This is a genomic window from Pseudomonas sp. TH07 (assembly GCF_016651285.1).
In the GTDB taxonomy this organism is placed as follows: Bacteria; Pseudomonadota; Gammaproteobacteria; order Pseudomonadales; family Pseudomonadaceae; genus Aquipseudomonas.
On sequence record NZ_JAEKED010000001.1, the window covers coordinates 1 to 114711 of the forward strand.

At 61.2% G+C, this 114711-nt stretch carries 105 protein-coding genes, 1 tRNA gene and 2 pseudogenes (1 of these 108 only partly in view); 52 read left to right on the forward strand and 56 right to left on the reverse strand.

The window, feature by feature from the left end:
* The 12 genes from JFU57_RS00005 to JFU57_RS00060 form a co-directional block, all read left to right on the forward strand.
* Nucleotides 1–689 (forward strand): amino acid permease (locus tag JFU57_RS00005; RefSeq protein ID WP_201127513.1); only part of this gene is annotated, 689 nt, incomplete at its 5' end.
* A gap of 46 nt (nt 690–735) precedes the next feature.
* Complete coding sequence (arcA, locus tag JFU57_RS00010; RefSeq protein WP_020297282.1) at nt 736–1992, forward strand: arginine deiminase; 1257 nt, start codon at nt 736–738, stop codon at nt 1990–1992.
* 75 nt (nt 1993–2067) lie between these two features.
* Entirely contained in the window at nt 2068–3078 is a 1011-nt protein-coding gene (locus tag JFU57_RS00015) for an ornithine carbamoyltransferase (protein WP_078471843.1), read from the forward strand.
* 64 nt (nt 3079–3142) lie between these two features.
* Entirely contained in the window at nt 3143–4072 is a 930-nt protein-coding gene (gene arcC, locus JFU57_RS00020) for a carbamate kinase (RefSeq protein ID WP_078471844.1), read from the forward strand.
* 73 nt (nt 4073–4145) lie between these two features.
* Nucleotides 4146–4505 carry a DUF5064 family protein gene (locus JFU57_RS00025; RefSeq protein ID WP_078471845.1) on the forward strand — a complete coding sequence of 120 codons (360 nt, stop codon included), beginning with the start codon at nt 4146–4148 and terminating at the stop codon, nt 4503–4505.
* A 123-nt stretch (nt 4506–4628) separates the two neighbouring features.
* The gene (locus JFU57_RS00030) at nt 4629–6137 is read left to right on the forward strand and encodes a sigma-54-dependent transcriptional regulator (RefSeq protein ID WP_020297278.1); all 1509 of its coding nucleotides are present in this window, start codon (nt 4629–4631) and stop codon (nt 6135–6137) included.
* Nucleotides 6138–6449: 312 nt separating this feature from the next.
* Complete coding sequence (gene gcvH, locus JFU57_RS00035; protein ID WP_201127515.1) at nt 6450–6833, forward strand: glycine cleavage system protein GcvH; 384 nt, start codon at nt 6450–6452, stop codon at nt 6831–6833.
* Between the two features lie 9 nt (nt 6834–6842).
* Entirely contained in the window at nt 6843–9692 is a 2850-nt protein-coding gene (gene gcvP / locus JFU57_RS00040) for an aminomethyl-transferring glycine dehydrogenase (RefSeq protein WP_201127517.1), read from the forward strand.
* A gap of 114 nt (nt 9693–9806) precedes the next feature.
* Nucleotides 9807–11183, forward strand: a complete 1377-nt coding sequence (locus tag JFU57_RS00045; RefSeq protein ID WP_201127524.1) for an L-serine ammonia-lyase — start codon at nt 9807–9809, stop codon at nt 11181–11183.
* A gap of 41 nt (nt 11184–11224) precedes the next feature.
* A complete protein-coding gene (gcvT, locus tag JFU57_RS00050) occupies nt 11225–12349 on the forward strand; it encodes a glycine cleavage system aminomethyltransferase GcvT (RefSeq protein ID WP_201127526.1) in 1125 nt (374 codons plus the stop codon).
* Nucleotides 12350–12731: 382 nt separating this feature from the next.
* On the forward strand, nt 12732–12944 hold the full coding sequence (locus JFU57_RS00055) for a cold-shock protein (RefSeq protein ID WP_007977299.1): 213 nt from the start codon (nt 12732–12734) through the stop codon (nt 12942–12944).
* A 100-nt stretch (nt 12945–13044) separates the two neighbouring features.
* Nucleotides 13045–13533: an RDD family protein gene (locus JFU57_RS00060; protein ID WP_201127528.1), complete on the forward strand. Its 489-nt coding sequence runs from the start codon at nt 13045–13047 to the stop codon at nt 13531–13533.
* Nucleotides 13534–13594: 61 nt separating this feature from the next.
* Here the strand turns inward: JFU57_RS00060 and nadA are convergent, their stop codons facing one another.
* The 19 genes from nadA to JFU57_RS00155 form a co-directional block, all read right to left on the reverse strand.
* Nucleotides 13595–14653: a quinolinate synthase NadA gene (nadA, locus tag JFU57_RS00065; protein WP_078471851.1), complete on the reverse strand. Its 1059-nt coding sequence runs from the start codon at nt 14651–14653 to the stop codon at nt 13595–13597.
* A gap of 306 nt (nt 14654–14959) precedes the next feature.
* Complete coding sequence (locus tag JFU57_RS00070) at nt 14960–15718, reverse strand: lipopolysaccharide biosynthesis protein (protein WP_078471852.1); 759 nt, start codon at nt 15716–15718, stop codon at nt 14960–14962.
* A gap of 558 nt (nt 15719–16276) precedes the next feature.
* Nucleotides 16277–16352, reverse strand: a tRNA-Lys gene (locus tag JFU57_RS00075).
* A gap of 63 nt (nt 16353–16415) precedes the next feature.
* On the reverse strand, nt 16416–17117 hold the full coding sequence (queC, locus tag JFU57_RS00080) for a 7-cyano-7-deazaguanine synthase QueC (protein ID WP_201127531.1): 702 nt from the start codon (nt 17115–17117) through the stop codon (nt 16416–16418).
* Nucleotide 17118: 1 nt separating this feature from the next.
* Nucleotides 17119–17766 (reverse strand): 7-carboxy-7-deazaguanine synthase QueE, encoded by a 648-nt coding sequence (queE, locus tag JFU57_RS00085; RefSeq protein ID WP_078471854.1) that lies wholly within the window; start codon nt 17764–17766, stop codon nt 17119–17121.
* Between the two features lie 166 nt (nt 17767–17932).
* A complete protein-coding gene (gene ybgF / locus JFU57_RS00090) occupies nt 17933–18754 on the reverse strand; it encodes a tol-pal system protein YbgF (RefSeq protein ID WP_201127533.1) in 822 nt (273 codons plus the stop codon).
* Nucleotides 18755–18760: 6 nt separating this feature from the next.
* Complete coding sequence (gene pal, locus JFU57_RS00095) at nt 18761–19258, reverse strand: peptidoglycan-associated lipoprotein Pal (RefSeq protein ID WP_003178634.1); 498 nt, start codon at nt 19256–19258, stop codon at nt 18761–18763.
* Between the two features lie 52 nt (nt 19259–19310).
* A complete protein-coding gene (gene tolB, locus JFU57_RS00100; protein WP_177326775.1) occupies nt 19311–20591 on the reverse strand; it encodes a Tol-Pal system beta propeller repeat protein TolB in 1281 nt (426 codons plus the stop codon).
* 17 nt (nt 20592–20608) lie between these two features.
* Nucleotides 20609–21688 (reverse strand): cell envelope integrity protein TolA, encoded by a 1080-nt coding sequence (tolA, locus tag JFU57_RS00105; protein ID WP_020297266.1) that lies wholly within the window; start codon nt 21686–21688, stop codon nt 20609–20611.
* Nucleotides 21688–22140: a protein TolR gene (tolR, locus tag JFU57_RS00110; protein ID WP_161955761.1), complete on the reverse strand. Its 453-nt coding sequence runs from the start codon at nt 22138–22140 to the stop codon at nt 21688–21690. The genes tolA and tolR overlap by 1 nt, the downstream gene beginning before the upstream one ends.
* A gap of 23 nt (nt 22141–22163) precedes the next feature.
* Nucleotides 22164–22859, reverse strand: coding sequence for a protein TolQ (gene tolQ / locus JFU57_RS00115; RefSeq protein WP_020297264.1), 696 nt, complete (start codon nt 22857–22859; stop codon nt 22164–22166).
* Nucleotides 22849–23316, reverse strand: coding sequence for a tol-pal system-associated acyl-CoA thioesterase (ybgC, locus tag JFU57_RS00120; RefSeq protein WP_020297263.1), 468 nt, complete (start codon nt 23314–23316; stop codon nt 22849–22851). Before ybgC ends, tolQ begins: the two co-directional genes overlap by 11 nt.
* Nucleotides 23317–23454: 138 nt before the next feature.
* Nucleotides 23455–24513 (reverse strand): Holliday junction branch migration DNA helicase RuvB, encoded by a 1059-nt coding sequence (gene ruvB / locus JFU57_RS00125; protein ID WP_020297262.1) that lies wholly within the window; start codon nt 24511–24513, stop codon nt 23455–23457.
* Nucleotides 24514–25122, reverse strand: a complete 609-nt coding sequence (gene ruvA, locus JFU57_RS00130; protein ID WP_020297261.1) for a Holliday junction branch migration protein RuvA — start codon at nt 25120–25122, stop codon at nt 24514–24516.
* 116 nt (nt 25123–25238) lie between these two features.
* On the reverse strand, nt 25239–25763 hold the full coding sequence (gene ruvC, locus JFU57_RS00135; RefSeq protein WP_020297260.1) for a crossover junction endodeoxyribonuclease RuvC: 525 nt from the start codon (nt 25761–25763) through the stop codon (nt 25239–25241).
* A 129-nt stretch (nt 25764–25892) separates the two neighbouring features.
* Complete coding sequence (locus JFU57_RS00140) at nt 25893–26639, reverse strand: YebC/PmpR family DNA-binding transcriptional regulator (protein ID WP_201127535.1); 747 nt, start codon at nt 26637–26639, stop codon at nt 25893–25895.
* Between the two features lie 116 nt (nt 26640–26755).
* Nucleotides 26756–28531, reverse strand: coding sequence for an aspartate--tRNA ligase (gene aspS / locus JFU57_RS00145; RefSeq protein ID WP_020297258.1), 1776 nt, complete (start codon nt 28529–28531; stop codon nt 26756–26758).
* 97 nt (nt 28532–28628) lie between these two features.
* Nucleotides 28629–28850 carry an FmdB family zinc ribbon protein gene (locus tag JFU57_RS00150; RefSeq protein ID WP_020297257.1) on the reverse strand — a complete coding sequence of 74 codons (222 nt, stop codon included), beginning with the start codon at nt 28848–28850 and terminating at the stop codon, nt 28629–28631.
* Nucleotides 28851–29116: 266 nt separating this feature from the next.
* Nucleotides 29117–29590, reverse strand: a complete 474-nt coding sequence (locus tag JFU57_RS00155) for a Dps family protein (protein ID WP_020297256.1) — start codon at nt 29588–29590, stop codon at nt 29117–29119.
* Between the two features lie 458 nt (nt 29591–30048).
* On the opposite strand from JFU57_RS00155, the gene JFU57_RS33395 reads away from it, so the two are divergent.
* Nucleotides 30049–30654: a cold-shock protein gene (locus JFU57_RS33395; RefSeq protein WP_020297255.1), complete on the forward strand. Its 606-nt coding sequence runs from the start codon at nt 30049–30051 to the stop codon at nt 30652–30654.
* A 77-nt stretch (nt 30655–30731) separates the two neighbouring features.
* On the opposite strand, the gene JFU57_RS00165 is transcribed toward JFU57_RS33395, so the two are convergent.
* Together JFU57_RS00165 and JFU57_RS00170 are read right to left on the reverse strand one after the other, a co-directional pair.
* The gene (locus JFU57_RS00165; RefSeq protein ID WP_201127537.1) at nt 30732–30938 is read right to left on the reverse strand and encodes a SlyX family protein; all 207 of its coding nucleotides are present in this window, start codon (nt 30936–30938) and stop codon (nt 30732–30734) included.
* Between the two features lie 3 nt (nt 30939–30941).
* Nucleotides 30942–31367, reverse strand: a complete 426-nt coding sequence (locus JFU57_RS00170) for an HIT domain-containing protein (protein ID WP_201127539.1) — start codon at nt 31365–31367, stop codon at nt 30942–30944.
* Between the two features lie 921 nt (nt 31368–32288).
* Here JFU57_RS00170 and JFU57_RS00175 point away from each other — a divergent pair.
* The gene (locus JFU57_RS00175) at nt 32289–33626 is read left to right on the forward strand and encodes an OprD family porin (protein ID WP_201127541.1); all 1338 of its coding nucleotides are present in this window, start codon (nt 32289–32291) and stop codon (nt 33624–33626) included.
* 278 nt (nt 33627–33904) lie between these two features.
* Here the strand turns inward: JFU57_RS00175 and JFU57_RS00180 are convergent, their stop codons facing one another.
* On the reverse strand, nt 33905–34747 hold the full coding sequence (locus tag JFU57_RS00180; protein WP_201127542.1) for a mechanosensitive ion channel family protein: 843 nt from the start codon (nt 34745–34747) through the stop codon (nt 33905–33907).
* 134 nt (nt 34748–34881) lie between these two features.
* A complete protein-coding gene (locus JFU57_RS00185; protein ID WP_020297250.1) occupies nt 34882–35367 on the reverse strand; it encodes a YajQ family cyclic di-GMP-binding protein in 486 nt (161 codons plus the stop codon).
* Between the two features lie 145 nt (nt 35368–35512).
* Here JFU57_RS00185 and JFU57_RS00190 point away from each other — a divergent pair, with 145 nt between their 5' ends.
* The 3 genes from JFU57_RS00190 to JFU57_RS00200 are packed head-to-tail and all read left to right on the forward strand — an operon-like array spanning nt 35513 to nt 39097.
* Nucleotides 35513–36430 (forward strand): putative 2-dehydropantoate 2-reductase, encoded by a 918-nt coding sequence (locus JFU57_RS00190; protein WP_201127544.1) that lies wholly within the window; start codon nt 35513–35515, stop codon nt 36428–36430.
* Nucleotides 36431–36476: 46 nt separating this feature from the next.
* Nucleotides 36477–38513, forward strand: coding sequence for a sensor histidine kinase (locus tag JFU57_RS00195; protein WP_078471861.1), 2037 nt, complete (start codon nt 36477–36479; stop codon nt 38511–38513).
* 2 nt (nt 38514–38515) lie between these two features.
* The gene (locus tag JFU57_RS00200) at nt 38516–39097 is read left to right on the forward strand and encodes a cob(I)yrinic acid a,c-diamide adenosyltransferase (RefSeq protein WP_201127546.1); all 582 of its coding nucleotides are present in this window, start codon (nt 38516–38518) and stop codon (nt 39095–39097) included.
* Between the two features lie 59 nt (nt 39098–39156).
* On the opposite strand, the gene JFU57_RS00205 is transcribed toward JFU57_RS00200, so the two are convergent.
* The 4 genes from JFU57_RS00205 to secA form a co-directional block, all read right to left on the reverse strand.
* Complete coding sequence (locus JFU57_RS00205) at nt 39157–40098, reverse strand: Nudix family hydrolase (RefSeq protein WP_201127548.1); 942 nt, start codon at nt 40096–40098, stop codon at nt 39157–39159.
* Complete coding sequence (locus JFU57_RS00210; protein ID WP_201127549.1) at nt 40095–40727, reverse strand: glutathione S-transferase family protein; 633 nt, start codon at nt 40725–40727, stop codon at nt 40095–40097. The genes JFU57_RS00205 and JFU57_RS00210 overlap by 4 nt, the downstream gene beginning before the upstream one ends.
* A gap of 105 nt (nt 40728–40832) precedes the next feature.
* Nucleotides 40833–42050: a bifunctional glutamate N-acetyltransferase/amino-acid acetyltransferase ArgJ gene (argJ, locus tag JFU57_RS00215; protein WP_201127551.1), complete on the reverse strand. Its 1218-nt coding sequence runs from the start codon at nt 42048–42050 to the stop codon at nt 40833–40835.
* A gap of 123 nt (nt 42051–42173) precedes the next feature.
* Complete coding sequence (gene secA, locus JFU57_RS00220) at nt 42174–44915, reverse strand: preprotein translocase subunit SecA (RefSeq protein WP_078471866.1); 2742 nt, start codon at nt 44913–44915, stop codon at nt 42174–42176.
* A 307-nt stretch (nt 44916–45222) separates the two neighbouring features.
* Between secA and JFU57_RS00225 the strand changes: the two genes are divergently transcribed.
* Nucleotides 45223–45678, forward strand: a complete 456-nt coding sequence (locus JFU57_RS00225; RefSeq protein ID WP_201127553.1) for a DUF721 domain-containing protein — start codon at nt 45223–45225, stop codon at nt 45676–45678.
* Nucleotides 45679–45693: 15 nt separating this feature from the next.
* Here the strand turns inward: JFU57_RS00225 and JFU57_RS00230 are convergent, their stop codons facing one another.
* On the reverse strand, nt 45694–47181 hold the full coding sequence (locus JFU57_RS00230) for a helicase HerA-like domain-containing protein (protein ID WP_201127555.1): 1488 nt from the start codon (nt 47179–47181) through the stop codon (nt 45694–45696).
* A 192-nt stretch (nt 47182–47373) separates the two neighbouring features.
* Here JFU57_RS00230 and JFU57_RS33540 point away from each other — a divergent pair.
* Together JFU57_RS33540 and JFU57_RS33545 are read left to right on the forward strand one after the other, a co-directional pair.
* Nucleotides 47374–48405: pseudogene (locus tag JFU57_RS33540) on the forward strand (HAMP domain-containing protein); the annotation flags it as partial.
* A 93-nt stretch (nt 48406–48498) separates the two neighbouring features.
* Complete coding sequence (locus JFU57_RS33545) at nt 48499–49263, forward strand: methyl-accepting chemotaxis protein (protein ID WP_371106527.1); 765 nt, start codon at nt 48499–48501, stop codon at nt 49261–49263.
* A 128-nt stretch (nt 49264–49391) separates the two neighbouring features.
* On the opposite strand, the gene JFU57_RS00240 is transcribed toward JFU57_RS33545, so the two are convergent.
* Together JFU57_RS00240 and purU are read right to left on the reverse strand one after the other, a co-directional pair.
* Nucleotides 49392–49580, reverse strand: a complete 189-nt coding sequence (locus JFU57_RS00240) for a hypothetical protein (RefSeq protein WP_201127557.1) — start codon at nt 49578–49580, stop codon at nt 49392–49394.
* Between the two features lie 63 nt (nt 49581–49643).
* Nucleotides 49644–50492 carry a formyltetrahydrofolate deformylase gene (purU, locus tag JFU57_RS00245; RefSeq protein WP_020297238.1) on the reverse strand — a complete coding sequence of 283 codons (849 nt, stop codon included), beginning with the start codon at nt 50490–50492 and terminating at the stop codon, nt 49644–49646.
* 346 nt (nt 50493–50838) lie between these two features.
* Between purU and mvaT the strand changes: the two genes are divergently transcribed.
* On the forward strand, nt 50839–51213 hold the full coding sequence (mvaT, locus tag JFU57_RS00250; protein ID WP_078471871.1) for a histone-like nucleoid-structuring protein MvaT: 375 nt from the start codon (nt 50839–50841) through the stop codon (nt 51211–51213).
* Between the two features lie 101 nt (nt 51214–51314).
* Here mvaT and sbcB read toward each other — a convergent pair whose 3' ends face one another.
* The gene (gene sbcB, locus JFU57_RS00255; RefSeq protein WP_201127559.1) at nt 51315–52742 is read right to left on the reverse strand and encodes an exodeoxyribonuclease I; all 1428 of its coding nucleotides are present in this window, start codon (nt 52740–52742) and stop codon (nt 51315–51317) included.
* Between the two features lie 183 nt (nt 52743–52925).
* Between sbcB and JFU57_RS00260 the strand changes: the two genes are divergently transcribed.
* From JFU57_RS00260 to JFU57_RS00285, 6 genes are read left to right on the forward strand one after another with little or no spacing between them, the layout of a single operon-like run.
* Complete coding sequence (locus JFU57_RS00260) at nt 52926–53651, forward strand: RDD family protein (protein ID WP_078471873.1); 726 nt, start codon at nt 52926–52928, stop codon at nt 53649–53651.
* Nucleotides 53648–54628: a stage II sporulation protein M gene (locus tag JFU57_RS00265; RefSeq protein WP_201127561.1), complete on the forward strand. Its 981-nt coding sequence runs from the start codon at nt 53648–53650 to the stop codon at nt 54626–54628. Before JFU57_RS00260 ends, JFU57_RS00265 begins: the two co-directional genes overlap by 4 nt.
* Nucleotides 54615–56156 (forward strand): DUF4129 domain-containing protein, encoded by a 1542-nt coding sequence (locus JFU57_RS00270; protein WP_201127563.1) that lies wholly within the window; start codon nt 54615–54617, stop codon nt 56154–56156. Before JFU57_RS00265 ends, JFU57_RS00270 begins: the two co-directional genes overlap by 14 nt.
* Nucleotides 56153–57325 carry a DUF4350 domain-containing protein gene (locus JFU57_RS00275; protein WP_201127566.1) on the forward strand — a complete coding sequence of 391 codons (1173 nt, stop codon included), beginning with the start codon at nt 56153–56155 and terminating at the stop codon, nt 57323–57325. Before JFU57_RS00270 ends, JFU57_RS00275 begins: the two co-directional genes overlap by 4 nt.
* Entirely contained in the window at nt 57322–58347 is a 1026-nt protein-coding gene (locus JFU57_RS00280; protein WP_201127568.1) for an AAA family ATPase, read from the forward strand. Before JFU57_RS00275 ends, JFU57_RS00280 begins: the two co-directional genes overlap by 4 nt.
* 13 nt (nt 58348–58360) lie before the next feature.
* Complete coding sequence (locus JFU57_RS00285; RefSeq protein ID WP_201127570.1) at nt 58361–59692, forward strand: DUF58 domain-containing protein; 1332 nt, start codon at nt 58361–58363, stop codon at nt 59690–59692.
* A gap of 15 nt (nt 59693–59707) precedes the next feature.
* Here JFU57_RS00285 and JFU57_RS00290 read toward each other — a convergent pair whose 3' ends face one another.
* Entirely contained in the window at nt 59708–60067 is a 360-nt protein-coding gene (locus JFU57_RS00290; protein ID WP_078471878.1) for a PilZ domain-containing protein, read from the reverse strand.
* A gap of 205 nt (nt 60068–60272) precedes the next feature.
* Nucleotides 60273–60647 (reverse strand): tetratricopeptide repeat protein, encoded by a 375-nt coding sequence (locus JFU57_RS00295; RefSeq protein WP_078471879.1) that lies wholly within the window; start codon nt 60645–60647, stop codon nt 60273–60275.
* A gap of 157 nt (nt 60648–60804) precedes the next feature.
* Here JFU57_RS00295 and pyk point away from each other — a divergent pair, with 157 nt between their 5' ends.
* Nucleotides 60805–62256: a pyruvate kinase gene (gene pyk / locus JFU57_RS00300; protein ID WP_078471880.1), complete on the forward strand. Its 1452-nt coding sequence runs from the start codon at nt 60805–60807 to the stop codon at nt 62254–62256.
* A 132-nt stretch (nt 62257–62388) separates the two neighbouring features.
* Here pyk and JFU57_RS00305 read toward each other — a convergent pair whose 3' ends face one another.
* Together JFU57_RS00305 and JFU57_RS00310 are read right to left on the reverse strand one after the other, a co-directional pair.
* Entirely contained in the window at nt 62389–63327 is a 939-nt protein-coding gene (locus JFU57_RS00305) for an iron-sulfur-binding ferredoxin reductase (protein WP_201127572.1), read from the reverse strand.
* Nucleotides 63320–64426 (reverse strand): GGDEF domain-containing protein, encoded by a 1107-nt coding sequence (locus tag JFU57_RS00310; protein ID WP_078471882.1) that lies wholly within the window; start codon nt 64424–64426, stop codon nt 63320–63322. Before JFU57_RS00310 ends, JFU57_RS00305 begins: the two co-directional genes overlap by 8 nt.
* Nucleotides 64427–64762: 336 nt before the next feature.
* On the opposite strand from JFU57_RS00310, the gene JFU57_RS00315 reads away from it, so the two are divergent.
* The 4 genes from JFU57_RS00315 to JFU57_RS00330 all read left to right on the forward strand — a co-directional run bounded on the left by JFU57_RS00315 (nt 64763) and on the right by JFU57_RS00330 (nt 71048).
* Nucleotides 64763–66286 (forward strand): fumarate hydratase, encoded by a 1524-nt coding sequence (locus JFU57_RS00315; RefSeq protein ID WP_201127574.1) that lies wholly within the window; start codon nt 64763–64765, stop codon nt 66284–66286.
* Between the two features lie 154 nt (nt 66287–66440).
* The gene (locus JFU57_RS00320) at nt 66441–68204 is read left to right on the forward strand and encodes an ATP-binding protein (RefSeq protein WP_201127576.1); all 1764 of its coding nucleotides are present in this window, start codon (nt 66441–66443) and stop codon (nt 68202–68204) included.
* Nucleotides 68198–69523 carry a sigma-54-dependent transcriptional regulator gene (locus JFU57_RS00325; protein ID WP_201127578.1) on the forward strand — a complete coding sequence of 442 codons (1326 nt, stop codon included), beginning with the start codon at nt 68198–68200 and terminating at the stop codon, nt 69521–69523. The genes JFU57_RS00320 and JFU57_RS00325 overlap by 7 nt, the downstream gene beginning before the upstream one ends.
* A gap of 205 nt (nt 69524–69728) precedes the next feature.
* Nucleotides 69729–71048, forward strand: a complete 1320-nt coding sequence (locus JFU57_RS00330; protein ID WP_078471885.1) for an MFS transporter — start codon at nt 69729–69731, stop codon at nt 71046–71048.
* A gap of 94 nt (nt 71049–71142) precedes the next feature.
* On the opposite strand, the pseudogene JFU57_RS00335 reads toward JFU57_RS00330, so the two are convergent.
* A pseudogene (locus tag JFU57_RS00335) lies at nt 71143–71900 on the reverse strand (COG4705 family protein).
* 376 nt (nt 71901–72276) lie between these two features.
* Between JFU57_RS00335 and JFU57_RS00340 the strand changes: the two are divergent.
* Both JFU57_RS00340 and JFU57_RS00345 read left to right on the forward strand, forming a co-directional pair.
* On the forward strand, nt 72277–72651 hold the full coding sequence (locus JFU57_RS00340) for a heme utilization protein (RefSeq protein WP_078471887.1): 375 nt from the start codon (nt 72277–72279) through the stop codon (nt 72649–72651).
* A 175-nt stretch (nt 72652–72826) separates the two neighbouring features.
* Nucleotides 72827–73456, forward strand: coding sequence for a flavin reductase family protein (locus JFU57_RS00345; protein ID WP_078471888.1), 630 nt, complete (start codon nt 72827–72829; stop codon nt 73454–73456).
* On the opposite strand, the gene JFU57_RS00350 is transcribed toward JFU57_RS00345, so the two are convergent.
* Together JFU57_RS00350 and JFU57_RS00355 are read right to left on the reverse strand one after the other, a co-directional pair.
* Nucleotides 73449–73721: a hypothetical protein gene (locus tag JFU57_RS00350; protein ID WP_078471889.1), complete on the reverse strand. Its 273-nt coding sequence runs from the start codon at nt 73719–73721 to the stop codon at nt 73449–73451. The genes JFU57_RS00345 and JFU57_RS00350 overlap by 8 nt on opposite strands.
* A gap of 9 nt (nt 73722–73730) precedes the next feature.
* On the reverse strand, nt 73731–74096 hold the full coding sequence (locus JFU57_RS00355) for a putative quinol monooxygenase (protein WP_043229407.1): 366 nt from the start codon (nt 74094–74096) through the stop codon (nt 73731–73733).
* Between the two features lie 327 nt (nt 74097–74423).
* Between JFU57_RS00355 and JFU57_RS00360 the strand changes: the two genes are divergently transcribed.
* Entirely contained in the window at nt 74424–75353 is a 930-nt protein-coding gene (locus tag JFU57_RS00360) for an AraC family transcriptional regulator (protein WP_078471890.1), read from the forward strand.
* 34 nt (nt 75354–75387) lie between these two features.
* Here JFU57_RS00360 and JFU57_RS00365 read toward each other — a convergent pair whose 3' ends face one another.
* Nucleotides 75388–76836, reverse strand: coding sequence for an aldehyde dehydrogenase family protein (locus JFU57_RS00365; RefSeq protein ID WP_201127580.1), 1449 nt, complete (start codon nt 76834–76836; stop codon nt 75388–75390).
* A complete protein-coding gene (locus JFU57_RS00370; RefSeq protein ID WP_201127582.1) occupies nt 76833–78470 on the reverse strand; it encodes a 5-guanidino-2-oxopentanoate decarboxylase in 1638 nt (545 codons plus the stop codon). The genes JFU57_RS00365 and JFU57_RS00370 overlap by 4 nt, the downstream gene beginning before the upstream one ends.
* Nucleotides 78471–78629: 159 nt before the next feature.
* Between JFU57_RS00370 and JFU57_RS00375 the strand changes: the two genes are divergently transcribed.
* Nucleotides 78630–79511 carry a LysR substrate-binding domain-containing protein gene (locus JFU57_RS00375; protein ID WP_078471893.1) on the forward strand — a complete coding sequence of 294 codons (882 nt, stop codon included), beginning with the start codon at nt 78630–78632 and terminating at the stop codon, nt 79509–79511.
* A gap of 69 nt (nt 79512–79580) precedes the next feature.
* Here the strand turns inward: JFU57_RS00375 and JFU57_RS00380 are convergent, their stop codons facing one another.
* Nucleotides 79581–80195: an NAD(P)-dependent oxidoreductase gene (locus JFU57_RS00380; RefSeq protein ID WP_078471894.1), complete on the reverse strand. Its 615-nt coding sequence runs from the start codon at nt 80193–80195 to the stop codon at nt 79581–79583.
* A 73-nt stretch (nt 80196–80268) separates the two neighbouring features.
* On the reverse strand, nt 80269–81153 hold the full coding sequence (locus JFU57_RS00385; protein ID WP_201127585.1) for an MBL fold metallo-hydrolase: 885 nt from the start codon (nt 81151–81153) through the stop codon (nt 80269–80271).
* A 113-nt stretch (nt 81154–81266) separates the two neighbouring features.
* On the opposite strand from JFU57_RS00385, the gene JFU57_RS00390 reads away from it, so the two are divergent.
* Entirely contained in the window at nt 81267–82172 is a 906-nt protein-coding gene (locus JFU57_RS00390) for a LysR family transcriptional regulator (RefSeq protein WP_078471896.1), read from the forward strand.
* A gap of 141 nt (nt 82173–82313) precedes the next feature.
* Nucleotides 82314–82490 carry a hypothetical protein gene (locus tag JFU57_RS00395; RefSeq protein ID WP_020298624.1) on the forward strand — a complete coding sequence of 59 codons (177 nt, stop codon included), beginning with the start codon at nt 82314–82316 and terminating at the stop codon, nt 82488–82490.
* An 8-nt stretch (nt 82491–82498) separates the two neighbouring features.
* On the opposite strand, the gene JFU57_RS00400 is transcribed toward JFU57_RS00395, so the two are convergent.
* Nucleotides 82499–83395: a helix-turn-helix domain-containing protein gene (locus tag JFU57_RS00400; RefSeq protein ID WP_201127592.1), complete on the reverse strand. Its 897-nt coding sequence runs from the start codon at nt 83393–83395 to the stop codon at nt 82499–82501.
* A 189-nt stretch (nt 83396–83584) separates the two neighbouring features.
* Between JFU57_RS00400 and pobA the strand changes: the two genes are divergently transcribed.
* The gene (gene pobA, locus JFU57_RS00405; protein ID WP_178102974.1) at nt 83585–84769 is read left to right on the forward strand and encodes a 4-hydroxybenzoate 3-monooxygenase; all 1185 of its coding nucleotides are present in this window, start codon (nt 83585–83587) and stop codon (nt 84767–84769) included.
* A 140-nt stretch (nt 84770–84909) separates the two neighbouring features.
* Nucleotides 84910–86364, forward strand: a complete 1455-nt coding sequence (locus JFU57_RS00410) for an MDR family MFS transporter (RefSeq protein WP_421548802.1) — start codon at nt 84910–84912, stop codon at nt 86362–86364.
* A gap of 21 nt (nt 86365–86385) precedes the next feature.
* On the opposite strand, the gene JFU57_RS00415 is transcribed toward JFU57_RS00410, so the two are convergent.
* The 4 genes from JFU57_RS00415 to JFU57_RS00430 form a co-directional block, all read right to left on the reverse strand.
* Nucleotides 86386–87231: a cache domain-containing protein gene (locus tag JFU57_RS00415; RefSeq protein ID WP_078471900.1), complete on the reverse strand. Its 846-nt coding sequence runs from the start codon at nt 87229–87231 to the stop codon at nt 86386–86388.
* 124 nt (nt 87232–87355) lie between these two features.
* Nucleotides 87356–88195 carry an ATPase gene (locus JFU57_RS00420; protein WP_201127594.1) on the reverse strand — a complete coding sequence of 280 codons (840 nt, stop codon included), beginning with the start codon at nt 88193–88195 and terminating at the stop codon, nt 87356–87358.
* A gap of 105 nt (nt 88196–88300) precedes the next feature.
* The gene (locus JFU57_RS00425) at nt 88301–89293 is read right to left on the reverse strand and encodes an NAD-dependent epimerase/dehydratase family protein (protein ID WP_201127595.1); all 993 of its coding nucleotides are present in this window, start codon (nt 89291–89293) and stop codon (nt 88301–88303) included.
* Between the two features lie 93 nt (nt 89294–89386).
* Nucleotides 89387–90286 carry a LysR family transcriptional regulator ArgP gene (locus tag JFU57_RS00430; RefSeq protein WP_201127596.1) on the reverse strand — a complete coding sequence of 300 codons (900 nt, stop codon included), beginning with the start codon at nt 90284–90286 and terminating at the stop codon, nt 89387–89389.
* Between the two features lie 96 nt (nt 90287–90382).
* Here JFU57_RS00430 and JFU57_RS00435 point away from each other — a divergent pair, with 96 nt between their 5' ends.
* The 10 genes from JFU57_RS00435 to JFU57_RS00480 all read left to right on the forward strand — a co-directional run bounded on the left by JFU57_RS00435 (nt 90383) and on the right by JFU57_RS00480 (nt 104153).
* Complete coding sequence (locus JFU57_RS00435) at nt 90383–90784, forward strand: ACT domain-containing protein (protein ID WP_201127598.1); 402 nt, start codon at nt 90383–90385, stop codon at nt 90782–90784.
* Nucleotides 90785–90789: 5 nt separating this feature from the next.
* A complete protein-coding gene (locus JFU57_RS00440; protein ID WP_020298615.1) occupies nt 90790–91392 on the forward strand; it encodes a LysE/ArgO family amino acid transporter in 603 nt (200 codons plus the stop codon).
* Nucleotides 91393–91568: 176 nt separating this feature from the next.
* Nucleotides 91569–92165 (forward strand): superoxide dismutase, encoded by a 597-nt coding sequence (locus JFU57_RS00445; protein ID WP_078471905.1) that lies wholly within the window; start codon nt 91569–91571, stop codon nt 92163–92165.
* 304 nt (nt 92166–92469) lie between these two features.
* Entirely contained in the window at nt 92470–94521 is a 2052-nt protein-coding gene (locus JFU57_RS00450; RefSeq protein ID WP_020298613.1) for a putative bifunctional diguanylate cyclase/phosphodiesterase, read from the forward strand.
* Nucleotides 94522–94681: 160 nt separating this feature from the next.
* Nucleotides 94682–96025: an imelysin family protein gene (locus JFU57_RS00455; RefSeq protein WP_078471907.1), complete on the forward strand. Its 1344-nt coding sequence runs from the start codon at nt 94682–94684 to the stop codon at nt 96023–96025.
* Nucleotides 96026–96203: 178 nt separating this feature from the next.
* A complete protein-coding gene (locus JFU57_RS00460; protein ID WP_201127600.1) occupies nt 96204–97631 on the forward strand; it encodes a di-heme oxidoreductase family protein in 1428 nt (475 codons plus the stop codon).
* Nucleotides 97632–97662: 31 nt separating this feature from the next.
* Nucleotides 97663–98727, forward strand: coding sequence for an imelysin family protein (locus tag JFU57_RS00465; protein WP_201127602.1), 1065 nt, complete (start codon nt 97663–97665; stop codon nt 98725–98727).
* Nucleotides 98728–98729: 2 nt separating this feature from the next.
* Nucleotides 98730–99827 (forward strand): DUF1513 domain-containing protein, encoded by a 1098-nt coding sequence (locus JFU57_RS00470; protein ID WP_201127604.1) that lies wholly within the window; start codon nt 98730–98732, stop codon nt 99825–99827.
* A 137-nt stretch (nt 99828–99964) separates the two neighbouring features.
* Entirely contained in the window at nt 99965–101116 is a 1152-nt protein-coding gene (locus JFU57_RS00475) for an efflux RND transporter periplasmic adaptor subunit (RefSeq protein WP_078471911.1), read from the forward strand.
* A gap of 13 nt (nt 101117–101129) precedes the next feature.
* Nucleotides 101130–104153 (forward strand): multidrug efflux RND transporter permease subunit, encoded by a 3024-nt coding sequence (locus JFU57_RS00480; RefSeq protein WP_201127606.1) that lies wholly within the window; start codon nt 101130–101132, stop codon nt 104151–104153.
* A gap of 58 nt (nt 104154–104211) precedes the next feature.
* On the opposite strand, the gene JFU57_RS00485 is transcribed toward JFU57_RS00480, so the two are convergent.
* From JFU57_RS00485 to colR, 5 genes are all read right to left on the reverse strand, one after another.
* Nucleotides 104212–104439: a hypothetical protein gene (locus tag JFU57_RS00485; protein WP_020298606.1), complete on the reverse strand. Its 228-nt coding sequence runs from the start codon at nt 104437–104439 to the stop codon at nt 104212–104214.
* 2 nt (nt 104440–104441) lie between these two features.
* Nucleotides 104442–105155, reverse strand: a complete 714-nt coding sequence (locus tag JFU57_RS00490) for a lipopolysaccharide kinase InaA family protein (protein ID WP_078471913.1) — start codon at nt 105153–105155, stop codon at nt 104442–104444.
* A 4-nt stretch (nt 105156–105159) separates the two neighbouring features.
* Nucleotides 105160–105840 carry a class I SAM-dependent methyltransferase gene (locus JFU57_RS00495; RefSeq protein WP_078472052.1) on the reverse strand — a complete coding sequence of 227 codons (681 nt, stop codon included), beginning with the start codon at nt 105838–105840 and terminating at the stop codon, nt 105160–105162.
* Between the two features lie 199 nt (nt 105841–106039).
* On the reverse strand, nt 106040–107320 hold the full coding sequence (locus tag JFU57_RS00500) for a sensor histidine kinase (RefSeq protein WP_201127608.1): 1281 nt from the start codon (nt 107318–107320) through the stop codon (nt 106040–106042).
* On the reverse strand, nt 107310–107993 hold the full coding sequence (gene colR / locus JFU57_RS00505) for a two-component system response regulator ColR (RefSeq protein ID WP_020298602.1): 684 nt from the start codon (nt 107991–107993) through the stop codon (nt 107310–107312). Before colR ends, JFU57_RS00500 begins: the two co-directional genes overlap by 11 nt.
* 205 nt (nt 107994–108198) lie before the next feature.
* Between colR and JFU57_RS00510 the strand changes: the two genes are divergently transcribed.
* Nucleotides 108199–110148 (forward strand): LTA synthase family protein, encoded by a 1950-nt coding sequence (locus tag JFU57_RS00510; RefSeq protein WP_201127610.1) that lies wholly within the window; start codon nt 108199–108201, stop codon nt 110146–110148.
* A gap of 272 nt (nt 110149–110420) precedes the next feature.
* On the opposite strand, the gene groL is transcribed toward JFU57_RS00510, so the two are convergent.
* The 4 genes from groL to JFU57_RS00530 all read right to left on the reverse strand — a co-directional run bounded on the left by groL (nt 110421) and on the right by JFU57_RS00530 (nt 113936).
* The gene (gene groL / locus JFU57_RS00515) at nt 110421–112064 is read right to left on the reverse strand and encodes a chaperonin GroEL (RefSeq protein ID WP_020298600.1); all 1644 of its coding nucleotides are present in this window, start codon (nt 112062–112064) and stop codon (nt 110421–110423) included.
* Between the two features lie 49 nt (nt 112065–112113).
* Nucleotides 112114–112407 carry a co-chaperone GroES gene (locus JFU57_RS00520; RefSeq protein WP_019827816.1) on the reverse strand — a complete coding sequence of 98 codons (294 nt, stop codon included), beginning with the start codon at nt 112405–112407 and terminating at the stop codon, nt 112114–112116.
* A gap of 254 nt (nt 112408–112661) precedes the next feature.
* Nucleotides 112662–113138, reverse strand: a complete 477-nt coding sequence (locus tag JFU57_RS00525) for an FxsA family protein (protein ID WP_020298599.1) — start codon at nt 113136–113138, stop codon at nt 112662–112664.
* Between the two features lie 66 nt (nt 113139–113204).
* Nucleotides 113205–113936, reverse strand: a complete 732-nt coding sequence (locus tag JFU57_RS00530; RefSeq protein WP_201127612.1) for a DUF2470 domain-containing protein — start codon at nt 113934–113936, stop codon at nt 113205–113207.
* Nucleotides 113937–114093: 157 nt separating this feature from the next.
* On the opposite strand from JFU57_RS00530, the gene JFU57_RS00535 reads away from it, so the two are divergent.
* Nucleotides 114094–114711 carry the 5' portion of an SDR family oxidoreductase gene (locus JFU57_RS00535; RefSeq protein WP_201127614.1) on the forward strand. It continues 141 nt past the right edge of the window, so the window shows 618 of its 759 coding nt (coding positions 1–618); it begins with the start codon at nt 114094–114096; its stop codon lies beyond the right edge, outside the window.

Below are 114711 nucleotides of genomic sequence, written 5' to 3' on the forward strand. Positions count from 1 at the left end.
TGGTGAACGTGCTGTCCCTGGGGATCATGACCCAACCGGAACTGGCCAAGCTGCAGAACCCGTCGATGGCCGCCGTGCTGGAGCATGTGGTCGGCCACTGGGGCGCGGTGCTGATCAGCGTCGGCCTGATCATCTCGCTGCTGGGGGCATTGCTGTCGTGGGTGCTGCTGTGTGCGGAGATCATGTTCGCCGCGGCCAAGGACCACACCATGCCGGAGTTCCTGCGCAAGGAAAACGCCAACCACGTACCGGTCAATGCGCTGTGGCTGACCAATGCCATGGTCCAGCTGTTCCTGATCATCACCCTGTTTTCGGCCAGTACCTACCTGTCGCTGATCTACCTCGCGACCTCGATGATCCTGGTGCCCTACCTGTGGTCCGCGGCCTACGCGGTACTGCTGGCGGTGCGTGGCGAAAGCTACGAACAGGCCCTGGCCGAACGCAAGAAAGACCTGTTCATCGGCGCCATCGCCCTGATCTATGCGATCTGGCTGCTCTATGCCGGCGGCGTCAAATACCTGCTGCTGTCCGCCCTGCTCTATGCCCCCGGCGCGATCCTGTTCGCCAAGGCCAAGCTGGAACTGGGCAAACCGATTTTCACCAACGTCGAGAAGCTGATTTTCGCCGCGGTGGTCCTGGGCGCCCTGGTGGCGGCCTACGGACTCTACGACGGCTTCCTGACTCTGTAAGACCCGCTCGTAACATTGGATGTTATGTCACTGGAGGAACACTGTAATGACCACGGTAAAAGCTAAGTACGGCGTACATTCCGAAGCCGGCAAACTGCGCAAAGTCATGGTTTGCTCCCCAGGCCTGGCCCATCAGCGGCTGACCCCGAACAACTGCGACGAATTGCTGTTTGACGATGTGCTGTGGGTCGCCCAAGCCAAGCGCGACCACTTCGATTTCGTCACCAAAATGCGCGAGCGCGATATCGACGTGCTGGAAATGCACAACCTGTTGACCGATATCGTCGCTATCCCCGAAGCCCTGGACTGGATCCTGGAACGCAAGATCACCGCCAACCAGGTCGGCCTCGGCCTGGTCAATGAAGTCAGCTCCTGGCTGCGCAGCCTGGAGCCGCGCAAGGTGGCCGAGTTCCTGATCGGCGGGGTTTCCGCCGATGACCTGCCGAGCAGCTTCGGCGGCAAGACCATCGAAATGTTCCGCGATTTCCTCGGCCACTCCAGCTTTATTCTGCCGCCGCTGCCCAACACCCAGTTCACCCGTGACACCACTTGCTGGATCTACGGTGGCGTGACCCTGAACCCGATGTACTGGCCGGCGCGACGCCAGGAAACCCTGCTGGCCAGCGCCATCTACAAATTCCACCCCGAGTTCACCAATGCCGACTTCCAGGTCTGGTACGGCGATCCGGACCAGGAACACGGCAACGCCACCCTGGAAGGCGGCGACGTGATGCCGATCGGCAATGGCGTGGTCCTGATCGGCATGGGCGAGCGTTCCTCGCGCCAGGCCATCGGCCAACTGGCGCTGAACCTGTTCAAGCACAAGGCCGTGGAACGGGTGATCGTCGCCGGCCTGCCGAAATCCCGCGCAGCCATGCACCTGGACACCGTGTTCAGCTTCTGCGACCGCGACCTGGTGACCATCTTCCCGGAAGTGGTGAACCAGATCGTCGCCTTCACCCTGCGCCCTGATGAAAGCAAGCCGGGTGGCATCGATATCCAGCAGGAAAAAACCAGCTTCCTCGACACCGTGGCCGCCGCCCTCAACCTCAAGGCCCTGCGCGTGGTGGAAACCGGTGGCAACAGCTTCGCCGCCGAACGCGAGCAGTGGGATGACGGCAACAACGTGGTGGCCCTGGAACCGGGCGTGGTGATTGGTTACGACCGCAACACCTACACCAACACCCTGCTGCGCAAGGCCGGTGTCGAAGTGATCACCATCAGCGCCGGCGAACTCGGCCGTGGCCGTGGCGGCGGCCACTGCATGACCTGCCCGATCATCCGCGATCCTATCGACTACTGATTTTTCTTCCATGCTTGCCGCCGCGCGCACCCCGAGCCGCGGCAAGTGGACGACCGAAACCAAAGGAGATCCATCATGGCTTTTAACATTCACAACCGCAGCCTGCTGAGCCTTGAGCACCACACCCCGCGTGAACTGCGCTACCTGCTGGACCTGTCCCGCGACCTCAAGCGTGCCAAGTACACCGGCACCGAGCAGCAGCACCTCAAGGGCAACAACATTGCGCTGATCTTCGAAAAAACTTCGACCCGCACCCGCTGCGCCTTCGAAGTGGCAGCTTATGACCAGGGCGCGAACGTCACCTACATCGATCCGAACTCGTCGCAAATCGGCCACAAGGAAAGCATGAAGGACACCGCCCGCGTGCTCGGGCGCATGTACGACGCCATCGAGTACCGCGGCTTCAAGCAGGAAATCGTCGAAGAACTGGCCAAGTTCGCCGGCGTACCCGTGTTCAACGGGCTGACCGACGAATACCACCCGACGCAAATGATCGCCGACGTGCTGACCATGCGTGAACACGCCGACAAGCCGATCCACGAGATCAGCTACGCCTACCTGGGCGACGCCCGCAACAACATGGGCAACTCGCTGCTGCTGGTGGGCGCCAAGCTTGGCATGGACGTGCGCATCTGCGCGCCCAAGGCCCTGTGGCCTCATGACGACCTGGTCGAGCGCTGCAAAAAATACGCGGAAGAAAGCGGCGCACGTATCACCCTCACCGAAGATCCGAAAGCCGCGGTCAAGGGCGTGGACTTCATCCACACCGACGTCTGGGTCTCCATGGGCGAGCCGGTGGAAGCCTGGGCCGAGCGCATCGAGCAATTGCTGCCGTACCAGGTCAATGCCCAGCTGATGAAGGCCACCGGCAACCCACGGACCAAGTTCATGCACTGCCTGCCTGCGTTCCATAACAGCGACACCAAGGTTGGCAAGCAGATCGCCGAGCAGTATCCGCACCTGGCCAATGGCATCGAAGTCACCGACGACGTCTTCGAATCGCCGGCCTGCATCGCCTTCGAGCAAGCGGAAAACCGCATGCACACCATCAAGGCGATCCTGGTTTCGACACTGGCCGATCTGTAATCCCCCCTCCCGTGCAGGTGCCGCCCTGCCGACGCCTGCACGTGAGCTCTAGAAGGACTGCATTATGCGTATCGTCGTTGCACTGGGCGGTAACGCCCTGCTCCGCCGTGGTGAACCCATGACCGCGGACAATCAACGCGCCAACATCCGCATCGCCACCGAACAGATTGCCAAGATCCACCCCGGCAACCAGTTGGTGATCGCCCACGGCAATGGTCCGCAAGTCGGCCTGCTGTCGCTGCAGGCAGCGGCCTATACCCAGGTTTCGCCCTACCCGCTGGATGTGCTCGGTGCCGAAACCGAAGGCATGATTGGCTACATCATCGAACAGGAACTGGGCAATCTGCTGGACTTCGAAGTCCCGTTCGCCACCTTGCTGACCCAGGTCGAAGTCGACCCCAAGGACCCGGCATTCAAGAACCCGACCAAGCCCATCGGCCCGGTGTACAGCAAAGCCGAGGCGGAGAAACTCGCCGCCGAAAAAGGCTGGGCCATCGCTCCCGACGGCGACAAGTTCCGCCGCGTGGTGGCCAGCCCGAAACCCAAGCGCATCTTCGAGATTCGCCCGATCAAGTGGCTGCTGGAAAAGAGCAGCATCGTGATCTGTGCCGGCGGCGGCGGGATTCCCACCATGTACGGCGAGGACGGCAAGCTGCGGGGCATCGAGGCGGTGATCGACAAGGACCTGTGCTCGGCGCTGCTGGCCGAACAGCTGGAAAGCGATCTGCTGGTGATTGCCACTGACGTCAACGCAGCCTTTATCGACTTCGGCAAGCCGACCCAGAAAGCCATCGCCCAGGCCCACCCGGATGAAATCGAGAAGCTGGGCTTCGCCGCCGGCTCCATGGGGCCCAAGGTCCAGGCCGCCTGCGAGTTCGCCCGCAACACTGGAAAAGTCGCGGTGATCGGTTCACTCTCGGACATCGAGGCGATCGTCCAGGGCAAGGCCGGCACCCGCATCAGCACAGCCAAGCCGGGTATCAGTTACCAGTAAATCGCCAGTCACAAGAACTTCGGGGCGGGCCCTGTGCCTGCCCCTACTTCAATGCCTTGAAGGAGAGACGCCCATGGCCACGTTCGAGCCCGGTCACCTGCATATCGAGCGCCACGCGCTGAACAAGGACGACTACAGCTACAACCTGTGCATCGACTACGAGGTCACCCAGGACCCCAAGGAAGGCAAAGGCATGCTCTTCACCCTGCATGGCACCATCGAGGACAAGCCCCTGAAGGAACAGTTCTTCCTGGCCAAGGACCTGGCTTTCGACTTCGCCCGCCATGCCACCCGCATCGCCCAGCAATACGGGATGCCCAAGATCGCCAGCATCGGCTCGATGCACAAGTACTACGACGAAATGTTCGAAGACGTACGCAAGCAACTGGAGGTCAAACCCGGCGACCCGGTGAAACCCGAACACCTGGCGTAACCACCTCCCCGTGGTGAGGGAAGCACTGCCCTCGCCACCCTGTTCACGCTGCGCGCATTTCACCTTGGCCCTCCCCCAAGGCATACTGGCCACCCTCCGCTTCGCAGAACCGTCAGCCTCCCCATGCGTATCCACGTCAGCTTCATCGACCGCGTCGGCATCACCCAGGAAGTCCTGGCCCTGCTCGGCGGGCGTAATCTCAACCTGGATGCGGTGGAGATGGTTCCACCCAACGTGTACATCGATGCCCCGACCCTCAGCCCGCAGGTGCTGGAAGAGCTGCGCGATGCGCTGTTCAACGTGCGTGGGGTCCAGGCGGTGACCGTGGTCGATATCCTCCCCGGCCAGCGTCGCCACTTGCAGCTCGATGCCCTGTTGGCGGCCATGACCGACCCGGTGCTGGCCCTGGACAGCGCGGGCAAGGTGCTGCTGGCCAACCCGGCGCTGATTGCCCTGTATGGCCGTGAACCGGCCGGCGAAAGCGTCGCCGAGCTGTTCGCCGACCCGGCGCTGCTCGACAGCCTCCTGGAACAAGGCTTTCGCCTGCCCCTGCGGGAAATCACCTTGAATGGCCAGACCCTGCTGCTGGACGCAACGCCCATCACCGACGCCGGCGCGCTGCTGACCCTGTATCAGCCGAACCGGATCGGCGAGCGCCTGTCGGCCCTGCACCACGACCATGCCGAAGGTTTTGATGCCCTGCTCGGGGAATCACCCGCCATCCGCACCCTCAAGGCCCGCGCCCAACGCGTGGCAGCCCTGGATGCGCCGCTACTGATCCAGGGTGAAACCGGCACCGGCAAGGAGCTGGTAGCCCGCGCCTGCCATGCCATCAGCGCGCGCCATGGCGCTCCCTTCCTGGCCCTGAACTGCGCGGCGCTGCCGGAGAACCTCGCCGAAAGCGAACTCTTCGGTTACGCCCCCGGCGCGTTCACCGGAGCCCAGCGCGGCGGCAAGCCGGGGCTGATGGAACTGGCCAACCAGGGCACGGTGTTTCTCGACGAAATCGGCGAAATGTCGCCTTACCTGCAGGCCAAGTTGCTGCGCTTCCTGAACGACGGCAGCTTCCGTCGGGTAGGGGGCGATCGCGAGGTCAAGGTCAATGTGCGGATCCTCAGCGCCACCCACCGTGACCTGGAAAAAATGGTCAGCGAAGGCACCTTTCGCGAGGACCTGTTCTATCGCCTGAACGTGCTCAATGTCGAAGTCCCGCCGCTGCGCGAGCGCGGCCAGGACATCCTGCTGCTGGCACGCTACTTCATGCAGCAGGCCTGTGCGCAGATCCAGCGCCCGGTCTGCCGCCTGGCCCCCGGCACCTACCCGGCCCTGCTGGGCAACCGCTGGCCGGGCAACGTGCGCCAGTTGCAGAACGTGATCTTTCGCGCCGCGGCCATCTGCGACAGCAACCTGGTGGACATTGGCGACCTGGACATCGCCGGCACCTCCGTGGCGCGTCAGGGCGATTCCGAGGTCGGCAGCCTGGAACAGGCGGTCGAAGCGTTCGAGAAGAGCCTGCTCGAAGGTCTCTACCTCAATTACCCCTCGACCCGACAACTGGCCAACCGCTTGCAGACTTCCCACACGGCCATCGCCCACCGCCTGCGCAAGTACGGCATTCCCGGCAAAGCCTGAGCCTTCAGGCAAACCCGCTGAAAACGACCTCCACCTGTACTGAAAGCGCTACAGCGGAACGATTTCGCTACACGCGTCTACAATCAGTGCTGCCCAAGGCTTTGATCCTCAAAGCGTTTTTTCAAACGTCCCAGCTGTAGCGATTTCGCTACAGCTGCGCCCACACCCTCTTCCGAAAAACCCTACAAGCCATTGATTTTAAACAACTAAAAAACATTGGCCGCGTTTTTGCTATGGGTTTAGCCATTCGCTCTGCATTGCAAGAGCATTCAATCGCGTCCACCAGACGAGTCTGGCCCCTGAGGAGTTTCCATGAGCGAGTTGCGTTTTACTGAAGATCACGAATGGCTGCGTACCGAAGCTGATGGCAGCGTCACCGTAGGCATTACGCCTTTCGCGCAAAACGCCCTGGGCGACGTGGTATTCGTGCAACTGCCGGAGCTGCAGAGCTACGACAAAGGCGCCGAAGCCGCCACCGTGGAATCGGTAAAAGCCGCCAGCGGCGTGTACATGCCACTGGACGGGGAAGTGGTCGAGACCAATCCGGCCCTGGACAGCAGCCCGGAGCTGGTCAACGAAGACCCGCAAGGCGCAGGCTGGTTCTTCCGCTTTATTCCCGCCGATGCCGCCGCCGTCGGCCAGTTGCTGGACCAGGACGCCTACGACCGCCTGATCAAAGCCAACGCCGAAGCCTGAGGAGCCGCCATGACTATCAATCTCAGCACCGCCAACGAATTCATCGCCCGTCATATCGGCCCGCGCCAGGGTGACGAGCAAGCCATGCTCAACAGCCTGGGCTTCGATTCCCTGGAAGCCCTGAGCGCCAGCGTCATCCCCGAGAGCATCAAGGGCACCAGCGTGCTCGAACTCGGCGCCGGGCAAAGCGAAGCCGATGCCCTGGCCTCGATCAAAGCCATCGCCGCCCACAACGAACTGTTCAAGACCTACATCGGCCAGGGCTACTACAGCTGCCACACGCCATCGCCGATCCTGCGCAACCTCCTGGAAAACCCGGCCTGGTATACCGCCTACACGCCCTATCAGCCGGAAATCTCCCAGGGTCGCCTGGAAGCCCTGCTGAATTTCCAGACCCTGATCAGCGACCTCTCCGGGCTGCCGATCGCCAACGCCTCCCTGCTCGACGAAGCCACCGCCGCCGCCGAAGCCATGACCTTCTGCAAGCGCCTGAGCAAAAACAAAGGCAGCCACGCCTTCTTCGCCTCCGTGCATTGCCATCCGCAAACCCTTGACGTCCTGCGCACCCGTGCCGAACCCCTGGGCATCGACGTGGTGGTGGGCGATGAGCGCGAACTGAGCGATGTCAGCAGCTTCTTCGGCGCCCTGCTGCAATACCCGGCGAGCAACGGCGATGTGTTCGACTACCGCGAACTGACCGAACGCTTCCACGCCGCCAATGCCCTGGTGGCCGTGGCCGCCGACCTGTTGGCCCTGACCGTGCTGACCCCGCCGGGCGAATTCGGCGCCGACGTGGCCATCGGCAGCGCGCAGCGCTTTGGTGTGCCGCTGGGTTTCGGTGGCCCGCACGCGGCCTACTTTTCGACCAAGGATGCATTCAAGCGCGACATGCCCGGCCGCCTGGTGGGCGTGTCGGTGGACCGTTTCGGCAAACCGGCGCTGCGCCTGGCCATGCAGACCCGCGAGCAACATATCCGCCGCGAGAAAGCCACCAGCAACATCTGCACGGCCCAGGTCCTGCTGGCCAACATCGCCAGCATGTACGCCGTGTATCACGGCCCGAAAGGCCTGACCCAGATCGCCAACCGCATCCACCACCTGACTGCGATCCTGGCCCAGGGCCTGGGCGCGCTGGGGGTGACCGTGGAGCAACAGCACTTCTTCGACACCCTGACCCTGGCCACCGGCACGCACACCGCCGCTCTGCACGACAAGGCCCGCGCCCAGCGCATCAACCTGCGGATCGTGGATGAGCAACGCCTGGGCCTGTCCCTGGATGAAACCACCAGCCAGGCCGACGTTGAAACCCTGTGGAGCCTGCTGTCCGACGGCCAGGCGCTGCCGGATTTCGCCGCCCTCGCCGCTTCGGTGACCAGCACCATCCCCGCCACCCTGGTGCGCCAGTCGCCAATCCTCAGCCACCCGGTCTTCAACCGTTACCACTCGGAAACCGAGCTGATGCGCTACCTGCGCAAGTTGGCCGATAAGGACCTGGCACTGGACCGCACCATGATCCCGCTGGGTTCGTGCACCATGAAACTCAACGCCGCCAGCGAAATGATCCCGGTGACCTGGGCCGAATTCGGCGCCCTGCACCCGTTCGCCCCGGCCGAGCAAAGCGCCGGCTACCAGCAACTGACCACCGAGCTTGAGGCCATGCTCTGCGCCGCCACCGGCTACGACGCGGTGTCCCTGCAGCCGAACGCCGGCTCCCAGGGCGAATACGCCGGCCTGCTGGCCATTCGTGCCTACCACCAGAGCCGTGGCGATGAGCGCCGTGATATCTGCCTGATCCCTTCGTCCGCCCACGGCACCAACCCGGCCACCGCCAACATGGCCGGCATGCGCGTGGTTGTCACCGCCTGCGATGCCCGGGGCAACGTCGATATCGAAGACCTGCGGGCCAAGGCCATCGAGCACCGTGAACACCTCGCGGCACTGATGATCACCTACCCCTCGACCCACGGCGTGTTCGAAGAAGGCATCCGCGAAATCTGCGGCATCATTCATGACCACGGCGGCCAGGTGTACATCGACGGCGCCAACATGAATGCCATGGTCGGCCTCTGCGCCCCGGGCAAGTTCGGCGGCGACGTTTCGCACCTGAACCTGCACAAGACCTTCTGCATCCCCCACGGCGGTGGCGGCCCGGGCGTGGGTCCGATCGGCGTCAAATCGCACCTGGCACCCTTCCTGCCTGGCCACGCAGCCATGGAGCGCAAGGAAGGCGCGGTGTGCGCGGCACCGTTCGGCAGCGCGAGCATCCTGCCGATCACCTGGATGTACATCCGCATGATGGGCGGCGCCGGCCTCAAGCGCGCCTCGCAGCTGGCGATCCTGAATGCCAACTACATTTCCCGGCGCCTGGAAGAGCACTACCCAGTGCTCTACACCGGCAGCAATGGCCTGGTGGCCCACGAATGCATCCTCGACCTGCGCCCGCTGAAGGACAGCAGCGGCATCAGCGTCGATGACGTGGCCAAGCGTCTGATCGACTTTGGCTTCCACGCACCGACCATGTCGTTCCCGGTGGCCGGCACCCTGATGATCGAGCCGACCGAAAGTGAATCCAAGGAAGAGCTGGACCGCTTCTGCGACGCCATGATCCGTATTCGCGAAGAGATCCGCGCCGTGGAAAACGGCACCCTGGACAAGGACGACAACCCGCTGAAAAACGCCCCGCACACGGCGGCGGAAATCGTCGGCGAGTGGACTCACCCCTACAGCCGCGAACAAGCGGTGTACCCGGTCGCGTCCCTGATCGAAAGCAAGTACTGGCCACCGGTAGGCCGGGTCGACAACGTATTTGGCGATCGCAACCTGGTGTGCGCCTGCCCGTCGATCGAGCTTTACGCGTAAAGCAGTTGCAAGCGCCAAGTTTCAAGCTGCAAGTTAAAGGCCGGCCGGCTCTTTCTTGCAGCTTGTGACTTGAAGCTTGCCGCCGCTCCTATAACAAGAAACCGGAGAGCCACCATGTCCCTGAGCGTGTTCGACCTGTTCAAGATTGGCATCGGCCCCTCCAGCTCCCACACCGTCGGCCCGATGCGCGCGGCTGCGCGCTTCGTCGAAGGACTGCGCCGCGAGGGCCTGCTGACGGCCACCACCCGCGTCAAGGTCGAGCTGTACGGCTCGCTCGGCGCCACCGGCAAGGGCCATGGCAGCGACAAGGCGGTGCTGCTGGGCCTGGAAGGTGAACACCCGGATACCGTGAATACCGAGACCATTGCCACTCGCCTGCATGACATCCGCAGCAGCGGACGCCTCAACCTGCTGGGCGAACACCTCATTGCATTCAATGAGAAAGAACACCTGGCCATGATCCGCAAGCCGCTGGCCTACCATCCCAACGGCATGATCTTTCGCGCCTTCGATGCCGCCGGCATCCAGATCCGCAGCCGCGAGTACTACTCGGTCGGTGGCGGTTTCGTGGTGGATGAAGACGCCGCCGGCGCCGACCGGATTGTCGAAGACGCCACGCCCCTGACCTTCCCCTTCAAGAGCGCCAAGGACCTGCTCAGTCATTGCAGCACCTACGGTCTGTCCATCAGCGCGCTGATGCTGACCAATGAAAGTGCCTGGCGCCCGGAAGCGCAAACCCGCGCCGGTCTGCTGCAAATCTGGCAAGTGATGCAGGACTGCGTGGACGCCGGCTGTCGCAACGAAGGGATTTTGCCCGGCGGGCTCAAGGTCAAGCGACGGGCAGCGGCGTTGCACCGGCAACTGTGCAAGCACCCTGAGTCGGCGCTGCGCGATCCGTTGTCGGTGCTGGATTGGGTCAACCTGTATGCCCTGGCAGTCAACGAGGAAAACGCCAACGGCGGGCGCGTCGTGACGGCGCCCACCAACGGCGCCGCCGGGATTATTCCGGCCGTGCTGCATTACTACATGCGCTTTATCCCGGGTGCGAATGAAGACGGCGTGGTGCGTTTTCTGCTCACTGCCGCCGCCATCGGCATTCTGTACAAGGAAAACGCCTCGATTTCCGGTGCCGAAGTGGGTTGCCAGGGCGAGGTCGGCGTGGCCTGTTCGATGGCCGCCGGTGCGCTGTGCGAAGTATTGGGCGGCACGGTGTCTCAGGTCGAAAACGCCGCCGAGATCGGCATGGAACACAACCTGGGCCTGACCTGTGACCCCATTGGCGGGCTGGTACAGGTGCCGTGCATCGAACGCAACGCCATGGGCTCGGTGAAAGCCATCAACGCCGTGCGCATGGCCCTGCGCGGCGATGGCCAGCACTTCGTGTCCCTCGACAAAGTCATCCGCACCATGCGCCAGACCGGCGCCGATATGAAAAGCAAATACAAGGAAACCGCCCGCGGCGGTTTGGCCGTCAACATTATCGAATGCTGAAGCGACCTCGATCGCTTGCGCAGTTTTTTCAGGAGCTCAATATGTCCACCGAACACCTGCTGCACACCCCGCTGCACGCCCTGCACCTCGAACTCGGCGCGCGCATGGTGCCCTTCGCCGGCTACGACATGCCGGTGCAATACCCACTGGGAGTGATGAAGGAACACCAGCACACTCGTGAACAGGCCGGGTTGTTCGACGTGTCGCACATGGGCCAGATCCGCCTGAGCGGCTCCAACGCGGCGAAAGCCCTGGAAACCCTGGTGCCGGTCGACATCATCGACCTGCCGGCCGGCATGCAGCGCTACGCCATGTTCACCAATGACCAGGGCGGTATCCTCGACGACCTGATGGTCGCCAACCTGGGCAACAACCAGCTGTTCCTGGTGGTCAACGCCGCCTGCAAGGACCAGGACCTGGCCCACCTGCGTCAGCACATCGGCGATCAATGCAGCATCGAGCCGTTGTTCGAGGAACGTGCCCTGCTCGCTCTGCAAGGCCCGGCCGCAGTCACGGTGCTGGCACGCCTGGCCCCGGAAGTCGCACAGATGACATTCATGCAGTTCAAGCCGGTGACCGTCAGCGGCATCGACTGCTTTGTCAGCCGTTCGGGCTACACCGGCGAAGACGGTTTCGAGATTTCGGTCCCGGCCTCCAGCGCCGAAGCCCTGGCCCGTGCGCTACTGGCGGAACCGGAAGTGGCGGCCATCGGCCTTGGTGCCCGTGACTCGCTGCGCCTGGAGGCGGGCCTGTGCCTGTATGGCCACGACATGAACAACGAGACCACGCCCATCGAGGCAAGCCTGCTGTGGGCCATCTCGAAGGTTAGACGCGCCGACGGCGCCCGAGCGGGTGGCTTCCCGGGTGCCGAACAGGTGTTCGCACAGCAGCAGAACGGCGTCAGCCGCAAACGCGTCGGCCTGCTGCCGCAGGAGCGTACGCCGGTGCGTGAAGGTGCGGAAATCGTCAATGAAGCTGGCGACATCATCGGTAGCGTCTGCAGTGGCGGTTTCGGACCGACCTTAGGTGGCCCTTTGGCCATGGGTTACATCGACAGCCGTTATAACGCACTCGATACGCCAGTTTGGGCAATTGTTCGTGGGAAAAAGGTGCCTATGCTTGTAAGCAAAATGCCATTTGTCCCACAACGCTACTATCGCGGTTGAACAACTGTTTCTATAAGTAACGCGGTTGCGTTAGAAGTGCACTAATCTGTAACGCAACCGCCATAAAACAGTGCACGTTTTCGATATTGAACTTGGCTTATAACAATTGAATAACTCTATCGTCTAAGCATGGCCAGACAGGTCCAACCAATAGGCCAAGGCCGAGCAAAACCGGGGGATTTCGCAGGGCTTGTTTTTTCTCCCGTAGTTGGCGTAGAGTTTCTCCACTGTGTTTGCATGGGTCGCTTGGAACCGTGACCTGGGCAGTAGCCAACAAGTTAGCTACAACCCGTTCGACGTCTCTTACTTTCCTGCAACCCAGCCCAGTACTCTTTCTTGAGAAAGAGACTGTCATTAATTTTTGTGTCAAAGGAAATAAGAAATGTCCCAACGTCAGAGCGGTACCGTCAAGTGGTTTAACGACGAGAAAGGTTTTGGTTTTATCACTCCAGAAAGCGGTCCGGATCTGTTCGTGCATTTCCGCGCCATTCAGGGCAACGGCTTCAAGAGCTTGAAAGAAGGCCAGAAAGTGACCTTCATCGCCGTGCAGGGCCAAAAAGGCATGCAGGCTGACGAAGTTCAAGCCGAAGCTTAATCGTCTGTAACGAAAAAGCCTCTGATGCTGACATCAGAGGCTTTTTTGTGCGTGCAATTCCGTAAAATGGCTTCTTTTCAGCCCAGACGAGAGCCGTGCCATGTCAAAACACCTGCTAAGCCCCCAAGGCGACTTCCCTGCCGTCGGCCTGGGCCGCCGCCTGGCAGCGATGTTCTATGATTTCCTGCTGTGCACCGCATTGATGATCGTCACCGGCGGCATCTACAAAATGATCCAGATGCAGATCATCGGCGAAGCCAAAATGCGTGCGTTGACCGAAGCCGGCGCCCTGGATGGGGACCCGCTGTACTCCACTGTGTTGCTATTTGTGTTGTTCGGCTTCTTCGCCAAATTCTGGACCTACTCCGGCCAGACCTTGGGCATGCAGGTCTGGGGCATTCGCGTACAGAACGCCGATGGCAGCAGCATCAGTCTGTGGCAGGCGCTGCTGCGCTTTATCGTCTCTATCGCCTCGTGGCTATGCCTTGGCCTGGGGTTCGTCTGGGTACTGATCGACAAACAAAAGCGCAGCTGGCACGACATTTACTCCAGCAGCCAGCTAGTACGCATTCCCAAGAAGAAAAAGTAATTCGCCACATATAAAAACGCCCCGACAGATCGGGGCGTTTTTGTTTGGCCGGCAAAACAGATCAGGCATTGCCTGCCAGCTTCATCCGCGCGGCCTGGGTGAAGTCCAGCATGCGTTTGAGCGGACGAATCGCGTGGGGGATCAAGGCCGGGTCGACGAAGATCTCGTTACTGCCCGTACGCAGGCATTGCAGGGTGCGCTCCAGGGTGTTCATGGCCATCCAGGGGCAATGGGCGCAACTGCGGCACGCCGCACCGTTACCGGCCGTAGGCGCCTCGATGAAAACCTTGTCCGGGCACAGCTGCTGCATTTTGTAGAAAATCCCGCGATCGGTCGCCACGATCAGGGTCTTGTTCGGCAAGCGTTGGGCCGCGGCAATCAGTTGACTGGTGGAACCCACCGCATCGGCCAGCTCGATCACTGAGGTCGGGGACTCCGGGTGCACCAAAATCGCCGCGTCCGGATACAAAGCTTTCATGTCTTCGAGCTGTTTGGACTTGAACTCTTCATGGACGATGCATGCACCGTCCCAGAGCAGCATGTCGGCTCCGGTCTGGCGTTGGATATAAGTACCCAGGTGTTTGTCCGGGCCCCAGATAATGGTTTCGCCGTTATCCATCAGGCTTTCGACAATTTCCAGGGCGCAACTGGAAGTCACCACCCAATCAGCGCGGGCTTTGACCGCCGCCGAGGTATTGGCATACACCACCACGGTGCGCTCTGGGTGTTGGTCACAGAACGCCGAGAACTCTTCCACCGGGCAGCCCAGGTCCAGGGAGCAGGTCGCCTCGAGGGTCGGCATCAGCACACGCTTTTCCGGGTTGAGGATCTTTGCAGTTTCCCCCATGAACTTGACCCCAGCTACCACCACCGTCTTGGCCGGGTGCGCATTGCCGAAGCGAGCCATCTCCAGGGAGTCGGAAACACAACCGCCAGTTTCCTCGGCCAGGGCCTGAATCACCGGATCACAATAGAAATGCGCCACCAGCACCGCGTCCTGAGCCTTTAGCTCGGCGGCGATAGCAGCACGGTAGCGGGCCTCCTCATCAGCACTGAGCGGCTTGGGCTGCTTGGCATCGAGGTGGGCTTGAACCAGAAGGCGTTCGGAAATCTGCGTCATGTTCGCAAGACCTGCAGGCGCATTCGCGCGAAAGTCGAGTATACACCCGGCTCCGGACCACTCGGGTCCCGCCGGGAGAGTGAGTTTTTATCAGGCACGGACAGCTGTTAGGCGGGCAAGGCTACAGAATATCCCCTTGATGTAAAAGATGATTCTGAGCAGCGGGAGGTCGTGCACATCGCCCGTGCAAAGCCCTCGGCACTCAGCGCTCGCTCAAGAGCGCCAGGAACCGTTGGTGCCTATCAAGAATGGAGAAACATGGGTGATTACTGAGTGTGTGGTCATCACCGGTTGTTCGGAGCCCTATTAGATAATGCGGCCAAGTTCATCCAGGCTTATCTGAGGTATTACATCCGAAGGTATGCGTGAGGAGTTGGATAAGTTGTAGACCTGAAAGCGATCACCCATCACTTTCTCGGAAACTATTTCGAAAGAAGGCAAAATTCTGGTGAAAAAATGTTGATCCAGTCCACAGGGGGAAAGATCCGTAGTCCTGTCTTCGTAAAATCGTCTTGCTGATTGGTTGAGGTCGACTCCCACCATTACTGCTTTGGTGAAACCCGCGTGATAAGCAATTTGCAGTGCCAGATAAGCCACTGTGCGGGCATCAAAGAAACCCCGTTTAAGATTTTTACTGAAGCCAATTCGGCGATTGCGGCGCCTGAGAAAATTGCGGTTCCTTATCAGCTCATTGTCTTCGCCCATTAACTCCGTCCAGGAAAGTTTGGGGGCTTTACTTAGCAGAAACACCTCCCCGCTTGGAGTAATGGAAGAGGCCCGTAAATGCTCTTCCCACAAAGCAACCCGCTCACTAATCAACATCGCCTGGGAAAACAACTCGGGCTGCTGATTGGAGAAGTCCCTATCGGTACAGGTATAGAAGAACGGTTTGACTCCAGTGCCAACAAACTTTGAAATCGCCCCATTCATGGTAATCATTGGGACATGAGCAAAATCCTCAGGATGAAAATCCTTGGCAGATGCGCCTGAAGCGATAATAAACACAGTGCCTTGCTGGATGTTTCGACAATCATCCAAGTCGCGAATATTGGGAATACAACTCATTTGCACTCATCCAACCTTTGAAGTCATCTGGCTCAACATCAGATAAATCACACTATTAACCCCTTCGCACAGAAAACGAAAAATTATATACAGACAAATCCACACAAAAAACCAACACATGTAAAAAATAATTACTCAATCTAAATCGATAGCAAACAAACTCAATCATCGAATCATATTGATAGCATTGAACTTATTGGTATCAAATTGCTTACATTGAGCACTGAGGCGGCGAACTTCGGATAATGAGCGGCGATAAAGCAGACTTAATGTATCAAGCGGGGAAAGACGAGGCCTTATCATGCTCAGCGGAAGCTAGGGCGTGCAGAAAGACTGCAAAAAATCGGGCGCTGGCCCGATACACCTCTGAAGCCCTTCGGCACTTGATGTCGATTCGGCCCGATCAATTCAACGGCGACCTGAGATACCGGTCCAGGCAGGGAAAACAGCACGAGGACGTGCCCGGGAGGACTGACCCTGACCACCGAATTGCGAGCAAAAAAAAACCCGAAAATCCTCACTTGCGTGGGCCTTCCGGATTTTCTAAACCGCCAAAAATGGTGGGTCGTGTGGGATTCGAACCTACGACCAATTGGTTAAAAGCCAACTGCTCTACCAACTGAGCTAACGACCCGCTGTGTGGTGGCGCGTATAATACTGATTTCTAACGGGAATTCAACACCTTATTTGAAATAAATCAGAAATAAGGTGTTGGGTCAGCAATCCCGGCTGCGGAAAAGCCTTCTGCGCGCAGGCGGCAGCTGTCACATTTGCCGCAGGCGTAGCCTTTATCGTCGGCCTGATAGCAGGAAACGGTCAGCCCGTAGTCGACCCCCAGCTTGACCCCCGCCTTGACGATTTCAGCTTTGCTCAGGTTCTGCAGGGGCGCCTGGATGCGAAAGCCCTGCCCCTCTACACCGGCCTTGGTCGCCAGGTTGGCCATGCGCTCGAAGGCCTCGACGAACTCGGGGCGGCAATCCGGGTAGCCGGAATAATCCACAGCGTTGACGCCGATGAAAATGTCGCGTGCGCCCAATACTTCCGCCCAGCCCAGCGCCAGGGAAAGAAACACGGTATTACGTGCAGGCACATAGGTGATCGGAATGCCTTCACTTGGGCCTTCCGGCACAGCGATCGCGCTATCTGTCAAGGCCGAACCACCGATGCCATTCAGATTCAGGCCGATGACCTTGTGTTCAACCACCCCCAGGTCGCGAGCCACGCGCTCGGCCGCCTGCAGTTCGGCGCGATGTCGCTGGCCATAGTCGAAGCTCACGGTGTAGCAGCTGTAACCCTCGGCACGGGCCATGGCCACCACCGTGGCCGAGTCCAGCCCGCCAGACAGGAGGATTACCGCACGCTTTTGCGTGGAGGGAGTGTCATCTGCTTGCTCGGTCATATCAGCGCCCCGGCTCGTCGTTCCAAAGGTATTTATGCAACTGCAATTGCAGGCGCACAGGCAGGTTGTCCGCCACCACCCAGTCAGCCAGGTCGCGTGCGTTCAGGTCATGGTGGCTGGGGGAGAACAACACCTCGCCTGCACGCCGCTCAAGGCCGTACTGGATCAGCTTGGACACAGCCCAGTCATAGTCTTCACGAGAACAGATGACAAACTTGACCTGATCGTTAGGTGTCAGCAGGTCGATGTTTTCGTAGCGATTGCGCCGAACCTCTTCCGACCCGGGAGTCTTCAGATCAAGCACCCGACTGACTCGCGAGTCGACCGCAGAAATATCCAGCGCACCACTGGTTTCGAGGGAGACCTCGTAACCCGCGTCGCACAACTGTTTGAGCAAGGGAATGGCGTTAGGTTGCGCCAGCGGCTCGCCACCGGTGACACAGACATAACGCGGGCGGAACTCGGCAACCTGCTCGAGGATGCTGTCCAGCGTACGCAGGGTGCCACCGCTGAAGGCATAGGCACTGTCACAGTACTGGCAACGCAACGGGCAACCGGTCAGGCGCACAAATACTGTGGGCAGCCCGGCAGTCCGAGTTTCCCCCTGCAACGAGTAGAAAACTTCGGTGATTCTCAATGTGTCTTGCATAGTCGCCACGGGCGTAACAGCTAAACAGGCTGTCCGCCTCCGTCAGGCACTTCAAGAGACTCCGCCAACGCGTGAGCCCCAGGAAGCGTGTTTCATAAAAAGGGCATGGATTCTAACGAAAAAACCCGCGGCAAGCGCGGGTTTCTTCAAAACGGTCAAGCCATGATTACATGCGTTGCAAATCGCGCTGTGCCAATTGAGCAGCGGAAGTGCCCGGATATTGCGCAACCACCTGCTGCAGAATGCCTTTGACCCGGTCGGTGTGACCCAGGCGGCGCTCTACGTCAGCCAGTTTATACAGCGAGTCCGGCACTTTGGCGTGCTTGGGGTACAGCTGGGATACCTTGGCAAAAGCCTGACCCGCGCCTTGCAGGTCGCCCTTGGCCAGGTTCACTTCGCCCAACCAGTACTGGGCATTACCCGCGTATTGGCTGTTCGGGTATTTACGCAGAAAAGCGCCAAAAGCCTGGCTGGCCTTGTCGAAATCCTTGGCTTTGATCAGGTCGAAAGCTGCATCGTAATACAGCTTTTCCTTGGCCGGATCACCCGGTTCACTGCTGGCTGCAGGGGCTTGTGTCGCAGCTCCGGCAGCCGCACCGGCGGTATTATCACCACCGGCAGAAGAATTATCAGGAGTGGCGGCAGGTGCAGCGCCAGATCCAATGCGCCGATCAAGATCCTGGTATCGCTCCAGGTTTTCCTGCTTCATGCGCGAAACATCATTTTGCAATACTTCAATCACACCTTGTTGCCGTGCGATTTGCTCCTGCATTTGCTGCAGTTGCTGGAACAGCTCGCCCTGTGCCGAGACAGGGGTCGAAACCCCTCCCCCGGCATAGGCGCCGTTCGTACCATAACCCGCTGGCGGATAACTGCCCCCGCTATTGTTATAGCCTGAGTTGTTATCGACCACAGGAACCGCAGCCCACGCCGCAAGCGGCGCGAGGCTGAGAGCCAAAATAGTTACAGCACGACGGCACGTTCGCATGACGAATTACTTACGCAGTTCGACGCGACGGTTTTGAGCCCAGGACTGCTCGTCGTTGCCGGTAGCAACTGGACGCTCTTCGCCGTAGGAAACCAGTTCCAGCTGAGCTGGGGAAACACCTTGCAGTACCAGGTAGCGCTGAACGGCTTTCGCACGACGCTCGCCCAGTGCCATGTTGTACTCACGAGTACCACGTTCGTCGGTGTTGCCTTCCAGAACAACGCGAGCGCCGTTTGCTTTCAGGTCTTTGGCGTGAACGTCCAGAGCGCGCATGGCTTCTGGCTTCAGGTCCGAGCTGTCGTATTCGAAGTAGAAGGTGGTGATTGCGCGCAGAGCAGCTTCTTCGCTCAGGGAGCCGTCAACTGCACCAGTGTTAGCGCCGTAACCAGCGTTTGGATCAACAGCGCCTTCGCCAGCGTTGTCGCCGCCTTTGGAGGAGCAACCTACAGCTACAGCCATGGCCAGAGCCAGCGCAGCAAACTTACCAAACTTCAGCATTTCCATCGTGAAACTCCTAATGAACCCCAGTGTGTTAAGTAAAACGTGTAGCGCCGCGTCAGTTCAGGTAAGGGGACCAGGAAGGTTCTCTGACTTCGCCTTGTGCGGTAGGAAGCGGGAGCCTTACGCGTCCATTAATGGACACGAGCATCAAGACTCCCCGGCCCTGCTGGCGGGTGGCGTAGATTACCATGGTGCCGTTGGGCGCAACAGTAGGCGACTCATCAAGTGTGCTATCTGTAAGGATTTTTACGCTTCCGCGCTGCAAATCCTGAGCCGCAACCTTGAAGTTTGTGAAGCCGTCCTGCCGGTGAATCATTACCAGCGTCTTTTCATCCGCCGACAATTTCGGGTTGGCGTTGTAGTTACCAATAAAGGTCACACGCTCTGCACCACCGCCGCTGGCGCTGGTTTTGTAGATCTGTGGCTTGCCGCCACGGTCCGAGGTGAAGTAGATAGTCGATCCATCTTTACCCCAGAAAGGTTCGGTGTTGATACCCGGGCCACTGGTGACACGGGAGATCTGACGCGACCCCAGGTTCATCACATAAATATCCGGGTTACCGTCCTTGGACAGTACGAAAGCCAGGCGCTGACCATCTGGAGACCAGGCAGGAGCACCGTTCAGCCCTTCAAAGTTGGTGATCTGCTCGCGGCGGCCGGTGTCGATGTGCTGGACAAAGATGCGCGGACGCTTCTGTTCGAACGACACATAAGCGATACGCTTGCCATCCGGAGCAAAGCGTGGCGACAGGATCGGCTCACGGGATTGCAGCAGAGTCACCGCACGCGCACCGTCGTAGTCCGAGCGTTGCAGGGTGTAACGGGTGTTTTTCTCGGAAAACCGCTCAGCCGTTACATACAGCATGCGTGTCGAGAAAGCACCCTTGATACCGGTGAGCTTTTCGAACGACTGGTCGGCGATGTAGTGGGACATGTCGCGCAGTTGATCAATGCTGCCCGACACGCTGCCGGTCAGCACTTGCTGCTCGGTGGCGACGTTGAACAGGGCGTATTGCACCTGCAGGCGACCGCCCGCCGGAACAATGCTGCCGACCATGATGTACTGGGCGCCCAGGGCCTTCCAGTCACGGTAGATGACTTCGCTGGCCTGAGTCGGCAGGCCGATCATGTTCTGTTTTGGAATCGGCGAGTAGTAACCCGAGTTGCGCAGGTCGTTACCGATGATTTCCGCCATGTCGTCCGGCAGCACGCTGCCACCCTGCCAGCCGAAAGGAACTACGGCGATAGGGGTGGCCCGGTCACTACCGCTAGTAACCAGAATGTTCTTTTCATCCGCTGCCGCTATCCCTGCCATACAGCAAATAACGACAAGCATTCCTCGAAGAAGGTTTCTCACAAGGCTAGATCCTCAGGTGTGAATGTCATCTTGAATGAACGATAGGGAGCGAAATCGCTCGGTTTCATTCCCTGCATTTCTGTCAAACGCCCAATGTTCTTGACTGCCGCCACCGCCGAAGCGTCGAACGGACCGTCACCACTGGACTTGGATACGCTGACCGTGGTCACCGTACCGTCAGGCAACATGCCGATTTGAAGCACAACCGTCATACCCTTGCGTGCCGAAGGAGGACGAGCCCACCCTTCTGCCGCCCGAGCACGAATCAGATCGTCGAAACTGCCCGCGACTTCATCGCCCTGCTCATCGGCCAAGGCCTGCTGGCGCTGCGGCGTGTCGGAAAGCAAGTCAGCCAAGGCCTGAGCCTTTTTCTCTTCGGCTGATTTACGCGCGGCTTCCTGCGATTTCTTCTTCGCAGCATCGGCGGCAGCTTTCTTCTTCGCGTCTTCGGCGACTTTTTTCTTCGCCTCGTCAGCTTCAGCTTTCTTCTTGGCGTCTTCCGCGGCTTTTTTCTTCGCGTCTTCGACTATCTTTTTCTTCGCTTCTTCAGCGGCCTTTTTCTTGGCCTCTTCTTCAGCGGCTTTCTTGGCTTCTTCTTCGGATTTCTTCTTGGCTATATCAGCCAATTGTTTCTCTTCAGCTTTTTTAGCTTCCGCGGTCTTCTTCGCTTCGTCGGCTTTCTTGGCTTCATCAGCCTTTTTTGCCTCGTCCGCTTTCTTCGACTCGTCCGCTTTCTTTGCTTCTTCGGCTTTTTGAGCCGCTTCTTCTTTCTTTTGTTCCGCAGCCTTCACCGCTTCCTGCTCGACCTTCTTCTGCTCCATCTGTTCGACTTCGGTCTGACGCGCGGCGGATTTCTTCGCCTCACCCGCAATCTTCTGATTGGTCTGGGTGGTTGCCTGACTTTTCGATTTCAGCTGATACAGGGTCGCCTGGACAATCGGCTTGGCCGGTGGCAACTCAGGCGTAAAGGCAAAGCTGACGAACAGCATGCCAAATACCAGAATGTGCAGGCCTACTGCCCAGACACTCGGCCAGAAGTAGCTTTCCGAGGCGGACGGCTCTCGCTGTTGGTGCATCAGGGCGCCTCGGTAATCAAGCCAACGTTACCGACCCCGGCTTTCTGCAATCCGCCCATGGCCCCCATCACGGCACCATAGTCGACGGTCTTGTCGCCGCGAATGAACACCTGGGTGTGCTTGCCGCCTTCATTGCCGGCACGGATGATCTTGGTCACCGCGTCGGTCATTTGCGGCAAGGTCATCGCCTTGTCCTGCTGCTTGTCGGTATCGACTTCGCTGCCAAGGTTCCAGTAATAGGTCTTGTCAGCCTTGATCGAAATGGTCAGGACCTGGGTGTTGTTGTCTTGCGGCAAGGCTTCGCTGGAAACCTTGGGCAGATCAACCTTCACCCCCTGATTGAGCATCGGCGCGGTCACCATGAAGATGACGAGCAGCACCAACATCACGTCGATGTAGGGCACTACGTTCATCTCGGCAACCGGCTTGCGCTTTTTGCGAGCTCGAGCGATTAAAGCCATTGGAAATTACCTGCTTATTCTTCGCTGGTGTGCACTTTACGGTGCAGGATCGCCTGGAACTCATCGGCGAAGGTGTAGTAGCGGCTGGTCAGGGTTTCGCTGCGCGCGGCAAAGCGGTTGTAGGCGATAACTGCCGGAATCGCCGCGAACAGGCCAATTGCGGTGGCAACCAGGGCTTCGGCGATACCCGGGGCCACAGTGGCCAGGGTCGCTTGCTGGGCGGTAGCCAGGCCACGGAAGGAGTTCATGATCCCCCACACCGTACCGAACAGGCCGATGTACGGGCTCACGGAGCCAACGGTCGCCAGGAACGGCAGGCCGGTCTCGAGCTTTTCTTCTTCGCGGGAAATAGCCACGCGCATGGCACGGGCGACGCCTTCCATCACGGCTTCCGGGTCAACGCCGGGCTGCTGGCGCAGGCGGGAGAACTCTTTGAAGCCAGCACGAAAAATCTGCTCCACACCCGAATCCGGGTCCGGGTTGCTGCCAGCCTGGCGATAGAGTTTGGACAGGTCGATACCCGACCAGAAGCGCTCTTCAAAGCTCTCCAGGGCACGTCGACCGGCACGCAGCATATTGCTGCGCTGAAAAATCATGACCCATGAGGTCACCGATGCGGCCACCAGAATCAGCATTACCAACTGCACCACGACGCTGGCATTGCTGACCAAGCTCCACATGGAGGAATGGTCGACGACGTTAGCTTCCACGCTTTATCTCCTGCTCTGAGTGTGTACCCGCGCCGCTCACGTCGGCAAAGGCCGCACGTAGAGCTTCGGGAATGGCCCGGGGTTTCAAACTATCGGCGCGCACACAGGCCACCAAAAACTGCCCTTCACAGAGCAGCGCATTATCCGTAGCCCGCCTGACCTGCTGTTTAAAGCGCAGGCTGACCCGGTTCAATTCGATTACTTGTGCACTTACCAGAAGTTCGTCATCCAGTCGCGCCGGCGCGTGGTAGCGCGCTTCGCTGGAATGCACGACGAACAACAGGTTCTCCCCTGCCAGCTGCGATTGGGCGAAGCCCAGATCACGTAGCCGCTCGGTTCGAGCCCGCTCCATAAACTTAAGGTAATTAACGTAATACACGATGCCGCCGGCATCGGTGTCCTCGTAATAAACGCGACAACGATGTGCGAACGACTCAAGCCCGTTTTGCGCGCGCATACTCTAGTGCTTACTCCTCAGGTTGCCAATCCGGCCAGGCAACTGTTTTTCATTCTCCTGCGCCTTTCTTGCGAAAGAACGGTCATGCCTGCCCCTAGGACAGCACAAACCTCGAATAAATCGACACAGGACGAGTTTTTAATCGTCTACGGCATCGAGGAATTCGTCTACCACAGGCATCTCCCCCAATCGTGACGGGATGTTAAGACCGAAGTGCAAATAGGCATGCCGAGTCACCACGCGCCCACGTGGCGTGCGCATGATGTAGCCCTGCTGGATCAGGTACGGCTCGAGCACGTCCTCGATGGTGTGCCGTTCCTCGCTGATCGCTGCCGCCAGACTGTCGACCCCCACCGGCCCGCCATCGAACTTCTCGATCATGGTCAGCAGTAGACGTCGGTCCTGGTGGTCGAAGCCACGTTCATCGACGTCAAGCAGGTTCAGTGCAAGATCGGCAATCGGCTTGGTGATATGGCCCTTGGCCCGGACTTCGGCGTAATCGCGCACCCGACGCAACAGGCGGTTGGCGATCCGCGGCGTGCCTCGGGCACGGCGGGCGATCTCGAACGCACCGTCCGGGTCCAGGGGCAACCCCAGAATCGTCGCTGAGCGTCCGACAATGGTTGCCAGATCGGCGGTGCTGTAGAACTCCAGGCGCTGGACGATACCAAAGCGGTCACGCAACGGGTTGGTCAGCATCCCCGCACGGGTAGTGGCGCCCACCAGGGTGAACGGTGGCAGGTCGAGCTTGATCGAGCGCGCCGCCGGGCCCTCGCCAATCATGATATCGAGCTGGAAATCCTCCATCGCCGGATACAGTACTTCTTCGACGATTGGCGAAAGCCGGTGGATCTCGTCGATAAACAGCACGTCATGGGGTTCCAGATTGGTCAGCAGCGCCGCCAGGTCTCCCGGACGCTCCAGCACCGGACCCGAGGTGCTCTTGATCGACACCCCCATTTCCTGGGCGATGATATTGGCCAGGGTGGTCTTGCCCAGGCCCGGCGGACCAAAGATCAGGGTGTGGTCCAGCGACTCATTGCGCCCACGGGCCGCCTGGATAAACAGCTCCATCTGCTCGCGCACGGTCGGCTGGCCGATGTACTCGGCCAGGCTGACGGGGCGAATCGCACGATCCTGGACTTCTTCGCGGTCACGGGGTCCCGTGGCGGCGATCAGACGATCAGCTTCAATCACTTAAATCATTCCCTTCAGGGCGCGGCGGATCATGTCTTCGCTACTCAAACCTTTTTCCTTGATGGCAGATACAGCCTTGCTCGCCTCCTGGGGCTTGTAACCCAGGGAAATCAGCGCGCTGACCGCATCGGTCTCGGCACTGGCCACTGGCGCCGGCCCGTCCGGCTGGTTGGGCACCAGGGCAAACATGCTCGGTACGGTTTCCCAGGCCTTGAAGCGGTCCTTGAGCTCAACCAACAAGCGCTCGGCGGTCTTCTTGCCCACCCCTGGCACCTTGGTCAGCGCCGACGTGTCCTGGGCTTGCACACAACGCACCAACTCATCGACTTCCAGACTGGACATCAAGGCCAGGGCCAGTTTCGGCCCGACACCATTGAGACGGATCAACTCGCGAAAAAAGTCTCGCTCGCGCTTGGTGCTGAAGCCGTAGAGTAACTGCGCGTCTTCGCGCACGACCAAATGGGTGTGCAAGGTCAGGGGTTCGCCGACCGACGGCAGGCGATAAAGCGTGGTCATGGGCACTTCAACCTCATAACCCAGACCGTTTACATCAAGAATCAGATGCGGCGGCTGTTTTTCAGCCAAATTGCCGCGCAAGCGTCCAATCACGTTTCAGATCCTTAAAGACTGGCCAGATTCAATGGCTGGCGAATAACCGAGCGAGCATGGCGGCCGGGCAGACAGGCGCACCAGGCTCCACTCCTGAATAGACTGCGCAGATGCTATCAGAGACGCAGGCGACCGCCACGACTGCGTGCCGTACCCAGGCCATGGGGCAACAAGCTGGAGCGGGTGTGAGCATGGCAGATGGCAATTGCCAGGGCGTCCGAGGCGTCGATCTGCGGCTTACTGGTGAGTTTGAGCAAGTGCATGACCATCATCTGCACCTGCTCTTTATTGGCGCCGCCAGTGCCGGCCACCGCTTGCTTGACTTGGGTCGCGGTGTATTCGGCGATCTCCAGGCTTTCCTCGGCCCCCGCGACAATCGCCGCGCCACGGGCCTGGCCCAGCTTCAAGGCCGAGTCGGCGTTGCGCGCCATAAACACCTTTTCGATGCCCATGGTCACCGGACCATAGGTCTGTATGACTTCGCGCACACCGCGATAAACGATCTGCAAGCGCTCGTGCAACTCGCCGCCACCGGTTCGAATGCAGCCGGAGGCGACGTACACGCAGCCACGCCCGGTATCACGGACCACGCCATAACCGGTGATGCGCGAACCGGGGTCGATGCCAAGAATAAGAGTCATAACGCCTGCTGCTGGAAAGAAATTGCCCGCCGACCGAAGCCGGAACCGCTAAAAGGCAGAAGCCGGAAGTACAGCACCGTTCGATCATCACGGCATTGCACCTCCGGCCTCATGAGTATTGCAGATGGATCAGCCGAGCTGCTCTGCCACCGACTCAGGAATATCCGCGTTGGAATAGACGTTCTGCACGTCATCCAGATCTTCCAGCATATCGATCAGCTTGAGGACCTTTTCCGCGCCTTCCAGATCCAGTTCGGCACTGGTGGTCGGCAGCATGACGATTTCCGCATCGTCGGCCTTGAATCCGGCGGCCTCCAACGAGTTGCGCACCGCGTAAAAACCGCCGAAGGAGGTGAACACGTCGACCGAACCGTCCTCGTTGCTCACCACGTCATCGGCGTCGGCTTCCATGGCGGCTTCAATCAGCGCGTCCTCATCGACACCCGGCGCAAAGGAAATCTGCCCCTTGCGCTCGAACAGGTAGGCCACCGAACCGTCGGTGCCCAGGTTGCCACCACACTTGCTGAACGCGTGACGCACGGCTGCTGCGGTACGGTTGCGGTTGTCGGTCATGCATTCGACCATCACCGCCACGCCGCCCGGTCCGTAACCTTCGTAGGTCAGTTCGACCATGTCGTCGGTATCGGCCGCGCCGGCACCACGCGCCACCGCGCGATCGATGATATCGCGGCTCATGTTCGCGCCAAGGGCCTTGTCCAGGGCCAGCCGCAGACGCGGGTTGGAGCCCGGGTCCCCACCGCCCTGACGGGCAGCGACAGTCAGCTCACGAATCCACTTGGTGAAAATCTTGCCTTTCTTGGCATCCTGACGCTCTTTGCGGTGCTTGATGTTCGCCCACTTGGAATGACCTGCCATAACTTGCTCCAAATTCTCTTTGAAACCTTGTCCGCGACGCCCTTGCAGCGCGTGAACAACAAAATCCGGACCCAATAGAAAAAGGCGCACCCGAAGATGCGCCTTATCAGGTCAGCTTACTCAGCCTTGGGCTGTTCGCGCAGACGAATGTGCAGCTCGCGCAAGGCCTTGGCGTCTACCAGGCCCGGGGCCTGAGTCATGACGCAAGCGGCGCTCTGGGTTTTCGGGAAGGCGATCACTTCACGGATCGACTGGGCGCCGGTCATCAGCATGACCAAACGGTCCAGACCGAAAGCCAGGCCACCGTGTGGCGGCGCGCCGTATTTCAGGGCGTCGAGCAGGAAGCCGAATTTCTCTTCCTGTTCCGCTTCGCTGATACCCAGCAGGCGGAAGACCGATTGCTGCATCTCTTTGCGGTGGATACGAATCGAACCGCCACCCAGCTCGGTGCCGTTCAGAACCATGTCGTAGGCACGGGACAGAGCGGTCGCCGGGTTGGCTTCGAGCTCTTCCGGGGTGCACTTGGGCGCGGTGAACGGGTGATGCAGGGCGGTGAAGCTGCCATCGTCGTTCTCTTCGAACATAGGGAAATCGACGACCCACATTGGCGCCCACTCGCTGGTCAGCAGGTTCAGATCGTTACCGACCTTGATCCGCAGCGCACCCAGGGCCTCGCTGACGATCTTCGACTTATCGGCACCGAAGAACACGATGTCGCCATCGACCGCACCAACGCGATCCAGGATCACATTGAGGTTGGCTTCAGGGATGTTCTTGACGATTGGCGACTGCAGGCCTTCGACGCCTTTGGCGCGCTCGTTGACCTTGATGTAAGCCAGGCCCTTGGCACCATAGATGCCGACAAACTTGGTGTAGTCGTCGATCTTGCTGCGCGGCATGCTCGCACCGCCAGGTACGCGCAGGGCGGCAATACGGCTTTTCGGGTCGTTGGCCGGGCCGCTGAACACCTTGAACTCGACATCCTTGAGCTGGTCGGCAACGTCTACCAGTTCCAGCGGGTTACGCAGGTCCGGCTTGTCGGAACCGTAACGACGCATGGCCTCGTCCCAGGTCATGTGCGGGAATTCGCCGAATTCCAGACCCAGCACTTCCTTGAACAGGTTGCGGATCATGCCTTCGGTGAGGCCCATGATGTCTTTTTCATCGAGGAAGCTGGTTTCGATGTCGATCTGGGTGAATTCAGGCTGGCGGTCAGCACGCAGGTCTTCGTCGCGGAAGCACTTGGCGATCTGATAGTAGCGATCGAAACCGGCCACCATCAGCAGTTGCTTGAACAGCTGCGGCGATTGCGGCAGGGCGAAGAAGCTGCCGGCGTGGGTGCGGCTCGGCACCAGATAGTCACGCGCGCCTTCAGGGGTGGCACGGGTCAGGATCGGGGTTTCGACATCCAGGAAGCCGTTTTCATCCAGGTAGCGACGGATGCTGGTGGTCATGCGCGAGCGCAGACGCAGTTTTTCCAGCATTTCCGGGCGACGCAGGTCGATGAAGCGATAACGCAGGCGGGTTTCTTCGCCAACGTCGGAGAATTCGTTGAGCGGGAACGGCGGGGTTTCCGCTTCGTTCAGGACTTCCAGCTCGTAGCCCAGCACTTCGATCATGCCCGACGCCATGTTGGCGTTTCCGGCACCGGCTGGGCGCAGGCGCACCTTACCGGTGATCTTGACTACGTATTCACTGCGCACACGGTCGGCAGCAGCAAAAGTATCAGCGCGATCCGGATCGAATACCACTTGGGCCAGACCTTCACGATCACGGATATCGAGGAAAATCACCCCGCCATGGTCACGACGACGGTGGACCCACCCGCAAAGAGTAATTTCCTGACCTTCCAGGCTTTCGTTCAGTTGGCCGCAATAATGGCTGCGCATCATGGTAGTGGTTTCACTTCTCGTAATTCGAAATTCGGTGGGAGGCCTTGCGCACCTCTAAGGTGCCGGATAGTGCAAGAACTCGCGCGTGTCGTTCAACTTAGTCAGCTTTGTCGCCGCCGGCCAGATTCTTCTTGGTGCCGGTCTTGAAGTCGGTCTCGTACCAGCCGGTGCCGCTGAGGCGAAAGCCAGGCATGGACAGCATTTTCTTCAATTCGGGCGCCTGGCAGGCAGGGCAGTCGACCAGTGGATCGGCACTGATCTTTTGAATGGCTTCCAGCTGATGACCGCAGGAGGCACATTGGTAGTCGTACATGGGCATGGGACGTCTCGACAATCAGAATGGAGCTTGAACTGCAGTCAGAGCCCACGCCAAAGCCCGGGCTACGGAACAAAGGGCGTGATTATATCCATTAAATCGGCCCTGTGCAGCCGTATCCGGGCACAGAGCAAGGTTCACAGTACCCAGAGTGGCACCCGCCCAGTGACAGACCGCACCGCAGTCATTGCTGAGCATCGGCCAAATGCCAGGATATAAAGGCAGCGCGACGACGAGTGACGCCAAACGGCACCACTCGTCCCCGGCGGTTAGCGGTTATCGAGCAGGGAGCGCAGCATCCACGCGGTTTTTTCATGAACCTGCATGCGCTGGGTGAGCAAGTCCGCGGTAGGTTCGTCACTGACCTTGTCCAGCAACGGGAAAATGCCACGCGCCGTACGGGTCACGGCTTCCTGACCGGCGACCAATTGCTTGATCATCTCTTCGGCACTCGGCACGCCCTCTTCTTCCTTGATTGAAGAAAGGCGGGCATAGATCGAGTAGGCGCCAGGTGCCGGGAAGCCCAGCGCGCGGATGCGCTCGGCGATCAGGTCGACTGCCAGGGCCAGCTCGTTGTACTGCTCCTCGAACATCAGGTGCAGGGTACGAAACTGTGGACCGGTGACGTTCCAGTGAAAGTTATGAGTCTTCAGATAAAGCACGTATGTATCTGAAAGCAGGCGGGAGAGGCCATCCACGATGGATTTGCGGTCTTCTTCGCTGATACCGATATCGATTGCCATGTTTATCTCCGTTGACAGGTTGAATTCACCAAACCAGGTGCCGAACCACTCTAGCAAGAGTCAATCACCCTCGCTGAGCGGATTTCCCTTGAGGCCTGCGGTCAATTGTCCCGCAAGCTGAGCCGTGCCATCACTCGGCTGCAAAAGCCCACGATGGAACGACTGAAAAACGGTGCTTATTGAAAATGCGGGCGCCAGCTCTCTAAATCAAGGCTTTGCACGATACTGCAAAGATTTGCGCTCCCCGCCGCCGCCCTGCCCACTCCCACCGACACCGCAGCTGATTTGAGAAGGCAAGGGCTTTACTGTTAAATAGGCACCGTGTCGTTGTTGCCTATTTCTTCGGCCACAACGCATAGGCTGATACCACGTACGTGCCCAACGCCTCCCATTGTTCAGAAGCGAACCGTGCGTCATCAGCTCTTCCTTGCGATCCGTCTTAACGTGAGTTAATTAAAATGTTGAAAATCGTCCACCTGCTAACGGGCGCTGCGGCTCTGCTGCTGTCCTTTATCCCCAGCCTTCGGTCTGAGGCCATTCCCTACCTGCAACAACCTGATGCTGTATACCTGGCCTTTTTCGGCCTGCTCAACCTCACTCTGGCTCCGGTTATCCCTTACTGGAACAGAGGTCCACGTCACCAACTGCAAAACCTGGTCAGCGCGCTGCTGGTTCTGGCCGTGGTCCTGCAGACACTCACCCTGCTCGCTCCAATGCCGGTCATCGGCGGCCAACCTGCCGTCCTGTTCAGCCTGCTGACGGCGGTGATTGCCGTAGTTCTGCACCTGGCGGTCAGCTTCTACAAGTCGTCACCGGCTGCTGCCTCCTCCCAAACCTATGACATGACCAATCGCGATACGGGCACCGTCAAATGGTTCAACACGTCCAAGGGCTTCGGTTTTATTTCCCGCGATTCCGGGGATGATATTTTCGTGCACTTTCGCGCTATTCGCGGAGAAGGCCATCGCGTCCTGGTCGAAGGCCAGCGCGTGGAGTTTTCGGTGATGAACCGTGATAAAGGCCTGCAAGCCGAAGATGTGATCGCCGCTCTGCCGCGTCGCTGACTCAGCCGAAAAAAAAACCGCGTTGCAGCCTCGCTGCAACGCGGTTTTTTATTGCCCGGCCAATACACTACCTTGAATCAGTAATGCGGCGGCGGGGCCTCCTCCTCGAACGTTTCGAATTGACCGGCCATTTCCGCCTGGCGCTTGAGCAAGGCTGCCATCTGCAATTGCAGGCGCTCGACCACGCGCTGTTGCGCCACCAACACATCGTTCAGGGTCTGGATGGTGTCATCCTGAAACGCCAATCGGCTTTCCAACTCCATTACCCGCTCTTCAAGGCTCATGAGTCAGGCCTCCAGGAACGTGAAGTCATCGGCCAGCACCAGGCGCAAACGCTCACGAATAGTTGCCACCTGCTCGGCCGTGTAAGGCCGCGCCGGGTGCTTGCCCCATACCGGGGCTGGCCAGGCAGCATCGTCACGTCGCCGCACAATAACGTGCATATGCAGTTGGCTGACTACATTACCCAGGGCGGCCACATTCAACTTGTCGGCATCGAACGAGTCTTTGAGCAACTCGGCGAACGCCGTGGTTTCGCGCCACAGTTGTTGTTGATCAGCATCATCTAATTGAAACAACTCGCTGATGTCGGCGCGACGTGGAACCAGAATGAACCAGGGATAATTCGAGTCGTTGGACAACAGCAACCGGCACAACGGGAAGTCGCCGATAGGCAATGTGTCTTGTTGAAGCCGTGGATCTAAAGCGAACACCGCGCGCACTCCCGCTCAGTTCATCAAATTTAAGCTTGGTGCCCGACAAGGCTGGCAGCCTGCCTGGCGAAAGGATGCAGCATACCCGCGAATGCCTTCGGGTTCATCGCCATCCGCCCTGAACTGCACGCTGCGCTACACACCCTGCAAAAGAAAAGTCCATCGCCCCACGGCGGAACATTTTCAGTGCCAACGCACCATCAAAGCGCCGACCGTTAGGCGTGATCTCGATCGGGCACCGCGCCCGCTCGGCCATGGCAGCGTCCGCAATGGCACAACTGTATGAATTCGGCACAGCAGTCATGAACTTTTGCACCAAAACCGCACAGTGCGTCTACTCTTAGTGCGTCACGCATCCGCCGTTTACTCACAAACGGGGTGAACCGGTAACGTTTTTGATGGTCTCGCGATTTTTTCACAGGGAGCAACACAACCCAAGAAGCGGCGTCAAGCCCGAACCAAAGGACCTTAAAACGCAGGTTTTATGAGGTTTTTACAGGCCCGGGCCGAAGGTTAAAAAAAAATCCGAGCTTTTGCTGATTTGAGCACGCTTGTTGCATTCACCCCCACATCGTCTAAAAGAGGCTCTGCGAAAGAGAACCGCTTATAGGCCAATAATAATAGTGGCAGGGTCGCCCCATGCTGTTTTGATTGCCCACGACGAGGGTCTTTCTTACGTCAATACGGCTTTCAAAAACGACGCTTTAGTTGTCAGTCCGAATACAGTTGGACTACGAAATTGCGACATGGATCGAGCAATTTGCGACAGGCTCGTAAAGAAGCCGAAAGGATAGATACGCAAGTATCGCCAACATTGTCAGCGTGATATAAGTTTGCGCCGACACAAAAAGAAAGAGCCGCCCAGATAATAAATCAGGTGGGACGGCAGTACTCTTCTAAAAACCAAAGGAGCAAATCACGATGCGCGTGATGAAGTGGAGCATGATCGCCCTGGCTGTTTCAGCAGGCACCTCGCAGTTCGCAATCGCGTCTTCTCAGGACGAAGCCAAGGGCTTCATCGAAGACAGCACCCTGACTGCGAAAACTCGCATGATGTACATGAACCGCGATTTCAAAAGCGGCGTAGGCAACGATCGTCGCGCTAACGGTACCAATACCACCAGCGATGACGGCATCAGCGGCTATCGCCAGGACACTGGCATCAGCGAATTGCTCAACTATCAGTCCGGCTTCACTCAAGGCACCGTAGGTGTCGGCGTGGACGCAATGGCAATGGGCAGCGTCAAGCTTGATGGCGGCGCAGGCCGTGCAGGTAACGGTCTGTTCGGTACCAACGGTGCCGGCGAACCAGAGAACACCCAATCCAAAGCTGCAGCAGCCGTCAAACTGCGTTTGTCGAACACTGTACTCAAGTACGGCAACCAGGTTGTATCCAGCCCGGTATTCACCACCGATGACGGCCGTCTGTTGCCTGAAATCGCGACTGGTACCTTGCTGACCAGCAACGAAATCAAAGGCCTGGAGCTGACCGCAGGTCGCTTCACCGCCATGAGCGGCCAGACCGGCATGGCTCGTGACAGCATCAACGGCCGCAACACCGTTGACGGTACCTACAAGCCAGGTCTGACCGTAGCCAACATCGCAGGCGCTACCTACTCCGGCCTTGAGAACTTCATCTTCGCGGTCCATGCGTCCGACGTTGAAGACTACTGGAAGAAGCAGTACATCAACGTGAACTACACGTTGCCACTGAGCGAAAAACAATCGCTGAACTTCGACCTCAACGCCTACCGCAGCAAAGACGACGGCAAGAAGCTGGGCGGCGATCTGGACAACAAAGTCTGGAGCCTTGCAGCTGCCTACAGCATCGAAGCTCACAAATTCACCGTGGCCTACCAGCAGTCCAGCGGCAAGACCGGCTACAACTACGGTGTTGACGGCGGCGGTACTGTGTACGTAGCCAACTCGGTGCAGATCTCCGACTTCGTGGGTGAAGACGAGAAATCCTGGCAGGCTCGCTACGACATCAACATGGCGTCGTTCGGTGTTCCTGGCCTGAGCTTCATGACTCGCTACACCCGTGGTAGCAACGTCACTGTCGCCGACTCCAGCGATGGCAAAGAGCACGAGTGGGATCTGGAAGCCAAGTACGTGCTTCAAGAAGGCCCGGCCAAGGACCTCTCGTTCCGTCTGCGTAACGCAATTTACCGTGGTAGCAACGCCGATTATCGCGGCACCAACTACGACAACCTGAACGACCTGCGCCTGATCGTCGAGTACCCGCTGAGCATCTTGTAATTCAGCGGCTATTCGATAGCGCTAGAGCCCTGCTCTAAACAAAAAACCGCCCACCTGATTCAGGTGGGCGGTTTTTTATGCCTGACGCATAACAAACAACCAAACTACTAAATAGGCAGCTAACAAAGTTATGGCTGGTACGGCAGCTAAAGTTGCGACGCAAACTTAGCCCAAAAGTTATTAACCTTGATTGCAGTACGCCAGAAACAATCAAGGGGCGTAGCGCCCCTTGAATTTATTGCAGATACTTGACTGATCAGACAAGTAATAAAACTGTCTTATTGCGGTGCAGCTTCCTGAACGACTCGAATGACTCGTTGTGGAAACGGGATATCGATCCCGGCCGCCCGCAATCGATCACGGGACAACTCGTTAAAGCGGAACATCACATCCCAATAGTCCGCAGTCTTCACCCATACCCGCAACGACAAGGTAATAGCGCTATCACCCAGGGTAGAAACCACAGCCACCGGTGCCGGGTCGGCCATGACTCGTTCGTCCTTGGCCAGCTCCAGCAACACCTCACGGGCCTTCTGCAAGTCGGCGTCGTAATCCACCCCGACATCAAACACCACTTTGCGGGTCGGTTGACGGTTGTAGTTGGTGATGATGCCGTTGGACAGATTACCGTTAGGCACGATGACCGTCTTGTTATCACCGGTACGCAGCACGGTATGGAAGATCTGGATGCTGTCGACCGTACCGCTGATGCCCTGGGCTTCGATCCAGTCGCCGATACGGAAAGGACGGAACAGCAAAATCAGCACGCCACCTGCAAAGTTGGCCAGGCTGCCCTGCAACGCCAGGCCGATGGCCAGGCCTGCGGCACCGATCGCCGCCACGAAGGACGTGGTTTCGACACCAATCATCGAGGCCACGCTGACAATCAGCAGAACCTTGAGGATGATATTCGCCAGGCTGCTGATAAACCCCTGCAACGCCAGGTCGGCATTGCGCAGTGCCAGCAATTTGCCGACTTTGTGGGTCAACTTGTTGATCAGCCACCAGCCGACCGCCAAGGTAATGACTGCCAGCAACACGCGGCTGCCGTACTCCATGATCATCGGGATCCAGGCTTGGGAAGCCTTGACCAGATTGTCCACTTCAGCGTTCAAATCCATCTATATCTCCAGATTTCCGGGGTTCCGGCTTGCATGACTGAGTGGCAGAACAACCAAGCCCACACGCTCAATCGTTTCTGCCCTTGCTCCGGCCTCGGACGCCAATAAGGCCTGGAGGTTCCCGAAGCAGCCGATCAGTCGCGGAAGTTGTTGAATTGCAGCGGCATGCCGAACTCTTTGGCACGCAGGGCTGCGATGGCTTCCTGCAGATCGTCGCGCTTCTTGCCGGTGACCCGCACCTGCTCGCCCTGGATTGCAGCCTGAACCTTCAATTTCGCATCCTTGATATGAGCGACGATCTTCTTCGCCAGCTCTTTATCGATACCTTCCTTGAGGACCGCGTCCTGCTTCATCAATTTGCCCGATGCATAGGCATCCTTGACTTCAAGGCACTGCACGTCGATTTTGCGTTTGACCAGCGCCAGCTTGAGGATCTCGATCATCGCTTCCAGCTGGAAGTCGGCTTCGGCGGTGAGGTTGACGGTCAGGTCCTTTTCCTTGAACTCGAAGCTGCCCTTGCCCTTCAAGTCATAACGACGGTCCAGTTCCTTGACGGCGTTTTCCACTGCGTTAGTGAGTTCGTGTTTGTCCAGTTCGGATACCACGTCAAACGACGGCATGTAGTCTCTCCAATAAAAAAGGGGCGCAGCTCGATAAAAATGGAGCGCGCCTGGCTTGCGGTTAAAATCCGCGCTCATTATAACGGGTCTTTTCCCTCCTTCACCGCGAGCCACTCATGTGTTCGCCAAACAGAGCAGAAAGCTGATGAGCACCACCTGGCATGTACTCGGCGCCGGCAGCCTCGGCACCTTGTGGGCTACGCGACTGGCCCGGGCCGGCTTGCCGGTCAGGCTGATCCTGCGGGACCAGGCGCGCCTGCTGGCCTACCAGGCGGCCGGCGGGCTGACCCTGGTGGAACACGGCCAGGCCTGCATCCAGGCAATCGCGGCTGAAACCCTGGATGCGTCGACACCTATCAAACGGTTGCTGGTGGCGTGCAAGGCATACGACGCCGCGCAGGCTGTCGCTCACCTGGCGCCACGCCTGAGTGCCGACGCTGAACTGATCCTGCTGCAGAACGGCCTGGGCAGCCAGGACGCGGTGGCAGCCCAGGTCCCGCAGGCGCGGTGCATTTTTGCCTCGAGCACCGAAGGCGCCTTTCGCGACGGTGACTGGCGAGTGGTGTTTGCCGGCCATGGCTACACTTGGCTGGGGGACGTCGGCCACCCGGTCGCTCCGCCCTGGCTGGATGACCTGACCCACAGCGGCATTCCCCACGAATGGAGCGCCGATATCCTGACCCGGCTGTGGCGCAAGCTGGCCCTCAATTGCGCGATCAACCCGCTGACGGTGCTCCACGATTGTCGCAATGGTGGCCTGCAACAACACCAATGCGAAGTCGCCACCCTCTGCGCCGAACTCGGCGAACTGCTGGAATGTTGTGGACAGCCCGCCGCCGCCCAGGACCTGCAACAGGAAGTCGAACGGGTGATCCAGGCCACCGCCGCCAATTACTCGTCGATGCATCAAGACGTGGCCAGCCAGCGCCGCACCGAAATCAGCTACCTGCTGGGGTACGCCTGCAAGGTGGCAACCAGGCATCAGTTGAACCTGCCCCACCTTTTCCAATTGCAGCAACGCCTGATCGAACTCCTGCAACAGCGCGGATTGCCCAGCGACTGAGCAGCGGCTACGCTGCCCACTTGCTCATCCTTAGCGACGTTCCCTGATGCCATTGCGCCAGCGCCTTGAAAACCTGCCGGTCGGCCAAAAGCTGCTGGCAGCCCTGCTTGTCCTGCTGACCACGGTCCTGCTGGTCGCCAACCTCACGTTTATCAGCGCCGCCTACTGGATCTCCCAGGAAAGCATGGCACCCCAGGCCTTGCAGACCATCGGCCGCCTCATCTCCAACCCGACACTCGCCACCGAGGCGCTGGATTCGCCACAAAGCGCCGAACGCCTGCTCAACGAACTCAACAGCTATTCGCCGTTACGGGCCGCAGCGGTCTACGACGGCAAAGGCGCGCGCCTGGCGCAGTTGCAACACGGCGAGCGGCTCAAGCTGCCAGAACGCTATCGCCATATAGAAGCCTGGCAACTCACCGAATTTCGCAGCAACCAGGTGATTACCCTGCCCCGCCCCGGCCAGGCTCCCGGGCACTTGCTGCTGGTGGCCAGCAGCGAACTGCCGATGGCCTTCTACACCGGCACCCTTACCGCCAGCCTGGGGATCCTGATCTTCAGTGTGCTGTTGTGGCTGGTCATTGCCCGACAGATCAAGCGCCTGATCACCCAGCCGATTCATCAGCTTGAAGAGCTGTCGCGACAGGTCACCCGCGAGGAAAACTACGCCCTGCGGGCCGGGCGCGGCAACCACGATGAAATCGGCAGCCTGGCTGAAGCCTTCAACACCATGCTGTCGCGCATCGAAGCCCGCGAGCAGCAGCTCAAGCGCGCTCGCGATGACTCCCAGGCAGCCTATGACCAGGCCCAGGGGCTGGCGGAAGAAACTCGCCACACCAATCGCAAGCTGGAGCTGGAAGTCCAGGTACGGAGCAAGATCGAGAAGAAGCTCACCGGCTTCCAGAACTACCTGAACAGCATCATCGACTCCATGCCCTCGGCCCTGATCGCCCTCGACGAACAGCTTTACGTCACCCAGTGGAACCAGGAAGCCAGCGCCCTTTCCGGCACACGCCTGGACGAGGCGCTGAACCAGCCGATCTTCCTCGCCTTCGAGCCACTCAAGCCGTTCCTGCCACAACTCAAGGAAACCGTGGAGCAGCACACCGTGACCAAGGTCGAACGGGTCACCTGGTTCAAGGACGACGAGGCCAAGCACTACGCCCTGACCTTTTACCCCTTGATGGGCGGTGCCGGGCGTGGGGTGGTGATCCGCATCGATGACATCACTCAGCGCCTGTCACTGGAAGAAATGATGGTGCAGTCGGAAAAAATGCTCTCGGTCGGTGGGCTGGCCGCCGGCATGGCCCATGAAATCAATAACCCGTTGGGCGCGATCCTGCACAACGTGCAGAACATCCGTCGCCGCCTGTCCCCCGAACTGCCGAAAAACCTGGAACACGCCGAGCAGGTCGGCATCGAACTGGACACCGTCAACCGCTACCTGCAAAGCCGTGAAGTGCCGCAACTGCTCGACGGCATCCAGCAGGCCGGGGCTCGGGCAGCGAAAATCGTCACCCACATGCTCAGCTTCAGCCGTCGCAGCAACCGGCAGATGGCTCCCTGCGACCTGCCGGCGCTGATCGATCAGGCAGTGGAAATCGCCGGCAACGACTTCGACCTGACCATAGGTTTCGACTTCAAGGGCCAGGCCATCGTCCGCCAGTTCGACCCGCAACTGGGCCCGGTGCCCGGCACCGCCAACGAATTGGAACAGGTCCTGCTCAATCTGCTGAAAAACGCCGCCCAGGCCATTCACCTGCGTGAAGACGACAGTGAGCCGGGGCGGATTATCCTGCGCACGCGCCTGAACCCGCCCTGGGCGGAAATCCAGGTCGAGGACAACGGCATCGGCATGAGCGAAAACGTGCGCAAACGCACGTTCGAGCCCTTCTTCACCACCAAGGAAATCGGCCAAGGCACCGGCCTTGGGCTGTCGGTTTCGTACTTCATCATCACCAACAACCACAAGGGGCAGATGGAAGTGCACTCGACCCAGGGCCAGGGCACTTGCTTCACGCTGCGCCTGCCACTGGCCGGCGCCCAACTGCCCAACCCCGGACAACTGGAACTGGAGAGATAAGCATGGGCTTTCGCCTGTCGAAGATTTACACCCGCACCGGCGACAAAGGCGAGACCGGGCTTGGCGATGGCCGCCGGGTGCCCAAGGATCATCCCCGGGTCGAAGCCATCGGCGAAGTCGACACCCTCAACAGCCAATTGGGCCTGCTGCTGTCCGGATTGGCCGAACACAGTGTCGAGCACCCTGGCTTGAAGCAGGTCATCGAAGTACTCACGCCGTGTCAGCACCGGCTGTTCGATTTGGGTGGGGAGCTGGCGATGCCGGTGTATCAGGCGCTGAACACGGCAGAAGTCGAGCGCCTGGAAACGGCCATCGACCTCTGGAACGAGGAACTTGGCCCCCTGGAGAACTTCATTCTGCCCGGCGGCTCGGCGTTGATAGCCCAGGCCCATGTCTGCCGCAGCCTGGCGCGTACTGCCGAGCGTCGCTGCCAACAGCTGAATGCGCTGGAGCCCCTGGAAGGCGTTGGCCTGGCGTATATCAATCGCCTGTCGGACTTACTGTTTGTCGCTGCGCGCCTGATCGCCAAGCGCCAGGGCATCGCTGAAATCCTGTGGCAGGCGGCGGAAAAACCCTCCGCGTGATCGGCCAACCGCCCCCGGAATGATTCTATCGAGGGCGGCTGACGGGCAACGGGCGCGTTTCAATCCGGCCAGAAGGCACGAATCCCGGCCACGCCCTGGGCTCCGGCGGCCCATGCCTGCTGGCACTCGGCCGGTCCGACCCCGCCCAGCAGGTACACCGGCTTGTTGAAACCGCTGATCAACTGACTGGCCTGCTCCCACCCCAGCGGCTGGGCATCGGGATGAGTCTGGGTGGGCTGGACGGGCGACAAGGTGACGAAATCCACATCCATCTGCTGTGCCAGAGACAACTCCTCGGCATTGTGGCAGGAGGCCGCCAGCCAGCGGTCCTTGGGAAATGGTCGCCCGGCGCTGGCGTGCTTGCGCAGTTGTGCCGAGGTGATGTGCCAGCCTGCCGAAGGGAAATCCCCCAGCCACTCGAACGGCCCCTTGAGCATCAACTGCGCCTTGCCCGCGCACAGGCCGACGGCATCCACCGCCAGGTCGCGGTATTGCGGGTCGTAGCCGTTGGGCGCACGCAGCTGGACCAACTTGATGCCGCCGGCGATGGCCTTTTGCATGCCCCGCAGCAGCGCCGGGGTTTCCAGGCCCTCAGGAGTGATCAGGTACTCGGAAGGCAAGCGAGCGGCCGCCACGATCGGCTGGTTGGCTGCCGGAAACTCGTAGTTCGCCAGTTCTCGCGAGCTGACCCAGGCCAGAGGTTGCCCTTCCGCACCATGGGCTTCACCGCTGAACGCCGATACTTCCCACACATCCAGCAGCACCTGCTTGTCCGGATAATCGTGCTGCACCTTGATCAGGGGTCGCGCCGCCTGCACCACAATCCCCAGTTCTTCTAGCAGCTCGCGGGCCAGCGCCACCTCCACCGCTTCACCGGCCTCGACCTTGCCGCCCGGGAATTCCCACAGGCCGCCCTGATGCTGGGTGTCGGCACGCCGGGCAATCAGGATCTTGCCGCTGACATCGCGGATAACGGCCGCGGCCACATGTACTCGTTTCACCGCACTATTTCCTCTAAACCGGCTTGCTGCCAGACCTTGAAGGCTGGCCATTGATAGATTGCCTCGACATAGGCCGCATCAACCGCCGGCAATGGCACCTGATAGGTCCGCAGGCGCACGGCGACCGGTGCAAAAAACGCATCCGCGAGAGTCGCAGGGCCAAACAGGAACGGCCCGGGCTCGGTTGCCGTGGCACGGCACTCGGCCCATAACGCCAGCATCCGCTCGATATCCGCCTGGGCCTCCGGGGGCATTGGCGACAGTGGCGCGTCACGTGCCAGGTCGAAAGGCAAGTTGCCCCGCAGGCCGAAGAAGCCGCTGTGCATCTGCGCACACGCCGAACGCGCCTGGGCACGAGCGGCAGTATCAAGCGGCCATAGACGGGCCTCGGGAAAGCGTTCAGCCAGGTACTCGGCAATCGCCAACGAGTCGGCAATCGTGCCGTGCTCGGTCTTCAGCAAAGGCACCTTGCCGGTCGCCGAATGCCTGAGCAGGCGCTCGCGGGTGTCGGGCTGGTTGAGTTTGATCAGCTCTTCGCTGTAGGGGACGGCGGCCAGCTCCAGCGCCAAAGCCCCGCGCAAGGACCAGGAAGAATAGGGTTTGTCGCCGATGATCAGGTGGAAGCTCATGGTCTGACACCTTGTGTGATGCGAGGGACAGCGGGCTTGCCAGCGCCGGCAAGCCGCCCCTGGCCCATGGAAGCCAGAAACAGCCTGTCGGCGCGGGCACCGGCCTCAGGTACGGTATTCGGCGTTAATCTTCACGTACTTGTGGGACAGGTCGGTGGTCCAGATGGTTTCGCTGCACTGGCCACGACCCAGCTCGATACGAATGGTGATTTCTTCCTGCTGCATGACCGCAGCGCCCTGGGCTTCGGTGTAGCTGGCGGCACGCGCACCGCGGCTGGCGATGCACACCTCACCCAGAAACACATCGATCTTGCTCACGTCCAGATCCGGCACACCGGCGCGACCGACAGCGGCCAGGATCCGCCCCCAGTTCGGGTCGGAAGCGAACAGCGCGGTCTTGATCAGCGGCGAGTGGGCGACGGTGTAGCCGACGTCCAGGCATTCCTGATGGTTACCACCGCCATTGACTTCTACGGTGACGAACTTGGTCGCGCCTTCGCCGTCGCGCACGATGGCCTGTGCCACCTCCATGCACACCTCGAACACCGCCTGCTTCAGCGCGGCGAACAGCGGGCCGCTGGCCTGGTCGATTTGCGGCAGGTTGGCCTGGCCGGTGGCGATCAGCATGCAGCAGTCGTTGGTCGAGGTATCGCCATCGATGGTGATGCGGTTGAACGACTTGTTGGCACCGTCCAGCAGCAGGTTCTGCAGCACGTCGCGGGAAACCTTGGCGTCGGTGGCAATGTAGCCAAGCATGGTCGCCATGTTCGGCCGAATCATACCGGCGCCCTTGCTGATGCCGGTCACCGTGACAGTCACACCCTCATGCTGGAACTGGCGACTGGCGCCCTTGGGCAGGGTGTCGGTGGTCATGATCCCGGTCGCGGCGGCGGCCCAGTTATCGACCGACAGATCGTCGAGGGCGGCCTGCAGCGCGCCTTCGATCTTCTCCACGGGCAGCGGCTCGCCGATTACCCCGGTGGAGTAAGGCAGCACGGCGCTGGCATCGACACCGGTCAACTCGGCGAGCTTGGCGCAGGTGCGGGTGGCCGCGGCCAGGCCCGGCTCACCCGTACCTGCGTTGGCATTGCCGGTGTTGGTCAGCAGATAGCGCACTGGGCCCTGAACCCGCTGCTTGGCCAGAATCACCGGCGCCGCGCAAAAGGCATTCAGGGTGAACACGCCTGCAACCGTGGAGCCTTCGGCACAGCGCATGACCACTACATCCTTGCGCCCCGGGCGCTTGATGCCAGCCGAAGCGATGCCAAGCTCAAAACCGGCAACCGGGTGCAACGTTGGCAAAGGACCAAGACCAACAGCCATGAATGCGCTCCTCTTTAATGTGATGTCAGCACCGTCGTCGCGAAAGACAGTGTTTCAAATGGAAAAACGCCGCGACGGCTGATGCCGGTCGCGGCGCGGGTATTTCAGTGTCCGGCGGAAATCTTAGTTGATCTGGCCGTGACAGTGTTTGTACTTCTTGCCCGAACCGCAGTAGCACAGTTCGTTGCGGCCCAGCTTCTGATCATTGCGAACCGGGGCCGAGGCCAGGGCTACATCGACATCGACGCCCTCTTCCAGGGCTTCGGGCTGATCCAGGCCAGGCGCTTCAGGATGCTCGAACTGCATGCGCGCAGCCAGTGCCTCGGCTTCCTGGCGCAGGCGGACTTCCTCTTCGACCGGATCTTCGCGGCGGACCTGAACGTGCGACAACACACGGATCGAGTCGCGCTTGATGGAATCCAGCAGCTCGGAGAACAGGGTAAAGGACTCGCGCTTGTATTCCTGCTTCGGGTTCTTCTGTGCGTAGCCACGCAGGTGGATACCGTGACGCAGGTGATCCATGGTCGACAGGTGGTCTTTCCACAGGTCGTCCAGGACGCGCAGAACGATCTGCTTCTCGAAGCTGCGCAGGGCTTCTGCGCCAGCCTGGTCTTCTTTCTCGTTGTACGCCGCGACCAACTCGTTCAGGAGCTTCTCGCGCAGGGTTTCTTCGTACAGGTGATCGTCTTCGTCGAGCCATTGCTGGATCGGCAGTTTCACCCCGAAACCGCTTTCAATTTCGGTTTCCAGACCCGCCACGTCCCACTGTTCAGGCAGCGACTGTGGTGGAATGTGGGCGCTGACGGTGGCGCTGAGCACGTCCTGGCGGAAGTCGGAAATGGTCTCGCCGATGTTGTCCGCGGCCAGCAACGTGTTGCGCATGTGATAGATCACTTTACGCTGCTCGTTGTTGACGTCGTCGAACTCCAGCAGTTGCTTGCGAATATCGAAGTTGCGGCCTTCTACCTTGCGCTGCGCCTTCTCGATCGCGTTGGTCACCATGCGGTGCTCGATCGCTTCGCCAGGCTGCATGCCGAGGGCTTTCATGAAGTTCTTCACCCGGTCGGAGGCGAAGATGCGCATCAGGCTGTCTTCCAGAGACAGGTAGAAACGGCTGGAACCAGCATCACCCTGGCGACCGGCACGACCACGCAACTGGTTGTCGATACGGCGCGATTCGTGACGCTCGGAGGCGATTACCTGCAGGCCACCCGACTCGAGTACTTGCTGATGGCGCTTCTGCCAATCGGCCTTGATCTGGGCGATCTGCTCAGGGGTCGGGTTTTCCAGGGAGGCGACTTCCACTTCCCAGTTACCGCCCAACAGGATGTCGGTACCACGACCGGCCATGTTGGTGGCGATGGTCAGGGCGCCTGGGCGACCGGCCTGGGCGATGATTTCAGCTTCTTTTTCGTGGAACTTGGCGTTCAGGACCTTGTGCTCGATGCCTTCCTGGTTGAGCAGGTTGGACATGTGCTCGGAAGTCTCGATGGTCGCCGTACCGACCAGTACCGGACGCCCAGAGATCATGCACTCCTTGATGTCCGCCACGATCGCCGCGTACTTCTCTTCGGCGGTAAGGAACACCAGGTCGTTGTAGTCTTTACGCGCCAGCGGCTTGTTCGGCGGAATGACCATTACCGACAGACCGTAGATCTGGTGGAATTCGAACGCTTCGGTGTCGGCCGTACCGGTCATGCCGGACAGTTTGTTGTACAGACGGAAGTAGTTCTGGAACGTGGTCGAGGCCAGGGTCTGGCTTTCGGCCTGGATGTTCAGGTTTTCCTTGGCTTCGATGGCCTGGTGCAGGCCTTCGGAGAGACGACGACCCGGCATGGTACGACCGGTGTGTTCGTCGACCAGGACCACCTGACCGTCTTGCACGATGTATTCGATGTTGCGATGGAACAGCTTGTGCGCACGCAGGCCGGCATAGACGTGGGTCAGCAGGCCCAGGTTGTGCGCCGAGTACAGGCTTTCGCCTTCAGCCAGCAGGCCGACACGGGTCAGCATCTCTTCGATGAACTGGTGACCGGCTTCGTTGAGTTCGACCTGGCGGGTCTTCTCGTCGATGGTGTAGTGACCCGCCTTGGTGACTTCGCCTTCCACTTCTTCGACATGCAACTCCAGCTGCGGGATCAACTTGTTGATCTCGATATAAAGCTTGGAGCTGTCTTCGGCCTGACCGGAAATGATCAGGGGGGTACGGGCTTCGTCGATCAGGATCGAGTCGACTTCGTCGATAACGGCAAAATTGAGCTCGCGCTGGAACTTGTCTTCCATGCTGAAAGCCATGTTGTCGCGCAGGTAGTCGAAACCGAATTCGTTGTTGGTGCCGTAGGTGATGTCGGCGGCATAGGCTGCGCGCTTCTCTTCCGGCGGCTGGAAAGGCGTGACCACGCCAACGCTCAGGCCGAGGAATTCATAGAGCGGACGCATCCAGTTGGCGTCACGGCGGGCCAGGTAGTCGTTCACCGTCACCACGTGTACGCCCTTGCCGGACAACGCGTTGAGGTAGACGCCCAGGGTTGCTACCAGGGTCTTGCCTTCACCGGTGCGCATCTCGGCGATCTTGCCTTCATGCAAGGTCATGCCGCCGATCAACTGTACGTCGAAGTGGCGCATACCCATGACCCGCTTACCGGCTTCACGGGCGACCGCGAAGGCTTCAGGAAGCAGTTTGTCGAGGGTTTCACCTTTGGCTACGCGGGCCTTGAACTCTTCGGTCTTGGCACGCAATTGATCGTCCGAAAGGGCTACCATTTGCTCTTCGAAGGCATTGACGATCTGTACCGTCTTGAGCATGCGTTTGACTTCACGCTCGTTCTTGCTTCCAAAAAGTTTCTTTAACAAAGGCGCAAACATATCGGCAGGATCTTCCACACATAGGGATGGAGGGCGGCCCCGTGAGTCGCCCGAGCAGCCCTTATGGCCGCATGCGAACGAGTATTCTACCCGGAAACGATGGCGAGGAAAGTGGCGTTATTCCACGATGCTAGTACAGCGCTATGACGGGGCTCACTTACAATAAGGCCTTTTCGCCGACTTTCAACCCAGACAAGTACGAAGTTACCCATTGATTTAATGGACAATCCCCAGCCGACAGAGATGAGCGCAGCGACCAGGACGCTTTCTGCTACCATGGCCGCTCTGTAACTTCAGGTTTCTGATCATGGCATTTCGCCCACACACGGCCAGAGCCCCCGCCGTTCTCCTTCGCGAAGCCAAGCCTCTCAAAGCCATATTCGGCCATGCCCAGCGCCTGGCCCATCTGCAACGCCTGGTGGAAAGCCAATTGCAGCCGGCAGCGCGCGAGCATTGCCATGTCGCCTCGTGGCGCGAAGGCAGCTTGCTGTTGATTGTCACCGACGGCCACTGGGCGACCCGCCTGCGCTATCAACAGAAGCGACTGCAACGCCAGTTGGTGGAGTTCAACGAGTTCGCCAGCCTGACGCGGGTCCTGTTCAAGGTGCAGCCGCCCACCGTTCCGCAAGGCGCTGCGGGCCACACCATGGACCTCTCGAGCAACGCCGCCGAAACCATCCAGGCAACGGCCAATGGCATCAGCGACCCCAACCTGCGCGCCGCCCTGGAACGCCTGGCCAGTCACGCCAAACCGCGAACCTGAGCCGCCGGCGTCGGATCAGCGACGCTTGCTGCCCCCCAGCAACGAGCCCATCAAGCCACGCACCAATTGCCGTCCCAACTGGTTGGCGGCCTGGCGCATGGCTGATTTCAGCGCCTGGCCGGCCGCAGTGCCGAGAAACTCCCCAGCCCGATCGGTAAGACTCGGCTCTTGCGCAACCGGTTTGTCCGGTGCCGTGTCGGCCTTTGGCGCAAGGTCCTTGCGCCCCATCAGCACTTCATACGCCGACTCGCGATCAATGGGTTTGTCGTAGCGCCCAAGCAATGGCGAACCGGCAATCAAGGCCGCCCGCTCGGCTTCAGTCAGCGGCCCGATGCGTGATTGCGGAGGCGCGACCAGCACGCGCTCGACCATGGCCGGCGTGCCTTTGTCCTGCAAGGTGCCCACCAGGGCCTCGCCGATGCCCAGCTCGGTCAGCACTGACAACGCATCGAACGCCGGGTTGGGCCGAAAGCCCTCGGCCACCGCGCGCAGGGATTTCTGTTCCTTGGCGGTGAACGCGCGCAAGCCATGCTGAATCCGCAACCCCAACTGCGCCAGCACGCTGTCGGGCAAATCCCCTGGCGATTGCGTGACGAAGTACACCCCCACGCCTTTGGAGCGAATCAGCCGCACCACCTGTTCCAGTCGATCCTGCAGCGCCTTGGGCGTCCCCGCGAACAGCAGGTGCGCCTCATCGAAAAACAGCGCCAGCAGCGGTTTTTCACCATCACCGCGCTCCGGCAACTGTTCGAACAATTCAGCCAGCAGCCACAACAGAAACGTCGCGTAGACCTTGGGCGCCTCGTGCACCAGGCGGCTGGCGTCGAGCAGGTGAATGCGCCCGCGGCCGTCGCTGGCCGGCTGCAGAATGTCTTCAAGTTGCAAGGCCGGCTCGCCAAACAGCGCTTCGGCCCCTTGCTGCTCAAGGGTTGCCAGGCGCCGCAACAGGGCCTGGCTGGAGCCGGTGGTCATCAACGGCGCATCGTCACCCAGTACCTGCGGGTTTTCCCGCAGGTGATTGAGCAGCGCCTTGAGGTCTTTCAGGTCCAGCAGCAACAACCCTTCACGGTCCGCGACCTTGAAGGCCGCATAGAGTGCCGATTGCTGGCTGTCGGTCAGCTCCAGCAGGCTTCCCAGCAGCAGCGGGCCCATTTCACTCAAGGTGGTGCGCAATGGATGACCGGATTGCCCGTGGATATCCCACAGCGTCACCGGATAAGCCTGGGGCTTATGGTTCAGCCAAGGCATCCCGGCGATTCGTTCGGCCACCTTCCCCTGCGGATTGCCGGCAGCTCCCAAGCCACACAGATCGCCTTTGATATCGGCAGCGAACACGGCAACCCCGGCATCGCTGAAGGCTTCCGCAAGGCGTTGCAGGGTTACGGTCTTGCCCGTCCCGGTGGCACCAGCCACCAAACCGTGACGGTTGGCCAGACGCATGGCCTGGGCGATCGGCTGCCCGGAAAGATCGGCGCCGATAACGAGTTGCGATGAGTCAGGCATTTTGTCACCCCTGGTTAATCTTTAGCCGTACACGGTCGATATGAATAAACGAGATACCAGACACATCTGAAATTAATGTCGGATAGTTCCCTAGGGAGGGATGGAAGTATCAGCTTACTTTCAACTCCGTCTATTTTGCGCGCTTTTATATGAGCACGCCCGGATCACAAGACCTTAGCGGACCCTCGAGCCATGAACAAAAACCTGCGCTTCAGCCATAAAATCCTGCTTGCCGCCTCCCTGATCGTCATAGCTGCCTTCGCGCTATTCACGCTCTACAACGATTACCTGCAACGCAATGCCATCCGCAGGGACCTGGATAACTACCTTCAGGAGATGGGCGACGTCACCGCCAAAAACATCCAGACCTGGCTTGCCGGCCGTGCGCTGCTGATCGAAAACCTCTCGCAATCGGTGGCGCTCAACTCGGACAAGACCAACGTCAGCCTGCTGCTCGAACAAAAGGCCGTGACCTCGACCTTCATGGGCGCTTACCTGGGCAACAACGATGGCAGCTTTATTATCCGTCCCGACAGCAAGATGCCCGACGGTTATGACCCGCGTGCCCGCCCCTGGTACAAGAGCGCCGAAAGCACCAGCGGCTCGGCCCTGACCGAGCCCTACATCGACCTGGCGTCCGGGCAGTTGGTGATTTCCATCGTCGACAGCGTGCTCAAGGGCGGCCAGCGCATCGGTGTGGTCGGCGGCGACCTGAGCCTGCAGGTGATTGCAGACAGCATCAATGCCCTGGATTTTGACGGGATGGGCTATGCGTTCCTGGTCAGCGCCGACGGCAAGGTCCTGGTGCACCCCGACAAAAACCTGGTGATGAAGAACCTCAAGGACATCTACCCCCAGGACACCCCTCGCATCAGCACTGAACTCAGCGAAATCACCGCTGATGGCAAAACCCGAATTGTCACCTTCACCCAGATCAAGGGCCTTTCCTCGGTCAACTGGTACATCGGTCTGTCCGTTGATAAGGACAAGGCCTACGCCATGCTCAGTGAATTCCGTACCTCAGCCCTGATCGCCACCGTGATCGCCGTGGCCATTACCATTTTCCTGCTGGGCATGCTGATCCGGGTCCTGATGCAACCGCTGCATGTCATGACCCGCGCCATGCAAGACATCGCCGACGGCGAAGGCGACCTGACCCGGCGCCTGACTATCCAGAACCAGGACGAATTCGGCATCCTGGGCAACGCCTTCAATCGCTTTGTCGAACGCATCCATGGTTCGATCCGCGAAGTGTCCTCGGCCACCGAGCATGTCAACGAAGTGGCCCTGCGCGTGGTCAGCGCTTCCAACTCGTCGATGCTCAACTCCGATGAGCAGGCCAGCCGCACCAATAGCGTCGCCGCGGCCATCAATGAACTGGGTGCCGCCGCCCAGGAAATCGCACGCAATGCCGCTCAAGCCTCGCAACAGGCCAGCGACGCACGCAACCTGGCCGAAGACGGTCAGCAAGTGGTGGATCGCAGCATCCAGGCGATGAATCAGCTGTCGAAGATGATCAGCGCTTCCAGCACCAACATCGAGACACTCAACAGCAAGACCGTAAACATCGGGCAGATCCTCGAAGTCATCACCAGCATTTCCCAGCAAACCAACCTGCTGGCGCTTAACGCTGCCATTGAAGCGGCACGCGCCGGGGAAGCAGGTCGAGGCTTTGCGGTGGTGGCCGATGAGGTTCGCAACCTGGCGCACCGCACTCAGGAGTCGGCGCAACAGGTGCAAACCATGATCGAGGAGCTGCAAGTGGGCGCCCGCGAGTCGGTCGGTACCATGAGTGAAAGCCAGCGCCACAGCCAGGACAGCGTGGAGATCGCCAACCTGGCTGGCGAACGCCTGAACAGCGTGACCCAGCGGATTGGCGAGATCGACGGCATGAACCAGTCGGTCGCCACCGCCACCGAGGAGCAGACCTCGGTGGTGGAGTCGATCAACATGGACATTACCGAGATCAACACCCTCAATCAGGAAGGCGTGGAAAACCTGCAGTCGACCCTGCGCGCCTGCTCTGATCTGGAGCAGCAGGCCGCACGCCTGAAGCACCTGGTAGGCACCTTCCGCATCTGACCTATTGCCGGCGAGGGCCTAGGCTCTCGCTGGCAAACGCCCATTAAAAAGCCGGCGCGCCTGTTTTCTGAAAACGGGCGGGCCGGCAATAGGGTCTTGTCGCTGTATCCCAAGGCGCTGTTCGCCTATCAGGCAGGCTTGGTCGGTGCCTCGGCTTCGGGGTCTTGATCTTGCTGCAGTTGTTCCCACAACTCGGCGGCTCCGGGAAACTCGGTGCCGTCCTGCGGCCCCATATCGTCAGGGTCGTAGCGGCTCAGACAACCCTCGCCCAAGGTGGCGGGAGCCTTGGATGTGGCTTTATCCAGTGGATCGTTCATCGGCCCGACCTCGCTACGACGATGCGGGGGGCCTGACGTGTAACGCCCGCCCCCCCTTTTCAATCAGAACACCACGGTCTTGTTGCCATGCACCAGGACCCGGTCTTCCAGGTGATAACGCAGGCCACGGGCCAGGACCATCTTCTCGACGTCACGGCCGAAACGCACCATGTCTTCAATGCTGTCGCTGTGGCTGACGCGCACCACGTCCTGCTCGATGATCGGGCCGGCATCCAGCTCTTCGGTCACGTAGTGACAGGTCGCACCGATCAACTTGACCCCGCGCAGCGACGCCTGGTGGTAGGGTTTGGCACCGACGAAGGACGGCAGGAAGCTGTGGTGAATGTTGATCACTTTGTGCGCGTACTCGCTGCACAGGGATGGCGGCAGGATTTGCATGTAGCGCGCCAAGACCACCACTTCTGCATCGTGATGCTTGACCAGGCGCGAGACTTCGGCGAAAGCCGGTTGCTTGTCCTGTGGATTAACCGGTACGTGGTAATAAGGAATGCCGTGCCACTCGACCATGCTGCGCAGGTCGTCATGGTTGGAGATCACGCAGGAGATCTCGCAATCAAGCTCGTCGCTGTGCCAGCGATGCAGCAAGTCCGCCAGGCAATGGGACTCACGGCTGGCCATCAACACCACGCGCTTCTTCTGTGCGGTGTCGGTGATGCGCCAGTCCATCGAGAACTCTTCGGCAATCGGCTTGAACGCCTCGCGCAATGCTTCGATACCAAAGGGCAACGAATCGGCACGAATCTCGTGACGCATGAAGAACCAGCCACTGAGGTTGTCCGAGTGGTGGCTCGCTTCGGTGATCCAGCCGTTATGGGAGGCCAGAAAGTTACTGACTTTGGCGACAATGCCAACGCGGTCCGGGCAAGAAATCACCAACCGAAAAGTGCGCATGAGGGGGAAACTCCAGAACTTCGCAAAGGCCGCCATTCTAGCCATTACGCGGCAAAACTGCAGTATCCGTTACGCCTCAATCGTCTCCAGGCACCGCCGGGCTCACTAACACCCTGGAAAAACTGACTGCCGGGTTCTGTCACAGACCTAGTTGCAAATAGTCCGTGACTGAGTTTGTGAATATCTGTGAGAGGCCCATCACAGTATTTAACTGCACGGCTTTTTTTTCGAGCCGACACTTTAAACAAATTAAACAAAAGCCCTCTTTAATGTTTACTTGCTGAAACTGCCTGACTATTATTACGACACTGTACCCCGCCACTCGCGCCCAAATAAGGTAGTTTCCATGTCCCTGATCAACGAATACCGTGCCACAGAAGAAGCCATCAAAGAGCTCCAGGCCCGTTTGAAGAATCTGTCCCAAGACGACAAACTGCAAACCGAACTGGAATTTGAAGGCAAACTGCGCACCCTGATGGGCGAGTACTCCAAGTCGCTGCGTGACATCATCGCCCTGCTCGATCCAGAGTCCAAAGTTAAAGCGCCACGCGCTGCTGTAAAAACTACCGGCACCAAACGTGCTCGCAAAGTTAAACAGTACAAAAACCCGCACAACGGCGAAGTCATCGAAACCAAAGGTGGCAACCACAAGACCCTGAAAGAGTGGAAAGCCAAGTGGGGCGGCGACGTAGTTGAAGGCTGGGCAACCCTGCTGGGTTAAGCCATAGCGCCGGCACCAGAAATTGGTGACCCGTAAAAAAACGCCAGTCAGCTGGCGTTTTTTTATTCCTGGAATTTAACCAGGGTGCGCAGTAAGCCCGTTCAAATACCCAGCCGGACGCTTAATGAACGCGCATAATCCTGCCATTCATTGAGTACCGCTTTCTGCGCCGGCGTGGCGTTTAATAAGGACTGTGCACAGGCCGCGTTAAAAGCCTCAAGGGTATTGGGCGCCCCGTATTTCGGGTCGAGTAGGCGCTGCTGACAAAATGTTTTCCAGTGCTCTTGCTCTTGCTTGTTCAATGTCTCGATGAAGTTGCGCGCTCGGTAACGGAATAATAATTCCGGCAGGCGTCCATCATCGAATGGCCAATGCGCTTGAGCCAAGTCGACAGGGTCGGCCAGGCGTACTTGCTCGCACAGTCGACGATCACGATCACCAATAAACCCGTCGTATAACTGCTGCTCCGGATCCTCTGTGGCCGCAAAGTCTTCAGCTGCATAGATCGCCTGAAGTTTCTCGCGCCAAACTTCCTGGCCCGCGCTCAGCTGCTGCGCGCGCACCTGATAAAGCTCCATGTCCAGTTGCAGGCGCTGCTGGTCCTGTGGGCGCAATACATTCAGTGGCGCCACCACCGGACAGCGGTTGATATGAATAAGCTTGAGTGGCACCGGCAACTCGCCCTCCTCCAACTCGTCACGGCGGGTGTACAAGCGCTGGCGCAATGACTCCGCATCCTGGTCAAGCAACCCCTGGGGATCGAGGTGCAGGTCACAGACAATCAGCGCATTGCGATTGCGCGGGTGCCAGGCCAGGGGCAGCACCACGCCGAGGTAACTGCGTGCCGCCGAGAACCGCCCGGAGATATGCACCATCGGCTGCAACAGGCGGATCTGGTCCATCACCCGTTGCTTGCTGCGCAGTTGAAACAGCCAGTCAAACAGCTTGGGCTGCTTCTCGCGGATCAGCCGCCCCAGGGCGATGGTGGCGCGCACATCGGAGAGTGCGTCGTGGGCCTGGCCATGGTCGATGCCGTTGGCAGCGGTCAGACGCTCGAGCTTGAGGCTCACCCGCCCCTCTTCCTCGGGCCAGACGATGCCTTGCGGACGCAAGGCATAGGCCGCACGCGCCACATCGATCAGATCCCAGCGGCTGTTGCCGCCCTGCCACTCGCGGGCGTACGGGTCGAAGAAGTTGCGGTACAGGCTGTAGCGGGTCATCTCGTCGTCGAAACGCAAGGTGTTGTAGCCCGAGCCACAGGTGCCGGGCTGGGCCAGCTGGGCATGGACCCGAGTCATGAAATCGGCTTCGCTCAACCCCTCTGCAGCCAGGCGGCCGGGGGTAATGCCGGTGATCATGCAGGCCGCAGGATGGGGCAGGATATCGTCGCTGGGCTGGCAGTAGAGGTTGACCGCCTCGCCGATCTCGTTGAGTTCATGGTCGGTGCGAATACCCGCCACTTGCAGCGGCCGGTCGCAGCGCGGGTTGATGCCAGTGGTTTCGTAGTCGTACCAGAAGATGGAGGTCACGGGCTGTTCCTGAACTGAAGACCGGCAAAGTCTAGGCGCTAGGCAGCCGCCGCGGCCAGCGATCTTGCACCAGATCGGTTACCCGATGCGTCATCGCGACAGTTAGTGATGTCGTTCGCCCCCCCGACACTGCTAGCATCTGCCCTGGATTTTTTTCTCAACCAGGCCAGCCACCCGTTGCCCATGCCAGAGACCACAGCACTGCCACGGAAAGCACCGCTGCACCCGCCACTGGATACGCGGTACCAGGTCGAGACGCCGGAAGGCATCGACTTGCCGCTGCGCCCGGCCGGGTTGATGTCGCGTGCCATGGCCTTTGCCATCGACCTGGGGTTTCGCGGGGCGATCCTCGGCGTGCTGTTCATTGCCCTGGCGTTTCTCGGCAAGCTGGGCATGGGCCTGGGTTCGCTCCTGCTGTTCCTGATCAGTTGGTGGTACATGGTGCTGTTCGAGGTGCTCAACCAAGGTCGCTCGCCCGGCAAGATGCTGATGGGGCTCAGGGTCGTGCAGGATGACGGCACGCCCATCGGCTGGGGCCCGTCCCTGACCCGCAACCTGTTGCGGTTTGCCGACATGTTGCCATTTGGCTATTTCCTCGGCGCCATCAGTTGCCTGCAGCACCCGACCTTCAAGCGCCTCGGCGACCTGGCCGCCGGTACCCTGGTGATCTATCGCGAGCGCACCCTGGACCGCCCGGCATTGCCCGAGGCTGAACCCAGACGCGCACCTTTCGCCCTCAAGCTCGATGAGCAGCGGGCAATCCTCGGTTTCGCCGAACGCCAGAGCCAACTGTCGGCAGAACGAATCGACGAGCTGGCGGCGATTCTCGCCCAGCCCCTGCAGGTTCCCATTAACCAGGCCAAGGCCGAGCTCAACGGCATCGCCCGTGGCTTTTTGGGGCCGACATGAAGCAAAGCCTGTTCGAAAGTCGCCATCAACCCGAGTGGCAGCGTTTCAGCCAACTGCTGGAGCAACTGGAGCGCCGCCAGGCCAAGGCCGAAGACTGCCTGAGTTTCCCCCAGGACTACCGCCGCTTGTGCCAACACCTGGCGTTGGCCCAAGAGCGCGGCTACAGCAGCTACCTGATCGACCCGCTGCAACAATTGGCGCTGCGCGGCCATCAACAGCTGTACCGGCAACGCACGCCTTTGAGCGCCAAGGTGCTGGGTTTCGTACTCGCCGGGTTTCCACGCCTGGTGCGCGAACAATGGCGCTTCGTGCTGGCTGCCGGCCTGCTGTTCTTCGGCAGCCTGCTGGGCTTCGGCCTGCTGGTCTATCTGTTTCCCGACCTGGTCTACAGCCTGGTAAGCCCGGAGCAGGTGGGCGCCATGCAGAGCATGTACGACCCCGACTCCAGCCGCCTGGGCCGAGATGCCGCGCGCGCCTCAAGTGAAGACTGGGTGATGTTCGGCTACTACATCATGAACAACATCGGCATTGCCTTTCAGACCTTCGCCAGCGGGCTGCTGTTCGGCCTGGGCAGCGTGTTCTTCCTGTTCTTCAACGGTTTGATGATTGGCGCCATTGCCGGCCACCTGACGCAAATCGGCTCCGGACAGACCTTCTGGTCGTTTGTCATCGGCCATGGAGCCTTCGAGCTCACGGCCATTGCCCTGGCCGGCGCGGCAGGCCTGCAACTGGGCTGGGCGCTGATCGCCCCCGGGCGTCTGCCCCGGGGCGAAGCGCTGCTGCAAGCCTCGCGCAAGAGCGTGCAACTGGTCTGTGGAGTGATGCTGTTTTTATTGATCGCCGCCTTTATTGAAGCCTATTGGTCCTCCCTGACCTGGCCCGCGCCCTGGATCAAATACCTGGTGGGCGCAGCCCTGTGGACGCTGGTGGCGCTTTATCTGATTTTTGCCGGACGTACCGCCCATGCGCCTGAGTGACTCAAGTGTGGCGATCCGCCCGCGCACGCCCTGGGAAGCCATGGACCTGGGCGTGCTGCTGAGCCAGCAGCATCGTCGGCTGCTGATGACCAGTTGGGCCATCGTCACCCTGCCGGTCTTTGCCTTGCTCAGCCTGCTGCTGTGGCAGTCGCCCTCATGGGCCCTGCTGCTGTTCTGGTGGTTGAAACCGGCCTTCGACCGGCTGCCGCTGTTTATTCTGTCCAAGGCCCTGTTCGGCGAAACCCCGACCCTGGGCCAGGCGCTGCGCCAATGGCCGCGCCTGCTCAAGCCACAACTGCTGGCGAGCCTGACCTGGCGCCGCTTGAGCATGAGCCGCAGTTTCGTGATGCCGGTAGTGCAGCTCGAAGGCCTGAGCGGTGAGGCGCGCCAGCAACGACTCAACGTTCTGCTGCAAAAAAATGCCGGCGCCGCGCGCTGGCTGACCCTGATCGGTGTACACCTTGAAGGCGCGCTGTGGATCGGCCTGATGGTGCTGTTCTACCTGATGCTGCCGCAGCAGATCGAACTCGACTGGGACTGGCAGAAAACCCTGGTCGCGGCTGCCCAGCAGGACTGGTTATGGCTGGAGCACCTGACCAATGCCTTCTACGCGCTGGTGCTGATTGCCTGGGAACCGATCTACGTCGCCTGCGGTTTCAGCCTTTATCTCAACCGCCGTACCGAGCTGGAGGCCTGGGACCTGGAGCTGGTGTTCCGCCGCCTGCGCCAACGCCTGAGCAGCGTGGCGGCGCTGCTGTTGCTGGTGGGCCTGACGCTGGTCCCGCTGCATCAAGACGTCTGGGCCGCCGCAGAGGTCGACCCCTCGACCCATCTGCGCCTGCGCAACCAGGCGCTGAACAGCCAGGCGTCAAAAGATGGCATCCAGGCAATCCTGGAAAAACCGCCGTTCAAGAATCCGGAATCGGTGACCCGCTACCGCTTCGGCGACGAACCCAAGCCAGGCACCCAGTCGGGTAAACCGCCGAGCTGGTTGAAGAAGCTGCTGGGTAACCTGGACGGCGGCACCTTCGCCAGCATTGCCAAGGGTCTGGAAGTCTTTCTCTGGGCCGTGGTCCTGGGCACGATCGCCCTGGTGATCTGGCGCTACCGCGAGTGGTTGCAAGCGTTTGTCAGCCGGCGCCCCCAGCCACGGAAAAAAATCCCGAGGCCCCAGCCGACCCAGTTGTTCGGGCTGGATGTCGCCAGCGAAACCCTGCCCGAAGACATCGCCGCCAGTGCCGCACAGCTGTGGCAGAGCCAGCCCCGGGAAGCCCTGGGCCTGCTGTACCGGGCCCTGCTCAACCGCTTGCTGCATGACTACCAGTTGCCACTCAAGGCCGCCGACACTGAAGGCCAGGTCCTGGAACGGATCCGGGGCTTGCAGCAACCGGCCCTGCTGGCGTTCAGCAGCAGCCTGACCCAACACTGGCAAAACCTCGCCTATGGCCACCGACTGCCGGCGGCGCACCTGCAACAGGAACTGTGCGACGCCTGGCGGGCGCTATTCGAGCCGCAGGTGCGACCATGAAGCGTGGCTTGCCGTGGGCCCTGGGCCTGGTGCTGTGCGTACTGGTCGCCGGGGTCGCTTACGTCATTTATCGCAACGCGGTGCCCTACCAGGAAGTCATCGACCACGGCCCCTCCCCCGAGGCCCTGGCCAACCCTTACCTGGCCGCCGAGCAGTTTCTGCAGCAGCGCGGACTCAAGGTCCAGCACGCCGATGGCCTGGAAATACTGCCGACCCTGGAGTCCCACGGCCAAACCCTGCTGATGCTGGGGGAGCGCTCGAACATGACCCCACGCCAGGTTCGCCAGGTGCTGAACTGGACCCGCGCCGGCGGGCGCCTGGTGCTGGTCGCCGAGGCGCTGTGGGACGAAAAAACCGAAAAAAGCGGCGACCTGCTGCTGGACCGGCTGCGAATTCATCAATTTATGAGCGCCGATCAGGAACACCCGCCGCAGCCGCAGGAACCTGAAGAAAAAGAAGACTTCCCGAAGTTGACCAAGCTGTACCTGGAAGATGAAAAAGCGCCGGCCTACTTCAGCTTCGACAATGACTTTGATCTCGATGACCCTCACGACCTGGCGCGATCCTGGGCCAACAGCGGCGTCGCCACCCACATGATGCAACTGTCCTACGGCAGCGGCACGGTGACGGTGCTGACGGACGCCGAAATCTGGAAAAACACCCAGATCGGCCGTTACGACAACGCCTGGCTGCTGTGGTATTTGAGCACCGACAGCACCGTCACCCTGTTATTCGACACCCACCACGACGGTCTCTGGCAGCTACTGCTACGGTACTTCCCCCAAGCCCTGGTGGCCCTGGCGGCGCTGATCGGCCTCTGGCTGTGGCATGTCGGCGTACGCCACGGCCCGCTGCAGGCACCTCCGCCCAAGGCGCGGCGCCAGTTGCGCGAACACCTGCGCGCCAGCGCCGACTTCCTGTTGCGCCATGGCGGCCAGGGCGCCCTGCTCAAGGCCCTGCGCCTGGACATCCAGCGCCGCGCCCGTCGCCGGCACCCGGGGTTTGAACGCCTCGACACCGAACAACAGTGCCAGGTGCTCGCGCGCCTGACCCAGCAACCTATCGATGCCATCAGCCAGGCGCTGCCGTCAGGCAGCGGGCAGCGCCACTCCAGCGCCGATTTCAGCCGCCTGGTCGCCCACCTGCAAACTCTCAGGAATGCCCTATGAGCGAACTTCCCGAAGACCCGCTTCCATCCACTGACGCCCTCCCTGCCGAACAACATCTGGCCGAGCAGCGCCAGCGCGCCAGCCAATTGGCCCAGGCCGTACGCCAGGAACTGCAAAAAGTCGTGATCGGCCAGGACGCGGTGATCGACGACGTGCTCACGGCGCTGATTGCCGGCGGCCATGTACTGCTCGAAGGCGTGCCGGGCCTGGGCAAGACCTTGCTGGTGCGCGCCCTGGCTCGCTGCTTTGGCGGTGAGTTCGCGCGCATCCAGTTCACCCCGGACCTGATGCCCAGCGACGTCACCGGGCACGCGGTGTACGACATGCAGACCGAGCAGTTCAAGCTGCGCAAGGGTCCGCTGTTCACCAACCTGTTGCTCGCGGACGAGATCAACCGCGCACCGGCCAAGACCCAGGCCGCGCTGCTCGAAGCCATGCAGGAACGCCAGGTCACACTGGAAGGCCAGGCCCTGCCGATCGGTCAGCCGTTCATGGTGCTGGCGACCCAGAACCCGATCGAACAGGAAGGCACCTACCCGCTGCCGGAGGCCGAACTGGACCGTTTCATGCTCAAACTGCGCATGGACTACCCGGACGCCGAGCAGGAACTGGACATGGTGCGCCAGGTCGCCCGTTCGACCCGCGCCGACATGCTGGATGTGCAACCCCTGCGCACCGTATTGCAAGCCAAGGACGTGCTGACCCTGCAACGGATTGCCAGCGACCTGCCGCTGGACGAACAGGTGCTCGACTACGCCGTGCGCCTGGCCCGCGCCACCCGTACCTGGCCCGGCTTGACCCTGGGCGCCGGCCCCCGGGCATCGATTGCCCTGGTCCGCGGCGCGCGGGCGCGAGCGCTGTTACGTGGTGGCGACTTCGTGATTCCCGACGACGTCAAAGGCTGTGCCCTGGCGGTGTTGCGCCATCGGGTGCGGATCGCCCCGGAACTGGATATCGAAGGCCTGTCGGTGGAGCAGGTGCTCAAGCAACTGCTCGACCAGATCCCGGCGCCACGCCTATGAGCCATCTGAACCGATGAAACCTTCGCGCCTGCTGCTGATCTGGCTGGGCGTGCTGCTGGGCCTGGACATCGTCCTGGGCGCCTGCGGTGCCCTGGGCCTGGACCTCCCACCAAGCCTCCAGTCGATTGCCTGGGGCCTGCTGCTGGCCTTGTTGCTGCTGGCGGTGCTCGATGCCGCGCTGCTCTGGCGCCTGCCCTCGCCCCGACTGCGGCGGCAGATCCCCGGCAGCCTGCCGCTGGGGCGCTGGAGCGAAGTCAGCCTGGAGCTGCACCACGACTATCAGCGGCCGCGCGCCGTCGAAGTCTTTGACCATGTACCGGACGGCTTGAGCTTCGAACACCTGCCTCAGGGCCTGACCCTCGAACCCGGGCGGCACAGTCAGTTCGGCTATCGAGTGCGACCGCTCAAGCGTGGGCATTTCAACTTCGCCTACTGCGAGCTCAACCTGCCCAGCACCCTGGGACTGTGGAGTGCGCGCCGGATCCTGCCCCTGCCCGACAGCACCCGCGTGTACCCGGACTTCGCCCGCCTCTACGGCGCGCAATTGCTGGCGGTGGACAACTGGCTAAGCCAGCTCGGTGTGCGCCAGTTGCAACGCCGGGGCCTGGGCCTGGAGTTCAACCAGCTGCGGGAGTTTCGCGAAGGCGACAGCCTGCGCCAGATCGACTGGAAAGCCACCGCCCGCCAGCGCACGCCGATTGCCCGCGAGTACCAGGACGAACGCGACCAGCAGATTATCTTCATGCTCGACTGCGGCCGCCGCATGCGCAGCCAGGATGGCGAGCTGGCGCATTTCGACCATGCCCTCAATGCCTGCCTGCTGCTGAGTTACGTGGCCTTGCGCCAGGGCGATGCGGTAGGCCTGAGCACCTTTGCCAGCCAGGCACCGCGCTACCTGGCCCCGGTCAAGGGCTCGGCGCAGCTCAGCGTCTTGCTCAACTCGGTGTACGACCTGGACAGCAGCCAACGCCCCGCCGACTACCAGGCCGCCGCCAGCCACTTGCTGGCACGGCAGAAACGCCGGGCACTGGTGGTGCTGGTCACCAACCTGCGCGATGAAGATGACGAAGAACTGCTGACGGCGGTCAAGCGCATCAGCCGCCAACACCGGGTGCTGGTGGCCAGCCTGCGTGAAGAAGTCCTCGACGAACTGCGCCAAGCACCGGTGCAGACCCTGCCCGAGGCCCTGACCTACTGCGGTACCGTGGATTATCTGAACGCCCGGAGTGAGCTGCATGAGCGGTTGCTGGCCCACGGCGTCTCCTTGCTCGACGCCCGTCCGGGCGAGCTGGGCGCGGAACTGGTGACCCGTTACCTGAGCTGGAAGAAAGCCGGCACCCTGTGAGCCAGGGCCGGCAGGCTAGGCCGAGGCCTGCAAGGGATAGAAACTGAAGTAGTGCTGCAGGTCACTCACCAGTTGCCGGTACTCGGCAGACGCCCGCTGCAGGGCAAAACCCGCGTCGTAATAGTGGGGCGTTACGTCTTCGTGGCACCACAGGCAGTTGGCCGTGAAGTCGATGAACTGCGCTCGACCGGTGTTGCCCGGAAGCTTCACCCGCAGTTCGAAATCGACCCCCACCATCATCGGCAACTGGCTGATCAGCATCAAACCGTCTTGCGAGACATTGCCCAGGCTGCCGACAGGCTTGTCGGTGAGTCGATTGTAGACTTTCAAAAAGTACGGCAGCTGGTGCCGCTCTATCCGACGTTCGGTAGGCATGCTGAAGATCGCTATGCAGAGGCCATTAAGCATGGCCGCACTAGGGCTTCGGAGCAGACCTGCAGGCAGGTCGCTCTCCCGAGTCCGTGCTGTCGCCGGTCGCGGGCAGCCAGCAGAGCCGGCGATTCGGATGCGAAGCTCCAGGCGGACTCCGCAATCTTAGCTCAAGGCCCAAGCCCGGCCACGGAATGTATGACGAATATAATTACAAGGTTGCCGGGCGGACCTGGGCGCCGGTACGCGGCGGGTAGTAGCCCAACTGTTGCAGGGTTTCCAGTCGAGCACGGGCACGGAACGCATACTCGCTGCTCGGGTACTCGGTGAGGATGAACTGATAGGTCTGCGCAGCATCGACGAACAGTTTCTGCCGCTCCAGGCATTGCCCGCGCAACATGGAGACTTCCGGCTGCACATAGCGGCGCGAACGGCTGGTGCGATCGACCTGGCTGAGTTCGAGCATCACGCTCTCGCAGTTACCGCGATCGTAGGCGCGGTAGGCATTGTTCAAATGGTGGTCCATCGACCAGCGGGTACAGCCGACAACACTGACGGCCAGGGCAGCAATGAGTACGAAGCGCATGGGGGATCTCCTGTCTTGTGCAGTGTATCGACTCATCAGCGAAAATCTTCAAGGTTGTTCGTTTAAACAAACAAACGAATAAGTAGTGCAAACGAACAATGACTACAACTTCGGACCATAGTAGCCTCTCGTTGCGCTTGAACTTTAGGAGTCTTGCATGTCCGTTCGTCGTACCAAAATCGTTGCCACCCTCGGCCCGGCCAGTAACTCGCCGGAAGTTCTCGAACAGCTGATTCTCGCGGGCCTCGACGTCGCCCGTCTGAACTTCTCCCACGGCACCCCCGACGAGCACAAGGCTCGCGCCAAGCTGGTACGCGATCTCGCGGCCAAGCACGGGCGTTTTGTCGCGCTGCTGGGTGACCTGCAAGGCCCTAAGATCCGCATCGCCAAATTCGCCAACAAGCGCATCGAGCTGAAGATCGGTGATCACTTCACCTTCTCCACCGTGCATCCGCTGACCGAAGGCAACCAGCAGATCGTGGGTATCGACTACCCGGACCTGGTCAAGGATTGCGGCGTCGGCGACGAGCTGCTGCTCGACGACGGTCGTGTGGTGATGCGCGTTGAAACCGCCTCCGACACCGAACTGAACTGCGTGGTCACCATCGGCGGCCCGCTGTCGGATCACAAAGGCATCAACCGTCGCGGTGGCGGCCTGACCGCACCGGCCCTGACTGAAAAAGACAAGGCTGACATCAAGCTCGCCGCCGAAATGGAAGTCGACTACCTCGCCGTGTCCTTCCCGCGCGACGCCGCCGACATGGAATACGCCCGTAAACTGCGCGACGAAGCCGGCGGCACCGCCTGGCTGGTGGCGAAGATCGAACGCGCCGAAGCCGTAGCCGACGACGAGACCCTTGATGGTCTGATCAAGGCGTCCGACGCCGTCATGGTTGCCCGTGGCGACCTGGGTGTGGAAATCGGCGACGCCGAACTGATCGGCATCCAGAAGAAGATCATCCTCCACGCTCGCCGCCACAATAAGGCAGTGATCGTGGCGACCCAGATGATGGAGTCGATGATCCAGAACCCGATGCCAACCCGCGCCGAAGTGTCCGACGTGGCCAACGCCGTGCTCGACTACACCGACGCCGTGATGCTTTCGGCTGAAAGTGCCGCGGGCCCGTACCCGCTGGAAGCGGTTCAAGCGATGGCGCGGATCTGCGTCGGCGCTGAAAAGCATCCAACCAGCAAGACTTCCAGCCACCGTATCGGCAAGGTCTTCGAAAGCTGCGACCAGAGCATCGCCCTGGCCGCCATGTACACTGCCAACCACTTCCCGGGCGTGAAGGCGATCATCGCCTTGACCGAAAGTGGCTATACGCCGTTGATCATGTCGCGCATTCGTTCCTCGATCCCGATCTACGCGTTCTCCCCGCACCGCGAGACCCAGGCCCGTGCCGCCATGTTCCGTGGCGTCTACACCGTGCCGTTCGACCCGGCATCCCTGCCACCGGAGCAGGTCAGCCAGGCAGCCATCGACGAACTGCTGAAACTCGGCGTGGTAGAAAAAGGCGACTGGGTCATCCTGACCAAGGGCGACAGCTACCACACCACCGGCGGCACCAATGGCATGAAGATCCTGCACGTTGGCGACCCGATGGTCTAAGCAGCACGCGCTGAACGCAAAAGCCCCGTCGTGAAAACGTCGGGGCTTTTTTCGTTGGGTAGCTGTTGGTGCTTGAGCGCGCTGGGGAGCGTCAGGCATAGATGCGCTGGCCCGCAAGGACGCCGTGGCCTGTCAGGCTCGCGGCAGGAAGACGTCGGCCAGCAGTTGATTGCGCGGCAAGCCTGACAGGTACAGACGCCGGGCGAAGGTGTCGACGCTGTCGGGGTGACCGCAGAGCAGCGCCAGGGTTTGCCGGGACGTCAGCCGCAGTTGACTCAAGGCCAAGGGCAGTTCGGCCGGGGTCAGCAACTCGACGCTGAGGTTGGGATGATTCGCCGCCAGGGCCGCCAGGGGCTTGGCCAGGTAATGCTCGCCGGCATCATGGGCGAGGTGGATAACCCGGATCGCGCCCCGATGATCCTGGCGCAACGCCTCACGCAATACCCCGAACAACGGCGCCAAACCGGTGCCGGCCGCCAGCAGCCACAGCGGCCGGCTCTGCCAATCCGGGTCGTAGTGCAGCGCCCCTCCTCGCAGCTCCCCCAGGCGCAGCGGGTCGCCCGGCTTCAGCTCACGCGCCACATCACTGAATGCCCCCGGCTGGCGACAGTCGAGGTGGAACTCCAGAAAGCGGTCTTCCTCGGGCAGGCTCGCCAGTGAATAAGGTCGCGCCACGCCACTGGCCGTCCACAGCACCAGATGCTGGCCGGCCTGATAGCGCAGATTGCGCTCAGGCTGCAACCGCAGACGCAGTACCGTGGACGATAACCAGTCAGCCCCCTGCACCACGGCAGACAGGCCATCGCGCAGGGGATCGAAGGTTTCGACCTGCAGATCCTCGTTCACCTGGCACTGACAGGCCAGGCGCCAGCCGAGACGGCGCTGCTCGTCGCTCAGGGCATCGGGTCGGCTATCGCTGGGCAAGCCCTGGACGCACCGCACCAGGCACGCATGGCAACTGCCGGCGCGGCAACTGTAGGGCACCGCCATGCCGGCCTGATTCAGCGCATCCAGCAGATTACTGCCCGCCGCCACCGACCACTGCCGCTCACCGACCCGCAGCTCAGGCATCGGCCTGCTCCCACGCCGCCGCGCAGCGGTTGCGGCCATCGCGCTTGGCCCGATACAGCGCCTGATCAGCACGCTGCAGCGCATCATCGAGGTCATCGTCCAGCACCAACAGGGTCATGCCCGCCGACAGACTGAGGTCGCGCACCTTCAAGCCAACCAGTTGGGCATCCATAAACGCAATGCGCAGGCGCTCGCAACAGGAGGTCAAGCGCTCGGCGTCGCATTCAGGCAGCAACAGGACAAACTCTTCACCGCCGTAGCGAGCCAGCACATCACCTTCGCGCAGGCAGGCGCTGGCCACTGCGGCAAACGCTTGTAACACCTGGTCGCCGGCGGCATGGCCATGCATATCGTTGATCCGTTTGAAATGGTCGAGGTCGATTAGCGCCAGGCCGTGCACCTGGTCGGCGCCCATGGCGTGCAGCTCACGGGAAGCGAGCCGGAGGAAGTGCCGTCGATTGAACAGGCCCGTCAGTTCATCGGTGGCCACCAGGTCCTCGAGCTGACGCATCATGCCACGCAAGGTGTCCTGGTGGGCCTGCAAGGCGAAGCGCCGTTGTCGCATGCGCTGGCGCGAAGCCTGGACATAGCTGGCGTACAGGCACAGCCACAGCAGCACCACGAACAGCACGCTCACCTGCAACACCGCCAACCGCGGGTCTGCCAGCCGGAAGTGATACGCCTCCCACAGGTTGAGCGCGGCAAAACTGATAAATATCCACATCGCACAGCGGGTAAAGGCCCGCCGCGAAAGATGAAAGAGCCCGAACAACATGGGCACCACGTAGAACACCAGGAAGGTGCCACGGGCGATATCCAGGTGCGCCAACAGCCAGGTCTGCCAGGTGATACCCAGCAGCACCTGCACTTCGGTAAGGCTTGGATCGGAAAACCGTAGGTTGCGCCCGCTGATGAACAGGCCAAACAGGATGGCCTGGCTGATCACCACCAGGACCGTATCGATCAGCGCGGCGCTGACCGGAGCAGAATAATGTCCGGTAAGGATGGCGACCCAGAGCAACAGCAAAATCAATGCGTAACTGCCCGCAGCAATGGCAAAACGCTTGATTAAAAGACGCTGAATAGCTTTATGGGTCAATCGTTGACTCACCGTGCGAAAGGGGGCTTAAAGAGTTTCCTACCCTACAGGCCACTTGCCACTTTAGTGCCGTGGCGAAAAAATAACTATTCAAATTTGTGGCGTTTTAATGCTACGTCTGACGCGTTCACGCAAGAACAGTGCCTGTTCGCTGCTCGACTTTCGTTTGGCGGCTGGCGGGTGTGCCCGGGACTGAGGCGCGGTATACTGCCGCGCCTTTTTAGCGTCGCGCCAATGTGTGTCCGGCGTGCCTCAAGAAGGTGTTTGCAACCGACCGATGCACCCAAGCTGCAAGCACCTTATTAAATGTTCCCGTCTTTTAGAGGAGCGCGACTCATGACCGTGATCAAGCAAGACGACCTGATACAGAGCGTTGCCGACGCCCTGCAGTTCATTTCCTACTACCACCCCGTGGACTTCATCCAGGCGATGCACGAGGCCTACCTGCGCGAAAAATCGCCGGCAGCCCGTGATTCCATGGCGCAAATCCTGATCAACTCGCGCATGTGTGCCACTGGCCACCGCCCGATCTGCCAGGACACCGGCATCGTTACCGTATTTGTCCGCGTAGGCATGGACGTGCGCTGGGATGGCGCGACCATGGGCCTGGACGACATGATCAACGAAGGCGTGCGTCGCGCTTACAACCTGCCGGAAAACGTCCTGCGGGCTTCGATCCTGGCCGACCCGGCGGGCGCGCGTAAAAACACCAAGGACAACACCCCGGCGGTCATCCACTACTCCATCGTCCCGGGCAACACCGTGGAAGTGGACGTGGCGGCCAAGGGCGGCGGCTCCGAGAACAAGTCGAAAATGGCCATGCTCAACCCGTCCGACTCGATCGTCGACTGGGTGCTCAAGACCGTTCCGACCATGGGCGCCGGCTGGTGCCCGCCAGGCATGCTGGGCATCGGCATCGGCGGCACCGCCGAGAAAGCCGCAGTGATGGCCAAGGAAGTGTTGATGGAATCCATCGACATCCACGAGCTCAAGGCCCGTGGCCCGTCCAACCGTATCGAAGAGATGCGCCTGGAGCTGTTCGAGAAGGTCAACCAACTGGGCATCGGCGCCCAGGGCCTGGGTGGCCTGACCACCGTGCTCGACGTGAAGATCATGGATTACCCGACCCACGCCGCCTCCCTGCCGGTGTGCATGATCCCCAACTGCGCCGCCACCCGCCACGCGCACTTCGTGCTCGACGGCTCCGGCCCGGCGTCGCTGGAAGCGCCACCGCTGGACGCCTACCCGGAAATCGTCTGGGAAGCCGGCCCGTCGGCCCGTCGCGTCAACCTCGACACCCTGACCCCGGAAGACGTGCAGAGCTGGAAGCCGGGCGAGACCGTGCTGCTCAATGGCAAGATGCTCACCGGTCGCGACGCGGCGCATAAGCGCATGGTCGAGATGCTGAACAAGGGCGAAACCCTGCCGGTGGACCTCAAGGGTCGCTTCATCTACTACGTCGGCCCGGTCGATCCGGTCGGTGACGAAGTGGTAGGCCCTGCCGGCCCGACCACCGCCACGCGGATGGACAAGTTCACCCGGCAGATCCTCGAGCAGACCGGCCTTCTGGGCATGATCGGCAAGTCCGAGCGCGGTCCGACCGCGATCGAGGCGATCAAGGACAACAAGGCCGTGTACCTGATGGCCGTCGGCGGCGCAGCCTACCTGGTGGCCCAGGCGATCAAGAAGTCCAAGGTCCTGGCGTTCGCCGAACTGGGCATGGAGGCGATCTACGAGTTCGAGGTCAAGGACATGCCGGTCACCGTGGCCGTCGACAGCCAGGGCGAGTCGGTGCACATCACCGGCCCGGCGATCTGGCAGAAAAAGATCAGTGAAAGCCTGGCGGTAGAAGTGCAGTAAGGCTTCCACGCGTCAACCCAGGCGGCGGCGCTGTTCATTGAACGGCCCGCCGCCTTTTTCATGGGCAGATTTCACCGGCGAAACTGTCCACGATCAACGCCCCGTGGGGCACTCATGCTATCGTTCCCGCCCCCATTGCAGCCTGCCCTGACTCATGGCCCAGATCTCGCGCCCGCTACGCCTGACGTTTTATTCCCTGGTGATTCTCGCTGGTGCCGTCATCAGCGCCGGCCTGGCCATGCATCACGCCGAACGCCAGGCCCTGGTCGATGACGCCGCCCGGGCCAACGAACAACTCGGGCTGTACGCCAATTCCCTGCACACCCTGATTGAACGCTATCGCGCGCTGCCGGCCGTGCTGGCCCTGGACCCCGAGTTGCGCAGCGCCCTCAGCGGCCCGCTGGGCGCCGAGCAACAGGATGCGCTGAACCGCAAGCTGGAAAAAATCAACGGCGCGGCCCGCTCCTCGACCCTCGAGCTGCTCAACCACGACGGCCTCGCCGTGGCCGCCAGCAACTGGCGCCTGCCCAGCAGTTATGTCGGGCACAACTATGGCTTTCGCCCTTACTTCAGCCAGACCCGCAGCCAGGGCACCGGACGCTTTTACGCGGTGGGCGTAACCAGTGGCATTCCCGGCTATTTCCTGTCCAGTGCGGTCAAGGGCGACGCCGAAGAATTCCTCGGGGCCATGGTGGTAAAGCTGGAGTTTCCGGAGCTGGAACGTGAGTGGAGCCAGGGCAGCGACACCCTGCTGGTCAGCGACGCCCGGGGCATCATTTTTATCGCCAACCAGCCTGGCTGGCGCTACCGCCAATTGCGCCCGCTGTCCGACAGCGAGCTGGCGGACATCAAGACCACCCGCCAATACGACAAGCAACCGCTGACACCGCTGGAACATCAGACCCTCAGGCACTTTGACGACAACAGCCAGCTGACCCGGGTTAACGGCCCGCAGGGCAATGCCGACTACCTGTGGGAGTCCCTGCCCCTGAGCGCCGAAGGCTGGACCCTGCACCTGCTGCGCCGGCCCCAGGTCGACGAAGACCGACGCAACGCCGGGCTGGCCGCCGCCGGCGCCTGGCTGACCCTGGTCTTTCTGCTGCTGTTCCTGACCCAGCGCTGGCGCCTGGCCAAGTTGCGCCAGCGCAGCCGCGAAGAACTCGAACAACTGGTCGAGGAGCGCACCCGCGACCTGCGCACCGCCCAGGATGGCCTGGTGCAATCGGCGAAGCTGGCAGCCCTCGGGCAAATGTCAGCGGCCCTGGCCCATGAGATCAACCAGCCGCTGACCACCCAGCGCATGCAACTGGCTACCCTGCGCCTGTTGCTGGATCACGGTCGGGTCGATGATGCCTACAAGGCTCTGCGGCCACTGGATGACATGCTGACGCGCATGGCCGCCCTCACCGGACACCTCAAGACCTTCGCCCGCAAAAGCCCCAGCGGCCTGCGCGAGCGCCTGGACCTGGCCGCGGTGGTGGATCAGTCCCTGCAACTGCTCGAGACACGCCTGCGGGATGAAAACGTCGAGCAGGTGCTGCACCTGACGCGCCCGGCGTGGGTCCGTGGCGACGCGATCCGCCTGGAGCAAGTGCTGATCAACGTGCTGCGCAACGCCCTCGACGCCATGCACGACAAGCCCCACCGGCGCCTGGAAATCCGCCTCGAAGCCGATGACCAGCTGTGGAGCCTGAGCATCGCCGACAGCGGCGGCGGGATTGCCGAGGAACACCTGGCCAATGTCTTCGACCCGTTCTTCACCACCAAGCCGGTGGGCGACGGGCTGGGCCTGGGGCTGGCGGTGTCCTACGCCATCATCCACGAGCTGGGCGGGCGCCTGACCGCCGCCAATCAAGGCGAAGGCGCGGTGTTCACGCTGTACCTGCCCATCGATCTGGAGGCGCACATCCAATGCTGAATTCGGTGCTGGTGGTCGATGACGAAAGCAGCATCCGCAGCGCCATCGAACAGTGGCTGAGCCTCTCGGGCTTCGACGTGCAGTTGTTCAGCCGCGCCGATGAGTGCCTCGCGCACCTGCCGGAGCATTTCCCCGGGGTCATTCTCAGCGACGTGCGCATGCCCGGCATGAGCGGGCTGGAACTGTTGGCCGAGGTCCAGCGCCGGGACCCGGACTTGCCGGTGATTCTGCTGACCGGCCACGGCGACGTGCCGATGGCCGTGGAAGCCATGCGCGACGGCGCGTATGACTTCCTGGAAAAACCCTTCAGCCCCGACGCCCTGCTCAGCAGCCTGCGGCGAGCCCTCGACAAGCGCCGCCTGGTCCTGGAAAACCGGGCCCTGCACCAGCTGGCGGACAACCGCGCGAAGCTGGATGCCACACTGCTGGGAGTATCCCGCGGGTTGCAGACCCTGCGGCGCCAAGTCCTGGACCTGGCCGCGCTGCCGGTCAATGTGCTGATCCGCGGCGAAACCGGCAGCGGCAAAGAGTTGGTTGCGCGCTGCCTGCACGACTTCGGCCCGCGCGCCAGCAAGCCGTTCGTGGCATTGAACTGCGCGGCAATTCCCGAGCAACTGTTCGAGGCCGAGCTGTTCGGCCACGAGAGTGGCGCCTTTACCGGCGCCCAGGGCAAACGCATCGGCAAGCTCGAATACGCCGACGGCGGCACGCTGTTTCTCGATGAAATCGAAAGCATGCCCCTGGTCCAGCAAGTCAAACTGCTGCGCGTGCTGCAAGAACAGAAGCTCGAACGCCTGGGCTCCAACCAGAGCATCCATGTCGACTTGCGGATCATCGCCGCCACCAAGCCCGACCTGCTGGACGAAGCCCGCGCCGGGCGCTTTCGCGAGGACCTGGCGTATCGGCTGACCGTGGCCGAGCTGCGCCTGCCGCCCCTGCGGGAGCGGCGCGAGGACATTCCGCTGTTGTTCGAATCCTTCGCCCAACACGCCGCCGAGCGTCTGGGTCGCACCTTCCCGCCCCTGAGCGGGCCGCAGTTGAGCCACCTGCTGAGCCATGACTGGCCGGGCAACGTGCGCGAACTGGCCAACGTTGCCGAACGCCAGGTGCTGGGGCTGGGCGAGCCGGAGCCAGTGGGGATCGACCCGGGGCAATCCCTGGCGGCGCAGCAGGAGGCGTTCGAGGCCCACTGCCTGCGCTCCGCCCTGACCCGGCACAAGGGTGACGTGAAGGCCGTACTCGAAGAGCTGCAACTGCCGCGCCGGACCTTCAATGAAAAGATGCAACGCCACGGCTTGAACCGGGAAATGTTCTTGTAGGCGCCCGCCGTGATCGACGACCTTTGCCACCCCCGCTCGGCAAGTTTCCGCTTACACACCCGCCTTCGATAAGCGGATTTCCGCCTACTCAAACGCCCTACCCCCTCTAAACCGGCCTTCTTCGACCTGGCACAGCTCCTGCTATAGCCCACCCAGGCTGCGTTTACGCGCGCTCCAAAAAAACAATTAGATGAAGGATCCTTCAATGGATAACTCCAACGCCCTGCCTCTTGGGTCGGCTGCCGTGCCAGCCAAAGCCCGAACCACTTCCAGCCGCATCAAATCGATCTTCAGTGGCTCGGTCGGCAACATGGTCGAGTGGTACGACTGGTACGTCTATGCCGCGTTCTCGCTGTACTTCGCCAAGGCCTTTTTCCCCAAAGGCGACACCACCGCCCAATTGCTCAACACCGCCGCGATCTTCGCCGTGGGCTTCCTGATGCGTCCGATCGGTGGCTGGCTGATGGGCCTCTACGCCGACAAGGTCGGTCGCAAAAGCGCATTGATGGCCTCGGTCTACCTGATGTGCTTCGGCTCGCTGCTGATCGCCCTGAGCCCGGGTTACGAAACCATCGGCATCGGCGCGCCGATCCTGCTGGTGTTCGCACGCTTGCTCCAGGGCCTGTCGGTGGGTGGCGAATACGGCACCTCCGCCACGTACCTCAGCGAAATGGCAACCAAGGAACGTCGTGGTTTCTACTCCAGCTTCCAGTACGTGACCCTGATCTCCGGCCAGCTCATCGCCTTGGCCGTACTGATCGTGCTGCAACAGCTCCTGACCACCGAGCAGCTGTACGCCTGGGGCTGGCGCATTCCGTTCGCCATCGGCGCGCTGTGTGCCGTGGTCGCGCTGTACCTGCGTCGTGGCATGGAAGAAACCGAGTCCTTCACCAAGAAAGAGAAGGCCAAGGAAAGCGCCATGCGCACCTTGCTCCGTCATCCCAAGGAACTGCTGACCGTGGTCGGCCTGACCATGGGCGGTACCCTGGCGTTCTACACCTACACCACCTACATGCAGAAATACCTGGTGAACACCGTCGGCATGAGCATCTCCGACTCCACCACTATTTCCGCGGCGACCCTGTTCCTGTTCATGTGCCTGCAACCGATCATCGGCGGGCTGTCGGATAAAGTCGGACGCCGGCCGATCCTGATTGCCTTCGGGGTCCTCGGTACCCTGTTCACCGTGCCGATCCTCACCACCTTGCACACCGTGCAAACCTGGTGGGGCGCGTTCTTCCTGATCATGGCCGCGCTGATCATCGTCAGCGGCTACACCTCGATCAACGCGGTGGTCAAAGCCGAGCTCTTCCCTACCGAAATCCGCGCCCTGGGCGTAGGCCTGCCCTATGCGCTGACGGTGTCGATCTTCGGCGGCACCGCGGAATACATCGCGCTGTGGTTCAAGAGCATCGGCATGGAAACCGGCTACTACTGGTACGTCACTGCCTGCATCGCCTGTTCGTTGCTGGTCTACGCGACCATGAAAGACACCCGCAAGCATTCGCGGATCGTGACTGACTAAGCGTTCAGCCAGTAGCAAAAAAAGGGCGCTGTCATCCGATGACCGCGCCCTTTTTCATGCCTGCAAGCCTCTGCCCCTGGCCGCGCTCACCGGCTCAGGACGGCTCGGCCAGCGCCTGGCGCCCGAACTTACGCTGGGCATAGGTCGCGCCGATAATCATCACCAGCAGGATCCCCGCCAACACCGCCGACGAGCCGATGGTGCCAAAATCCAGGCCGCCCTTTTCATGGGGTTTGGTCAGGAAATCCCCCAGTGTCGCGCCGAATGGCCGGGTCAGCACGAATGCCGCCCAGAACAGCAGCACCGACGAAATCCGAGTGAAGTACTTGAGCAGCACCACCACGGCGATGGTGGCGCCGATAAACAATGCGCCGCCGGCAAAACCCAGGCCCGAATCATCTGCCAGGTAGTCGCCCAGGGCGGTGCCCAGGGTGTTGGAAAACAGAATCGCCATCCAATAGAACATCTCCCCCCTGAAGCTATGGATCTTGTTCACGTTCAGCGAATCGCCGCTCAGGCGCCAGGCCCCTCTAAGATCGCCAGCAGTATTGCAATCAGGATCATCGAGCCAGTGGCGTAGCCCAGCCCCAGGGTGCGGTCCATGAAGTCCGACATGGTGGTCCCGGCCGTGCTGGTGGAGAGGATCACGATCCAATACAGCACCGGGTTGTAGGTCCTGGAAAACAGTTGGGTGATCAGGGTCAGCACGAACACGCTGATCAGGATCATCGAGCTGATGGCATAGCCGACATTCAAGGTCATCGACAACAGGTCCCCGGCGGTTTCTCCGAGGGTGGTTGCGCAGATTTTCATGACCCAGAACGCCAGGGTGATCTGAGGAAGTTTATTCATTCGCGGTATCGCTCCAGGGCTCTATTCAAGACGGCCTGTCGTCGAATGCAGGCCTGGGCGAAGGCTGCGGGGCGCGCGGTGAAAAATAGGTCTGTGGCGCATGAAAAATCCGTTGATCGCGATTCCACAGCCCGGATTAACAGATTAATGATCCGTTAATGCTCGGGTCGCAGCCTGCAATTGAATCCATAACGCCGTCCCATACGTATACAGAGCACGGGCCCCACCGCAGTTATTTGCAGTCACTTGCGACGGCCTTAACATCGATCAAATCGATTAATTTAAGCGCTTTTTTGCGCTTTTTAATCAACTTTCACGGAGTAATATCTATTTCACGCCCAACGCACACACCCTTGACGAACCTGGAGTCACTCTCATGAAAAGCAAACTGATCATCGCCCTGACCCTTTCGGTACTGGCCGCCAACGCCTTCGCTGCCGATGGTTATGACCGTACCGGCTCGGCCACGCTGGCCGCTGACGGCTACGATCGCACAGGCTCGGCCACCGTTGTCGAAGACGGCTATGACCGCACCGGTTCTGCCACCTTCGCCGCTGACGGCTACGACCGCACCGGTTCTGCCACAGTCGCTGAAGACGGTTATGACCGTACCGGTTCTGCCACAGTCGCTGAAGACGGTTACGACCGTACCGGCTCTGCCACATTCGCCGAAGACGGCTACGATCGCACCGGTTCCGCCACGGTCGCTGAAGACGGTTACGACCGCACCGGCTCTGCCACCATCAGCTAATACCCACGCGCGGCATCACAGCCCGGCTTCGGCCGGGCTTAGTCGTTTTATGGTGGGGAGAAAACCACCGTACCTCGTTTGAAAGCCGGCCATCGCCTGACCATCGATGCTGGAATTAGCGCCTCGCGCCCGGCACTATGGCGCCCTCGGATCACCGCACCTCAGGAGCCCCGCCATGCCCGACGATATTCACTACTACGAACCCGCCCAGGGCCACGGCCTGCCCCATGACCCGTTCAACGCCATCGTCGGCCCGCGCCCTATCGGCTGGATTTCCTCACAGGACACCCAGGGCCGGCTGAACCTGGCGCCCTATAGCTTCTTCAATGCCTTCAACTACATTCCGCCGATCATCGGGTTCTCCAGCGTCGGGCGCAAAGACAGCCTGAACAACATCGAGCAGACCGGCGAATTTGCCTGGAACCTGGCGACCCGGCCCCTGGCTGAGCAGATGAACCAGAGTTGCGCCTCCGTGCCGGCCGATGTCGACGAGTTCGAATTGTCGGGCCTGACCCCGGTCGCCTCGAAGGTGATCGCCGTACCGCGGGTAGCCGAAAGCCCGGTGTCCTTTGAATGCAAGGTCACGCAGATCATTCAATTGCAGCGGGCAGATCAGGAGCTGGTGCCAAGCTGGCTGATTCTCGGCGAAGTAGTCGCCGTGCATATCGCCAAGTGGCTGCTCAAGGATGGGGTGTACGACACCGCCGCGGCAGAACCGATTCTGCGCGGCGGCGGGCCAGCGGATTATTTCCAGCTGGGGCCTGAGGCCTTGTTCAAGATGTACCGCCCGGGGGCAGTCAGATAGTTTTCCAGGACAGCTCGCCGTCCTCATCGACGTCGATCAACTGCTCAAGCTTCTGCGCAGCAGCCTGGTCGGCGTCATCGGCGGTCTTGAATTTCTGGTCATCCAGTACTTTATGAAAACGCGGAGCCCCTGAACCACCCAGGGCCTTGATGGCGATAGCGGCGCTGTAACCGCCTTCACCCGGTACCACGGCGGACACCGCTTCGAACTGCGCAAACTCTTTACGTGCCATGTTGCTGATCCTGGCCAATGGAAAGTCGGCCATTCTAAACCTTCAACTGGCCAGTTTGTGCACCGGGGCCTGGTTCAGTTGCGCGTATTCGCCATGGGCCTCGGCGGCCGAGATATGGCTGAAGGTATGGAAGTCCAGGCTGTTGACCACCAGGTCCTGCACCAACTCGGTAAAAATCGCCATGGCGGGCGAACTGAAGTAGGCGGTCATCGCCTGCTGACTGCTCCAGAAGCCGGAAACCATCCACAGCTCGGCATCGCACTGCGAGTGCTGCAACGCGAAATGCAGGCAACCGGGTGTCTGGCGCGACGGCTCGATCAGGCTGCTCAAGCGCGCGCCCAATTCCGTGGTACGCCCGCTGCGGGCACGGACGAAAGCCATATGACTGACAGGACTATGCGTGGACATCTGCGACCCTCCCAGGGTGTTGTCGAGGCAGCCATGGGACGGGCTGCGACAGGATCAAAGATTAAACGGCCGTAGCAGCCGCCGTTAGTCGAATCCTGTCGGCCTTTTGCACAATCCTGCGAGCAGCGCGAGATGGGATCACCGCACGCCCGACAGTCTTGGAAAAACCATACGACTGTTTCAAGCAAGTGACACCCGCGCCGAAACACGTGTTGTGTCTAATACGCGCGGGCGCTGCAGAATCAGGCAAGTTTTACGCAGGAATCGCCTACCCATGGTTCTTGCACAAATTTAAGCTGTGCCCATCAGAAACGCCGGAGGCTTCCCATGTCGTCACTCGAATATCCGCAAGCTCCGCTGGATCCGGACATGGAAAAACAGCGCGCCGAGCTGGCCGGAATCATTCGCCGCAACACCAGCGAAGACGGCAGCTACGCCACCGCCATCCACTCACTGTTTGTTTCGCGCCACAGCAGCTCCCACCAGTTCGCCCCGGTACTGGCCCAGCCCGCGCTGTGCATCATGGCCCAGGGGCGCAAAGAGGTACGGCTGGCCGACGAAACTTTCAACTACGACCCGCTCAATTACCTGGTGGTGTCGGTGTCGGTGCCCTTGAGCGGCAAAGTCGCCATCGTTTCGCCCGAAGAGCCGATCCTGGCCTTGCGCCTGGACATCGACCCCACTGAAATCAGCACCCTGATCGCCGATGCCGGCCCCTTGGGAGTTCCGACCCGGCCCACTGGGCGTGGCCTGTATGTCGAACAACTCGACCCGCCGATGCTCGATGCCGTGCTGCGCCTGACCCGTTTGCTGGACACGCCGAAAGACATCGCGATGCTCGCGCCGCTGATCCGCCGGGAAATCCTCTATCGGCTGCTGCGCAGCAAGCAGGGGCATCGGTTGTATGAAATTGCCATCGCCAACAGCCAGAGCCATCGCGTCAACCAGGCCATCAAGTGGTTGAACGGCAACTATGAACAGCCCCTGCGCATCGATGACCTGGCGCGGGAGGTCAACCTCAGCGTCTCGACCCTGCACCATCGCTTCAAGGCCATGACCGCCATGAGCCCGCTGCAGTACCAGAAGCAACTGCGCCTGCAGGAAGCGCGACGCCTGATGCTCGCCGAAGGCCTTGAGGCCTCCGCCGCCGGCTACCGCGTGGGCTACGAAAGCCCGTCGCAATTCAGCCGCGAGTACAGCCGCCTGTTCGGCGCCCCACCGCTGCGCGACATGGCGCGCCTGCGCATCAGCGTCTGAATCCAGCGCCGACAGCGACGCTGGATACGCCGGTTCAGCGGGCCCGGATCACGTGTTTGATTTCCTGGAAGGCCTGCAACCCCCAAGGTCCCAACTCGCGGCCGATGCTGCTCTGTTTGTAGCCGCCCCACGCTGCCTGCGGAAAAATCACCTGGGGCGCGTTGATCCACACCAGCCCGGCCTGCAACTCGTTCGCCACCCGTTCGGCTCGCTCGGTGCAACCACTGACCACGCTCGCCACCAGGCCGAACGCGCTGTCATTGGCCAGGTCCACGGCCTCCTGCTCGCTGGCGAAACTGCGTACACAGAGCACCGGGCCGAAGATTTCCTCGCACCACAGCGCGCTGTCCAGAGGCACCTGGGTGAAGATCGTCGGCTCAATGAAATAGCCACGGGGCAGCGCCGGTGGACGTCCGCCACCCGACACCAGCTTGGCGCCGACACTCAGCCCAGCCTGGATATGGCCCAAGACCCGCTGGTACTGCGCCTGATTGACCAGCGCTCCCATGTCCACCTCGGCGGCGAACGGGTCAGCGACCCGGATCGCCTCGGCCCGAGTCTTGAGGCGCAGCAGAAACTCATCCGCCAGCTCTTCGGCCACCAGCACCCGACTGGTGGCCGAGCACATCTGCCCGGCGTTGAAAAAACCACCGCCACAGGCCAGCTCTACCGCCAGATCGAGATCGGCATCGGCCAGCACCAGCAACGATGATTTGCCGCCCAGTTCCAGGCTGACGCCCTTGATGCTTTCTGCTGCACGCTGCATGACCTGGACCCCGACCGCATTGCTGCCGGTAAAGGAAATCTTCGCCACCCGCGGATCCGCCGCCAGCGGTGCGCCGACTGCCAGGCCAGTGCCGCACACCAGGTTGAACACGCCATCGGGCAAACCACTGTCGGCGATGATTGCCGCCAGCTCCAGCTCCGGCAGCGGCGTCACCTCGGACGGCTTGAGGACCACGCTGCACCCGGCCGCCAAGGCGGGCGCCAGCTTCCAGGCCGTGGTCACCATGGGGAAGTTCCAGGGCACGATCAAGCCAACCACGCCGCAGGGTTCGCGACGCAGGCGAGCGCTGAAGTCGTCACTGGGCAGGGGCACATCCGCGTCCTGGGCGGCATCCAGGCTTTCGGCCAGGCCGGCGTAGTATTCGAAGGTGGCAATCACATCATCCACATCGATAGCCGCTTCGAATTGCGGCTTGCCGTTGTTGCTCGATTGCAGCTGCATCAGGCGTTCGCGGCGTGCGGCGACGCCCGTGGCAATCTTGCGCAAGACCACGGCACGCTCGGCGCCGCTGCACGCGGACCACACGCGAAATCCCGCCTGGGCGGCGCGTACCGCCTGCTCCACATCCTGCCCGTCGCCCCCGGCGACTACCGCCAAAGGCTGCTCCGTGGACGGGTTGATCACCTGCAAGCGTTCGCTGCCGGCGCGCCATTGGCCATTGATGTACAGCCCATTCGACAGATTCATTGTGCTCATGCCTGCACCGCCTGCATCCAGCCGGCCTGGTCGATTTCAATCAGGCTCGGCCCCTGGCGTGCGGCGGCGGCACGCAAGGCGTTGCGCAACTGCTCGACACTGCTGATGGCTTCGGCGGCGCAGCCCAGGGCCTTGGCCACACCGATAAAGTCCGGGGTGTAAATGTCCACGCCCACCGGCGTGATGGCGCGGTTGACCATGTATTTCTTGATCTCCTCGTAACCCTGGTTATTCCACAGCAGGACGATGATCGGAGTCTGGGCCTCCACGGCGCTGGCCAGTTCCGCCAGGGTGAATTGCAGACCGCCATCGCCAATCAGACAGGCCACCGGGCCACGGGCACTGCGCTCGGAAGCCCCGCCCAGCCAGGCACCGACCGCTGCCGGCAAGGCATAGCCAAGGGTGCCGTAACCGGTGGACGAGTTGAACCAGCGCCGCGGCTGCTCGGGGTTGAAGGTCAGGTTGCCGCTATACACCGGTTGCGTGGAGTCACCGACGAACACGATCTCCGGCAGCTCCTGAAGCACGGTGTGCAACAGCTGGGTCTGGGCACGGGTCGGGGCGTCCCAGGCGCTGTCCAGTTCGCGGCGCAGGACTGCCGCGCGGGCCTGGCCCCATTCTGCGGCGCGCTCGGCTAGCGGCTGTTGGCTCAACTGCGCCAGCAAGGCCTCGGCGGCCATCTGCGCATCGGCCACCAGCGCCAGCTGCGGCGGGTAGTTGCGCACGGTCTGGTCCGGGTCGATGTCGATCCGCAGCAGCGCCCCGGGAATCTCGAAACCACCGGCGAAGGTCACGTCGTAATCGGTCTCGGCCAGTTCGGTGCCGATGGCCAGGACCACATCAGCCTCTGCCACCAGGGCCCGGGTGGCGACCAGGGACTGGGTCGAGCCGATCAGCAGCGGATGCGAGGACGGCAGCATGCCCTTGGCGTTGATGGTCAGGGCCACGGGCGCTGCCAACAGCTCCGCCAGTCGGGTCAACGCAGCCGCCGCATCGATCGCGCCACCGCCGGCGAGGATCAGGGGGCGCCGGGCGCTGGCCAGGCGCTGGCTCATCTGCGTGATGGCGGCAGGTGCGGCGCCGGCACGGGCGATGCTGACCGGGGTGCTGGCGAGCAGATCATCAGCCTCTTCAACCAGCACATCGAGAGGGATTTCAATATGCACCGGACGCGGACGCCCGGCCTGGAACAAGGCGAAGGCCCGGGCCAATACCCCCGGCAGCTCGGCGGCGGACATCAGGGTGTGGGAAAACGCTGCCACGCCGCTCACCAGAGCCGCCTGGTTCGGCAGTTCGTGCAGCTTGCCGCGCCCACCGCCCAGCTGGCTGCGCGACTGCACGCTGGAAATCACCAGCATCGGAATCGAATCGGCGTAGGCCTGGCCCATGGCCGTGGTGATGTTGGTCATCCCCGGGCCGGTGATGATGAAGCACACCCCCGGCTTGCCGCTGGTGCGTGCGTAGCCGTCGGCCATGAAACCGGCGCCCTGCTCGTGACGCGGGGTGACGTGGTTGATACTCGACCCGGCCAGCCCACGGTACAGCTCGACGGTATGCACCCCGGGAATGCCGAATACCTGCTCGACCCCATAACCCTCAAGTAACTTGACCAGTACTTCGCCGCACGTCGCCATTTCATCGCCCTTGTTATTGGATGGACACCGGGCGGCGGCGGCCTGCTTGAACTCGCCATCAAACGCCCGCAGAAGGGGTATTGGAACGGCGGGCCCGTAGCCGGGACAATGGATAAAAAGTCATACTAGCCATGTCCCCACGTCATACCTTGGCCCCCCATGAAACGCCTCCCGCCCCTGCCCGCGCTGCACACATTCCTGATCACCGCCCAGTGCTGCAATTTCACCCGCGCCGCCGAGCAATTACACATCACCCAGGGCGCGGTGAGCCGGCAGATCGCCGGGCTGGAAAGCCACCTGGGTTACCCGTTGTTTCAGCGCCAGGCGCGGGGCTTGAGCCTGACCGCCGAAGGGCTGGAATGGCTGCCCCGGGTGCAGCAGGTGTTCGAATTGATCAATGGCGCGGTGGATGAAATTGGCGCGCAAAACCACAACCTGCGCCTCAAGGCCCCGACCTGCGTGATGCGCTGGCTGCTGCCGCGCCTGCTGCAATGGCAGAAGGAGCGCCCGGAAGTGCCAGTGCAACTGACCACCACCGTGCAGCATGGCGTGGATTTCAGCCGCGAGCCGTTCGATGCGGCGGTGATGTATGGCGCCCCGCCCACCCCGACGCTGGGGTCGCGGCACCTGTTCAACGAACAGCTGACACCGGTCTGCTCCCGACCGCTGCTGGAGGGTTCGGTGCCACTCAAGACCCCGGCGGACTTGCAGCAGCACCTGCTGCTGCACCCGTCCCATGACCAGCGCGACTGGCAAAGCTGGTTGAAAGCCGCCGGCACGCCATTGAAGACCCTGGGCAAGGGCCAGCATTTCGAGACCCTGGACCTGGCGATGTCCGTGGCCTCGCAAGGTTCTGGCGTGGCGATGGGCGACTGGGCATTGATTGGCGACGACCTGAGTGCCGGGCGGCTGGTCATGCCCTTTGATTTGAAGGTGCCGACGGGCCAGGCCTACTACCTGGTCTACCCGGAACGCCCGGGGCCTTCGGCGGCCTTGCAAGAGTTACTGGATTGGCTGATAACCCAGGCGCAGCAACGCTAACCACCAGCCTGTAACCGCTGCCGCCAGGCTGCGCTGGGCCGGTGGGGCGCCGTGGTAACCGGCCCCTACTCAATAACCAACCGTAAACCGCTGACGACTGTGGGCCGGTTTTTCCACTTCGTCGATCAAGGCAATGGCGTAGTCGGCAAAGCTGATCCAGCTACGTCCTTCGGCACTGACCAGCAGATGATCCTGGCCAAGGCGAAAATGCCCGGTGCGCTCACCCTCGACGAACTCCGCCGAGGGCGAGAGGAAGGTCCAGTCCAGATCCTGTTCCTGGCGCAGGGTGTCGAGGTAGACGCCACCGGCGCTGGCTTCGGCCTTGTACTCCGGCGGGAAGCCAGGGCTGTCGATGACCTTGCCGCCATCGGGCAACAGCAGCGAACCGGCACCACCGACCACCAGCAGGCGCTTGACCCCGGCCTTTTTCACCGGCTCGATGATGGCGCTGGCGGCGATGGTGGAGAAATGCGCGGCACTGATCACTGCATCGTGACCAGCCAGCGCCGCTTGCAACGCTGCGCTGTCGGCAACGTCGACCTCACGGGTCACCACACCGGCACGCTGGCCGATCTTTGCCGTGTTGCGGGCAATAGCGGTCACGCTGTGGCCACGACGCAGGGCTTCTTCCAGCAATTGGCTACCGGCACGACCGGTGGCACCAATGATTGCGATCTTGCTCATGACAGTTCTCCAGTTGCGATAAGTGCTACAGGGCCTCCCGCGCCAGGCGCGGGAGTGAATCAAACCGATCCGCTCACCACTTCATCTCGCCCTTGGCGACTTTGGCGCTGAGTTCCAGGGAGCTTTCTTCGCCAAGGTTCGGGTAGCGCTTTTTCATGGCCGAGATCAACTCGGAAGAGTTGCTGGCCTTGGCGGTTTCTTCGTCGAAAGCCTTGATGTATTCGGCAGTGAACTGCACCGGCGCCAGGGACCGGGCACTGTCACCCAGGAAGTGCCCCGGAATCACGGTCTTGGGCTGCAGGCCCTGGAGGGTCTGCAGGGTGCTCAACCAATCCTGGTGCGATTGCGCGCTCTGGGTATCGGCCATCCACACGTGGATGTTTTCCGCGACCACGACGCCACCCACCACGGCCTTGATCGACGGGATCCAGACAAAGGTCCGATCCGGCTGCTTGCCGTCCAGACCGATGATGTCGAGCTTCTGCCCTTCCAGGGTCAGGCTGTGGCCCTTGAGCACAGCGGGAACGATGGTTTTGCCCGGCACGTCGGCGCCCATTTTCGGCCCCCAGAAAGCCAGCTTGCCCTCAACCGTGGCCTTGATGTGCTCCACCGTTGGCTGCGAGGCAACGACCTTGGCCTTGGGAAACGCTGCAGTGATGGTCTCAAGGCCGAAGTAATAGTCCGGATCGCCATGGCTGATGTAGATGGTGGTCAACTGTTTGCCGCTGGCGCGAATTTTCTCGACCAGTTGCTCGGCCTGGGACTTGCCGAATTGGGCATCCACCAAAATGGCTTCCTTCTTGCCGCTGACCAGCACCGAGCTCACCGGAAAGATTGCCGCCGCGCCCGGGTTGTAGACATCCAGGGTCAACCCGGGCTCGGCCGCTGCGGCATGGGCGGCAAAACCCACGATAGCGCTGGCCAGCAGCAGGCGTTTGAGTGAGGTGAATCCGATCATGGGGCAACTCCAGAGTCTGTGGGCTTGGCTTTCGATGGGGGGAGCTTAGTTGCGTCAGTCGGTACAAAAAATGCGATGCTGGAACATAGTTTGTTTCTGAAAGCGGGCAAATCATGGATCGTCTTCAAGCAATGCGCGTGTTTGTCAGTGTGGTCGACCTCGGCAGCCAGTCGGCCGCCGCCGATCACCTGGATCTGTCGCGCCCGGTGGTTTCGCGTTATCTGGCGGAGTTGGAGGATTGGGTCGGCGCGCGGCTGATGCACCGCACCACCCGCAAACTCAGCCTGACGGCGGCGGGCAGCGAAATCCTGCCGCGGTGTCGGCAGATGCTGGAGCTGTCGAACGACATGCAGGCGGCGGTCAGTGAACCGGATGACGCCCCGCGCGGGCTGCTGCGCATCAGTGTCAGCACCTCGTTCGGCCAGGCCCAACTGGCTGACGCCATGGCCGCCTACGTCAAGCGTTACCCCGGGGTCAGCATCGATTTGCAGATGCTCGACCGCACGGTGAACCTGGTGGATGAACGCATCGACCTGGCGATCCGAACCAGCAACGACCTGGACCCGAACCTGATCGCCCGTCGCCTGACCGTCTGCCGCTCGGTGATCTGCGCCTCACCGGCCTACCTGGGCGAGCACCCCACACCGCAGCGGGTGGAAGAGTTGAGCGAACACAACTGCCTGACCCATTCCTACTTTGGCAAAAGCCTGTGGCATTTCGAGCAGGCGGGTGAACAGCTGTCAGTTCCGGTACAGGGCAACATCAGCGCCAATGAAGCCAGCACCTTGCTGCGTGCCGCCATGGCGGGTGCCGGGATCGCCATGCTGCCGACCTACCAGGCCGGCGTACACATCCACAGCGGCGAGCTGGTGCGCCTGCTGCCCGATGCCGAGCCGCGGCAGATGAACATGTATGCGGTGTACGCCTCGCGCAAGCACATGCCTGCCGCGTTGCGCAGCATGCTGGATTTCCTGGTGCTGAGATTTCCCGAAGAACCGCAGTGGGACCAAGGCCTGTAGGCGGTAGCCGTGCGCAGCCGATCAACCGGCTGAATACCCCGTCAACCATGCAGACCTGCGGTCTGGCAACTCGGCAGCGCTGGCCTATGCTGATTAAGTAGCCCTTCAATCAATGGGGCTACTCGTTCAGAGGTGCTAGCCATGAACATCAAAACAAGAAGGTATCTGGCGATCTTCCTGACTTGCGGCGCAACCCTGGCGCTTTACGGCACCGCGGCCTACCGCGTCGAACAGGCCCGGCAATTGCCCCGGGTCTACGCCAGTTGCAGCCTTGAGCACTGCATCCCACACTCGGCCACGTTGAACGCCTTGCGGTAAGGCGCTGCTCAATCCTCGCTGGCCTGGTCGACCTTCAACCGGTCGCGGAAGGCCTTGGGCGAAATACCAATGCGGCGCCGGAACATCCGGGTGAAGTTGGTCGGGTCGGAAAAGCCCAGGCTGTCGGAAATCTCGTAGATGGTCATCCCGGTGTACGTCAGCAGGCGCTTGGCTTCGAGCAACTGGCGTTCGTGCATGATCTGCAACGCGGGCTGCCCGGCCAGTTCGCGGCAAGTGCCGTTGAGATGAGAAACCGAAATCCCCAGTTTGTGCGCCAGGTCCTCGACCTTCACGTGCTCCCGATAGTGCGCCTCCACCAGTTGCACAAAACCATTGAAGTACTCCCGGGCGCGCTGCGGCCGCTGATTGGCGCTGCGGCGCTGGATCGCCTGGCGGCTGACCCAGACCACGATGGTGCTGACCAACGCGTGCATGAGCATTTCGCGGGCCGGCTCATGCCCTTGATATTCCTGCTGCAAGGCGGCGAACAGGCCGTTGAGGTATGACCCGTCGGCGCGCGCCGGATAGCTCTCGGCCAACGCCAGGGCATTCACCGACTGCCCCAATTGCGCCTGCAGGTGCGCCACCAGCGGTGCGGCCAGCGTCAGCACATACCCTTCTATGTCCTCGGAAAAACGGAAGCCATGCACCGACAACGGCGGCAGCACCTGCAGCGCCGATTCCCCCAGCAAGGTGCGCTGCCCTTCTATCTCGAGTTCCGCCTGCCCACGGTGGACGAACAATAATTGACCGAGGTCGGCGTGCCGGTGCGGCTTGATTTCCCAATGGTGTTCGCGACTGCGTTTGCTGATGGTTTCGCAGTGCAACAAGTCCGGGGTCGGCCAGCCCAGGCTCTCGCCATAGAGTTTGAACACCGGGATGGAAGAAAGGGCAGGCTTGTTCATAACTGCAATCCAGGCCTCAGAGTGACGGGCGATAATCGCACCGATTGGTGAAATGAACAGGTATCGGCTTAGTTTTAACCTTCAATTGACAGGTTCACCGGTGAAAAATGCAAGCACTCGAAACATAAAAAAACCATTCACCGAACCTTGTTCGGCTGAAGCTTGCGAGTCATAAAAACAATGAAAACCCTGAAAACCCAAGTCGCCATCATCGGCGCCGGCCCCTCCGGCCTGCTGCTCGGCCAACTGTTGCACAACGCCGGCATCGACACAGTGATCGTTGAACGCCAAGACCCGGACTACGTCCTGGGTCGCATTCGCGCAGGCGTCCTGGAACAAGGCATGGTCGATCTGCTGCGCCAGGCCGGCGTCAGCCAGCGCATGGACGCCGAAGGCCTGGTGCATGGCGGCTTCGAGCTGGCGTTCGACGGTCGCCAGGTGGCCATCGACCTGCACGCCCTGACCGGCGGCAAGAACGTGATGATCTACGGCCAGACCGAGGTCACCCGCGACCTGATGCAGGCACGCGAAGCCGCCGGCGCGGTGACCCTTTATCAAGCCCGCGACGTGCAGCCCCATGGCATGAAAAGCGAGCAACCCTACCTGACCTTCGAACACGACGGCGAAGCGGTGCGCCTGGAGTGCGACTACATCGCCGGCTGCGACGGCTTCCACGGTGTGGCGCGGCAATCGATTCCCGCTGAATCGCTGAACATTTTCGAGCGGGTCTATCCCTTCGGCTGGCTGGGCATCCTGGCCGATACCCCGCCGGTCCACGAAGAGCTGGTGTACGCCCGGCACGCTCGCGGCTTCGCCCTGTGCAGCATGCGCTCGACCACCCGCACCCGTTATTACCTGCAAGTGCCGGCCGATGAACAGGTCGAGAACTGGTCCGACCAACGCTTCTGGGACGAACTCAAGAACCGCCTGCCAGCCGCCCTGGCCGAGCGCCTGGTGACCGGCCCGTCGATCGAGAAAAGCATCGCACCGCTGCGCAGCTTCGTGGTCGAACCCATGCAGTACGGGCACATGTTCCTGGTGGGCGATGCCGCGCACATCGTGCCGCCAACGGGCGCCAAGGGCTTGAACCTGGCGGCCAGCGACGTCAGCACACTGTTCAACATCCTGCTCAAGGTCTACCGCGAGCAACGCACCGACCTCTTGGAGAAATACTCGGAAATCTGCCTGCGCCGGGTATGGAAAGCCGAACGTTTCTCCTGGTGGATGACCTCGATGCTGCACCAGTTTCCCGATGCCGACGCGTTCAGCCAGCGCATTACCGAAGCAGAGCTGGATTATTTCGTCAGCTCCGAAGCGGGACGAAAAACCATTGCGGAAAATTACGTTGGCCTTCCTTACGAGGCTATCGAGTAGGAGGCTATCGAGTACACTAGCGCTCATTCCCGCTAGCCTTGCACCCTGCGGGTCCATTACTGCCCGCAGGTTTTTTCGTGACCCAGCTTCCCCCGCCCGGCCAGGCCACCCCGGCCATACGCAGTGTGCTGATCGCCCTGATGCTGGCGATTTTCCTTGGCGCACTGGACCAGACCATCGTCGCTGTTTCCATGCCGGCCATTTCCGCGCAGTTCAAGGATGTCAGCCTGCTGGCGTGGGTCATTTCCGGCTACATGGTGGCCATGACCGTGGCCGTGCCGATCTACGGCAAGCTCGGCGACCTCTATGGCCGACGCAAACTGATGCTGTTCGGCATGGGCCTGTTTACCCTGGCCTCGCTGTTCTGCGGCATGGCGCAAAGCATGGAACAACTGGTGCTGGCGCGGATTTTCCAGGGCATCGGCGCCGGTGGGATGATTTCGGTGAGCCAGGCGATCATCGGCGATATCGTTCCCCCCCGTGAGCGCGGGCGCTACCAGGGTTACTTCAGCGGCATGTATGCGGTGGCCAGCGTCGCCGGGCCGGTGCTCGGCGGCTACATGACCGAGTACCTGTCCTGGCGCTGGGTGTTCCTGATCAACCTGCCCCTGGGCCTGGGTGCCTGGCTGGTGGCCCATCGCACCCTGGTCGGGCTGCCACTGCCGCAACGCAAACCGATCATCGATTACCTCGGCACGCTATTGATGATCATCGGCCTGACCGCCCTGCTGCTGGGCATCACCGAGATCGGCCAGGGCCACGCCTGGCGCAGCAACCAGGTCCTTGGCCTGCTCGGTATCGCCGTGGTCGCCCTGGCGCTGTTTGTCTGGCACGAGCGCAGGGCCCGCGAGCCATTGCTGCCGATGCATCTGTTCGCCAACCGCAACGCGGTGCTGTGCTGGTGCACGATCTTTTTCAACAACTTCCAGGCCATTTCCCTGATTGTGCTGATGCCGCTGCGGTTCCAGAGTGTCACCGGCGCCGGGGCCGACAGCGCTGCGCTGCACCTGCTGCCACTGGCCATGGGCTTGCCGATGGGGGCTTATTGCGCCGGGCGCCGGACCTCGGTGACCGGGCGCTACAAACCGATGATCCTCGGCGGCGCGCTATTGATGCCGATCGCGATCCTCGGCATGGCCTTCAGCCCGCCCCAGGCGGTGCTGCTGAGCAGCCTGTTCATGTTGTTGTGCGGGATTGCCGGTGGCATGCAGTTCCCCACCTCGCTGGTGGGCACCCAGAATGCGGTGGAGCAACGGGACATAGGCGTGGCCACCAGCACCACCAACCTGTTCCGTTCCCTCGGCGGAGCTGTCGGGGTGGCACTGATGTCGGCGCTGCTGCTGACCTTGCTGCAACACTCCAGCCTGGTTCACCTGTCGGGCGCAGCACTGCTGGTCGAAGGCAGCTCGGGCAACGCCTTGCTCGACAGTCTGAATGCTGCGCCCGGTCCTGCGCAGGACGCCTTGCGCGCCGAGTTGCTGCTGACCTTCCGCCATCTGCTGATGGTCAGCGCGGCGGTGTCGCTGCTGGGGCTGGCAGCGGCGCTGGCCATGCCCAACATGCTCCTGCGCGGCCGCGAAGACGCCGTGCGCTAGGCCGCGCCAGGGTTCAGGGTCTCACGGACTGTAATAACCGACCGCCACCAGCAGGTCGCCGACCTTGCGCAGGTACGCGTGTTTGTCTTCGACCTTGCCGGTTACCGGGTTTTTCCAGCGGTACTCATATTCCCCCTGATCCTGCTTGGCCATCAGGGCCAGGATCGGCTCGCCCACCGGCTTGCCCTCGGGGTCGCGGATCTTGCCAAAGTCGGTATTGATCAAGCGCAGGTTGGTGCCGTGGGCCACGTAGCGATGGGTCTTGAGGTCGACGACAAAGACATACAGGTCGTCCTGCAGAAAACCGCCCTTGAGTGAGTTGATGGCGTTGAGGGTCTGTTTCTGATCGCTGCCAAGCGCGGTGGCCGCCTTGTCCAGCAGCGCCCTGGCCTGATCGGCCGACGCCCGGGGCAGGTAATAGCCGACCGCCAGAATGCGCTCGCCGACTCGTTGGAAAAACACCCGCTTGCGCTCGACCTTGCCATCGGCCCAGTTCTGCCAGCGGTACTCGGCTTCCTGGACGCCCTCGCTCGGGGTCTTGAGCACATCCTTGAAGGCTTTTTTCAGGTCCGGGCCAAGCACCTCGGACACATCACGACCGATCAGCGCCGCCGATGGGCCTCCGCTGGCGAGCATCACGCCGTGGGTGTCGACCACGAACACATAGCGGTCCTTGTCGACAAAATCGCCCTGACGGCTGAACGCGGCAAACGCCTTGTCACCCTGCTGCTGATAATAAGCCACGGCTTTTTCCAGCAAGGCCCTGGCCGCTGCTCCTTCATCTGCGTCTGGTGCGGCCGCCAGGGCGACACTGCCAAAGAGCATCAACAAACCGTACAGCCAGGAACCTTTCAGCAAAGCCTTCATTGCCCATCCCTCGTTCTTGTTGGTGTTTCAAGAGCGTAGACGGCAACGGGCTATGGTCGAGTATTCAGTCAACGGGGGGCAGGAGGAGCCTTCCCACGCCGGGCGCAGGAAGGCTGGGGTTCGATCAGGGACGGGCGCTGATCTGCTGTTGCAGGTTCTGGATCTGGCTTTGCAGGGTGTTGATGTTGCGCGTGACCTGACCCCGGAAGGCGTCGAACTCAGCGGTATTGGTCGCCCCTTGTGCCGGTGCCGGATGGTTATCCTGCTGGCTCTTGAGCACGATCATGTCCTGCTCCAGGCGCTCCACGGCGGCGCTCGGGTTGCCCTGTTTTTTCAGTGCAGCGACGTCAGCCGCCAGGCTCTTGAGCTGAGCATCGAGCTTGCTGGCATCGCCCTGGCCGCCCTTGAGGGTCGCCAACTCGGCGCTCAAGGCTTTGACCTGAGCCTGCAACTGGGTGTTGGCGGTCTGCTGTTCGGTGGTCTGGGCGCTCATCTGGGCCAGGCGTTTGTCGAGGTCGGTGGCTTGTCCGGCGACGCCTTGCTGCTGCTTGCCTTGATCCAGCAACTTGCTTTCGAGCTGCTTGATCTGCAGCTTCAACGCCTCGCTGTCGCTGTTGACGTTGGACTGGCTGGCCACCACCTTGCCGGAAATATCCTGCAAACGCCCCGCCGCCTCCTCACTGATGCGGGCAAAGCTTTCCTGGGTTGCCACCAGTTGCTGCTCCATCAGCGAAATCTGCTGGAAACTCCACCAGGCCAGGCCGATAAAGGCAAAGAACAATGCCCCGACCAGCGCCCACAGTGGCCCGGTGCTCGGCCCCTTGACCTTGACCACCGGCGTACTGCGCGAATGCACGGCGGTGCGCTCGCGGGCAGCGGTGGTAGTCGGGAAATCATCGTCATCGAGAGGGTCGGCGCGCAGGCTGGGAACATCATCGAAGTCGTCGTTGGCATCGTTACGCATGGGTCAACCTTTGTGAACCGCAGTAATGGCTGGGTGAGCGAGTATAAACCGCTAATTCGCCGCACTGATCGACCCCGAAGTGCAAACTCGGTTCAGTGTTTGTTTTCAGCGTATGTCCTGAGCCTTCCACCAACCGCAGAATTCGTCGAGGGCGGTCCACAGGCTGACCTTGGGCTCGTAGTCCAGATAATGCCGGGCCCGGCTGATGTCGAGGGTGAAGTTCTTGTTCATCACCTGCATGCCCAGGCGCGACAGGGTCGGCTCGGGGCGGCCGGGCCACAGCTTGCACGCCCCCTCATTGAGCGCCGCCAGGCTGTAGGCCAGGCCGTAGGAGCGGTAGCGCGTGACCTGCGGCACTTCCATCTGGCGCATCACATAGTTGATGACATCCCACACCGGCACCGGGGCGCCGTTACTGATGTTGTAGGCCTTGCCCAGGGCCGAGCCGGCAGCCAGCAGACTGCTGAACAGGGCTTCATTGAGGTTTTGCACGCTGGTGAAGTCGACCTTGTTCAGGCCATTGCCGACAATCGCCAGCCGCCCCTTGCGCTGCATCTTCAACAGTCGCGGAAAAATGCTCATGTCCCCGGCGCCGGTGACGAAGCGCGGGCGCAGTGCCAGGACTTCCAGCCCGAACTCCTGGGCGCCGAAGACTTTCTGCTCGGCCAGGTACTTGGTTGCGGCATAGGGATGCTTGAAGCGCTTGGGCACTTGTTCTTCGGTCAGGCCCAGGTGGTCGCGGCCGTCGAAGTAGATCGACGGCGACGACAGGTGCACCAGGCGCCGCACATTTTGCTTGAGGCAGGCCTCGACCACGTTTTCGGTGACCAGCACATTGCCCTGGTGGAAGTCCTGATAACGCCCCCACAAACCCACCGCGCCGGCGCAGTGGACCACCGCGTCGACATCACGGCACAGGTTGCGTACCAGGCCGGCATCGCTCAAGTCGCCCTGGATGAACTCGGCCCCGCGGCGCAGCAAATGCTCGACCGCTTCGGCCCGGCGCCCGTTGACCCGTACATCCAGGCCTTGCTCAAGGGCGAACCGCGCAAAGCGCCCGCCAATGAAGCCGCTTGCGCCGGTGACCAGAATTTTCATGACTTCTCCTAGAAATGCAGTGCGCGCTTCAAGCCACGGGCTGCACGTTAAATCTTCACGCAAGCACATCACGTGTCGCTTGCAGCTTGACGCTTACGGCTGCACCCAGGGCACCAACCATTGCGCAGAGGAACGCGCCAGATGCTCGGTCAGCAACCCCAGCAATTGCCCGCCATTGCGCCAATGATGCCAGTACAGCGGCACATCGATCGGCTTATCTGGCAGCAGCTCAAGCAATTGGCCGCGTGCCAGCTGTTCGCGCACTTGCAGTTCCGGCACCAGGCCCCAGCCCAGGCCAGCCTCCGTAAGACGGATAAACCCCTCCGAAGACGGGCACAAATGGTGCTCGAACCCGCCATTGACCCCGAGCGACGCCAGGTAGCGATGCTGCAGAAAGTCATCCGGGCCGAACACCAATGCCGGGGTGCGGGCCAATTGCTCGGCGCGCACGCCCTCGGGGAAATGGCGCTGGATAAAGGCCGGGCTGGCCAGGGCGCGATAACGCATGGCGCCCAACAGCAGGCTGCGCGCACCGGCCACCGGCCGCTCGCTGGCACAGACACAAGCCGCCACTTCCCCGGCGCGCATGCGCTTGAGGCCGACGGTCTGGTCTTCGACCACCAGGTCCAGCAGCAGGTGCTGTTCAGCACAGAAATCCCCCACCGCCTCGGCCCACCAGGTGGCCAGGCTGTCGGCATTGAGGGCGATGCGCAGGCGCTCCGGCAGGCCTTCTTCATCCAGCGCCGGCACCAGGCTCTGCAGGTCGCGTTCGAGCAGACGCACCTGCTGCACATGGTTGAGCAGGCGCCGGCCGATCTCCGTCGGCGCCGGCGGCGTGGCTCGTACCAGCACCGGCTGCCCGACCCGAGCCTCCAGCAATTTGATGCGCTGGGAGATGGCCGATTGCGACAGTCCCAGCACCTGGGCCGCGCGTTCGAACCCCGCCTGCTCGACCACGGCGGCCAGGGCCGAGAGCAATTTGTAGTCGAACATCAGTTTTCCTAATGAGCGATCAGTAATATTGGTTTTTCTTATACAACCTTGAACCGGAGAATAGCCAGCATGCCTCTTCGATCAAGGACTTCTTTCATGGCCGGTGAAACCACCCTCGCCACGTTGCTGCGCAGCATGAGCCCGCAGCTCAATGCCGGCGAATACGTATTCTGCTGCATTGCCGACGCCAGCCAGCTTCAGGGCTGTGAAGCGGTGGGCAGCTTTCGCGAACAGGAAGGCCTGACCGTCATTCTCGAACGCGCCCAGGCCGAACGACTGGGCCTTGGCTTCGACTATGTCGCCGCCTGGATCACCCTCAACGTGCATTCGGCATTACAGGCCGTCGGCCTGACCGCCGCCTTCTCCGGCGCCCTGGGCCAGGCCGGTATCAGTTGCAACGTGATGGCCGGCTATTACCACGACCACCTGTTTGTCGGCCTGGAAGATGCCAAGCGGGCCATGGATGTATTGCAGCAACTGACCGCGGGCCAGGAGTAAGGACTATGTGGCAAAGCTATATCAACGGCCTGCTGGTCGCCGCGGGGCTGATCATGGCGATCGGCACCCAGAACGCCTTTGTCTTGGCGCAGAGCCTGCGGCGCGAGCATCACCTGCCGGTGGCGGCGCTGTGCGTGACCTGCGATGCGTTACTGGTTGCGGCCGGCGTCTTCGGCCTGGCCACTGTGCTGGCCCAGAACCCGACCCTGCTGGCCGTGGCGCGCTGGGGCGGCGCGGTGTTCCTGATTTGGTACGGCAGCCAGGCCCTGCGCCGCGCCTGCTCGAAACAAAGCCTGCAACAGGGCGAAAACCAGGCCGTACGCTCCCTGCGCGCAGTGCTGCTCAGTGCCCTGGCGGTGACCCTGCTCAACCCCCATGTCTACCTCGACACGGTGCTGCTGATCGGCTCCCTAGGGGCGCAGCAAACTGAGCCTGGGGCCTACGTGGTCGGTGCCGCCAGTGCCTCGCTGCTGTGGTTTTTCACCCTCGCCCTGGGCGCGGCATGGCTCGCTCCGTGGCTCGCGCGGCCGAGCACCTGGCGGATTCTCGACCTGCTGGTGGCGGTCATGATGTTCAGCGTCGCGTGGCAATTGATCAGCGCCGGCTGACTTATTCCAAAAGGCTCTGGAACCTCTATCCCACACAGTTGTTGCGTGGTTTTGCCGCACCCCCGGTGCTATGATCCAGCCCCTGCGCCGCAAAGAGTACAAACTCCCCGGCGCTTGTTTGGCCGCCCGTGATCGGCCTTGCGCTCACCGCAACTGACCTGATTAGGAGAATCATCATGGCTTTCGAATTGCCGCCGCTGCCCTACGCACACGATGCCCTGCAGCCGCACATCTCCAAGGAAACCTTGGAATTCCACCACGACAAGCACCACAACACCTACGTCGTGAACCTGAACAACCTGGTGCCAGGCACCGAGTTCGAAGGCAAGACCCTGGAAGAAATTGTCAAGACTTCCTCGGGCGGTATCTTCAACAACGCCGCTCAGGTCTGGAACCACACTTTCTACTGGAACTGCCTGGCGCCAAACGCCGGCGGCCAACCTACCGGCGCCCTGGCTGAAGCCATCAACGCGGCTTTCGGTTCGTTTGACAAGTTCAAAGAAGAATTCACCAAGACTTCCGTCGGCACCTTCGGTTCCGGTTGGGGCTGGCTGGTGAAAAAGGCTGACGGTTCCCTGGCCCTGGCCAGCACCATCGGCGCCGGCAACCCGCTGACCAGCGGCGACACCCCGCTGCTGACCTGCGATGTCTGGGAACACGCTTACTACATCGATTACCGCAACGTGCGTCCAAAGTACGTCGAAGCGTTCTGGAACCTGGTCAACTGGAAATTCGTCGCTGAGCAATTCGAAGGCAAGAACTTCGTTGCCTAAGCGCGTTTTGCAGTAGAAAAAAGCCCGGCATTGCCGGGCTTTTTTCGTCCGTAGCCTGGGATATGTCTTGCCCCAAAGCGATGGCGCGCTAACATCTACTCAGTAAAAAATATGACCTGCCCCTCAAGTTGCAGGGCCTCGCTACCGACACATTATCAATGGGCCAAAATGCTCCTAATCAGTGCATTCCGGCCAAGCCTACCGGCGAAATATCCTGAGCACGATTGTCTCTTTGACTGCCAACACGGGATTGCCAATACTCATGGCAACTTGACGCTACGCGCACGGAACAAGGAATAGCCCTTTGAAGCTGGAACTCAAAAACAGCTTGTCGGTGAAGTTGCTCCGGGTTGTGCTGCTGTCGGCACTGATCGTGGGCGTAGTCTTGAGCTGCGCGCAAATTGTCTTCGATGCCTACAAGACTCGGCAGGCGGTAGCCAACGATGCCCAGCGCATTCTCGACATGTTTCGCGACCCATCGACCCAGGCGGTCTACAGCCTGGACCGGGAAATGGGGATGCAGGTCATTGAAGGGCTGTTTCAGGACGATGCCGTGCGCATGGCCTCCATCGGCCATCCCAACGAAACCATGCTCGCGGAAAAAAGCCGTGAGCTGCAGCAATCCCCCAGTCGCTGGCTCACCGACCTGATCCTCGGCCAGGAGCGCACCTTTACCACGCAGTTGGTGGGTCGCGGCCCCTACAGCGAATATTACGGCGACCTGAGCATCACCCTCGACACCGCCACCTACGGCAAGGGCTTCATTGTCAGTTCGGTGATCATTTTCATTTCCGGCGTCCTGCGTGCCCTGGCCATGGGCCTGGTGCTGTACCTGGTGTATCACTGGCTGCTGACCAAGCCGCTGTCGCGCATCATCGAGCACCTGACCACCATCAACCCGGACCGTCCCAGCGAACACCAGATTCCACTGCTCAAGGGCCACGAGAAAAACGAACTGGGAATCTGGATCAACACCGCCAACCAGTTGCTGGCCTCCATCGAACGCAACACCCACCTGCGCCACGAAGCGGAAAACAGCCTGTTGCGCATGGCCCAATACGACTTCCTGACCGGCCTGCCCAACCGCCAGCAATTGCAGCAGCAACTGGACAAGATCCTGGTGGACGCCGGGCGCCTGCAACGCCGAGTCGCGGTGCTGTGTGTCGGCCTGGATGACTTCAAGGGCATCAACGAACAGTTCAGCTACCAGACCGGCGACCAGTTGCTGCTGGCCCTGGCCGACCGCCTGCGTGGCCACAGTGGTCGCCTCGGCGCCCTCGCTCGCCTGGGCGGCGACCAGTTCGCCCTGGTCCAGGCCGATATCGAACAACCCTATGAAGCCGCGGAACTGGCCCAGAGCATCCTCGACGATCTGGAAGCGGCATTCGCCCTCGATCATCAGGAAATACGCCTGCGCGCCACCATCGGCATCACCCTGTTTCCCGAAGACGGCGACAGCACCGAGAAGCTGCTGCAAAAAGCCGAGCAGACCATGACCCTGGCCAAGACTCGGTCGCGCAACCGTTATCAGTTCTATATCGCCAGCGTCGACAGCGAGATGCGCCGCCGTCGCGAGCTGGAAAAAGACCTGCGCGAAGCCCTGGTGCGCGAACAGTTCTATCTGGTCTATCAACCGCAGATCAGCTACCGCGATCACCGCGTGGTCGGGGTCGAGGCATTGATTCGCTGGCAGCACCCGGAGCACGGCCTGGTGCCACCGGACCTGTTCATTCCTCTGGCCGAACAGAATGGCACCATCATCGCCATCGGCGAATGGGTGCTGGACCAGGCCTGCCGGCAACTGCGCGAGTGGCACGACATGGGTTTCAGCGACCTGCGCATGGCGGTCAATCTGTCCACGGTACAACTGCACCACGCCGAGCTGCCGCGGGTGGTCAACAACCTGCTGCAGATCTATCGCCTGCCACCGCGCAGCCTGGAGCTGGAAGTGACCGAGACCGGCCTGATGGAAGACATCAGCACCGCCGCCCAGCATCTGCTAAGCCTGCGCCGCTCCGGCGCGCTGATCGCCATCGACGACTTCGGCACCGGCTACTCCTCATTGAGCTATCTCAAGAGCCTGCCGCTGGACAAGATCAAGATCGACAAGAGCTTCGTTCAGGACCTGCTGGATGACGATGACGATGCAACCATCGTGCGGGCGATCATCCAGTTGGGTAAAAGCCTGGGCATGCAGGTGATTGCCGAGGGTGTGGAAACCGCCGAGCAAGAGGCCTACATCATCTCCGAAGGCTGCCATGAAGGTCAGGGCTATCACTACAGCAAACCCCTGCCGGCCCGGGAGTTGAGCGCCTACCTGAAACAAGCCCAGCGCAGCAACGCGGCGATCCTCTGAGCGGGCAACCGCGCAACGGGGCTTGATCCAGCGCAACCGTCCCGCGAATAAGAAATATTTCCAAGAGCAACCCTTTACACATAATGCAAATCTTTCGCATTATGTGGCAGTTTTGCGCGCCCCCGCGCCTGTCCACCCCTCTCGAAGCAGGATGTTCGCCATGATTCGTATGCCTCTGGCTACCGCCAGTCTGTTGGCCATCGCTATTTCCCTCGCCGGTTGTGGCGAAGGCAAAGACAAGGCCGCCGCGCCTCAAGCGCCGACCCCAGCCACCAGCACTGCCACTCCTGCGGCAGACGCCAGCGCCGGCAAGGTCGACGAAGCCGCAGCCAAGGCCGTTGTCGCGCACTACGCCGACCTGGTCTTCGCCGTGTTCAGCGATGCCGAATCCACCGCGAAGAACCTGCAAACCGCAGTCGACGCCTTCCTCGCCAAGCCGAACGCCGACACCCTGGCCGCCGCCAAGACTGCCTGGATCGCCGCCCGCGTGCCTTACACCCAGAGCGAAGTGTTCCGCTTCGGCAACACCATCATCGACGACTGGGAAGGTCAGGTGAACGCCTGGCCCCTGGACGAAGGCCTGATCGACTACGTCGACAAGAGCTATGAGCACGCGCTGGGCAACCCGGGCGCCACCGCCAACATCATCGCCAACACTGAAGTCCAGGTCGGCGAAGACAAGGTCGACGTGAAAGACATCACTCCGGAAAAACTCGCCAGCCTCAATGAGCTGGGCGGTTCCGAAGCCAACGTCGCCACCGGCTACCACGCCATCGAATTCCTGCTCTGGGGCCAGGACCTCAACGGCACCGGTCCAGGCGCCGGCAATCGCCCAGCCTCGGACTACCTGGAAGGCGCCGGCGCCACCGGTGGCCACAACGATCGTCGTCGTGCCTACCTCAAGGCCGTAACCGACCTGCTGGTCAGCGACCTCGAAGAAATGGTCGGCAACTGGAAGCCGAACGTGGCCGACAACTACCGCGCCACCCTGGAGGCAGAACCGGCTGAAACCGGCCTGCGCAAAATGCTCTTCGGCATGGGCAGCCTGTCCCTCGGCGAACTGGCGGGCGAGCGCATGAAGGTTTCCCTGGAAGCCAACTCCCCTGAAGACGAGCAGGACTGCTTCAGCGACAACACCCACAACTCGCACTTCTACAACGCCAAGGGCATCCGCAACGTCTACCTGGGCGAGTACACCCGCACCGACGGTACCAAGCTGACCGGCGCCAGCCTGTCTTCCCTGGTGGCAAAAGCCGACCCTGCCGCCGACACCGCGCTCAAGGCCGACCTGGCCGACACCGAAGCCAAGATCCAGCTGATGGTCGATCACGCCAACAAAGGCGAGCACTACGACCAACTGATCGCGGCCGGCAACGACGCGGGCAACAAGATTGTGCGCGACGCCATCGCCGCCCTGGTCAAGCAGACCGGTTCGATCGAACAGGCCGCCGGCAAACTGGGGATCAGCGACCTGAACCCGGACAACGCCGATCACGAGTTCTGATCCGCACTGCATAAAAAAGGCGACCTTCGGGTCGCCTTTTTGTTGCCTGCCCCACGCAATGGCTGGCAGACCCCGCCCAGCTTGTCCTGGGTCAAACCAAACGATAATTCCTCTTATTCAAATTTCGTCGCCCTGTTAGACTTTGCGCCCTTGTTTTGCTCGTCTTGCAGGATGTCCGATGCCCTTGTCGCTGCTTCGCTGGTCTGCGCTATTCATGGCCCTGAGCCTGAGTGCCTGCGATGACGCCCCGCGTTTCACCAAGGCCGAACCTGGCGAAGCCCGCTCAGGCGGCGCGGCCACGGTACGCAAGACCGATCAGAACGCCTTCTCCCTGCCCTCGGCCAACCTGTCGCCCACGCGGCGCCTGGACTTCAGCGTCGGCAACAGCTTTTTCCGCAGCCCCTGGGTGATCGCTCCGTCCACCACCACGGCCCGCGATGGTCTTGGCCCGCTGTTCAACACCAACGCTTGCCAGAACTGCCACATCAAGGACGGCCGCGGCCATCCGCCCACGCCAGATGCCGCCAACGCGGTGTCGATGCTGGTGCGCCTGTCGATCCCCAACGACCCGGCCTACGCCAAGCTCATCGAACAGGTCGGTATCGTGCCGGAGCCGGTGTATGGCGGGCAGTTCCAGGACATGGCCATCCCCGGCGTGGCCCCGGAAGGCAAAGTGCGCGTGGAGTACGACCCGGTCAGTGTGCGGTTCAAGGACGGCACCGAGGTCGAGTTGCGCAAGCCAAGGTTGCTGCTGACTCAGTTGGGCTATGGGCCGATGCACCCGGACACCCGGTTCTCGGCCCGCGTGGCACCACCGATGATCGGCCTCGGCCTGCTGGAGGCCATCCCCGAGGCGGCGATCCTGGCCAATGCCCAAGCCCAGGCCAGCGCCAAAAACGGCATCGCCGGCCGCCCCAATCAGGTCTGGGACGATGCCCTGCACAAAACCGTGCTCGGGCGTTTTGGCTGGAAAGCCGGGCAACCCAACCTCAATCAACAAAATGTTCACGCGTTTTCTGGTGATATGGGCCTGACCACCAGCCTGAGACCGTTCGATGACTGCACCGACAACCAGACCGCCTGCAAACAAGCCCCCACTGGCAACGGCCCCGACGGTGAGCCGGAAGTCAGCGACAACATCCTGCGCCTGGTGCTGTTCTACAGCCGCAACCTGGCCGTTCCGGCCCGCCGCGATGTCGGCTCGCCGCAGGTCCTGGCCGGCAAGAATCTGTTCTTCCAGGCCGGTTGCCAGTCCTGTCACACCCCCAGCTACACCACGGCGGCCAATGCCGCCGAGCCCGAACTGGCCAACCAGGTGATCCGCCCCTACAGCGACTTGCTGCTGCATGACATGGGCGAAGGCCTGGCCGACCACCGTACCGAGTTTCTGGCCGGCGGCCGGGACTGGCGTACACCGCCACTGTGGGGCGTCGGCCTGACGCAGACGGTCAGCGGTCACACCCAGTTCCTGCATGACGGCCGCGCCCGCAACCTGCTCGAAGCCGTGCTCTGGCATGGCGGCGAAGCCCAAGCGGCGCAGCAACAGGTTTTATCTTTCAATGCCGAACAGCGTGCAGCGTTGCTGGCATTCCTGAATTCTCTATAAGCTTTTCTCCATTAAAAAAGGGAGCCCGACCATGTTTCGTCCCAAATTGCTGTTTACCAGCCTTGCCGCCCTCGCCCTCGGCGCCTGCTCGCCGCAGGACCCGCAGGCCGTGACCTCCGCAGCCATCGCCAAGCAGGTGATCCTGCCGACCTACAGCCGTTGGGTCGAGGCCGATCGTCAACTGGCGGTCAGCGCCCTGGCGTTCTGCGAAGGCAAGGAAAACCTCGACACCGCCCGTGCCGACTTCCTCCACGCGCAAAAAGCCTGGGCCGAGTTGCAACCGCTGCTGATCGGGCCGCTGGCCGAGGGCAATCGCTCGTGGCAGGTGCAGTTCTGGCCGGACAAGAAAAACCTGGTGGGGCGCCAGGTCGAGCAACTGGTCACCGCCAACCCGCAGATCGATGCGGCGGCGCTGGCCAAGTCCAGCGTGGTAGTACAAGGCCTGTCGGCCTATGAGTACATCCTGTTCGACAGCAAGATCGACATGGCCAACAGCGAGCAGAAAGCCCGCTACTGCCCTTTGCTGACCGCCATCGGCGAACGTCAGAAAACCCTGGCCGAAGAGATCCTGTCGAGCTGGAACAGCAACGACGGCATGCTGGCGCAGATGAGCAAGTTCCCCAACCAGCGCTACGCCGATTCCCATGAAGCGATCGCCGATCTGCTGCGTGTCCAGGTCACGGCCCTGGACACGTTGAAGAAAAAACTCGGCACGCCGATGGGCCGCCAGAGCAAGGGCATCCCTCAGCCGTTCCAGGCTGATGCCTGGCGCAGCCAGTCGTCCCTGCAGAGCCTGGAAGCCAGCCTGAGCGCGGCGCAGACGGTCTGGGCCGGGGTCGACAACAAGGGCCTGCGTGGCCTGCTGCCGGCTGAGCAAAAGCTGCTGGCCGACAAGATCGATGCCGCCTACGCCGCGTCCCTGAAACTGTTCGCCAGCAGCCAGCGTTCCCTCAGCGAAATGCTCAGCGACGATGCCGGCCGCCAGCAACTCAACGATATCTACGACAGCCTCAACGTGGTCCACCGCCTGCACGAAGGCGAACTGGCCAAGGCGCTGGGCATCCAACTGGGCTTCAACGCCAACGACGGTGACTGATCATGCTGCGACGTCAGGCCGTGGCGCTCGGCAGCCTGCTGCTGAGCGCGGTCACCCTGGGCGGCTGGAAGCTGTTCAAGCAACAGAATCAAAGCCCTTTGCTGCTGTCGGCCAGAGATGATGGCGACGGTCAGCATTATGCGGTCGGCTACCGCCTGGATGGCCAGCAAGTGTTCGCCACCCAGGTCGGCCAGCGCTGCCACGACATCATCAATCACCCGACGTTGCCGATGGCGCTGTTCGTGGCCCGGCGCCCGGGCACCGAGAGTTACCTGATCGACCTGCGTGACGGCCGTCTGCTGCAGACCCTGAGCTCGCAGCCGAACCGGCACTTCTACGGCCATGCGGTGATCCATCACAGCGGCGACTGGCTGTACGCCACCGAAAACGACACCACCGATCCCGGTCGTGGCCTGCTGGGCCTGTACCGATTCGAGCGGGAGCGACTGGTGCACAGTGGCGAGATTTCGACCCACGGCATCGGTCCGCACCAGGTGTCGTGGATGCCCGATGGCGAAACCCTGGTGGTGGCCAACGGCGGCATCCGCACCGAGGCCGAGAGCCGGGTTGAAATGAACCTCAACGCCATGGAGCCGAGCCTGGTACTGATGCGCCGCGACGGCACCCTGCTGAGCAAGGAAACCCTGGCCCAGCAGATGAACAGCGTGCGCCACCTGGGTATCGCCAGCGACGGCACCATCGTCGCCGGCCAGCAGTTCATGGGCGCCGCCCACGAGTCCTCCGAGCTGTTGGCGATCAAGCGTCCCGGGCAGCCCTTCGTCGCCTTCCCAGTGGCCGAGGAACAACTGCAAGCCATGGGGCATTACACCGCCAGCGTCGCAGTACACAGTGATTTGCGCCTGGTGGCCCTCACCGCGCCCCGGGGCAACCGCTTTTTTATCTGGGACCTGGACAGCGGCGAACTGCGCCTGGATGCGCCCCTGCCGGACTGCGCCGGAGTCGGTGCGGTCGCCGACGGCTTTGTCGTGACCTCGGGCCAGGGCCGTTGTCGCTTTTACGACTGCCGCCAGAAACAACTTGTGGCAAAACCCCTGGAGCTGCCCGCAGGCCTCTGGGATAACCATTTGCATCTGATCTAGCCGCTCCCCCCTTCGCCGCCCCTGGCGAAGGGGCTCCAGTTGAATGGATTGTCATCTGGAAGCCCCCGAAAAGACGGAGTAATGTGCCCGGCTATCCACGCTTTTTATTCCCGGCTTTTTGTCCAAGGAAACGGAATATGCTGCGCCGCCGCATGCTGATCATGTTGGGTATCGTCCTGTTAATCGTGCTGCTGCTGGCGGGCTACAAAGCCTTCTCCATCTACCGGCAGATTCAGGTGTTCTCGGCCCCACCGCCGCCGATCAGCGTCGCCGTGGCCACCGCCAGCGAGCGCCCCTGGCAAAACCGCCTGCCCACTGTCGGCACCCTCAAGGCCTTGCAGGGCGTCAACCTGAGCCTGGAAATCGCCGGCACCGTCAAAGACCTGCAGTTCGAGTCAGGGCAACAGGTCAAGGCCGGGCAAGCGCTGCTGCAACTCGACAGCGCAGTGGAAAGCGCCCTGCTGGAAACCGCCCAGGCCGACCTCGGGCTAGCCCAGCTGGATTTCGGTCGCGGCAGCCAACTGGTTGGCAGCCAGGCCATTTCCAAAGGCGAATTCGACCGACTTTCGGCGCAGTTGCAAAAGAACAAAGCCACGGTCAATCAGCTGAAAGCTGCGCTGGCCAAGAAACGCATGCTCGCGCCCTTCAGCGGCACCATCGGCATCCGCCAGGTGGACATTGGCGACTACCTGGCCAGCGGCACGGTGATCGCTACCCTGCAGGACCTGAGCAGCCTCTACGTCGACTTCTACATTCCGGAACAGTCGGTGCCGAAAGTCGCCCTGGGCCAGCCGGTGCAGATCAGCGTCGCGGCCTACCCCGGGGAACAGGTCGAAGGCAAAATCAGCGCCATCAACCCCAAGGTCGAGAACAGCACGCGCAACGTGCTGGTCCGCGCCACCCTGGCCAACCCGGGAGGCAAGCTGCTGCCGGGGATGTTCGCCAACCTGCAAGTGCTGCTGCCGGATCCACAGGCAAAAATCGTGGTCCCGGAAAGCGCCATCGCCTACACCCTCTACGGCAATTCGCTGTACGTGGTGGCCCACAGGAAAGCGGCGGACGGCAGCGAGGAAAAAGACCCTCAGGGCCAGCCGATCCTGATCGCCGAGCGGCGCTACGTCGAAACCGGCGAACGTCGGGACGGCCTGGTGCTGATCAACAAGGGCGTGGCCAAGGGCGAGCAGGTGGTCAGCGCCGGGCAGATCAAGCTGGACAACGGCGCGCACATTGCCATCAGCCCGGACAAGCTGCTGCCCGATCATCAGAACAGCCAGCCACGTACTGACTGATCAAGGAATCACCATGGCTTTTACCGACCCGTTCATTCGTCGCCCGGTGCTCGCCACCGTGGTCAGCCTGCTGATTGTGCTGCTGGGCTTCCAGGCCTGGAGCAAGTTGCCCCTGCGCCAATACCCGCAGATGGAAAACGCCCTGATCACGGTGACCACGGCCTACCCCGGCGCCAACGCCGAGACCATCCAGGGCTATATCACCCAGCCGCTGCAACAGAGCCTGGCCAGTGCTGAAGGCATCGACTACATGACCTCGGTCAGCCGCCAGAACTTCTCGGTGATTTCGATTTACGCGCGCATCGGCTCCAACAGCGACCGCTTGTTCACAGAACTGTTGGCCAAGGCCAATGAGGTCAAGAACCAACTGCCGCAAGACGCCGAAGACCCGGTCCTGAGCCGGGAGGCCGCCGACGCCTCGGCGCTGATGTACATTAGCTTCTTCAGCAAGGAGCTGAATAACCCGCAGATCACTGACTATCTGTCGCGGGTCATCCAACCGAAGCTGGCGACCCTGCCGGGCATGGCCGAGGCCGAGATCCTTGGCAACCAGGTGTTCGCCATGCGCCTGTGGCTGGACCCGGTCAAGCTGGCCGGCTACGGCCTGAGCGCCAGTGACGTGACCGATGCCGTGCGCCGCTACAACTTCCTGTCGGCGGCCGGCGAGGTCAAGGGCGAGTACGTGGTGACCAGCATCAACGCCAACACCGAGCTCAAATCCGCCGAAGCCTTTGCCGCGATTCCGCTGAAAGTCGACGGTGACAGCCGGGTCCTGCTCAGCGACGTGGCACGGGTGGAAATGGGCGCGGAGAACTACAACGCCATCAGCTCTTTCGCCGGTACGCCTTCGGTCTACATCGGCATCAAGGCGACTCCCGGCGCCAACCCGCTGGATGTGATCAGGGAAGTGCGCAAGCTCATGCCCGAGCTGGAGTCCCAACTGCCGCCCAACCTCAAGGTCGAGATTGCCTACGACGCCACGCTGTTTATCCAGGCCTCGATCAACGAGGTGCTCAAGACCCTGTTCGAAGCCGTGCTGATCGTGATTGTGGTGGTGTTCCTGTTTCTCGGCGCCCTGCGCTCGGTGGTGATCCCGGTGGTCACCATCCCGCTGTCGATGATCGGCGTGATGTTTTTCATGCAATTGATGGGCTACTCGATCAACCTCTTGACCCTGCTGGCCATGGTATTGGCCATCGGCCTGGTGGTGGACGATGCGATTGTGGTGGTGGAGAACATCCACCGGCATATCGAAGAGGGCAAGACACCGCTGGACGCAGCCATCGAGGGCGCCCGGGAAATCGCCTTGCCGGTGGTTTCGATGACCATCACCCTGGCCGCGGTGTATGCGCCGATCGGGTTCCTGACGGGGCTGACCGGAGCGCTGTTCAAGGAGTTCGCCCTGACCCTGGCCGGGGCGGTGGTGATTTCCGGAGTGGTGGCCCTGACCCTGTCGCCGATGATGTGCGCGCTGTTGCTGCGCCACGATGCAAACCCCAGTGGCCTGTCCCACCGTCTCGACCAGATATTCGAGGGCCTCAAGCGCCGCTACCAGCGCATGCTTCACGGCACCCTCAACACCCGGCCGGTGGTGCTGGTGTTCGCGTTGATCGTGCTGTGCCTGATTCCGCTGCTGCTCAAGTTCACCAAGTCGGAGCTGGCCCCGGACGAGGACCAGGGGATCATTTTCATGATGGCCTCGGCCCCACAACCAGCCAACCTGGACTACCTCAACGCCTACACCGATGAGTTCATCACGATCTTCAAGGAGTTCCCCGAGTACTACTCATCGTTCCAGATCAACGGCTTCAACGGCGTGCAGTCAGGGATCGGCGGCTTCCTGCTCAAGCCCTGGAGCGAGCGCAGCCGGACCCAGATGCAAATCCTGCCGGAGGTTCAGGGCAAGTTGAGCTCCATCGCCGGGCTGCAGGTGTTTGGCTTCAACCTGCCGTCCCTGCCGGGCACCGGGGAGGGCCTGCCCTTCGCGTTCATCATCAACACCCCCAATGACTACGAGTCGTTGCTGCAAGTGGCCGAGCGCATCAAGAAACGCACCATGGAGTCCGGCAAATTCGCGTTCGTCGACCTCGATCTGGCCTTCGACAAACCGGAAGTGGTGGTCGATATCGACCGCGCCAAGGCGGCGCAGATGGGGGTTTCAATGCAGGATCTGGGCAGCACCCTGGCCACCTTGCTGGGGGAGGCGGAAATCAACCGTTTCACCATCGACGGCCGCAGCTACAAGGTGATCGCCCAGGTCGAGCGGGCCTACCGCGACAACCCCGAATGGTTGAACAACTATTACGTGAAAAATACCCAGGGCCAGGCGTTGCCGCTGTCGACCCTGATCACCGTCACTGACCGCGCACGTCCCCGGCAGTTGAATCAGTTCCAGCAACTCAACGCGGCCACCATGTCCGGCGTGCCCATCGTCAGCATGGGCGAGGCGATCGAGACCGTGCGTCAGATTGCCCGGGAGGAAGCACCGGCGGGTTACGCCTTCGACTATGCCGGTGCCTCCCGCCAGTTTGTGCAGGAAGGCAGCGCGCTCTGGGTCACCTTTGGCCTGGCACTGGCGATTATTTTCCTGGTGCTGGCCGCGCAGTTCGAGAGCTTTCGCGATCCGCTGGTGATTCTGGTGACCGTGCCGCTGTCGATCTGCGGGGCGTTGATCCCGCTGTTTCTCGGCTGGTCGAGCATGAACATCTATACCCAGGTCGGACTGGTGACCCTGATCGGGCTGATCACCAAGCACGGGATCCTGATCGTTGAATTCGCCAACCAACTGCGCAAGGACAAAGGCCTGACCCCACGGGAGGCAGTTGAAGAAGCCGCCGCCATACGCCTGCGGCCGGTGCTGATGACCACCGCGGCCATGGTCTTTGGCATGGTGCCCTTGATCCTGGCCACCGGTGCGGGGGCCGTCAGCCGTTTTGACATCGGCACCGTGATCGCCACCGGCATGTCAATCGGTACCCTGTTCACCCTCTTCGTATTGCCGTGCATCTACACCTTACTGGCCAAGCCGGAAAGATAAGCGCCAACACAGTAAAAGGCCTCGCAATGCGAGGCCTTTCAAGTGGGCTTGCTGCTCTTCAACTTTGCGGCCTCATTCCCTGAGTCATGCCGAACATGAACAACAACAGATCATGGTCGGGCTTGACCACCGCAGAGGCTTTGGCCACTCGTGGCAAAGGGCAATGCGCATCGCTGTGCATTGCACTGAGCACTTGCGTACGCGGCTGCTCCCAGGCAGCCACGGCCAGTGAGGCGACCACCAGGGCGCCTACCAGAAACAAACCTCGTGCAACTTCTAGCTTCATCGCTATAAACCTTTGATAGCGCTGCCAAACGCCGTCTTGTAAAAGTAGTAGAGTTTGTCCCAGTCCGTGGCATTCCACGACGAATGGCGACGCAGTTGTTTCATGTCATGGGCCGCCGCTCGTTGACGGGACAGGCGTTGCCGACACTTCTCGAAATCCAGCAGCGCCACCTCGACCTCGGCCGACGCCCCGCTCCCGGTGACCTTGACGAACACATGCTTGGCATACAGGCAACCGTGCTGCCAACGCCCCTGATGCATGCGCGCCAGGGTCTGGGCCAATTCCTTGAGCAAACGATCATGCAGCGCTTCGTCGTGACGCTCACGCTCGCCCGCGGCATACCAGTTTTCCACTTCAACAAAGCCCTCGAGCGCCGCGGTGACCAACAGCGCCCGCCACTGGTGCTCGGGATCACGTTGCGCACCACAGAACACCAGCTCCGGCACCCGCACGTCCAACAGACGCAAGCCCTTGAGGGCGGTCTCCTCACGCAACACAGTGGGGCGACCAAAGGGGTGCAGCCAACTGCGATAAATATGCCCGGTCTGACGTTTTACATAGAGCAAACGGCCGTTGATGCCCGAAACCCGCTGCACACCGCTTTCCCCGCCTCGACGTCGATTGGGCTCTTCAACCCATTCGCCGTGTTGATTCCAAAAATAATCGAAGCGATCTGCGTGCGCGACGTCCATTTCCGATGCACATTCAACAGCCATCCTGTTACCTCTTACGTAGTACGTAAACCCGCCACATAGCGTAGAGCGGGAAAAAATCCAGACGATCCTGGACGCGAAAACCTGCCTGTTCAAATTCTTGTTCTACCGTGGCCGCAGGTAACACAAACCGGTTCTGGTAACCCTGCTCCCCGTTTTCCTCGAGCCGCTGGCGCTCCATGCGCTTGCGTTTCCAGGCCTTGAAATTACCGTCAACCCAGAGTGAAACGATGACGCTATCGCGGGTAACCCGCTGAAACTCCTGCAACAAGGCGACCCTATGCGCCGACTCACCAATGTGGTGTAGCAGACGCATTGAAAAAATGCTGTCGACTGCGTTATCTGGCAGATCGATGGCAAATGCAGAGGTCTGCAAGGGTTGTACCCGTTTTACCACCTCACCCGGTTGGGCCACGGTGGCTATCTTCAACATGGATGCGGAATTATCAGCACCAATGATCACGCGGTTGGCTTTTTCCGCCAGCAATGGCCAGAAGCGCCCGGCTCCACACGGCAAATCGAGCACCAGCCCCGGCTCACCGGCCAGGGCCAGAGCGGCACGGGCCAACTGCTCATCACGCCGATGGGACAATTTGCGCGCAAGACCGTTCTGGTGCTTGAGCAAATAGTCCTGGGCATGCTGATCGTCGTACTTTTCGGAAAATTCCAGCTTGATCGGGGTCGCCATCATCAAAGTCTCCTGCAACTGATGGCGCCACTTTAGGTAGCGGACTGTCAGCGTCAGGTCATGCCTTTGTGAAAACTTTGTCCCGTCCACGGCGAAAATATTACAGATTTTTACAGCTTATCCGAGGTGGCATGGGGCCACATGGCAGCAGATAAACGGCAAAGAGCAATGCCCCGGAGAACCGGGGCATAGGGAGGGTTCAGGCTTTGGCCTGGTTCAAATCCACCTGAAAGCGGCAACCGTTCGGGGTCATGGTGCTCAAGGTCACGGTCCAGCCCTGGTTTTCGCAGATCCGTTGCACCAGCGACAAGCCCAGGCCCAGGCCTTCGCCGCGCTTCTCATCGCCGCGGACAAAGGGCTCGAACATCGCTTCGCGCTTCTCCTCCGGGATACCGACACCGCTGTCTTCGACCACAAAACCCTGAGGCTGCAAGGTGAGGCGGATGTAGCCCTGCTCGGTGTAGTGCAACGCGTTGCGCAGCAGGTTACCCATCACCGCGTGCAGGAAGGTCGCGTTATAGCGGGTGTCCAGGGGTTGTCCGGGTTCGAAGATGAACTCGATGCCCTTATCGCGGATCGGCCCGCTCCAGAGCCCGATCAAATCATCGGCCACCTGGCTCAGCGTCAACTGCGGCGACATGCTCGCATCTTCACGCTGGGCCCGCGCCAGCATCAGGAACGTCTGCACCAGCTCGCGCATTTCCTCGCAGGCACGGGCGATGCGTTCGACCTGGGCGCGACCGCGCTGGTCGATGCAGGGGTTTTCCAGCAACAACTCGCAGGAGCTGGCCAGCACCATCAGCGGCGTGCGCAGCTCATGGCTGACATCGCTGGTAAACAGCCGTTCGCGACTCAGGGCCTGGCGCAAGCGGCCCAGGGTGGCGTCGAACGCCACCGCCAGCTCGCCGACTTCATCCGCCGCGTAGTCGGGCGCCAGCGGCGGGGCCAGGCCCAGCAGTTGATCGCGATGGCGGACCTGACGCGCCAGGCGCACCACCGGAGCCATGACGCGTCGCGCCAGGATCCAGCCAAGAAACACCGCCAGCGCCAGGCTGAGGACAAACCCCACCAGCACCACAGCGAACAGCACCCGCTCGCGCTCTTCGAAATCACTTTGGTCCTGCAGCAGGACATAGCGCCGTCCGTCGACGACCTCGACCATGGCGTGGTACGACAGCTGCTCGCGAAATACCTCATGGAACCCGGGATCCAGATGGCGCAGATCCTTGGGCAATTCGAAATCACCACGGCCGCCACTGTAGTAAAACAGCTGGTCCGGCTCCGGGCGATGGCTCCAGTCACTGACGTTGTCCATCAGCAACAGCCGCTGCAGATCGCCCCCCAGCCCTGCGGAAATCAGTTTTTCCTCGACCAGGTGCACAGTGGCAACGATGCCCATGGCGAAGGCGCCCGCCACCAGCGCACTCATCAGGGCAAAGGCAATGATGATCCGCTGGGCAAGGCTTTGCTTAAACTCCATCTCGCCCCTCGGCCAGGCGATAACCGACGCCGTGCACAGTGTGCAGCAGGGGTTTGGCAAACGGCTTGTCGATCACCTGCCGCAACTGGTGCACATGGCTGCGCAGACTGTCGCTGTCAGGGCAGTCATCGCCCCACAGCGCTTCCTCGAGAATCTCGCGCCGCAGCACATGGGGGCTTTTCTGCATCAGGACCGCAAGCAGCTTCAGCCCCACCGGGTTGAGCTTGAGCAAACGCCCCTCACGGGTGACCTCCAGGGTGTCCAGGTCATAGCTCAGGTCACCGACCTGCAACGCGCGGCGCCCGCCGCCCTGGGCCCGGCGCATCACGGCTTCGATACGCGCGGCCAGCTCGGACAAGGCAAAAGGCTTGACCAGGTAGTCGTCGGCCCCGGACTTGAAGCCCAGCAATCGGTCATCCAATTGATCGCGGGCAGTGAGCATGATCACCGGGGTGTCGCGCCGGGCGTCTTCGCGCAGGCGCTTGCACAGGGTGTAGCCATCGATACCGGGCAGCATGATGTCGAGCACGATCAGGTCGTAATGCTCGGTGGCGGCCAGATGCAAACCTGACAAACCGTCCTGCGCACAGTCGACGGTGTAGCCCTTGAGCCCCAGGTAATCGGCCAGATTGGCCAAAATATCGCGGTTGTCTTCAACCAATAAAATTCGCATCGGCACTTTCTCCACACGCTGTTACGGCCGTCTTGGCTCGCGCAGCTTACGGCCAAGCGCAGCTCAGAGCCAGAACTGCGCGTACACTGCCCAGACCGAGGTGCCGACGGAGCCCGGCGCTTAACAAGTTTTTCACTATCGGTTCACAACCTCTCTACAGTGTCGTCTCCACACTCCCCCCATTGAATAATAAGGAATGTTAACAATGGACCTGCTCAAGTCAGCGCCGTTGCGTTTTCTGCTGCTTCTGACCAGCTCCTGGCTGGTGATTTTCCTCCTGACCCGCAGCGTGTTGCTGATCACCCACCTGGACGAGGCCGGAAGCCATTTCCTGCCGCTGTTCGGGATCGGCGTGCTCTATGACCTGGGTTTTCTGGCCTACGCCGCGTTGCCCCTGGGCCTGTATCTGTTGCTGTGCCCGCCGGGCCTGTGGCGCCGCAAAGGCCATCGCTGGTTTCTCCAGGGCCTGCTGTGCATCAGCCTGTTCGCGATGCTGTTCACCGCCGTCGCGGAATGGTTGTTCTGGGATGAGTTCGGGGTGCGCTTCAACTTTATTGCCGTGGATTACCTGGTGTACTCCGACGAGGTGCTGAACAACCTCCTGGAGTCGTACCCGATCGGCACCTTGCTGAGCATTCTCGCGGTCCTGGCGATTGCACTGAGCCTGGCCCTGCGCAAACCGTTCAACGCGGCACTCGATGCACCGTTACCAGCACTGCGTGGACGCCTGGGCAGTGCACTGGGCCTGGCGCTGCTTGCCGGGGCCAGCCTGCAACTGCTCAGCCAGGACAGCCCCCGCGCCCAGGGTGGCAATGCCTATCAGAATGAACTGGCGAGCAACGGGCCCTATCAATTCTTTGCGGCATTTCGCAATAACGAACTCGACTATCCGCAGTTCTATCGCAGCCTGCCGGCGCCAATCGTGGCCCGCCAATTGCGCGACGAACTCAGCGAACCCAATGCGCGCTTTATCGGCAATGACCCACTGGATATCCGCCGAGTCATCGATAACCCGGGCACGCTGCGCAAAGCCAATATCATCCTGGTGACCATTGAAAGCTTCAGCGCCAAGTACATGGGCAGCAACGGCGACGAGCGCAACCTGACACCGAACCTCGACGCCCTGCGCAAACAGAGCCTGTACTTCAACAACTTCTACGCCACCGGAACCCGCACCGACCGGGGCCTGGAAGCCATCACCCTGGCCATCCCCCCCACCCCGGGGCGCTCGATCGTCAAGCGCGTCGGCCGTGAAAGCGGCTTCGCCAGCCTGGGCCAGCAACTCAGCGCCATCGGCTACGACAGCGTGTTCGTCTACGGTGGCCGTGGTTACTTCGACAACATGAACGCGTTCTTCGGCGGCAACGGCTATCGCGTGGTCGATCAGAGCAGCGTCGAAGAGTCGCAAATCCACTTCAAAAATGCCTGGGGCATGGCCGACGAAGACCTCTACCAGCAAACGCTCAAGCTGGCGGACGCCGACTATGAGAAGCAACAACCGTTTCTATTGCAGTTGATGACCACGTCCAACCACCGCCCCTACACCTACCCCGATGATCGGATCGATATCAAATCCGGCAAGGGCCGTGACGGCGCGGTGAAATACACGGACTACGCCATCGGCCAGTTCCTCGAGGCCGCGCGGCAAAAGCCCTGGTTCGACAACACCATTTTCGTGTTTGTCGCCGACCACACAGCGGGCAGCGCCGGCAAGGAAGACTTGCCGATCACCAACTACCAGATCCCGCTGTTCATCTATGGGCCAAAACTGATCGAAGCCCGGGAAACCGCGCAGCTGGCCAGCCAGATCGACCTGGCCCCAACCCTGCTCGGCCTGCTCAACCTGGACTATCAATCGACCTTCTTCGGCCGCAACTTGCTGCAGGACAACCCGCTGCCGCCTCGCGTGGTGGTCGGTAATTATCAGCACCTGGGGCTGTTCGATGGCCAGGATCTGGCTATCCTCAGCCCACGCCAGGGACTGCGTCGACATGACCAGGCGTTGGGCGACAGCCGTGAATCCCAGGCCGAGGCCAGCGACCCGCTGATTACCCGAGCCATCACCTATTACCAAGCCGCCAGCTATGGCTTCAAGCAACAGCTGCTGGGCTGGAAACCCGCGCCAAAAGCTTCGGTCGAGATCAGCGTGCGTTAAGCGAAAGGCCCCGGAGCCATCGCCCCGGGGCCTTTCAAGCATTGTGGATGCTGGCTTTCCTGCCCTCTCCTCCTGCCTCTCTCGCCTGCGCCCCATTTCACTACCTGGAAGTATCCTGCCACTTCACGCAGCACCGGCCCCTGCGCAGTGGCGCCAGTGATTCAGGGAGCACTCGCAAAGCGTTACAAGGCAGGCCTGCCAACAAGCAGGCATAAAAAAGCCCCGCCTGCTAAACGCAGGCGGGGCTTTTCAGTACAGCGGGTAAGGCTGGCTTACATCATGCCGCCCATGCCGCCCATACCGCCCATGTCTGGCATGCCGCCGCCAGCTGGAGCGTCTTCTTTGATCTCGGCGATCATCGCTTCGGTGGTGATCATCAGGCTGGCGATGGAAGCCGCTGCCTGCAGAGCCGAACGAGTCACTTTAGCTGGGTCAAGGATGCCCATCTCGATCATGTCGCCGTATTCGCCGGTAGCAGCGTTGTAACCGTAGTTACCCGAACCCTGCTTGACCTTGTCGACCACAACGCTTGGCTCGTCGCCGGAGTTGGCAACGATCTGACGCAGTGGCGCTTCAACAGCGCGACGCAGCAGTTGGATACCAACGTCCTGATCAGCGTTGTCGCCTTTCAGTTCGCTGATGGCTTGCAGAGCGCGAACCAGTGCCACGCCACCGCCAGGTACCACGCCTTCTTCAACGGCTGCACGGGTAGCGTGCAGGGCGTCTTCAACGCGGGCTTTCTTCTCTTTCATTTCAACTTCGGAACCAGCGCCAACCTTGATCACTGCAACGCCGCCGGACAGCTTGGCCAGACGCTCTTGCAGTTTTTCACGGTCGTAGTCGGACGAAGTGTCAGCCACTTGCTGACGGATCTGCAGAACGCGAGCCTGGATGTCAGTCTCAACGCCAGCGCCGTCGATCACGGTGGTGTTTTCTTTGGACAGGATCACGCGCTTGGCATTACCCAGGTGTTCCAGGGTAGTGCTTTCCAGGCTCAGGCCGATCTCTTCGGAGATAACGGTACCGCCAGTCAGAACAGCGATGTCCTGCAGCATTGCCTTGCGACGGTCGCCGAAGCCCGGTGCCTTGACGGCAGCGACTTTGACGATGCCACGCATGTTGTTCACAACCAGAGTCGCCAGGGCTTCGCCTTCAACGTCTTCGGCCACGATCAGCAGTGGACGGCCGGCTTTGGCAACGGCTTCCAGTACTGGCAACATTTCGCGGATGTTGGAGATTTTCTTGTCAACCAGCAGGATCAGCGGACCGTCCAGCTCGGCAGTCATGGTCTCTGGCTTGTTGACGAAGTACGGGGACAGGTAGCCACGGTCGAACTGCATGCCTTCAACAACCGACAGTTCGTTTTCCAGGCCCGAGCCTTCTTCAACGGTGATCACGCCTTCTTTACCGACTTTTTCCATGGCTTCGGCAATGATGTCGCCGATGGAGCTGTCGGAGTTGGCCGAGATGGTGCCGACCTGAGCGATGGCCTTGGTGTCAGCGCAAGGCTTGGACAGGGCTTTGAGCTCTTTGACGATAGCGATGGTCGCTTTGTCGATACCGCGCTTGAGGTCCATTGGGTTCATGCCGGCAGCGACGGCTTTCAGGCCTTCGTTGACGATCGACTGAGCCAGAACGGTAGCGGTGGTGGTGCCGTCGCCTGCGTCATCGTTGGCACGGGAGGCAACGTCTTTGACCAGCTGCGCGCCCATGTTTTCGAAGCGATCTTTCAGCTCGATTTCTTTGGCGACGGAAACGCCGTCCTTGGTGATGGTCGGAGCGCCGAAGCTCTTCTCGATGATCACGTTACGGCCTTTCGGGCCCAGGGTCGCTTTTACTGCGTCAGCCAGGACGTTGACACCGGCGAGCATTTTCTTACGGGCGGAATCGCCGAATTTAACTTCTTTAGCAGCCATGATCGATATTCCTTAAATACTTTGTAGTAACGGGAAAATGAGCGGGGAATCAGCCTTCGATAACAGCGAGAATCTCGTTCTCAGCCATTACCAGCAGGTCTTCGCCGTCTACTTTCACAGTGTTGCTGCCGGAGTAAGGGCCGAACACAACCTTGTCACCCACTTTCACGGCCAGCGCACGTACTTCACCGTTGTCCAGCACGCGGCCGGTACCGACAGCAAGGATTTCACCGCTGTTGGCTTTTTCGGCAGCCGAACCTGGCAGAACGATCCCGCCAGCGGTTTTCTTTTCTTCTTCGCTGCGACGGATGACGACGCGGTCATGCAGAGGACGAAGCTTCATTGTCGATCTCTCCTAATTGTGGTTTTAAGCGGCCGGTGTGGTTGCCGGCGGGTTAGCAAATCCGGCGTTGCCGGTTGCGACTCGACAAGCGAGCCGCGGAAGTCTGTCTGGCGTAACCACCAGAAACCTTGCGGTGACCGTTACATAAGGGCGCATAAGCTTATTACAAGGGCGGCCCAGTGAAATTTTTTTACTTTCCTGGCGCCGAAAACCAACACGGCACCTTTAAGGTGCCGTGTCGATGTGCGGTTGAATCACGAATCGCGGTGCTCGAACTCGCCTTCGATCACATTCGGCTCACGCCCGACCGGACGCTGTGGCGCCGGACCGCCGCGAGCGGCGTGCATATCGTCGGCAAAGGCTCGCTGACGAATCGCCTGTTCCTCGGCCCGCTGGCGCATTTTATTGGCCAGCAAGCGACGAGTCAGGGGCAGCAGCATGATCAGGCCAAGCACGTCGCTGACGAAGCCCGGCAGGATCAGCAGGCCGCCGGCCAGGGCCATCATCAGCCCCTCGAGCATGGTCTGCGCGGGCAACTCGCCACGGTTCAGGCTTTCACGGGCCTTCAACGCCGTGGCCAGGCCTGCGACACGCAGCACCAGCACCCCCAACATCGAGCCGAGGATAATCAGCAGCAACGCCGGGAAAAACCCGATGGCAGCACTGACTTTGACGAATACAAACAGCTCTAGCACCGGGAACAGCAGAAAGAGCAACAGAAAAGGGCGCATCAAGTGGTTTCCTCTACGGAAGAATGCCTTCCAATAGACCCTAGATGACGTCGCCAATTCGTGAATTCAAGCGTCGGCGGTCGTATTTTTCGGCCATTGTTCAGCGTGGGCCAGGAAAACCAGGGCCTCGCGCACTTGTGTCGGCGTATTACACAGGCTTGGAAAGGGTAACCAGTACAGCGCCTGGCCGATACGCAGGTGCATGCCCTCGGTGTCGACCCCGACCATGTGCGCGGGCGCGGTCTTGGGCAACCCGGCCAGGTCGACATAGTGGGCGATGGCTTTGCCATGGTCGCTGTTCATGTGCTCGACCATGCTGATTTCGCCCTTGCCGGCAAACGGGTTGGCCAGGGTCACCTGGTCGACCCAGTGGATCGCGCCGAAGCCACCGATATAGCGATGGCGAACCGGCTTCAGGACCCAGAAATCAAAATCGTGGGCCTGATGGTAATTCTGCGATTCGGGGAAGTAGCGGTAGTAACGCTCGGCAGCGGCGTCGATGGCGGCGCTGTCTCCAATCTTTTCGGCTTCGGCGAGGTAGGTCAGGCGCCCCACGGCCTGCACATCTTCAGCTTCGCGCTCGCCCACCAGCAACGAGCACTTGGGGTCTTTCTGCAGGTTATGGGTGTGCTGGGCGATGCGGCTGATCAGGATCAGCGGCCGGCCCTGCTCGTCCAGGCAATAGGGCACCACCGAACCAAAGGGAAAACCGGGCATGGCCTTGGAGTGGGTCGACAATACGCCGCGGTATTCCTTGAGCAGTAATTCTCGTGCATTCTTGGCAGCTTCAACGCTCACTTTATGACTCCTTTTAACTAATCCGTCGAAAACGGACGGGCGCCTGGAGCAGTGTTCCAGTTACGCCATCGGGGCAATTCTCATCTGCAGCCAGGCCATGTCCGGCGCGGGGATTTCCCAAAGGAAAACCACTCTGACCTGCTAGCGGGACATGCGAATGCAACTCACTGACAAAGTAATCATTATCACTGGCGGTTGCCAGGGTCTGGGCCGCTCCATGGCCGAGTATTTCGCGGCCAAGGGCGCCCGGCTGGCGCTGGTCGACCTCAACCCGGAAAAACTCGATCAGGCGGTCGCCGCTTGTCGCGCGGCGGGTGTCGAGGCTCGCAGCTACCTGTGCAACGTGGCCAATGAAGAACAGGTGACGCACATGGTGGCCCAGGTCGCCGAGGACTTCGGAGCCATTCACGGCCTGATCAACAATGCGGGCATTCTGCGCGACGGCCTGCTGCTCAAGGTCAAGGACGGCGAAATGACCAAGATGAGCCTGGCCCAATGGCAGGCGGTGATCGACGTCAACCTGACCGGGGTGTTCCTGTGCACTCGGGAAGTCGCGGCAAAAATGGTCGAGCTGAAAAACAGCGGCGCCATCATCAATATTTCCTCGATCTCCCGTGCCGGCAACGTGGGCCAGACCAACTACTCGGCCGCCAAGGCCGGGGTCGCCGCGGCTACCGTGACCTGGGCCAAGGAACTGGCGCGCTACGGCATCCGCGTAGCCGGCATCGCACCCGGCTTTATCGAGACCGAAATGACCCTGGGCATGAAACCCGAA

Coding starts and splice junctions, on each gene's coding strand:
- arcA (WP_020297282.1), top strand. CDS start 736: ATGACCACGGTAAAAGCTAAGTACGGCGTACATTCCGAAGCCGGCAAA.
- JFU57_RS00015 (WP_078471843.1), top strand. CDS start 2,068: ATGGCTTTTAACATTCACAACCGCAGCCTGCTGAGCCTTGAGCACCAC.
- arcC (WP_078471844.1), top strand. CDS start 3,143: ATGCGTATCGTCGTTGCACTGGGCGGTAACGCCCTGCTCCGCCGTGGT.
- JFU57_RS00025 (WP_078471845.1), top strand. CDS start 4,146: ATGGCCACGTTCGAGCCCGGTCACCTGCATATCGAGCGCCACGCGCTG.
- JFU57_RS00030 (WP_020297278.1), top strand. CDS start 4,629: ATGCGTATCCACGTCAGCTTCATCGACCGCGTCGGCATCACCCAGGAA.
- gcvH (WP_201127515.1), top strand. CDS start 6,450: ATGAGCGAGTTGCGTTTTACTGAAGATCACGAATGGCTGCGTACCGAA.
- gcvP (WP_201127517.1), top strand. CDS start 6,843: ATGACTATCAATCTCAGCACCGCCAACGAATTCATCGCCCGTCATATC.
- JFU57_RS00045 (WP_201127524.1), top strand. CDS start 9,807: ATGTCCCTGAGCGTGTTCGACCTGTTCAAGATTGGCATCGGCCCCTCC.
- gcvT (WP_201127526.1), top strand. CDS start 11,225: ATGTCCACCGAACACCTGCTGCACACCCCGCTGCACGCCCTGCACCTC.
- JFU57_RS00055 (WP_007977299.1), top strand. CDS start 12,732: ATGTCCCAACGTCAGAGCGGTACCGTCAAGTGGTTTAACGACGAGAAA.
- JFU57_RS00060 (WP_201127528.1), top strand. CDS start 13,045: ATGTCAAAACACCTGCTAAGCCCCCAAGGCGACTTCCCTGCCGTCGGC.
- nadA (WP_078471851.1), bottom strand. CDS start 14,653: ATGACGCAGATTTCCGAACGCCTTCTGGTTCAAGCCCACCTCGATGCC.
- JFU57_RS00070 (WP_078471852.1), bottom strand. CDS start 15,718: ATGAGTTGTATTCCCAATATTCGCGACTTGGATGATTGTCGAAACATC.
- queC (WP_201127531.1), bottom strand. CDS start 17,117: ATGACCGAGCAAGCAGATGACACTCCCTCCACGCAAAAGCGTGCGGTA.
- queE (WP_078471854.1), bottom strand. CDS start 17,766: ATGCAAGACACATTGAGAATCACCGAAGTTTTCTACTCGTTGCAGGGG.
- ybgF (WP_201127533.1), bottom strand. CDS start 18,754: ATGCGAACGTGCCGTCGTGCTGTAACTATTTTGGCTCTCAGCCTCGCG.
- pal (WP_003178634.1), bottom strand. CDS start 19,258: ATGGAAATGCTGAAGTTTGGTAAGTTTGCTGCGCTGGCTCTGGCCATG.
- tolB (WP_177326775.1), bottom strand. CDS start 20,591: ATGCTTGTCGTTATTTGCTGTATGGCAGGGATAGCGGCAGCGGATGAA.
- tolA (WP_020297266.1), bottom strand. CDS start 21,688: ATGCACCAACAGCGAGAGCCGTCCGCCTCGGAAAGCTACTTCTGGCCG.
- ybgC (WP_020297263.1), bottom strand. CDS start 23,316: ATGCGCGCGCAAAACGGGCTTGAGTCGTTCGCACATCGTTGTCGCGTT.
- ruvC (WP_020297260.1), bottom strand. CDS start 25,763: ATGACTCTTATTCTTGGCATCGACCCCGGTTCGCGCATCACCGGTTAT.
- JFU57_RS00140 (WP_201127535.1), bottom strand. CDS start 26,639: ATGGCAGGTCATTCCAAGTGGGCGAACATCAAGCACCGCAAAGAGCGT.
- aspS (WP_020297258.1), bottom strand. CDS start 28,531: ATGATGCGCAGCCATTATTGCGGCCAACTGAACGAAAGCCTGGAAGGT.
- JFU57_RS00150 (WP_020297257.1), bottom strand. CDS start 28,850: ATGCCCATGTACGACTACCAATGTGCCTCCTGCGGTCATCAGCTGGAA.
- JFU57_RS00155 (WP_020297256.1), bottom strand. CDS start 29,590: ATGGCAATCGATATCGGTATCAGCGAAGAAGACCGCAAATCCATCGTG.
- JFU57_RS33395 (WP_020297255.1), top strand. CDS start 30,049: ATGTTGAAAATCGTCCACCTGCTAACGGGCGCTGCGGCTCTGCTGCTG.
- JFU57_RS00165 (WP_201127537.1), bottom strand. CDS start 30,938: ATGAGCCTTGAAGAGCGGGTAATGGAGTTGGAAAGCCGATTGGCGTTT.
- JFU57_RS00175 (WP_201127541.1), top strand. CDS start 32,289: ATGCGCGTGATGAAGTGGAGCATGATCGCCCTGGCTGTTTCAGCAGGC.
- JFU57_RS00180 (WP_201127542.1), bottom strand. CDS start 34,747: ATGGATTTGAACGCTGAAGTGGACAATCTGGTCAAGGCTTCCCAAGCC.
- JFU57_RS00185 (WP_020297250.1), bottom strand. CDS start 35,367: ATGCCGTCGTTTGACGTGGTATCCGAACTGGACAAACACGAACTCACT.
- JFU57_RS00190 (WP_201127544.1), top strand. CDS start 35,513: ATGAGCACCACCTGGCATGTACTCGGCGCCGGCAGCCTCGGCACCTTG.
- JFU57_RS00195 (WP_078471861.1), top strand. CDS start 36,477: ATGCCATTGCGCCAGCGCCTTGAAAACCTGCCGGTCGGCCAAAAGCTG.
- JFU57_RS00200 (WP_201127546.1), top strand. CDS start 38,516: ATGGGCTTTCGCCTGTCGAAGATTTACACCCGCACCGGCGACAAAGGC.
- JFU57_RS00210 (WP_201127549.1), bottom strand. CDS start 40,727: ATGAGCTTCCACCTGATCATCGGCGACAAACCCTATTCTTCCTGGTCC.
- argJ (WP_201127551.1), bottom strand. CDS start 42,050: ATGGCTGTTGGTCTTGGTCCTTTGCCAACGTTGCACCCGGTTGCCGGT.
- secA (WP_078471866.1), bottom strand. CDS start 44,915: ATGTTTGCGCCTTTGTTAAAGAAACTTTTTGGAAGCAAGAACGAGCGT.
- JFU57_RS00225 (WP_201127553.1), top strand. CDS start 45,223: ATGGCATTTCGCCCACACACGGCCAGAGCCCCCGCCGTTCTCCTTCGC.
- JFU57_RS00230 (WP_201127555.1), bottom strand. CDS start 47,181: ATGCCTGACTCATCGCAACTCGTTATCGGCGCCGATCTTTCCGGGCAG.
- JFU57_RS33545 (WP_371106527.1), top strand. CDS start 48,499: ATGCTCAACTCCGATGAGCAGGCCAGCCGCACCAATAGCGTCGCCGCG.
- JFU57_RS00240 (WP_201127557.1), bottom strand. CDS start 49,580: ATGAACGATCCACTGGATAAAGCCACATCCAAGGCTCCCGCCACCTTG.
- purU (WP_020297238.1), bottom strand. CDS start 50,492: ATGCGCACTTTTCGGTTGGTGATTTCTTGCCCGGACCGCGTTGGCATT.
- mvaT (WP_078471871.1), top strand. CDS start 50,839: ATGTCCCTGATCAACGAATACCGTGCCACAGAAGAAGCCATCAAAGAG.
- JFU57_RS00260 (WP_078471873.1), top strand. CDS start 52,926: ATGCCAGAGACCACAGCACTGCCACGGAAAGCACCGCTGCACCCGCCA.
- JFU57_RS00265 (WP_201127561.1), top strand. CDS start 53,648: ATGAAGCAAAGCCTGTTCGAAAGTCGCCATCAACCCGAGTGGCAGCGT.
- JFU57_RS00270 (WP_201127563.1), top strand. CDS start 54,615: ATGCGCCTGAGTGACTCAAGTGTGGCGATCCGCCCGCGCACGCCCTGG.
- JFU57_RS00275 (WP_201127566.1), top strand. CDS start 56,153: ATGAAGCGTGGCTTGCCGTGGGCCCTGGGCCTGGTGCTGTGCGTACTG.
- JFU57_RS00280 (WP_201127568.1), top strand. CDS start 57,322: ATGAGCGAACTTCCCGAAGACCCGCTTCCATCCACTGACGCCCTCCCT.
- JFU57_RS00285 (WP_201127570.1), top strand. CDS start 58,361: ATGAAACCTTCGCGCCTGCTGCTGATCTGGCTGGGCGTGCTGCTGGGC.
- JFU57_RS00290 (WP_078471878.1), bottom strand. CDS start 60,067: ATGCCTACCGAACGTCGGATAGAGCGGCACCAGCTGCCGTACTTTTTG.
- JFU57_RS00295 (WP_078471879.1), bottom strand. CDS start 60,647: ATGCGCTTCGTACTCATTGCTGCCCTGGCCGTCAGTGTTGTCGGCTGT.
- pyk (WP_078471880.1), top strand. CDS start 60,805: ATGTCCGTTCGTCGTACCAAAATCGTTGCCACCCTCGGCCCGGCCAGT.
- JFU57_RS00305 (WP_201127572.1), bottom strand. CDS start 63,327: ATGCCTGAGCTGCGGGTCGGTGAGCGGCAGTGGTCGGTGGCGGCGGGC.
- JFU57_RS00315 (WP_201127574.1), top strand. CDS start 64,763: ATGACCGTGATCAAGCAAGACGACCTGATACAGAGCGTTGCCGACGCC.
- JFU57_RS00320 (WP_201127576.1), top strand. CDS start 66,441: ATGGCCCAGATCTCGCGCCCGCTACGCCTGACGTTTTATTCCCTGGTG.
- JFU57_RS00325 (WP_201127578.1), top strand. CDS start 68,198: ATGCTGAATTCGGTGCTGGTGGTCGATGACGAAAGCAGCATCCGCAGC.
- JFU57_RS00330 (WP_078471885.1), top strand. CDS start 69,729: ATGGATAACTCCAACGCCCTGCCTCTTGGGTCGGCTGCCGTGCCAGCC.
- JFU57_RS00340 (WP_078471887.1), top strand. CDS start 72,277: ATGAAAAGCAAACTGATCATCGCCCTGACCCTTTCGGTACTGGCCGCC.
- JFU57_RS00345 (WP_078471888.1), top strand. CDS start 72,827: ATGCCCGACGATATTCACTACTACGAACCCGCCCAGGGCCACGGCCTG.
- JFU57_RS00350 (WP_078471889.1), bottom strand. CDS start 73,721: ATGGCCGACTTTCCATTGGCCAGGATCAGCAACATGGCACGTAAAGAG.
- JFU57_RS00355 (WP_043229407.1), bottom strand. CDS start 74,096: ATGTCCACGCATAGTCCTGTCAGTCATATGGCTTTCGTCCGTGCCCGC.
- JFU57_RS00360 (WP_078471890.1), top strand. CDS start 74,424: ATGTCGTCACTCGAATATCCGCAAGCTCCGCTGGATCCGGACATGGAA.
- JFU57_RS00365 (WP_201127580.1), bottom strand. CDS start 76,836: ATGAGCACAATGAATCTGTCGAATGGGCTGTACATCAATGGCCAATGG.
- JFU57_RS00370 (WP_201127582.1), bottom strand. CDS start 78,470: ATGGCGACGTGCGGCGAAGTACTGGTCAAGTTACTTGAGGGTTATGGG.
- JFU57_RS00375 (WP_078471893.1), top strand. CDS start 78,630: ATGAAACGCCTCCCGCCCCTGCCCGCGCTGCACACATTCCTGATCACC.
- JFU57_RS00380 (WP_078471894.1), bottom strand. CDS start 80,195: ATGAGCAAGATCGCAATCATTGGTGCCACCGGTCGTGCCGGTAGCCAA.
- JFU57_RS00385 (WP_201127585.1), bottom strand. CDS start 81,153: ATGATCGGATTCACCTCACTCAAACGCCTGCTGCTGGCCAGCGCTATC.
- JFU57_RS00390 (WP_078471896.1), top strand. CDS start 81,267: ATGGATCGTCTTCAAGCAATGCGCGTGTTTGTCAGTGTGGTCGACCTC.
- JFU57_RS00395 (WP_020298624.1), top strand. CDS start 82,314: ATGAACATCAAAACAAGAAGGTATCTGGCGATCTTCCTGACTTGCGGC.
- JFU57_RS00400 (WP_201127592.1), bottom strand. CDS start 83,395: ATGAACAAGCCTGCCCTTTCTTCCATCCCGGTGTTCAAACTCTATGGC.
- JFU57_RS00410 (WP_421548802.1), top strand. CDS start 84,910: ATGCTGGCGATTTTCCTTGGCGCACTGGACCAGACCATCGTCGCTGTT.
- JFU57_RS00415 (WP_078471900.1), bottom strand. CDS start 87,231: ATGAAGGCTTTGCTGAAAGGTTCCTGGCTGTACGGTTTGTTGATGCTC.
- JFU57_RS00420 (WP_201127594.1), bottom strand. CDS start 88,195: ATGCGTAACGATGCCAACGACGACTTCGATGATGTTCCCAGCCTGCGC.
- JFU57_RS00425 (WP_201127595.1), bottom strand. CDS start 89,293: ATGAAAATTCTGGTCACCGGCGCAAGCGGCTTCATTGGCGGGCGCTTT.
- JFU57_RS00430 (WP_201127596.1), bottom strand. CDS start 90,286: ATGTTCGACTACAAATTGCTCTCGGCCCTGGCCGCCGTGGTCGAGCAG.
- JFU57_RS00435 (WP_201127598.1), top strand. CDS start 90,383: ATGGCCGGTGAAACCACCCTCGCCACGTTGCTGCGCAGCATGAGCCCG.
- JFU57_RS00440 (WP_020298615.1), top strand. CDS start 90,790: ATGTGGCAAAGCTATATCAACGGCCTGCTGGTCGCCGCGGGGCTGATC.
- JFU57_RS00445 (WP_078471905.1), top strand. CDS start 91,569: ATGGCTTTCGAATTGCCGCCGCTGCCCTACGCACACGATGCCCTGCAG.
- JFU57_RS00455 (WP_078471907.1), top strand. CDS start 94,682: ATGATTCGTATGCCTCTGGCTACCGCCAGTCTGTTGGCCATCGCTATT.
- JFU57_RS00460 (WP_201127600.1), top strand. CDS start 96,204: ATGCCCTTGTCGCTGCTTCGCTGGTCTGCGCTATTCATGGCCCTGAGC.
- JFU57_RS00465 (WP_201127602.1), top strand. CDS start 97,663: ATGTTTCGTCCCAAATTGCTGTTTACCAGCCTTGCCGCCCTCGCCCTC.
- JFU57_RS00470 (WP_201127604.1), top strand. CDS start 98,730: ATGCTGCGACGTCAGGCCGTGGCGCTCGGCAGCCTGCTGCTGAGCGCG.
- JFU57_RS00475 (WP_078471911.1), top strand. CDS start 99,965: ATGCTGCGCCGCCGCATGCTGATCATGTTGGGTATCGTCCTGTTAATC.
- JFU57_RS00480 (WP_201127606.1), top strand. CDS start 101,130: ATGGCTTTTACCGACCCGTTCATTCGTCGCCCGGTGCTCGCCACCGTG.
- JFU57_RS00485 (WP_020298606.1), bottom strand. CDS start 104,439: ATGAAGCTAGAAGTTGCACGAGGTTTGTTTCTGGTAGGCGCCCTGGTG.
- JFU57_RS00490 (WP_078471913.1), bottom strand. CDS start 105,155: ATGGCTGTTGAATGTGCATCGGAAATGGACGTCGCGCACGCAGATCGC.
- JFU57_RS00495 (WP_078472052.1), bottom strand. CDS start 105,840: ATGGCGACCCCGATCAAGCTGGAATTTTCCGAAAAGTACGACGATCAG.
- JFU57_RS00500 (WP_201127608.1), bottom strand. CDS start 107,320: ATGGAGTTTAAGCAAAGCCTTGCCCAGCGGATCATCATTGCCTTTGCC.
- colR (WP_020298602.1), bottom strand. CDS start 107,993: ATGCGAATTTTATTGGTTGAAGACAACCGCGATATTTTGGCCAATCTG.
- JFU57_RS00510 (WP_201127610.1), top strand. CDS start 108,199: ATGGACCTGCTCAAGTCAGCGCCGTTGCGTTTTCTGCTGCTTCTGACC.
- groL (WP_020298600.1), bottom strand. CDS start 112,064: ATGGCTGCTAAAGAAGTTAAATTCGGCGATTCCGCCCGTAAGAAAATG.
- JFU57_RS00520 (WP_019827816.1), bottom strand. CDS start 112,407: ATGAAGCTTCGTCCTCTGCATGACCGCGTCGTCATCCGTCGCAGCGAA.
- JFU57_RS00525 (WP_020298599.1), bottom strand. CDS start 113,138: ATGCGCCCTTTTCTGTTGCTCTTTCTGCTGTTCCCGGTGCTAGAGCTG.